This is a genomic window from Paenibacillus sp. LX16, from assembly GCF_036252815.1.
Taxonomy (GTDB): Bacteria; Bacillota; Bacilli; order Paenibacillales; family Paenibacillaceae; genus Paenibacillus; species Paenibacillus polymyxa_B.
On record NZ_CP141152.1, the window covers coordinates 5,172,377 to 5,287,719 of the forward strand.

At 43.9% G+C, this 115,343-nt stretch carries 83 protein-coding genes and 1 pseudogene (1 of these 84 cut by a window edge); 9 read left to right on the forward strand and 75 right to left on the reverse strand.

What is annotated here, in order from left to right; all coding sequences use genetic code 11:
• The 9 genes in view from rfbC to T3H97_RS23310 are tightly spaced (at most 30 nt apart) and all read right to left on the reverse strand, a layout consistent with a single transcriptional unit that may run on beyond the window.
• Positions 1–462, reverse strand: the 5' portion of a protein-coding gene (rfbC, locus tag T3H97_RS23270; RefSeq protein WP_328800984.1) for a dTDP-4-dehydrorhamnose 3,5-epimerase. 87 nt of this gene lie to the left of the window's left edge; only the first 462 of its 549 coding nucleotides appear in the window; the start codon lies at positions 460–462; its stop codon lies beyond the left edge, outside the window.
• Positions 463–492: 30 nt separating this feature from the next.
• Entirely contained in the window at positions 493–1,236 is a 744-nt protein-coding gene (locus T3H97_RS23275) for a sugar phosphate nucleotidyltransferase (RefSeq protein ID WP_250260313.1), read from the reverse strand.
• Between the two features lie 19 nt (positions 1,237–1,255).
• Entirely contained in the window at positions 1,256–2,632 is a 1,377-nt protein-coding gene (locus T3H97_RS23280) for a sugar phosphate nucleotidyltransferase (RefSeq protein ID WP_328800985.1), read from the reverse strand.
• Between the two features lie 17 nt (positions 2,633–2,649).
• Positions 2,650–3,858, reverse strand: a complete 1,209-nt coding sequence (locus T3H97_RS23285) for a glycosyltransferase family 2 protein (RefSeq protein ID WP_328800986.1) — start codon at positions 3,856–3,858, stop codon at positions 2,650–2,652.
• Positions 3,848–5,023 (reverse strand): glycosyltransferase family 4 protein, encoded by a 1,176-nt coding sequence (locus T3H97_RS23290; RefSeq protein WP_328800987.1) that lies wholly within the window; start codon positions 5,021–5,023, stop codon positions 3,848–3,850. Before T3H97_RS23290 ends, T3H97_RS23285 begins: the two co-directional genes overlap by 11 nt.
• A complete protein-coding gene (locus T3H97_RS23295) occupies positions 5,020–6,531 on the reverse strand; it encodes a coiled-coil domain-containing protein (protein ID WP_328800988.1) in 1,512 nt (503 codons plus the stop codon). The genes T3H97_RS23290 and T3H97_RS23295 overlap by 4 nt, the downstream gene beginning before the upstream one ends.
• Entirely contained in the window at positions 6,528–7,451 is a 924-nt protein-coding gene (locus T3H97_RS23300; protein ID WP_328800989.1) for a class I SAM-dependent methyltransferase, read from the reverse strand. The genes T3H97_RS23295 and T3H97_RS23300 overlap by 4 nt, the downstream gene beginning before the upstream one ends.
• Before the next feature lie 4 nt (positions 7,452–7,455).
• Positions 7,456–8,763 carry an ABC transporter ATP-binding protein gene (locus T3H97_RS23305; RefSeq protein WP_328800990.1) on the reverse strand — a complete coding sequence of 436 codons (1,308 nt, stop codon included), beginning with the start codon at positions 8,761–8,763 and terminating at the stop codon, positions 7,456–7,458.
• Positions 8,764–8,782: 19 nt separating this feature from the next.
• Positions 8,783–9,574, reverse strand: coding sequence for an ABC transporter permease (locus T3H97_RS23310; RefSeq protein WP_328800991.1), 792 nt, complete (start codon positions 9,572–9,574; stop codon positions 8,783–8,785).
• Positions 9,575–9,714: 140 nt separating this feature from the next.
• Here T3H97_RS23310 and T3H97_RS23315 point away from each other — a divergent pair, with 140 nt between their 5' ends.
• Positions 9,715–12,165, forward strand: a complete 2,451-nt coding sequence (locus T3H97_RS23315) for an O-antigen ligase family protein (RefSeq protein WP_328800992.1) — start codon at positions 9,715–9,717, stop codon at positions 12,163–12,165.
• A 714-nt stretch (positions 12,166–12,879) separates the two neighbouring features.
• Here T3H97_RS23315 and T3H97_RS26485 read toward each other — a convergent pair.
• The 9 genes and pseudogenes from T3H97_RS26485 to T3H97_RS23350 all read right to left on the reverse strand — a co-directional run.
• Positions 12,880–13,135, reverse strand: a pseudogene (locus tag T3H97_RS26485) (transposase); the annotation flags it as partial.
• Positions 13,136–13,428: 293 nt separating this feature from the next.
• Positions 13,429–14,769 (reverse strand): lanthionine synthetase C family protein, encoded by a 1,341-nt coding sequence (locus tag T3H97_RS23320; RefSeq protein WP_328800993.1) that lies wholly within the window; start codon positions 14,767–14,769, stop codon positions 13,429–13,431.
• On the reverse strand, positions 14,747–17,977 hold the full coding sequence (locus T3H97_RS23325; RefSeq protein WP_328800994.1) for a lantibiotic dehydratase: 3,231 nt from the start codon (positions 17,975–17,977) through the stop codon (positions 14,747–14,749). The genes T3H97_RS23320 and T3H97_RS23325 overlap by 23 nt, the downstream gene beginning before the upstream one ends.
• 75 nt (positions 17,978–18,052) lie before the next feature.
• Positions 18,053–18,220, reverse strand: coding sequence for an FDLD family class I lanthipeptide (locus tag T3H97_RS26490; RefSeq protein WP_416145808.1), 168 nt, complete (start codon positions 18,218–18,220; stop codon positions 18,053–18,055).
• A gap of 159 nt (positions 18,221–18,379) precedes the next feature.
• Positions 18,380–19,261, reverse strand: coding sequence for a UTP--glucose-1-phosphate uridylyltransferase GalU (galU, locus tag T3H97_RS23330; RefSeq protein ID WP_328800995.1), 882 nt, complete (start codon positions 19,259–19,261; stop codon positions 18,380–18,382).
• A gap of 193 nt (positions 19,262–19,454) precedes the next feature.
• Positions 19,455–21,965, reverse strand: coding sequence for a U32 family peptidase (locus T3H97_RS23335; protein ID WP_328800996.1), 2,511 nt, complete (start codon positions 21,963–21,965; stop codon positions 19,455–19,457).
• 427 nt (positions 21,966–22,392) lie between these two features.
• Positions 22,393–22,833, reverse strand: a complete 441-nt coding sequence (locus tag T3H97_RS23340) for a GNAT family N-acetyltransferase (protein WP_328800997.1) — start codon at positions 22,831–22,833, stop codon at positions 22,393–22,395.
• Positions 22,834–23,026: 193 nt separating this feature from the next.
• Positions 23,027–24,940 (reverse strand): stalk domain-containing protein, encoded by a 1,914-nt coding sequence (locus T3H97_RS23345; RefSeq protein WP_328800998.1) that lies wholly within the window; start codon positions 24,938–24,940, stop codon positions 23,027–23,029.
• A gap of 49 nt (positions 24,941–24,989) precedes the next feature.
• Positions 24,990–26,234, reverse strand: a complete 1,245-nt coding sequence (locus tag T3H97_RS23350; protein ID WP_328800999.1) for a S1C family serine protease — start codon at positions 26,232–26,234, stop codon at positions 24,990–24,992.
• Between the two features lie 359 nt (positions 26,235–26,593).
• Between T3H97_RS23350 and T3H97_RS23355 the strand changes: the two genes are divergently transcribed.
• The gene (locus tag T3H97_RS23355; RefSeq protein ID WP_328801000.1) at positions 26,594–28,219 is read left to right on the forward strand and encodes a nitrite/sulfite reductase; all 1,626 of its coding nucleotides are present in this window, start codon (positions 26,594–26,596) and stop codon (positions 28,217–28,219) included.
• Positions 28,220–28,332: 113 nt separating this feature from the next.
• Here T3H97_RS23355 and T3H97_RS23360 read toward each other — a convergent pair whose 3' ends face one another.
• The 3 genes from T3H97_RS23360 to uvrB all read right to left on the reverse strand — a co-directional run bounded on the left by T3H97_RS23360 (position 28,333) and on the right by uvrB (position 34,978).
• On the reverse strand, positions 28,333–29,544 hold the full coding sequence (locus T3H97_RS23360) for a hypothetical protein (protein ID WP_328801001.1): 1,212 nt from the start codon (positions 29,542–29,544) through the stop codon (positions 28,333–28,335).
• Positions 29,545–29,952: 408 nt separating this feature from the next.
• Positions 29,953–32,814, reverse strand: a complete 2,862-nt coding sequence (gene uvrA, locus T3H97_RS23365) for an excinuclease ABC subunit UvrA (RefSeq protein WP_328801002.1) — start codon at positions 32,812–32,814, stop codon at positions 29,953–29,955.
• 172 nt (positions 32,815–32,986) lie between these two features.
• Positions 32,987–34,978, reverse strand: a complete 1,992-nt coding sequence (gene uvrB / locus T3H97_RS23370; protein ID WP_061829965.1) for an excinuclease ABC subunit UvrB — start codon at positions 34,976–34,978, stop codon at positions 32,987–32,989.
• Between the two features lie 208 nt (positions 34,979–35,186).
• Between uvrB and T3H97_RS23375 the strand changes: the two genes are divergently transcribed.
• Both T3H97_RS23375 and T3H97_RS23380 read left to right on the forward strand, forming a co-directional pair.
• Entirely contained in the window at positions 35,187–36,014 is an 828-nt protein-coding gene (locus T3H97_RS23375) for a flagellar motor protein (RefSeq protein ID WP_254328310.1), read from the forward strand.
• A complete protein-coding gene (locus T3H97_RS23380; RefSeq protein ID WP_013312222.1) occupies positions 35,998–36,813 on the forward strand; it encodes a flagellar motor protein MotB in 816 nt (271 codons plus the stop codon). Before T3H97_RS23375 ends, T3H97_RS23380 begins: the two co-directional genes overlap by 17 nt.
• 236 nt (positions 36,814–37,049) lie before the next feature.
• Here the strand turns inward: T3H97_RS23380 and T3H97_RS23385 are convergent, their stop codons facing one another.
• Positions 37,050–37,277, reverse strand: coding sequence for an aspartyl-phosphate phosphatase Spo0E family protein (locus T3H97_RS23385; protein ID WP_023990607.1), 228 nt, complete (start codon positions 37,275–37,277; stop codon positions 37,050–37,052).
• Positions 37,278–37,535: 258 nt separating this feature from the next.
• The gene (locus tag T3H97_RS23390) at positions 37,536–38,957 is read right to left on the reverse strand and encodes a tetratricopeptide repeat protein (RefSeq protein WP_025718280.1); all 1,422 of its coding nucleotides are present in this window, start codon (positions 38,955–38,957) and stop codon (positions 37,536–37,538) included.
• A 254-nt stretch (positions 38,958–39,211) separates the two neighbouring features.
• On the opposite strand from T3H97_RS23390, the gene T3H97_RS23395 reads away from it, so the two are divergent.
• On the forward strand, positions 39,212–39,601 hold the full coding sequence (locus tag T3H97_RS23395) for a helix-turn-helix domain-containing protein (protein WP_023990609.1): 390 nt from the start codon (positions 39,212–39,214) through the stop codon (positions 39,599–39,601).
• 85 nt (positions 39,602–39,686) lie between these two features.
• Here T3H97_RS23395 and T3H97_RS23400 read toward each other — a convergent pair whose 3' ends face one another.
• The 9 genes from T3H97_RS23400 to ftsE form a co-directional block, all read right to left on the reverse strand.
• Complete coding sequence (locus tag T3H97_RS23400; protein ID WP_328801003.1) at positions 39,687–41,084, reverse strand: helix-turn-helix domain-containing protein; 1,398 nt, start codon at positions 41,082–41,084, stop codon at positions 39,687–39,689.
• Positions 41,085–41,273: 189 nt separating this feature from the next.
• On the reverse strand, positions 41,274–45,338 hold the full coding sequence (locus tag T3H97_RS23405) for a glycosyl hydrolase (RefSeq protein WP_328801004.1): 4,065 nt from the start codon (positions 45,336–45,338) through the stop codon (positions 41,274–41,276).
• Positions 45,339–45,641: 303 nt separating this feature from the next.
• A complete protein-coding gene (locus T3H97_RS23410) occupies positions 45,642–46,025 on the reverse strand; it encodes a hypothetical protein (RefSeq protein WP_029514546.1) in 384 nt (127 codons plus the stop codon).
• Between the two features lie 272 nt (positions 46,026–46,297).
• Complete coding sequence (locus T3H97_RS23415) at positions 46,298–46,855, reverse strand: class I SAM-dependent methyltransferase (RefSeq protein WP_103047466.1); 558 nt, start codon at positions 46,853–46,855, stop codon at positions 46,298–46,300.
• Between the two features lie 177 nt (positions 46,856–47,032).
• The gene (locus T3H97_RS23420) at positions 47,033–48,349 is read right to left on the reverse strand and encodes a PDZ domain-containing protein (protein ID WP_328801005.1); all 1,317 of its coding nucleotides are present in this window, start codon (positions 48,347–48,349) and stop codon (positions 47,033–47,035) included.
• 165 nt (positions 48,350–48,514) lie between these two features.
• Positions 48,515–49,981: a S41 family peptidase gene (locus tag T3H97_RS23425; RefSeq protein ID WP_328801006.1), complete on the reverse strand. Its 1,467-nt coding sequence runs from the start codon at positions 49,979–49,981 to the stop codon at positions 48,515–48,517.
• Positions 49,982–50,187: 206 nt separating this feature from the next.
• Positions 50,188–51,471, reverse strand: a complete 1,284-nt coding sequence (locus tag T3H97_RS23430; RefSeq protein WP_328801007.1) for a peptidoglycan DD-metalloendopeptidase family protein — start codon at positions 51,469–51,471, stop codon at positions 50,188–50,190.
• 85 nt (positions 51,472–51,556) lie between these two features.
• The gene (gene ftsX, locus T3H97_RS23435; RefSeq protein WP_013312238.1) at positions 51,557–52,474 is read right to left on the reverse strand and encodes a permease-like cell division protein FtsX; all 918 of its coding nucleotides are present in this window, start codon (positions 52,472–52,474) and stop codon (positions 51,557–51,559) included.
• Positions 52,464–53,150, reverse strand: coding sequence for a cell division ATP-binding protein FtsE (ftsE, locus tag T3H97_RS23440; RefSeq protein ID WP_023990620.1), 687 nt, complete (start codon positions 53,148–53,150; stop codon positions 52,464–52,466). The genes ftsX and ftsE overlap by 11 nt, the downstream gene beginning before the upstream one ends.
• Before the next feature lie 224 nt (positions 53,151–53,374).
• Between ftsE and T3H97_RS23445 the strand changes: the two genes are divergently transcribed.
• Positions 53,375–54,793, forward strand: a complete 1,419-nt coding sequence (locus T3H97_RS23445; RefSeq protein ID WP_328801008.1) for a VanW family protein — start codon at positions 53,375–53,377, stop codon at positions 54,791–54,793.
• 71 nt (positions 54,794–54,864) lie between these two features.
• Here T3H97_RS23445 and T3H97_RS23450 read toward each other — a convergent pair whose 3' ends face one another.
• On the reverse strand, positions 54,865–56,025 hold the full coding sequence (locus tag T3H97_RS23450) for an S-layer homology domain-containing protein (RefSeq protein WP_328801009.1): 1,161 nt from the start codon (positions 56,023–56,025) through the stop codon (positions 54,865–54,867).
• Between the two features lie 266 nt (positions 56,026–56,291).
• Between T3H97_RS23450 and T3H97_RS23455 the strand changes: the two genes are divergently transcribed.
• On the forward strand, positions 56,292–57,080 hold the full coding sequence (locus T3H97_RS23455) for an alpha/beta hydrolase (protein WP_328801010.1): 789 nt from the start codon (positions 56,292–56,294) through the stop codon (positions 57,078–57,080).
• A 78-nt stretch (positions 57,081–57,158) separates the two neighbouring features.
• Here the strand turns inward: T3H97_RS23455 and T3H97_RS23460 are convergent, their stop codons facing one another.
• The 13 genes from T3H97_RS23460 to argC all read right to left on the reverse strand — a co-directional run bounded on the left by T3H97_RS23460 (position 57,159) and on the right by argC (position 73,479).
• Positions 57,159–58,793, reverse strand: coding sequence for a glycosyltransferase family 39 protein (locus tag T3H97_RS23460; protein WP_328801011.1), 1,635 nt, complete (start codon positions 58,791–58,793; stop codon positions 57,159–57,161).
• Positions 58,794–58,896: 103 nt separating this feature from the next.
• The gene (locus tag T3H97_RS23465; protein WP_328801012.1) at positions 58,897–60,498 is read right to left on the reverse strand and encodes an ArnT family glycosyltransferase; all 1,602 of its coding nucleotides are present in this window, start codon (positions 60,496–60,498) and stop codon (positions 58,897–58,899) included.
• Positions 60,495–60,914, reverse strand: a complete 420-nt coding sequence (locus tag T3H97_RS23470; RefSeq protein WP_328801013.1) for a GtrA family protein — start codon at positions 60,912–60,914, stop codon at positions 60,495–60,497. Before T3H97_RS23470 ends, T3H97_RS23465 begins: the two co-directional genes overlap by 4 nt.
• Positions 60,877–61,884, reverse strand: coding sequence for a glycosyltransferase family 2 protein (locus T3H97_RS23475; protein ID WP_025721702.1), 1,008 nt, complete (start codon positions 61,882–61,884; stop codon positions 60,877–60,879). Before T3H97_RS23475 ends, T3H97_RS23470 begins: the two co-directional genes overlap by 38 nt.
• 23 nt (positions 61,885–61,907) lie before the next feature.
• Positions 61,908–64,367: a cyclic di-GMP-binding domain-containing protein, MshE-related gene (locus T3H97_RS23480; RefSeq protein ID WP_328801014.1), complete on the reverse strand. Its 2,460-nt coding sequence runs from the start codon at positions 64,365–64,367 to the stop codon at positions 61,908–61,910.
• Positions 64,360–64,611, reverse strand: coding sequence for a hypothetical protein (locus T3H97_RS23485; RefSeq protein ID WP_069292030.1), 252 nt, complete (start codon positions 64,609–64,611; stop codon positions 64,360–64,362). Before T3H97_RS23485 ends, T3H97_RS23480 begins: the two co-directional genes overlap by 8 nt.
• A 447-nt stretch (positions 64,612–65,058) precedes the next feature.
• On the reverse strand, positions 65,059–66,471 hold the full coding sequence (argH, locus tag T3H97_RS23490) for an argininosuccinate lyase (protein WP_328801015.1): 1,413 nt from the start codon (positions 66,469–66,471) through the stop codon (positions 65,059–65,061).
• Positions 66,472–66,558: 87 nt separating this feature from the next.
• Complete coding sequence (locus T3H97_RS23495; protein ID WP_328801016.1) at positions 66,559–67,794, reverse strand: argininosuccinate synthase; 1,236 nt, start codon at positions 67,792–67,794, stop codon at positions 66,559–66,561.
• A gap of 60 nt (positions 67,795–67,854) precedes the next feature.
• Entirely contained in the window at positions 67,855–68,811 is a 957-nt protein-coding gene (gene argF, locus T3H97_RS23500) for an ornithine carbamoyltransferase (protein WP_103047454.1), read from the reverse strand.
• Positions 68,812–68,859: 48 nt separating this feature from the next.
• Positions 68,860–70,122, reverse strand: coding sequence for an acetylornithine transaminase (locus T3H97_RS23505; protein WP_328801017.1), 1,263 nt, complete (start codon positions 70,120–70,122; stop codon positions 68,860–68,862).
• Positions 70,123–70,175: 53 nt separating this feature from the next.
• The gene (gene argB / locus T3H97_RS23510) at positions 70,176–71,015 is read right to left on the reverse strand and encodes an acetylglutamate kinase (protein ID WP_328801018.1); all 840 of its coding nucleotides are present in this window, start codon (positions 71,013–71,015) and stop codon (positions 70,176–70,178) included.
• Between the two features lie 83 nt (positions 71,016–71,098).
• Entirely contained in the window at positions 71,099–72,325 is a 1,227-nt protein-coding gene (gene argJ / locus T3H97_RS23515) for a bifunctional glutamate N-acetyltransferase/amino-acid acetyltransferase ArgJ (protein WP_328801019.1), read from the reverse strand.
• 104 nt (positions 72,326–72,429) lie between these two features.
• A complete protein-coding gene (gene argC, locus T3H97_RS23520) occupies positions 72,430–73,479 on the reverse strand; it encodes an N-acetyl-gamma-glutamyl-phosphate reductase (protein WP_328801020.1) in 1,050 nt (349 codons plus the stop codon).
• A 416-nt stretch (positions 73,480–73,895) separates the two neighbouring features.
• On the opposite strand from argC, the gene T3H97_RS23525 reads away from it, so the two are divergent.
• Positions 73,896–74,816, forward strand: coding sequence for an SMP-30/gluconolactonase/LRE family protein (locus T3H97_RS23525; protein WP_328801021.1), 921 nt, complete (start codon positions 73,896–73,898; stop codon positions 74,814–74,816).
• A 95-nt stretch (positions 74,817–74,911) separates the two neighbouring features.
• Here the strand turns inward: T3H97_RS23525 and T3H97_RS23530 are convergent, their stop codons facing one another.
• The 5 genes from T3H97_RS23530 to hpf all read right to left on the reverse strand — a co-directional run bounded on the left by T3H97_RS23530 (position 74,912) and on the right by hpf (position 80,961).
• Positions 74,912–75,811 (reverse strand): YitT family protein, encoded by a 900-nt coding sequence (locus T3H97_RS23530; protein WP_272640955.1) that lies wholly within the window; start codon positions 75,809–75,811, stop codon positions 74,912–74,914.
• A 97-nt stretch (positions 75,812–75,908) separates the two neighbouring features.
• Positions 75,909–77,022 (reverse strand): peptide chain release factor 2 gene (prfB, locus tag T3H97_RS23535; RefSeq protein WP_103047450.1). Its coding sequence is split into 2 segments (ribosomal slippage): positions 75,909–76,949 and positions 76,951–77,022, totalling 1,113 coding nucleotides; the frame shifts between segments, so codons are not numbered across the junction.
• 151 nt (positions 77,023–77,173) lie between these two features.
• Positions 77,174–77,308, reverse strand: a complete 135-nt coding sequence (locus T3H97_RS23540) for a hypothetical protein (protein ID WP_328801022.1) — start codon at positions 77,306–77,308, stop codon at positions 77,174–77,176.
• A gap of 230 nt (positions 77,309–77,538) precedes the next feature.
• A complete protein-coding gene (secA, locus tag T3H97_RS23545) occupies positions 77,539–79,989 on the reverse strand; it encodes a preprotein translocase subunit SecA (RefSeq protein ID WP_328801023.1) in 2,451 nt (816 codons plus the stop codon).
• A 411-nt stretch (positions 79,990–80,400) separates the two neighbouring features.
• Positions 80,401–80,961: a ribosome hibernation-promoting factor, HPF/YfiA family gene (gene hpf / locus T3H97_RS23550; protein WP_013312261.1), complete on the reverse strand. Its 561-nt coding sequence runs from the start codon at positions 80,959–80,961 to the stop codon at positions 80,401–80,403.
• A 435-nt stretch (positions 80,962–81,396) separates the two neighbouring features.
• Here hpf and T3H97_RS23555 point away from each other — a divergent pair, with 435 nt between their 5' ends.
• Entirely contained in the window at positions 81,397–92,472 is an 11,076-nt protein-coding gene (locus T3H97_RS23555) for a DUF7507 domain-containing protein (RefSeq protein WP_328801024.1), read from the forward strand.
• A 159-nt stretch (positions 92,473–92,631) separates the two neighbouring features.
• Here the strand turns inward: T3H97_RS23555 and T3H97_RS23560 are convergent, their stop codons facing one another.
• The 24 genes from T3H97_RS23560 to T3H97_RS23675 form a co-directional block, all read right to left on the reverse strand.
• Complete coding sequence (locus tag T3H97_RS23560; RefSeq protein ID WP_013312263.1) at positions 92,632–92,829, reverse strand: cold shock domain-containing protein; 198 nt, start codon at positions 92,827–92,829, stop codon at positions 92,632–92,634.
• A gap of 260 nt (positions 92,830–93,089) precedes the next feature.
• Positions 93,090–94,178 (reverse strand): hypothetical protein, encoded by a 1,089-nt coding sequence (locus T3H97_RS23565; RefSeq protein WP_328801025.1) that lies wholly within the window; start codon positions 94,176–94,178, stop codon positions 93,090–93,092.
• Between the two features lie 206 nt (positions 94,179–94,384).
• Positions 94,385–95,110, reverse strand: a complete 726-nt coding sequence (locus T3H97_RS23570) for a GNAT family N-acetyltransferase (protein ID WP_328801026.1) — start codon at positions 95,108–95,110, stop codon at positions 94,385–94,387.
• Positions 95,104–96,258, reverse strand: a complete 1,155-nt coding sequence (gene rffA, locus T3H97_RS23575) for a dTDP-4-amino-4,6-dideoxygalactose transaminase (RefSeq protein ID WP_328801027.1) — start codon at positions 96,256–96,258, stop codon at positions 95,104–95,106. The genes T3H97_RS23570 and rffA overlap by 7 nt, the downstream gene beginning before the upstream one ends.
• 45 nt (positions 96,259–96,303) lie before the next feature.
• On the reverse strand, positions 96,304–97,854 hold the full coding sequence (locus tag T3H97_RS23580; protein WP_328801028.1) for a glycosyltransferase: 1,551 nt from the start codon (positions 97,852–97,854) through the stop codon (positions 96,304–96,306).
• Positions 97,855–98,028: 174 nt separating this feature from the next.
• Positions 98,029–98,928, reverse strand: coding sequence for a polysaccharide deacetylase family protein (locus T3H97_RS23585; protein WP_069080792.1), 900 nt, complete (start codon positions 98,926–98,928; stop codon positions 98,029–98,031).
• 2 nt (positions 98,929–98,930) lie between these two features.
• A complete protein-coding gene (locus T3H97_RS23590) occupies positions 98,931–100,073 on the reverse strand; it encodes a GNAT family N-acetyltransferase (RefSeq protein WP_028542138.1) in 1,143 nt (380 codons plus the stop codon).
• 57 nt (positions 100,074–100,130) lie between these two features.
• The gene (locus T3H97_RS23595) at positions 100,131–100,364 is read right to left on the reverse strand and encodes a phosphopantetheine-binding protein (RefSeq protein ID WP_328801029.1); all 234 of its coding nucleotides are present in this window, start codon (positions 100,362–100,364) and stop codon (positions 100,131–100,133) included.
• On the reverse strand, positions 100,361–102,028 hold the full coding sequence (locus tag T3H97_RS23600) for an HAD-IIIC family phosphatase (RefSeq protein ID WP_028542140.1): 1,668 nt from the start codon (positions 102,026–102,028) through the stop codon (positions 100,361–100,363). The genes T3H97_RS23595 and T3H97_RS23600 overlap by 4 nt, the downstream gene beginning before the upstream one ends.
• A 31-nt stretch (positions 102,029–102,059) precedes the next feature.
• The gene (locus T3H97_RS23605; RefSeq protein ID WP_053326232.1) at positions 102,060–102,905 is read right to left on the reverse strand and encodes a TylF/MycF/NovP-related O-methyltransferase; all 846 of its coding nucleotides are present in this window, start codon (positions 102,903–102,905) and stop codon (positions 102,060–102,062) included.
• A gap of 100 nt (positions 102,906–103,005) precedes the next feature.
• Complete coding sequence (locus T3H97_RS23610) at positions 103,006–104,151, reverse strand: aminotransferase class I/II-fold pyridoxal phosphate-dependent enzyme (RefSeq protein ID WP_328801030.1); 1,146 nt, start codon at positions 104,149–104,151, stop codon at positions 103,006–103,008.
• A gap of 19 nt (positions 104,152–104,170) precedes the next feature.
• A complete protein-coding gene (locus T3H97_RS23615) occupies positions 104,171–104,797 on the reverse strand; it encodes an acetyltransferase (protein WP_068938889.1) in 627 nt (208 codons plus the stop codon).
• 12 nt (positions 104,798–104,809) lie between these two features.
• A complete protein-coding gene (gene neuC / locus T3H97_RS23620; protein ID WP_328801031.1) occupies positions 104,810–105,952 on the reverse strand; it encodes a UDP-N-acetylglucosamine 2-epimerase in 1,143 nt (380 codons plus the stop codon).
• Complete coding sequence (neuB, locus tag T3H97_RS23625; RefSeq protein WP_328801032.1) at positions 105,949–106,977, reverse strand: N-acetylneuraminate synthase; 1,029 nt, start codon at positions 106,975–106,977, stop codon at positions 105,949–105,951. Before neuB ends, neuC begins: the two co-directional genes overlap by 4 nt.
• 16 nt (positions 106,978–106,993) lie before the next feature.
• A complete protein-coding gene (locus tag T3H97_RS23630; protein ID WP_328801033.1) occupies positions 106,994–107,713 on the reverse strand; it encodes an acylneuraminate cytidylyltransferase family protein in 720 nt (239 codons plus the stop codon).
• A complete protein-coding gene (locus tag T3H97_RS23635) occupies positions 107,710–108,729 on the reverse strand; it encodes a UDP-N-acetylglucosamine 4,6-dehydratase family protein (RefSeq protein ID WP_328801034.1) in 1,020 nt (339 codons plus the stop codon). The genes T3H97_RS23630 and T3H97_RS23635 overlap by 4 nt, the downstream gene beginning before the upstream one ends.
• 29 nt (positions 108,730–108,758) lie before the next feature.
• Positions 108,759–110,567: a motility associated factor glycosyltransferase family protein gene (locus T3H97_RS23640; RefSeq protein WP_328801035.1), complete on the reverse strand. Its 1,809-nt coding sequence runs from the start codon at positions 110,565–110,567 to the stop codon at positions 108,759–108,761.
• 135 nt (positions 110,568–110,702) lie between these two features.
• Positions 110,703–111,047: a hypothetical protein gene (locus T3H97_RS23645; RefSeq protein WP_328801036.1), complete on the reverse strand. Its 345-nt coding sequence runs from the start codon at positions 111,045–111,047 to the stop codon at positions 110,703–110,705.
• Positions 111,047–111,430: a flagellar export chaperone FliS gene (gene fliS / locus T3H97_RS23650; RefSeq protein ID WP_328801037.1), complete on the reverse strand. Its 384-nt coding sequence runs from the start codon at positions 111,428–111,430 to the stop codon at positions 111,047–111,049. The genes T3H97_RS23645 and fliS overlap by 1 nt, the downstream gene beginning before the upstream one ends.
• 14 nt (positions 111,431–111,444) lie before the next feature.
• A complete protein-coding gene (gene fliD / locus T3H97_RS23655; protein ID WP_328801038.1) occupies positions 111,445–112,914 on the reverse strand; it encodes a flagellar filament capping protein FliD in 1,470 nt (489 codons plus the stop codon).
• A 14-nt stretch (positions 112,915–112,928) separates the two neighbouring features.
• On the reverse strand, positions 112,929–113,312 hold the full coding sequence (locus T3H97_RS23660) for a flagellar protein FlaG (RefSeq protein WP_328801039.1): 384 nt from the start codon (positions 113,310–113,312) through the stop codon (positions 112,929–112,931).
• A 166-nt stretch (positions 113,313–113,478) separates the two neighbouring features.
• Complete coding sequence (locus T3H97_RS23665; protein ID WP_328801040.1) at positions 113,479–114,249, reverse strand: flagellin N-terminal helical domain-containing protein; 771 nt, start codon at positions 114,247–114,249, stop codon at positions 113,479–113,481.
• 412 nt (positions 114,250–114,661) lie between these two features.
• Positions 114,662–114,895 carry a carbon storage regulator CsrA gene (gene csrA, locus T3H97_RS23670; RefSeq protein ID WP_328801041.1) on the reverse strand — a complete coding sequence of 78 codons (234 nt, stop codon included), beginning with the start codon at positions 114,893–114,895 and terminating at the stop codon, positions 114,662–114,664.
• On the reverse strand, positions 114,895–115,341 hold the full coding sequence (locus T3H97_RS23675; protein ID WP_328801042.1) for a flagellar assembly protein FliW: 447 nt from the start codon (positions 115,339–115,341) through the stop codon (positions 114,895–114,897). The genes csrA and T3H97_RS23675 overlap by 1 nt, the downstream gene beginning before the upstream one ends.
• Positions 115,342–115,343 lie beyond the last annotated feature (2 nt).

Here is a 115,343-nt window from a genome sequence, read left to right on the forward strand (position 1 = left end):
CCCTAGCGCAGAGTCATTCCACAGAATTCCCCGATCATTCTCGGGTGAGTAATACTCGTCTACCTTATACAGCACTTGAGTATTTGGAACAAGCGTACAGAACCCATGAGCAAACCCTTTAGGCACCAGCAGCTGACGTCTATTATGCTCGCTTAAGATTACCCCGATCCATTGGCCGAATGTTGGAGAACTTTTACGAATATCCACAATAACATCATAGATGGCTCCAGAGAGCACTCGAATGAGTTTGGTCTGGGCTTTAGGATTAAGCTGGTAATGCAACCCTCGGATCACACCAGTCTCTACAGATAAGGACTGATTATCCTGAATAAAAGAATGATTAATACCATTGTCTTTCATGATCTGCTCATTGTAACCTTCCATAAAGAAACCACGGTGATCACCATGAACCACGGGTTCAATGATTTTGGCTCCTTTTAGTTTCAGAGGAATTACTTTCATCAATATGTATCCTCCCTTCAATTATAATTTTTATAGCTTTAATTTCCCAAATTCGTCGCCAAAGACGAGATCTTTAGCTAGTTCATTAGCACGTGCAAGAGATGGATGGGTTCCAGCATCAGTCCACCAGCCTTGAAGGACATCGTATGTCAAAGTCCCATTAGCAATATATGCATTGTTAACATCAGTAATCTCTAGTTCTCCACGCGCGGAAGGCTTGAGCGTTTTTACAATTTCAAATACATTATGATCAAACATATAAATACCCGTTACGGCAAAATTACTTTTAGGATTTTTAGGTTTTTCTTCAATAGAAACAATTCGTTCTCCTTCCAGCTCAGCCACGCCAAAACGATGAGGATCTTGGACTTGTTGAAGTAATATCTTGGCCCCCGTCGTTTGGTTACGGAAATTGTCCGCAAAAGGCGCAATATCATCTTCAAATACATTGTCTCCTAAAATTACAACCATTTGATCATCGCCCACAAATTGTTCAGCCAAGTCAAGAGCTTGTGCGATTCCACCAGCTTCATCTTGTACTTTATAAGTGAACGTCACTCCCATTTCACGACCACTACCAAGAAGATTAACAACATCTCCCATGTGGTCCTTACCGGTTACAATTAGAATATCAAGAACGTTTGCTTGTTTGAGTTTATTTACCGAATGAAAGATCATTGGGTACTTACCAACAGGTAATAAGTGTTTATTCGTTACCTTGGTTAAAGGGTAGAGACGTGAGCCTGTACCACCTGCAAGAATTATTCCTTTCATACCAATTCTCCCTTCATAGTCACATACTATTAACAACTTTTCCTTTAATTTCGTCCCAAACGGAACAAAATCTTATAACATCTTCCTCAATAAGCTCAGGACCCTTTTGTATTTCTATAATTTCCAAGTCACTCTTTGCAAATACACTGTGTTTTTGCCCTGGACTAATTTTGACACTATCGCCTGTTTTTAATGAACTTATGCAATTATCAATAACTAACTCACCACTACCACTGATAATATTCCAAATCTCCGTACGTTTAGTATGCATCTGATAGCTCAAATTTTGCCCTTTTTTTATGCAGATTTTCTTTGTAAGCACTTCATCCCCATCTTCATTATTAATATTGTAATCGAGGATTCTAAACCACCCCCATCTTCTTTCCTCATACATTGGGCGATTATTCAGATTCTTAATAGAGTTCTTCAACTGTGGCGTTATTGCTACATCTGAAACCAATATACCATCAGGACTAGCTACCACAACAACATCGCTCAATCCTAAAACCACAACAGGTATGTCTAACTCATTAATCAGATTGACTTGTTGACAATCGGAAACGATGCCCTTACCCAATTGTTTAGAATCCATCTCTTCAACCAGAGAATCCCATGTACCTAAATCTTTCCATTTTCCTTCATAAGGGAGGACATGAAGTACTTTTTCTTTTTCCAAAACCTCAAAGTCAAAACTAATTTTTTGAAGGTTATTATATCCCTCAACCATTTCATCAAATTGAACTGGAAGACCTCTGTTTTCCATAATTCCTACTAAATACTTGAGTTTAAAAGCAAATATCCCACAATTCCATAAAGCTGATTGGTGGATTAGCTCCTTAGCCCTTTCAACAGGTGGTTTTTCTATAAAACAATCAACTTCCTGTAATGAAGAAACGTTTTTAGAATTAACCTTTGGAAGAATGTAACCATATTTCTCAGTAGGAACAAGTGGTTTAACACCCAACAGAGCAATATTTAGTTCTTCCTCATCCATTATCTTTTCCAATTGAAAAATTTGCCGAAAGAAATCATCTTCTACATATAAATCTACAGGCAAAACAACAACAACTTCATCAGGACTCTCGTTTGTTTGAGATAATAAATATGAAGCAGAAAGAGCTATAGCTGGAAATGTATCTTTTCGTTCAGGTTCTATAATTAAAGGCGGGCAATCATTAAGTTGAGACTGTATCATCTCAACTTGAGATTTGCTAGTCGTAATAAATGTGGACGAATCTAAAGACACATTTCTAATCTGTCTCCAAACACGTTGCACCATAGACTCATCATTCCCGTGTTCATCCTTTAAGATTTTCAAGAATTGCTTTGAACGCGAATCATTCGAAAGTGGCCACAATCTAGTACCGGATCCACCTGAAAGCAAAATTAATTTCATTTTATTACCTCATTTTTTTATTTCTTTAGCAAATAGGAAGGATATATTTTTATAACAGCAAATAATGCCTTCAGCTTCGCCTTTTTTAGGCTTGTTTTTTGTTTTGTAAAAAAGACCTCTTTAATCACATGAGCAACATACAAAATAAATTGTTTAGCAAATGTTTTAAACTTAAAATTTTTAGATATAAACAGTAGCTTATTGCGATAGACATGGAATACAAAAAATGGCGACCATTCTTGGCTACTCCCTGTATGTACATGTCTAACTAGTGCTGTTGGACAAAATAATAATTTCAAACCTTGTTTCTTTACTCTATATGATAAATCAGTATCTTCATAGTACATAAAAAACTTACTGTCAAACCCGCCTATATCAACAAATAAATCACGCCTTATCATCATTGCCGCTCCACAGCAGGAATCAATTTCTCTGGCATTATCGTATTGTCCCTGGTCTTCTTCACAAAAACCCTGATCAAAACCATTAAAACCTTCATCGACTCCTGAACCTGCATTTTGTATCAATGTTACTTTATTATTACTGATGAAGTCTTCGTCTAAGACAATTTTTTCGTGAAGAGAATAGCTATTCTCACCTATCATTATAAAATCAGTAGTTTGATCGTGTTCTTTTATTATTTGTAAATCAATACTATATTCTGACACTCCATGAATTAGTGGTAAGTAAAAAACAGTATGACCAAAGCAAGTTAATTCACTATCCATGTACAATAAGTTTTTTGTGAATTTCATATCGACTTTTTGACTAATATCATTTATCTGTACAATACTAGATATTATAATTTTGTCTTGGGTTTTAACTTGAACTTTGATAAAATCATGAAAAAATACTAGCTTTGAGGCTACCATACCAATATTTTTCTGACTACTAAAAAAGGTGTACATTTCGAGAAGCCAGTTTTTCTCTACCGTCGTATCATTATTAAGAAAAACAACATATTCACCTTCCGAATGTTTAACACCATAATTGTTACCACCAGCAAATCCCAGATTCTCTTTCGTTTCTAAAATCTTTAAATTGGGAAAAACATCACGATAGCTTTCTGTTAAAAATTGAATGGAATCATCAGTAGAATTGTTGTCAACAAAGACTATTTCATAAGTAAGACCAGCTGAATCCATTTTAGAAAGAGAATCAAACAGATTTTTTATATACCTTTTCCCGTTAAAGTTAACAATAACAATTGAAATTTTATAAGACATCAAAAATCTCCCTATTCTTTTCATAGAAAGTTTCTACTGAAAAATCCTTTGCTCTTTTGGACGCGTTAAGAGCAATAGTCTCTCGTTTTTCCGAGTTGCTAATTAACTCCTGAGTGTATTCCAGTAACTCTTCCTCGGAATTCCATAAAAACCCATCCCTTTGTTGATTAACAATTTCTGTTTGTCCCCCTTTATTTATGACAATCGGAACAACACCTTTGCTCATTGCTTCTACAGTAGTTATACCAAAATGCTCCATTTTCTCAGGGAAACGATCACTCTCTTCATTAAATCCCGTTGCATGCCAAAAAAGCTTAGCTCGATCATAGAGATTATTTACTTGAGACAAATCACTATTAATGTACAGATAGATGGGATATCCTTGAATTTTCTCCTTTATTTTAGCCACATACTCTATATCAACAGGGTTATTAGATAATGCTCCAACTATGTGCAGTTCCCAACCTTGGAATTCATGAATATTCTTCACAAAAAAGTCAACTAAGAAATCCTGTTTCTTATTATGAGCCCCTACAAAAAAACGTCCTACAGATAAAATAATATTTTCTTTTTTTTCAAACTCAATTTCATTGATTTCATTTTCTAAAAACACAGGAGGATATATAGTGACATTTTTCTTTCCAGTTCTCCAATAGTGTTGCAGCCAATGGTTTGTAAATTTAGAATTACTTATAAAATAATTGTAGCTATTCTTAAAACGAAAATTCAACCAATCGGCAACTAAATTATGTGGGAATTTATTAAAACTAAATTTCTGAGGTGGAAACATACAAGAGTATAAGTTTCTTTTCGCTCTGCCTATATGTTTGCTTAGAAACATGAAATTTAAAAACAAGTCATACTTACTTGTAATTTCTTCTATAACCTTTTTGTTTTTATAGTGTTCTATTAATGACCCAGGTGCCTTCAAATCTAATTTTAAAATTTTAGTTCTATCCAAATGAATTCCAAAACGATTATTTAATTCATTTATGGTAGGGTAATACTCCGAATGAATGTTAACTTCGTTATAATTATGAACCAATATATCAATTTCAACATCGTTATAATAGGATTCGATGAATTTACAAAAATAGGCCATATGCTTCTCCCCTCCTCCAAGAGTGGGATAATAGGGATTTAAAACAAGCACTTTCTTACTCATTCATCTTCTTCCTTCCTTCGTGCATCATTAAAAATTTGTTTTTTCAATTGCATAAATTCATACTTCAACTGATGATAATCATTTTGAAGATTTTTTAAAGAATCAGACAATCTTCCATTTTCTAAAACAACTTCATGATTATGCTTTTGTAAATGAGTATACGCAAGATTATTTTCATTGAATTTCTCTGTCATTTCATGAAGCGATAAATTCAAATGATTAATTTGTAACCTAAATTCGTGATTTTGTTCACTCAACTCAGTAATTTGAATGTTTTTTATTACGACTTGTTCATTCAACAAATCCAACTCTTGATTCTTTAGAGCTAGCTCTTCCGAACTTTGCTGACCAACCCTATCTTTTTCGTTTATTAAAAATTGATTTTCCTCTATTAAATGCTTAGTCTTTTTGAAGATCGCTCTTCTTTTAAGACTTCGATTTAATAACTCAGTAATCTTTTGGTCAATCTGAAGATTAGTTTCATTATGCTGCTTTTTTAATGTGTCATACTTAAGTTGTAATTGGCTAATCTGATTTTTTATGCTTTCTGACTCCGTTTTTAAATGAGCTTCTTGACTTTTATAATTATCTAGCTCAATCATTTTATTATTTAATGTTATTTTGCTGTTTTCTAATTTAATTGAAAGCATTTTTTTTTCACTATTCAATGAATTAATTTTGTCTTCATATTCACCCAGCAAGTGTTGTTGGTTTATTGTTTGACTCTCATTCCTTTTGCTTTCATCTAAAACCTTATTTAAAGTTTCAATTTTTTTCGAATATTGATCACCAATGTTATAGAAACGCTTTTTACCAAGCACATACTCCTGAAATGCCAACTCCATTTTTTGATATTGCGAAATCTCATCAATTTGAAACTCTTCAAAAAGATCATCTAATTTCAGAAAAGAGTTTAAATATTCGCCATACTTCCAAAACAGTCTAGACAAACTCCTATAGATTATAAAATTCAAAGGAATTGATGTGTGAAATATCCATTCGTAATCAATAACAGTAAACATAGATCCGTCAAAAAAAATATTATCAAAGGTTAAATCAATATTTGCTTCAGCCATACACTCTACATCTGAAAAGTTAGGTTCAAATCCGAATATTTCTAAAAATAATGTAGTGGGTTTAAAATCTTCTTGGTGCCTAATATCAAAGGTTTTCAAATAATCAATATATTCTCTAATAAATTCCAATAAATCAGGGATGCTTTTTTTTGAAATTGCATCTAACATATGCTCATCTAATGATTTCCCTGGGGCAAAATCAAATGTAATAGCACTATCATTCTTTAAAGATGCCTTGGCGGAGTTTATATGTGGATATTGTTTGCTCATAAACACATAATTGTCATAGATTTGCTTGATATGAGCTTTACTGTCGACTGTTAGAGCTTCCTTTTGAACATAATTAGTTCCCGAGTTATCTGTTAATATACTTGTTTTAAGTTGAAATCTCGGCAGACGGTTACGGTTGTATTTAGTGTATACAATTTTCATTTCGCAGTCCCCTCATAATTTTCACTAAAGACTAAGAATGAATTCGCGAAAAGGTCAAAGTGACCATTTTGTATAATGTTATTAAATACTAAGTACTCTTCAAAACAAACAGTTTGCTCAGTATCATAACTTGGAGTTACTTTTTCTAGTTCTCCCACTTTTGGAAAGCAATCGTCGGAGAATATTTGTGTAGGGAGCTTATAATCCGGCATAGGGTAATAAAATTGCGGATTCTGAAATCCTGCTGTTTCAAGCAAATTAGTTAGATCAGTCTTACCAAAGGTTTTAACACCCTTATCAGAGATATATCCTTCTAAGCTTTCAAACTGAACTCCCGTGTGATCTTCTTTTCTTCCAGCCCAATATTTTAAACCCAGTTTATTTTCAATGGCAACAATCAAAACACCATCTGGTTTTAACATTTTTTTAATACTCTTCAGAAAATCTAGATAAGGCTCAGCAGTATTCGTGAATTTCCCTGCATACTCAAGAACTCCTATTAGAGTTATATAGTCAAACTTTTCATCGAATTGAATATCGTTTAAATTCCCAACCATAATTTCCAAATTTTTTTTATCTCTGTTACGATAGGCATTTATTTCTGCCCTCTTCTTAGAAAGCTCTACAGCCACAACTTTTTCATTCTTTTCGCATATTATCCCAGTAACACCGCCACAACCTGCCCCAATTTCTAATACAGCACTTCCTTCTTTAAAAGGGTACCAATCAAGCAAATTAAATCGATAGGGTGATAAATGATACAAAACAGGCCATCTATCATCCTTACTTAGGATTTCATGAACATCAAAATCTTTTTTTACCATTTCTAAAATTTCATTTTCTATATCACCGTCACTATACAGATCCTCACCATTATAATATTCATAGTTCATTAGCACATTTCCAATTTTTGTTTTCATAGGGTTACCCTCTATTTTCATTTTTAAACAACTGAATTTGTGACTCTAAATCATATAAACCTACAATATTTTTAAAAATGGAAGCCTCAAAGGAAAGTACATCATACAAACGGTGATAGACTACTAATTCATCGCTCTGAAAACCAGTACAACCCAAAGAAAGAGTATAATATCCACTTTGGAGTTTAAAACTTTGCGTGAATGTCACAATTATCTCCTCGCCTGGTTTTATATCTGGTGTCAATATATTTTCAAACATTGTATTAGTTCCACAAATTTCATTTCCTTTTAAATCCTTAACTGTAAATGCAAAAATAGGTTGCTCTAATTGTGCATGAAATCTAATTTTCATTTTAATCACGACTGGCTCATCACTGATAATTTTAGTTGAAGGGATACCATCAAGATCAAAAATACCGAAGTCTATGATTTCGGCCAGTTTGTCTCCATATTCAAGTAATGTTTTGTTAACAGAAAAGCTCTTTTTCCATTCGCCAACTTCAGCGAGGCTAGTTTGCTTATTTACTTTTAACTCCTCACTTATATCATAAAGATTCACCAGTATTTTCTTATATACATCTACCATTTCTTTTGGAGTTCCCTCAGCAACATTTTCTCCATTATGAATAACTGCAGCTCTATTACAATACTTCAATATCGTATCCATTGAATGAGTAACAAATATAATAGTTTTGCCTTGATCTATAAATTCATTAATTCTTCTAAAACACTTCGTCTGGAAGGCAACATCTCCGACAGACAATGCTTCATCGATAATTAAAATATCAGGATCAACATTTATTGCAACAGCAAATGCTAACCTGGCAAACATCCCGCTAGAATAGGTTTTAACGGGTTGATGAATAAAATCATCGATATCAGCAAAGCTCAAAATATCTTCTAGACGCAAATCCATTTCATCCTTTGAAAACCCCATAATTCGACCGTTAAAATATATGTTCTCCAAACCGGTTAGTTCAGGGTTGAAACCCGCGCCCAATTCGAGGAGTGCTGCAATTTTACCATCCACCAGAATGTCCCCTTCACTCGGTTTCAGTACCCCAGTGATCATCTTTAGTAATGTTGACTTACCCGCACCATTTTTGCCCAATATCCCAATGCACTCACCTTTGTTAATAGTAAGCGAGAGGTTTTTCAAAGCATAAAATTCTTTATGCCTTTTACCCTTCATTGGGACTACCGCTTCCACTAAGCGATCTGTATTCTTCTCATATAGCTTATAAATTTTAGAAACATTATTCACACTTATAACTGGGTTTGGAGAGAGTAATTCTTGCACGGTACTGGACATCTCCGTAACCTCCTTAATTTTAAATGACATCAGCAAAATGAGGCCGCAATTTTTTGAATAAGTAGTAACCAATTAGTAGAAAGATAAAAGTAACCAGCCAAAAGTACAGTGTTTGTTGGGGCCGTTCCCAGAACCAATAATGATACAAAAATATTCCACGATAGCCCTCAATGATATAATAAAGAGGGTTTAGCTTAATTAAAAATTGATATTTTTCCGGAATAGCCGTTAGGGAATAAAAAATTGGAGTCAGCCAAAAACCAAATTGCAGAATCATGGAAACCACCTGGCCTACATCCTTCAAGAAAATAACTAGTGAAGAAGTAATCCACGAAAGACCTAATAGTAAGGCGATCATACAAATCAAGAAATATGGAATTTGTAGATAGTAAATGTTCGGTTGAAATCCGTATATAGAAAACAATACGAATAAAAAGACCAAAAAAAACAAATGTACAAACAATGAAGAATAAATCTTAACAATAGGTAGAACCTGGACCTTGAAAATAACTTTTTTCACCAAAAAGCTATTCTCTGTTATTGAATTAGTAGCTGTTTGAAGTGCATCAGAGAAAAAATTCCATGGTATTAATGCTACAGAAAACCAAAGAATAAAGGGAAAATCGTTCATAGGCATATGTTTAAAACCTACTTGGAAAACAAACCAAAAAATCAACAAGCTAATTAATGGTTGAATAAATGCCCAAGCAATTCCCAGATATGATCCAACATATTTTTTTTTAAAGTCATCTTTGGACATATCAAAAATGAATTTATGTTGTTTTAGAAAACGCAATAAAACTGAATGCACAACTACTCGCCAACTTTCCTTTTTAAATTATAGATTTAAAATAAGTCGATTTTACTTCGTGTGAAATTGGGTTACTAGTTATAACAAGACAATGTATGCTAAAATATTGACGTATCTACAAGAAAAGGAGATTGTAAACCTTGTCGAATCCAGTATACGGGAAACAGGCCAAAACGTCGACCCGTGACGATAAAAGGCCGGCTATGTTTTGGGTGTTAATTGTTGGCATGATTTTGTTTTTAGCTTGGGCCCCCTTCCAGGCTGCACTTTTTAATGGGCAAATGCTCGATTTTGAGAAGCCTCTGTATTGGGCTTTGATCATCAGCACGATTCTGCTGATATTGGGAATCGTAACCTATTATAAGAAATTCAAATTGGAAGATCAAAGAGACTGGTTGGCTGTGCTTGTTATCTTACTTCCGCTGACGTTCGTGCTTTCATTGATTTCTGCTGCTTCTCATTATCTCGCGATGAACATGGTAGTGGTGCAGTGCATCTATGCCTCGTTCTTCATCATTACATTGTACGCCTTGCGAGATCGGCTGAGCAACCAGATCATCCAAACCGCGATTATGACCGTAGCTTATATTATTATAGGCTTCGGCCTCATCAACTGGTTTGGACAGTGGGTATTGGCCGGACGACTCGTGGATTGGTTCTCGACAATGGTAAGCGGTAATCGCTACGTTGATGCCATAAAGATAGATACTAATGGTCCGCGTCTCACATCCGTCTTCCAGTACGCGAATACATATGCGGCATTTTTGATGGCATTTTTGTTCGCAGCTATCTTTTGTCTGATGAAGTCGAAGACGTGGTATGGAAAAGCGACTCATGCCTTTATGCTGGTGCCTATATTGGTATCACTGTTCCTGACACTTTCACGTGGTGGTCTCATAATGCTGCCAGTCGTATTTGTTCTCTTACTTCTGTTTTTCAAACCTGCACGGCAAATCTTGTGGATTTTGCATTGCGTTATTGCCGGCGTGGCTTCACTTGTTATTTTGAGCCCTATTACAAATTGGGGATTACAGCTTATTCAAACCTACAACGGTGCAGAAGCTGCCAAGGCCTGGGGACTGCTCATTGCCGCTTCTGCTGTGACTGCTCTTGTTTTATGGCTCGTACAAAGCTTCCTAAGCCCTCGTCTGGAAAAAGGACTGCAAGGTCTGGCTTCACGAAAACTCTCTAATCTGTGGCTACCTGTTGGCTCTGTGGTCGTGATTGGTGTAATTGCGTTCCTGCTCATTGGTACAGGACTACGAACTTTTCTACCAGCCAATGTAGAGACACGTCTGGAAAATATCAACTTCCAACAGCATAGTGTGCTGGAACGTATAACCTTTTATCGCGATGCTTCCAAGCTAATTGCTGATTATCCATTGATTGGCGCAGGTGGCGGCGGTTGGGCTACGCTGTATGGAAAATATCAAGACTATGGCTACACAAGCGCACAGGCACATAACTTTTTCATGCAGTATCTGGTAGAGGCCGGTATTCTTGGATTCATTATTTTTATGGCGTTTATCCTTTATATTTTCTATAAATACATTAAAGGTTACATCAAGAGCGATGAGGAAAAGCGGGATAGTCACTTCCTTTACCTGATCTTGGCAATGTCCATTTTGCTCCATAGTCTATTGGACTTTAATATGAGTTATGTGTTCATGGGTATACTGGTGTTTATTGGACTCGGGGGTATGGCTGCAGCAATGGATGCACAACCTGTAAAACGCTTGGCGATGAAGCCTGAAGGTTTCCGTCCGATTTATAGTATCGTCATTTGTGTTCTCAGTATTGTGCTTCTGTTTGTAGGGCTGCGCTTTGCACAAGCCAGCAATGCTGCCTGGGAAGCAAAAGCGCTGGAAAGCAGCAATTCGTTCGAACAACGACAAGCTGCTTATAATAAGGACTTGAATCTGCGCCCAACTCATATTGATTCAATTGTTGGTTTGTCTAGTATGTATTATCAGGTCTACAAACAAACCAAACGCGAAGAGTTCTATACAGGCGGTATGACCATTGTTGATTTGGGGCTGCAGGCAGAACCGTATAATAGAAATATGCTGTTTATCAAAATGCGACTTGAGCAAGCTAAAGGAAACAATGACAAGGCATTTGCCATTTTGGAAAATAACCGTGCTAACTTCACCTGGGATCTGGATTGGTACAATTTACTGATTACCCAAGCGTTTGAATTTGGCAATAAAGCTCGGTTGGCTAAGGACTCAGCCAAGGAACAGAAGTATTTCCAAGCAGGTCTTGCTGCTTATCAGCAGGTTCTAGATGGGCTAGCTCATCTTAAGACGATTCCACCTGAAATTCAATTGATACGTACTTTTGAAGTAACTCCAAGCATTGCGCTCAGTGCTGGAAAAATTGAGTTCATGTCAGGTAAACCCGCCGAGGCTGCCATCATCCTGAAAAACGGCTTGAAGGACGATCTGAGTGACGCTACGAATCGTGAGGTAACCCGATACTATATTGCCGCTTTGCAAAAGCAGGGACAAGATGACAAAGCATTGTACGATAAGCTGATTCAAGCTGATCCCAAGGAAAAAGAACTGATAAACGAACTGAAAAGAGAATAGTCCCTGAAGTTTAGTTGTTCTCTGTTTTGTTTATTTGAGGCTGTCCCATAAATCGATGGGATGCCCTAAAAAACAAAAAAGCCCATCCTTGGTAAAAGGGACTGACCCCATAACGTGAGACAATTAAAACACTTTCAAGAGAATGCAATCCTGTCGTAAGATAGGGTGATAACCTTGAAAGTGTTTTTGCGTTGGCAACTAGAGTTGAGTTACCCGTTAGAAATAAAAATGAAAGTGATAGAAATTAGATTGGCATGAGTACCTGTAAAAGAGGTTATAGAGCAGTTCGGAATACGGAATAAGACACAGCTCAAGACGTGGATGTGGTGGACGAAATATACCGTCTGGAGCAGCCTGTAGGTAAGCAATACAGCTACGGAAGAGGTCCAGAACTCTCTTTAGAGCTTGAAAAAGTAAAAACAGAAAAAAGTACAAGGAATGGAAAATAGGTGGAACCTAAAGTCATCATTACTTGGGTCGATTCCATTCGAGAAGTCATCAGTATCAACTCGCTCGCGTCGTAAGTGAGACCCTGAATTGGTTCGATGACACCACCTTAGACGCAGCCTACCCTGAAGGGGGTGAAACAGCAATCATCGCAATAAGCTCACCAAAGTCATTCTCTACGCCTACATGAAGTGCATCTACTCATCCCGTCAAATCGTCAAAGCAGTTTAAGAGCTATTCCATTCATTTGGCTGGCCGCCCGTCACGTCGAGGTACAGCAAGCTCCTGCTCGCCATACTCGCTAACGACGTTCTTCCTTGCTATTGCTGTTACGGCTGTTTGGCGTCAATTTACCCTTGGTCTCTTGCTCCTCCTAGCCCAGGTGCGCGTCCATTTCTGCTTCCAACACCTCCTGAAGAGTCTCCGCAAGCAGTTCATTTAAGGCATTTTACACATCCTGTGCAGTCACCTGGTTTTTCTCCTTAATGAAAGCTCGCAGTTGCTCTTTTGACCAAAGCCCCATGTATTCTCCTCCCTTTCTATGACTTCCATTTTACTAAACAAACTATTTTACAGACTCTAGTGATGCAAAAAGCGCAGGTTTCGGACTAATTCAGCCTTGTAACCTACGCTTTTTCTCATGAAGTTAATTATAATTCGTCTCATTTAGGCTGTTTCACTATAAAAAACTGCCTTTGAGATAACCCTTTTTATTGTTCATCTTTTGAGTGGAATTGTAACCCTGTTATCGATTAAGAACGCTAACCAGTTCCTCTCTGTGGTTTGAGTAATTCATCCGTTACTTTACTTATTACCTTAGCAAATCAATAAGCTCGCTCCCCAATCCTTTTCATCAGGATAAAGAGAATCTAGTAATGTCATGGCTATTCCCGAAACACCGTCAAGTAAACCTACATAATTTAAATTCTTAGTAGAATTAGAATCCCTATATAAATCATAAAAACCAAATGCCGATTCTTCATCAAACATTTTAACGACCGTTCGGAGCAAGCTTTGATAGTTTTCTTGCAATTCAGGATCGTGTGTGTCCCGATACATATGATAGGTAATTTTCAATAATCCTGAATATCCGTGGCATACCGTTGGTGAATAAATATTCCACTCTTCGATAGATCTTTTGTATATCGATTTAAATGCTTTTACAGCTAATACCTCCAAGCTTCTATCCCCGATGGATCTACCTGCTAAAAATAGACTCCTCGCAACACCTGCCGAACCATAACACCAAGCATCCCGATGCTTTTTAGAGTATAATTGATCGTTTGTAAATTCTTCGTAGCTTATAATTAAGGGCCACTGTATTCTATCTGTTTGTTCCAATTTCCATTTTGTTATCCAGTCACAGTATCGTTGAATTGCCTCTATTTGACCAGGTACCTTTATATTTTGAAGCAACGCTATAGATAATAATGCCAAGGGGCCAGGAACTCCATGAGCTAAACCCATATTAAAATATCCAAATGGATATTCATCCTTTTCATGTGAAAGTAAATATTTATTTGAAATATACCAATTCGGAACCTCTTGTTTATCGTTGATAATCCTATCTTTACTTAGAAGAACAAGATACTCAAGAACACCAATAAGGAGCTCCCTAATTTCAGGTATATCAGAGAACAGTAACAGATACCTTCCTATGCCACTCCATCCGGAAATTACATCATAATCATTAATTGACGTACCTGATTCCAGCCTACTTTTTGCATTCAGTAGATCAGCACTACCATGACGCAATATCAAAGTGTTAATTTGGTTGATAAATCTCCTGTATTTTATACCATTGTCAGATAATAGATACGCGGCAAACCCAACACCAGATAATCCTTCCCATAGTGATAATGACGCTCCTGATTTCTTTAATGATTCACGAGTACTTAAAAGGTAGGAGTGTGCATAATCTTTTAATCTCTCATCCTTTAATACAGTACTTAGTCTCCCATACAAAATACTGATTGCTGGAAATCCAGTTGCCAGGCTTATATCATTCCAATTAAACTCCTCTTGTTTAGCTACATGATTCTGCTCAGAAGAACATATAGTCTGTACATACTGGGGGTCAGTCAACCTGGCACTTATAACACTTACAATTTTCATAATATCGTTATGCAGGCTCTTATTGTTTTGTACTACTGTCATCAACGTTCAACTCCTTTGAAATACATTTTTTCTTGTGCTTTATTGATTCATTAAAATGATATAAAGAATGATTTAACAACGACATTATCTTTCTTTCCATTTTCCTATTCGTACCTATAAGACGGTTTAAATGCATATGAATGAGGCTACCTAGAATATTGGAAAATGTATTCGTTAAATCCTTTTCATGTTCAAGTGCCTTTTTATATTCATTTATTATTTTTTTTCGCTCTTGAAACTTAGATAATAAGTAGTCCCCGTATTCCAAATTTCTAAGTGAGGACCAATTGTCCGAAACATCGCACAAAATTATATAAAAAGTGCGATCCTTCATAAAATCTTTCACATGCTCCTTATGCCATTCTTCTTCATGAAACCAAGTAACTTGCCGTTCTACCGCTGGTATAAACTGATTTAAAATATCAATTACACTAATGAAACCAATAATCTCTATAGGAACATTCAACTTATTGTTATATTTTAAAGAGACCAGTTCTACTGTAATCTTCGAATCAACAGCAAAAAAACGCTCCGCTATACTAATTAAACGTTTACCACCGTATCGCTCAATTTCCGGCTCATATGAATCAAATATTATTTTACTTAGTAGACCTTCAGTCTTTAGGCGTCTAGCCCACATATGAATAGCAGGGATTAGTTGTTTACAAACAACGGATTCCTCACCATGAAGTCGTAACCGTATATGATGATCCGGATCTTTATACCTAACAATAAAATAACGATTTATTATTCCTTGATTCTCTACCTGCTCACAAAATGTTCTAATGTAATTGCCAATAAACTCTTCCTCTCGTTCAGACATACCATAAAGCTTTATATAAAGCCATTCACTTCCCGGTAAATATATAATGTTTGAATGCTCTCTGATTGGTCTTTGAATAAGATTCATATCTTCACACTGCTTCGGGGTCAAAGGTTCCTCTACATTTGTCCTTACTAAGGGAATAACGTACTCTGCGATAAAGCGCCCTTCTTTCCCTCTAGCCCATACGTCACTTGGTTCAAATCCACTCTCGGTTAACCATAATGATTGTGAATCACTTAATTTATGATATTTCTCAAATAGCTCTAATATAAAAAACTCATTTTTAAGATCAATTAGTGCTCTGTTATCTGAAACAGAAGTGGTAATATAAACATATCTTGGAACGCGCCACTCCCCTCTCCACTTTTCAAAACCCTCAATCCAATCCTCCTCGTTTTTACATTTTTTTAATTCATCGTTATTTTTATTAAGCGACCATTTCGCTAAAGATAAAATTATGTTTTTATATTTCACACGAGGCAGCATAGGGAATTCCGATAGGCCTCCCCACTGAAAAGGCAAAATGCTTCTGTGTCTTTCTTGTGAAATTTCCATTAAAAAACGGTATACATTGGGAGCATTATTGTAATTTAGCATGTTGGTGGAAACTGGGATTATCTCTTTATTCAACGACTGTGACTTTAAATAAAAGTAATTGTAGGTACATCCTACATATAAATCAGAAATTGAAATTTGTTTTGAAGTATCTACATTGGAATAATTAGTTCCCAACACAATTTGGTGACTACATGATTTGTTGGTAATCACTACGTTAGAATGTCTACTATTGACCGTTAAATATACAAGTTCAGCAAATATAGCATCTTTTCTGTATTCCTCTTGAATTTTATACGTGTTCGTGATCTTCTCTCTTGCAGTCTTATCTAGGATTGGTCCAAATCTTCCAAATGTTTTACCCGCACCTGCACTTCCCGAATTGGGGTTGATAATGATCTTATATTCGTTATTTTTCAAAGCTTCTTCGCTATTTGCTGCTATGGTAACATACATTTCTATAGAGGTAGGGGGCAAAAGCTCATCAGATAAAGTCTCGATTCTCTTTAATTTTTCATCCGTCAGTTCTATTTCTATTTTTCCTTCTTTAATAACATTTGTAATCCAGTTTGCCAGAACCTTCTCTCTCTCTGCATTTAGTATAGGGTGTTCTAAACTATATCTACTCTCAGGATATTTATAATCAGGCGGAGCCCCTAACCCTAAATCTTCGTCCAAAAGCTCTAAGATCGGAACCTGACAATCAATACCATATTTCTCTATAAAATCATTTCGGTACTGTGTCCAATGAGGATTACTCAAATCCGGCGACAGCCTCCATAAGATCTCTGCTGATCTAGCAATATCTTTAGAGACATTTTGGCTTAAAAAGGCTTCTTCTACTTTTGTCTCCATATCAATCTGCAAAGTTTCTTTCGTTGGAACTAATTTTCTCATTCTTATACATAGCTGATTGTACAAGGATTCCCCCTTACCTATTGGAGAATCATCATATTGTTTTATTTCTTCACTAATTTCATCCAGACCTTTTTTGATATATTCAATATTGTTTATAGGTGCTATCTGTTTTCGTAGATATTCAAAAGGCAAATCCATATTATCTATGCATAATGGTGGTCTCAAATTGCTAATTAAAAACTCCTGATTCAATAGCTTCATCAGAAATTCAGTTATTAAAGTTTCTTTGTTTTCGGGATACTCTTCTTGTATTTTCTTAACTAGATTAGCAAAAGGAATCGGAGTTTGTGCATAATCCATCACAAGCTGAACCGGCTTGGACACTTTTATCGAACTACTTTTCATTCGTTTTACATCAGGATCGTAGTGTTGTTCAATATAGTTTAAAAATGGCAATTTTATTCTTGTACCAGATAAATACAAGGATGGATTAGTCCGCACCGCCAACTGTTTTACCACATTTCCCTCTTTCTCTAAATATCTAACCAATCCCATGATCCATTCCATATCTGGACGGGATATTTTCCTGTTCTGCCTAGTATCACCCACTTCCAAGCAGCTAAGTTCCGAAAAGAGACCTATAGAAACCCCAGAAAAAATCCCATAAGGTGTAGCTCTTGAAGAAAGCCTGATTAGATAATTCACAACTGCCCGTAGCACCGTGTTCATTTTTTTAGTATTTTTATTGGTTAGGACATTATTGATAGAATTCATAAGTGAAGGGCTGGCTATGGTGATCGCTTCCCGTATAACAGGGTCTGTTAACAAAGATAAAGCCCTGTTCCTTGTCACATCATATGTAGTACTTTCACTGAATAAGTTATAGTAAAAATCAATAGGCAATAGTGGTACTCTCACCATAAAAAAATCTAATGACTGAAACATATTTATATTTGTAACTTTATCCACTATAGGATAACCTCCTCCTGAAGTAAAAGACCCTGGATGTATGAAATAATATCCAGGGTCAGATTTCCTTTAAAGTTAGCACCAACACTCACAAGTCACATGTGTACCAAGGCATCTAGAAACACTACAAGTTACAGTGCTTGTGCAAGGACTTGCCGCTTGCTTTAATGTTAGATCATTAATTTGTAAGTCCAAATCAAAGGTGTCCTCTTGTTCGAAAAAGACTAATTCTGGAGAATTCATCTTAATCCCTCCCTTCGATAAAGTTGAGAGAACCTCAAGGAGCAATCTCTCAATATATAAGACGCATCAAGAGAGAAAAAGTTTCTTTTTATTACATCATTTAAAATTTTTACCTTTTTTTCGCAAAATAGTATCTTCCCGAAACTTCTTATAGTAAGGCTATTTTTGTTGATCAATCTTTTCAATAACCTGTCTCATATAAGCCAGTACTTCATCCTTGATTTCGTTATGCTGCAGAGCATAATGAATAGTAGTTTCAATAAATCCTAATTTCTCGCCAACGTCATGGCGATTGCCGTCAAATTCGTAGGCCAGGATCGGATTCTTCTCTCCCAGTTTGGACAATGCATCCGTCAACTGAATCTCCCCGCCTACTCCCGCAGATTGTTGACCCAGGATATCAAAAATATCAGGCGTCAAGATATAACGTCCCATGATCGCCAAGTTGGAGGTTGCTTCTTCCTTCTTTGGCTTTTCTACCAATCGTTCCGCCTCAGAGATTTTGGAAGTAAGTGCATGACCTTCAACTATGCCGTAACGATGTACCTCGTTCCAATCCACTTGTTTTACACCTACAACAGAACGCTGATACTCATCGAACACGTCAATCATCTGTTTGAGACATGGATTCTCAGACTCAACGATGTCATCCCCTAAAAGGACGGCAAAAGGTTCCTCACCGATAAACTTACGTGCACACCATATGGCATGCCCCAACCCTTTAGGTTCCTTTTGACGAATATAGTGGATATCTGCCATCTCTGATGGTTTACGCACTTCATTGAGCAGGTTCCATTTTTCCTTCGCAGTCAAATTATGCTCCAGCTCAAATGAGTAGTCAAAATGATCCTCAATCGCCCTTTTGCCTTTACCAGTAACGATAATGATATCCTCTATACCAGATGCAACAGCCTCTTCAATAATATATTGAATTGTTGGTTTGTCTACAATGGGAAGCATCTCTTTAGGCATCGCTTTCGTAGCAGGAAGGAACCGGGTTCCTAATCCCGCAGCAGGAATAATCGCTTTACGGATTTTCATAGGTTAAACTCCTTTGTCGTCAATATAACGGATGGAAATACTGTCTATGATTATAACAGGTAGATGGATAAATTTAATAGGTTAAAGAAGAAGACATCTTCCCTTAAAGAGAACATGTCTTCAATCTCTACTTACTATATGATTATATTATGCTTCTAAAATCTATTTGGCTCCTGAACAAATATACAGTTGTTTACTTCACCAGTTGCCCACGTGTAACCCCTAACTGATTCGTCGCTTTCAGCGTCTTCCATACTTGTGTTCCGCTGATTTCTCCGCGTAAGGCACGGTAATAGAGATCAATAACCTCATGCACTTGCTCCGGTGTCTCCTCCAAAAATTCCACGCGGTAACGGGACACGCCCAGCTCCAGGAAGTTGGACAGGTATTCCGCGCCGGATTGCTCAATCGCGTTGTACACCGTGTTGCGGCAACCTTCGTCCACACGAACTGGATGAGACATACCAATTCGGTCACGCAGGGATGCGCGGTGGTCCTCACACGGACGTCCACAGTTGGTGTAGTCAGTGCCTTCACTCATGAAGGTACAGTATACGCAATGTTCAGTATGGAACATTGGCATATGCTGCTGGATCACGATCTCCAGCTTATCAGTACGTGTACGTCTGAGCATATCGACCATTTGCTGAATGTTCAGATCGTACGAAGGCGTAACCATGTCGCAGCCGGAATCCAGGAACAGATCAGCCGCTTTGTGGTTGGCTATGTTCAGCGAGAAGTCACCAATCAATTGCGGGTGATGTGCGTCCGGGTTCTCCAACCGATATCGCAGGTAGAAATACAATGCCCCTGGATTACGTACCAGCACAGCATCCGGCTTTAGGCGCAGGATGTTGTTGTGGTAGCCATTTTCACCCGGCATGTGAATACGCGGGGTCGCCAGCGCAATTCGGCGGCCTGCAGCGTGCACAGCCTCAACGGCTGCCGGGAATTGCTTGATGAACTCGAAGTCGGCGTAGATGAACTCCACGCCGGCCTCGAGCGCAGCCTCCACCTGAGGGAGGCTGCGACACAACGCGGTCAGCTCTGCCTGACCGCGTGCCACAGACGATGCCGGAGTCGATGCATCGTCATACACCTCGACCGCCCGCTTCGTGTACACTGGCGGTTTGGGGCGCTCGCCCGCGAGCAGTTCCACCGCCTGACGGCGGATACCGTTCAGCTCGCGCATCGGCACGATGACGTCCCCATGCAGATGGACGTCCAGCTCTTCCAGCTGGAACACCGTTCCGCCCAGTCGGCCGAACTGCTCTTCGAGCAGCTCGTGCGTCATCGGACGCTTCTGGGCAATTTCAAGTTCCAGCTCAGAGTCCACGCGGACCGTTGTGCCCTTCTGCACGTCGGTCCACCATGTCGACAGCGGTTGCCCTGGGGAGCCGCTGACCCGTACATGTACCGGGAAGACCCGGTACGGCTTGTCGGTGTCGTACGACTGGCGCAGACGTTTGTCCAGCGCCGGGTCGTTGGTCTTCCAAATGCGGTCGCCCACGTGCACACGGCGCAGGTCGACATCGTTGCGTCCCGCTACGATGTCAATGATCCAGCCTTCTCCGGCTTCGCCTTCAATCTTCACGCCCTTGCGACGGATATCGTATACGCGTCCGCCTTCTTCTTTTTGCGTGGGATCTCCCGCATCGAATACAATACCATCGCCACGCTTCAGCGGGGCATCAATACGGCACACTACGCCATCACGAAGAATTTGTTCCACTCGGCCCAGATACACACCCCGGCTTTTCGGGAACGTACCGTCAACCAGCTTCTTGTTGTTGGTTCCTTCGAGAAAACCGTGCGTAAAGCCGCGTGAAAAGCTCTGTTGCAGCTCGCGGATATCTTCTTTGCTGGTCTTGGACGTATCGCCATCAAAATACTTATCAATGGCCTTGCGATACTTGCTGACTACATTCGCCACATATTCAGGTGTTTTCAGTCGCCCTTCAATTTTAAAAGAAACCACACCCGCGTCGATCAGTTCAGGCATCAAGTCAATCGCCGCTAGATCTTTAGGTGACAGCAGATACGTCACATCTGCCATTGGTTTTTGCTCTCCATCCACCATCAGATCGTAAGGCAAACGACATGCCTGTGCACACTCACCACGGTTAGCAGAGCGGCCGCCCCACATTTCTGAAGTCAGGCATTGGCCAGAATAAGATACGCATAACGCTCCATGTACGAATACCTCCATTGGAAGTCTCGCCTGATCGCCTATTTTTTGGATCTGTTTCAGGTTGTTTTCGCGTCCAAGCACGACCCGTTCCATATTGTACGGCTTTGTAAACTCTACCGCTTCCGGCGAGGTGATCGTCATTTGGGTAGAACCATGGATGGGAAAATCCGGTGAAATGTCGCGGATCATTTTCACTAAGCCCATATCTTGGACAATTAAGGCATCGACTCCGGCATCAATACAGGCATCGACCAGCTCCTTAGCGTCCTCCAACTCGTTTTCAAATACCAATATATTGAATGTTAAAAAACCTTTAACCCCATAGCTATGCAAAAACGCCATAATTTCAGGCAGTTCCTCCATGCGAAAATTGTTCGCCCGTGCTCGTGCGTTGAACTTTTCCACCCCGAAAAAGATCGCATCAGCCCCGTTTGCCACCGCCGCACGCATACAATCCCAATCACCTGCTGGTGCAAGAAGCTCGACATCTTCTCTTCGTACTGCTGATTTCATTATTGCCCTCCCCATATGCTGAAAACGAATGATCCCCCGGGGGAGAATCGTTGTTTTCAGGGCAGCTATGCTGCTTACTTGGTAATCTCATGGATGTTTGTTCCATAGACTCATTCCAAAGCTGATCATGTTTAGTCAGGGGAATGGAAGCCTACTAAGAATCATATTTAAAATCCTATCCGTCTCTATCATCTTGTCCGATCATCCACACACTGAACCATCGGTTCCTCGCGTGAATTACATCCAACTCAAAAAATCCGCATCACAAACATCTGCGGCAGAATCATTCTTATCTTGTAACTAATCTAGTGTACCAGACTGTGACCTAAGCTTCTACACTTTCCAAGCGATTCCTTTAAAAAATAATACTAAAAACACCTCCAATCCCGTCAAGCGGTGCTTTGGAGGTGAGTCATCCTATCATTAACTAGGCAAACCTATACTTCGCAAGCATTTCTCCCCAGGGTGATATTCCCTTCTCCCTGAAGCCTGATTTACTATATAGCTTTCTAGCTAGTTCATTGTCTGGTTTATACCCAATCATGATAACATCCGTCCTATCACTGGCTTTCCTTATTTCGTCGATAACCAGCAACATCGCATTGTAGCCATAACCTTGACCTTGAAATCTTTCGTCAATCATAAATCGGTAAACCCAGTAATTTCCGTCATCCGGGTCTAAGCCATACATTGTAAAACCAATTAATTCGTCATCATTATAAATTGCTTTAGATAAAAATCCATCTAAAAACTGACACTCCGCAATTGAAAAAAGGTTAGATACCATAAATCTTTTTTGCTCAGGTGTCGGTTTAAGTTCGGCACATGCTTCCCAATTATGTTTGTCGACTGCTTTTAGCGTAATCATTTTGGATTCCTCCTATACGGGGAAATCCGTATAGACTTCCCTAGTGCTTACTTCACTCATTATAAGATTGGTGGTATTTGGCGGGCGCCAGTGAAGCGGGCCATTTGAATCCGAAGAAGCGTCAGCGCTCGTAGGCTCAAATGGCACGCGTAGCGCTTCCCCCACAACCTCGCTAATCTTTTACCTACACCTTCTACTTCACAAAATTAAACGAATTTAACGTCGAATCCAGTGCGTTAGATTGTACAGCCGTGTTGTTCGCATCATTTAACGTGGTTGTCACGGTATACGTTTTTCCATCACGTTCTAAAACCAATTGGTGGCCTGTATAGCCAATGCCTTCTTCTATGCGGTGGAATGTAAAGGACACTGCCGGGACACCAGCAAACGTTACGTCCTTAACTTCCTCAACTTTGAGGTTTTTGTAGTTCTTTGCTTGCTTATCGTAGAAGTCCTTGAGCTGGGATACCGTTAGTTCAAATGATTGGTCGTTGTCGATTTTGATGGAAAAACGTCCACCAGTAAACTGGTACTCTACATCGCCCAATTCAAATTGATCACTAATCGCGGTCCAATATCGTGGGATATTCACCGTATATTCATAGGCTTTTGACGTCTTTTTGACCGTTTTCGTTTTGTCCGTCAAATAGTCGTCTTCTTCCAACTGTCCAAAGTTACTTGCTACGGTTTGAAAATCGATTTGAAGCGAGGAGATGAGCGCGTTGAACTGATCATTTCCTTTGCTTACTTTTTCAGGCACTGCGTATTCAGCCAAGTAGCGGTATCCATTTTGCTGAATCAGCACATTGTACTCTTTGACCCATCCATCCCCAAAATTATAGCGGTACTCCTGTACTAACCCTTGAACGCCTGCAACCTCCAGCGGATACGTCTTCTGTGCCTCATAAGCCGTAGACACAAATGAATCGCTCAGCCATTTTTGCAGTTGCTGCCCCCAGTTCTCCAACTTTCCATCCGCTGGAGCCGAGGTTATTTTCATGCGGAAGCTCGATCCATCATTACTTTCATATTGCATCCGTTGATCGTCCATTTTCCAGCCTGCGGGTATGCTGAGTGACACACCGTAGTCTGGATTCCCGGCCTCGCGTGTGCCTCCTACGACAGTGGACAAGTCTTTAATACTTTTATCCTGCGCATTAAAAGAGGTCTTGAAGGAATTTAAGAGTCCTGCATACTGGGCCAGATCTTTATAATTCGTTGCTTTAGCATCAGAAAAATAAACTACATACAATCGTCCGTTGTCATAGTACTGACGATTTTCCCACAATACGCCGTCCCCATCCTTCGTAATGACACGAGCATAAGGTACCTTCGCTTTCGGGAAGGATTTTCGATCGATCACAGTTTCTCCCGTTTCTTTGGCTGCCTGCACTAATTGTTGCAACAGATCGTCCGCATTCAGTGGAACCGGCTGTGACGCTGTGTGCACCTCCATATAGTAGGCACTGTTCTCATCCATAAAAGTGGAGATACTCTCATCTCCACCTCCCTGACCGATGACGAGACCTGTTGGATAGTTCATAGACCAGCCATAGTAACTGTTCCCGATCTGCGTCTTGCCCTCATCATTATCAATGTTCGGTGTCTCTTCAGCTACCGTGCCCGCCTCTTCTTGTGCTTCCATCCGAATAATGATTCCGGCGCCGCTCTTCTCCAACTTACCGCCAAGCCCTTCTGCTACTTGACGCAGAGGCACCATGAGAATACCTGATGACATTTCCGGTGGAGCTGGAAGTGTCACCTTGTGACCTCTCACCCAAGCAGTACGGCTACCAATGGTCAGCGATACAACATGAGTTCCGCTAGTGATTTTAACCACATTATCTTCAGCCAATCGAATTTTGCTGTTAAATGCCTTTTTAAAAATACCAGCTGGAACCATCAGTGCACCACTTTTTGAATATGGCTTCGTAATATTGGCATTTTGGCCGTTCACGATGGCTGTATTGCTGCCGCTTTGCAACCGCAATTCCAACATGGTTTTATCTTGATCTGCTGCAACTGCTGGCAAAGCGGAAAGCAGAAGGGACAATGCGACAGCGCCGACCCCCAGCTTACGCATCATTTTTCTTTGAATATGCTTCACAGTAAATCTCCCTTTAGCTTTATTTTGTAGATTCAAGAGCCGTTATTGTTCACTTTCCAGTAGTTGCTCCTTGAGCTGGCTCCGATGTTTCCTTAGGAAGCGCTACGCCGCCATCTTCAGCGGCCTCCGAACCGTTCGAATCTTCACCATCTTCTCCAGACTGAATGGACTCATAGATTTCACCATTATCCTGGGTCAGTACTAGCTTGCGCTTCACAATATCACCGTCCGACTGCATTAGTACACTCACCGTTTGACCTGGTTGATAGTTTTTAAGCAGCTCATTGACATCAATGGCCGAAGCCACACGCTTACCGTTAATGCTGTACAGCTCATCGCCTTCCTTGATTTTGGCCTGAATGGCATTGGCTGAGGTAATTTTCGTAACTTTCAGAGGGTCCTCGGTAGGTAATCCAACGATAGCTGACCAGCTCTCTTCCAGCCCTAGACCAAGACTGGCGCGCCGAACCTCTCCGTATTTGAAAAATTGGCCGATGACATATTTCACCGTATCCGCCGGAATCGAAAAGCCCATATTTTCAATGCCGACCGCCGAGAATTTCATCGTATTGATCCCAATGACCTCACCCTTGAGATTGACTAGCGGACCGCCGCTGTTACCAGGATTGATCGCGGTATCACTTTGGATCAAACGATAAGCAGCGTTGACACCACGGTTCAGCCCGCTAACAACACCTGAGGTTGCCGAATTACGAAGTGAAAAGGATATAGGCGTACCAATAGCCACTACCTGCTCACCTACCTGTAGACTGTTCGTTGAAGCTGCCAAGGTAGCGGGTTTGAGACCGCTTGCCTTGATTTTGACTAATGCCAAGTCACTGATCGGATCGCTGTAGCTGTCGGTGATTCCGTAAGATTTTCCGTCCGAGGTTACGACCACGGCATCACCTAATCCTTCGATAACATGCGCATTCGTCACAATCCATCCATCGGTACGAATGATGACACCCGTGCCGTGAGCCAGATTGTATCGATCTCCTCCCGCTACGGTCTCTCCCGTAGCTGAACGGCCTATGATACCGACCACAGAAGGAGATACATTTTTAACCACCTGCGGCACACGATCGGCCGATAACGTATATGTACCATTTGCGCTGTTATATGCGCCGCTGGTTCCTAATGCTTTATTCATATCGCTTACGTTAACATAGACCCCGCCATTAATGACTTTGGCCTTTAACGCAGTTCCACTGCTGGCTGCACCTGCCGTTCCAGAAATACATAGAGCGCTGCCCAAAGCCAGAACAACTGCCCTTTTCCCCATCTTACGCATATACTCACCATTTCCTCTCTTACATGACCCTGTTCTATCAGTTAGTCCAAATCTACCATAGAGGGGACACGTATACAATCGCTTTAAGCCCTATCTTTTTCTAAAAGGCGACGTTTGCTACATCCCTGTCCTCTCATGCTATTTATATTATAAATTTTCCAAATCCTTATATCAAAAAAATAAGCAAAAACGATAAATAATCGTTATACCGTTTAGGTCATTCCTTCGTTTACGGGCATAACCAACTATGATACCATCACATTATATCTTAGTTTTATTGTCGGAAATAAAGAATAAAATCATGAGTCCTCTATCCAAAACACTAAAGTATAAATAAGCACCTACAGGAGGTTAAAAGAATGGCCTACGAACCAATCTGGAACGCTCATCCCGATAAGCTTAACAAATTCGAGTTAGTCAAGCTGGAAAAGGACGGTCTCGACGTTATCCGTACCATTATCGAAAACTATGCCAACGAAGGCTATGACTCGATCTCTGCGGACGATATGGACCGTTTCAAATGGGCTGGGGTATATCAGCAAAAGCCCAAGGATGGTCATTTCATGATGCGGGTCCGCATCAACACAGGGATCATGACTTCAGCACAGGCACATGCATTGGCGGACATATCCGCGCTATATGGACGCGGTCTTGTGGATGTCACCACTCGCCAGGCGATTCAATTTCACTGGCTGACGGTCGAAAGCTTGCCCGATATTTTCGAAAGACTGGAAAAAGTCAATTTGTATTCCTTTGAAGCCTGTGGAGACTGCCCGCGTACCATTGTCGGTAATCCGCTGGCTGGCATCGATCCCAATGAATTGGTGGATACCCAGGAGATTGTAGATGAAGTAAACCGCTTTTTCTTATTAAATCGAGACTTCTCCAATCTGCCGCGTAAGTACAAAATGTCTATCTCCGGTAATACGTACAACAATGCACAGGCTGAAATTAACGACCTGTCCTTCACTCCGGCCACCAAGATCCTCGACGGAAAAGAAGTGATCGGCTTCCATGTGATGGTTGGTGGAGGTTTGTCCGCCAAGCCGCATATGGCACAGTCTCTGGATTTGTTTGTTCGTCCTGAGGAAGTACTGAAGGTTGCTATTGCTGTCACCACCATTTTCCGTGATTACGGCTATCGGGAAAAGCGGCACCATGCCCGCTTAAAATTCCTCGTTGCCGATTGGGGCCCGGACAAATTTCTGGCTAAGCTCACCGAGTACATCGGTGAAATGCCCGGACGAGGCGTGGACAAAACGATTGGCTGGCAAGCCGCCTATTTTGACGGTGTGCACCCTCAAGCCCAAAAAGGCCTGAACTATATCGGTCTGAACGTGCCTGTCGGTCGCCTTAGTGCTGACGAGTTGCATGAACTGGCCGACCTGGCTGACCGCTATGGCGATGGTCAGATTCGTACCACGATGTCGCAAAATATTTTGCTAAGCGGCGTGCCGGATGAGCAAGTGGATGAACTACTGGAAGCCCCCGTGCTGCAACGCCTGACACCACGACCCAAGCATTTTATGAGCCGTACGGTATCGTGCACAGGAAATGAGTTTTGCAATCTGGCGATTGTAGAAACCAAAAAACGGGCGGTTGACGTTGCCGAGTATTTGGATCAGCACGTACAATTGGATGAAAAGGTGCGCATTCATTTTATCGGTTGCCCGAATTCCTGCGGTCAAAAGCATATTGCGGACATTGGTCTGCAAGGCTCGCTTATTAAGACACCGGAGGGCTTGGTCGACGCGTTCGACATCGCTGTCGGCGGAACGCTTGGAGCAGGCGCCCAGTTTAACAAGGCGCTCAAAGGTCGCGTACGCGGGGATCAGGTTGGACCTGTACTGGCAGAGCTCATTCTGTTCTACAAAGAAAACAGGAGCGCTGGCGAAAGCTTTTACGCATATGTACAGCGTGTAGGTATTCCGACTTTCCAGGAAAAGCTGTCTGCTATTTTACAGTCCAGCCACGTTGCATCCTAAATATAGAGTCTATTAACAGCCTGCTTGTATCACATATACAAGCAGGCTGTTTCTTATCGTCATACTGCCCCTCAATATCGTTTCCCTCACTTTCACGAAAAAAAGACACCGGATTACTCCGGTATCAATATTTTCGCAAAATCCAGTACTGTTGGCTTATGAGCACCTGTTGTAGATGTCACCACCGCGTAGCCTGAAGGTATCTTGTATATCAATCCCGTATCGTATCGGATGCCGAAGGAATTATCCTCCTTATAATGAGTCCTCGTTTCCCACACCTTCGTACCGTTTCCTTTCAAGCCTGTAATGGTGATGCCATGCATCTTCGTGGTTTTACCCAGTGGATCATATTGATCACTGAACTGGACATACAACTGCTCCTCAGGCAGATACACCCGGTCAGCCCCATAGTCCTCTGTATTACTAAATAATTGCAGACCATTACTTAGCACCTGTGTACGCTTGCTGTTTCCTTTAAGCCCTGTTACAGCAATATGACCGCTCGGCAACTCACGTACTGCGGCAATTTCTTTACCTGATCCTAAGTCCAAATGAATGTCACGGATATCGCGACCATATACATCTGCTTGTACCCCAACGGGACCATCTGAGCTGTTCAAAAGCGCATAATATCCATTGTGACTGCCGACCAGCCAACCCGAGGTCACTCCGGCCGTCGTTCGATTCCATTGTAGATCGCCAGTTTCAGTATATTTGAGTACAGTGAAGGACTGTTCCGCAAGGTTCAGATAGGAGACCAGGAAACTGCCATCCTCCAGTGTTTCCAAACCAACCTGAGAATCCTGCCCATGAGATATCAAGCCATCTGTGGGTAATGTTTTGGACCACAAGGTGTTTCCATCCACGTCCAATCGTGAAGCCTGTACCTCTCGTATTCCGTTCGGTTTTGTATAGTCAATCAGAAACAGCAAGCCACCATCCGACGTCTCCCGCTGGACTCCCCTGCTGCTTGTTCCGGGTTGTACGTTCAGGTCCTGCTGATGTTTCCATACAGGCTCCACAGAACTGTCCAGCTTGCCATATGTGACGTGCACTACACTTGCTTCTGTATCGTCCTCGACGTTCAGCATTAAAAACCCACCATTCGCTGCGGGTTGAATGTAATTGTGAGCGTTTCCTAAATCCTTAATACTGCCAATGGCCGCACTTGTTTCGATTTCGGCTTGTTTGGGCGCAAACGCCTCAGACACCTCGGAGGCATAGGACGGTGCAGCACTATACCCCATCAAACATGCCGCCAAAGCAGCTCCTGCTGCCCATGAATACACACGTGTACGTAAAACTCTACTTTGCTTAACCTTCAAGCGTTCCAGCTCCCTTCATGACTTCCTCAGAGATGTTGTATAAACCTTAGATGTGATAAAACTACAGACGGTTTCGCTTCAACTTGTAATGGTTGTCACGTGGGCACGGAACTTCGTATGATGCTATACAATCATGAGTTATATATTTACCTCTTCAAGCCCGAGCCTAAACATCCAAAACTCCAAAATTTAGAGACTACTCAGAGACTTTCTGTCGATGAATATACGTATAGATTTATTATTCCAGCGCTTGGTAAACTATGTGTCACATGCTTTAACGCAGGAATTTGATAAAAGTTTTCTTTTTTTACAAAAAAAATAAAACCCTGCCAAGACGAAGGCCAATACAGTAGTTCGTATTCTGCCTTCCTGCCTGTGCAGGGCTTTTAAAACTATATTAAACGGTATCTATAGATCGACTGTCTGAAGCGCTTGGCTACGCTCTGTATCCCGTTCAAGGATCGGCTTTAAGTAACGACCTGTATAGGATTCCTCGACTTTCACGAGTTGCTCTGGCGTCCCGGTAGCCAAGATCGTTCCACCGCCACTTCCGCCTTCCGGTCCCAAATCAATCAGATAATCGGCCGTTTTAATCACATCCAAATTATGCTCAATAACCAGCACCGTCTCTCCTGAATCAACCAAACGATGCAGCACCGTCAATAATCGGTCAATATCGTGAACATGCAGACCGGTTGTCGGCTCGTCCAAAATATAAATGGTTTTGCCTGTGCTACGACGATACAATTCGGAGGCCAGCTTCACGCGCTGTGCTTCACCGCCAGACAAGGTAGTCGCAGGCTGACCCAGCTTGATATACCCCAATCCTACATCCATCAGCGTCTGGATCTTGCGATGAATCTTCGGAATATTTTCAAAAAACTCCGTTGCATCCTCAACCGTCATCTCCAGCACATCGGCAATACTTTTTCCTTTGTATTTAACCTCCAAGGTCTCCCGGTTATAACGCTTGCCTTTGCACACTTCGCATGGAACATACACATCCGGCAGAAAATGCATTTCAATCTTGATGATGCCGTCGCCTCTACAAGCTTCACAACGACCTCCCTTAACGTTAAAGCTAAAGCGGCCTTTCTTGTAGCCTCGTACTTTGGCCTCGTTCGTCTGCGAGAATAAGTCACGGATATCATCAAATACACCAGTATACGTTGCAGGATTGGAACGCGGTGTACGGCCAATTGGCGATTGATCGATCTCAACAACCTTTTCGATATGTTCTAGTCCGCGAATTTCTTTATGCTGCCCTGGACGTACTCTCGCCCGGTTTAGATCACGCGCCAACGTTTTGTACAAAATTTCGTTGACCAGTGTCGATTTTCCAGAGCCGGATACACCAGTAACAGCTGAGAAAACACCCAACGGAATTTTGACATTCACATTTTTGAGATTGTTTTCCTTGGCTCCGCGAATCTCCAGCCACTTATCAACAGGCTTGCGCCGCTCGGTATTAACCGGAATGAACTTGCGTCCGCTCAAATACTGCCCGGTTAAGGAATTCGGGTCTTCCATAACTTCCTGCGGAGTCCCCTGCGACATGATCATCCCACCATGGATTCCAGCTCCTGGCCCGATATCAATGATATAGTCCGCTGCCATCATTGTATCTTCGTCATGCTCCACCACAATCAACGTATTGCCGAGATTCCGCATATGCTCCAAAGCACTTATCAGACGGTCATTATCTCGCTGATGCAGACCGATACTAGGCTCGTCCAAAATATAAAGCACACCCATCAGACTGGACCCGATCTGTGTCGCCAGTCGGATACGCTGTGCCTCACCGCCTGACAACGTGCCTGCCGCACGGCTTAAAGTCAGGTATTCCAGACCAACGTTAACGAGGAATCCCAGTCGGCTGTTAATTTCTTTTAAAATGAGATTGGCAATCGACTTCTCCTTCTCACTCAGCTCCAGTGTATGGAAAAAGTTTGAGGCTTCACCGATAGACAAAGCTGTCACATAAGCTATATTACGCTCTTGAATGGTTACCGACAGACTTTCTTTTTTCAGTCGGTGTCCCTTACAGGTGTTACATGGCTTTGCACTCATAAAGCCTTCAATAAATTCACGTATACCTTCAGAAGCCGTATCACGATAACGACGCTCCAGATTGGGGATAATCCCCTCAAAGGTCACATAGGCTTCCTTACGTTGACCAAAATCATTCTCATAGCGGAAACGGATCTTCTGCTCTCCCGTTCCATGTAAAATGAGGTTCATTTGTTCTGTCGTCAATTGACTAACAGGAATGTCCTGCGGAATACCGTAGTGCTCGCATACTGACTGTAAAAATTGAGGATAATAAGTGGAAGTTCCACCACTCCAAGCCTGAAACGCCCCATCCTCCACACTTTTTTCAGGATCGGGAATGAGCAGATCAGGGTCAACTACCATTTTAACTCCTAACCCATCACAATCTGGACAAGCGCCAAACGGACTATTAAAGGAAAACATTCTTGGAGACAGTTCATCTATGCTGAATCCACAAATAGGACATGCAAAGTTGGAGCTAAACCGCAACTCCTCTTGCCCCATAATGTCTACAAGCAACTGCCCACCTGAAAGATTCAGTGCCGTCTCAATAGAGTCAGACAGACGCGCACGCACATCTTCCTTGACTACGATGCGGTCTACGACCACTTCAATCGAGTGCTTCTTGTTCTTTTCCAGCTCAATCTTCTCAGACAATTCACGTAGTTCGCCATTCACACGTACCCGTACAAAGCCCTGCTTGGCTATATCAGTGAACAGTGTTTTATGCTCACCTTTGCGGCCGGATACCAATGGAGCCAGAATCTGAAGTCTTGTCTTTTCAGGATACTGCAAAATGCGGTCTACCATCTGTTCAACGGTCTGTGAAGTGATTTCAATGCCATGTTCAGGACAATGAGGATGACCCACCCGAGCAAACAGCAACCGCAGGTAGTCATAGATCTCGGTAACCGTTCCAACAGTAGAACGCGGATTCCGACTTGTTGTTTTTTGGTCAATGGAAATGGCAGGAGACAGACCGTCAATCGAATCAACGTCTGGTTTCTCCATTTGCCCGAGGAATTGACGGGCATACGCAGATAAAGATTCCACATACCGCCGTTGCCCTTCCGCATAGATCGTATCGAAAGCCAGTGACGATTTACCTGAGCCACTTAGCCCTGTCAGGACGACGAACTTGTCCCGTGGAATTGTCACGTCAATATTTTTGAGATTATGCGCGCGTGCGCCTTTGATGATGATGCTTTCATTCGCCAAATGTTTCATCTCCTTAGCCGTAGTTCACGTCATGCTATATCGCATTGGATTATCCCATGGAAGTGATATATCGCAAAGAGAACGACCACATAGGCCGCCCTCACTATTTTTAAAAGCAAAGCAATCAAACATTTTATTTTCATATGTTTTGCTTCTAGCTTATTCTCAATCTTTAATCAGCTCGTAACTCCAGCAAAGCGTCACGCAGCTCGGCTGCCCGTTCGAACTGTAGGTTCTTGGCGGCGTCTTTCATCTCTGCTTCCAGACGCTGAATGAGTGATTGACGCTCCTTCTTGGAAAGTTTACCCGTCTCATTAGGAAGGTAATCATTCTTAGACTCTGCCACCTTGGTTGCTTCAATAACATCACGAATCTTTTTACGGATGGTTTGCGGGGTAATCCCATGTTCTTCATTATACTGAATTTGGATCGCACGACGACGTTCCGTTTCCTTTATCGCTTTATCCATAGAATCGGTAATCTTATCGCCGTACATAATAACACGACCGTCACTGTTCCGTGCTGCCCGTCCGATCGTCTGAATCAGAGAGCGCTCAGAACGCAGGAAGCCTTCTTTGTCCGCATCCAAAATCGCGACCAGCGATACTTCCGGCAAATCGAGGCCTTCCCGCAACAAGTTGATCCCGATCAATACATCGAAGGTCCCTAGACGAAGATCCCGCAAAATAGCCATCCGCTCCAACGTCTTAATCTCGGAGTGCATATACCGAACCTTGATGCCTACTTCTTTTAAATAGTCAGTCAAATCTTCAGACATCTTCTTCGTAAGTGTAGTCACCAGCACCCGTTCTTCACGTTCTATGCGAAGCCGTATTTCACTAATGAGATCATCAATCTGCCCCTTGCTCGGACGCACCTCAATAATCGGATCAAGAAGCCCGGTAGGACGAATAATCTGCTGTACCATCGTTTCGCATTTCTCCATCTCATAAGGTCCTGGAGTAGCCGATACATAGATGATCTGACTTACCTTGTCCTCGAACTCTTCAAACTTCAACGGGCGATTATCCAATGCAGATGGCAAACGAAATCCATGTTCCACCAGTACATTCTTACGTGCTTGGTCACCGTTATACATGGCACGAATCTGCGGCAACGTAACATGGGACTCGTCAATGACGATCAGCATATCATCCGGGAAATAATCCATCAGCGTATATGGTGTCGCTCCTCGCTCGCGGAATGTCAGTGGACCTGAATAATTCTCGACGCCGGAACAAAAGCCAACCTCTTTCATCATCTCGATATCATAGCGGGTACGTTGTTCCAAACGTTGTGCCTCTAAGAGCTTCCCTTGCTCCTTCAACTCCGCTAATCGCTCTTCAAGCTCACGTTCAATGTTGACCAATGCTACCTTCATCGTATCCTCATGAGTAACGAAGTGAGATGCCGGGAAAATGGCAATATGATCACGTTCACCGATCAATTCACCCGTAAGCACATTAATCTCGGTAATTCGTTCAATTTCATCCCCGAACAGTTCTACACGTATAGCGTGTTCCCCGTGGGAAGCTGGGAATATCTCCACAACATCCCCCCGTACACGGAAAGTACCCCGCACGAAGTTGATATCGTTCCGCTGATATTGAATATCGACCAAGCGGGACAAAATCTGATTGCGGGGTTTCTCCATGCCGACTCTAAGCGAAAGCAGCAAGCTTGAATATTCTTTCGGGGAACCCAGACCATAAATGCAGGAGACACTCGCTACAATAATAACGTCACGACGCTCAAACAGAGAGCTTGTCGCTGAGTGGCGCAGTTTATCAATCTCCTCATTAATGCTGGAATCCTTCTCAATATACGTATCGGAAGACGGGATGTATGCTTCCGGTTGATAGTAATCATAGTAGCTGACAAAATAATCGACGGAGTTATTCGGAAAGAACTCTTTAAACTCACTCGCCAGTTGAGCAGCCAAAGTCTTATTATGTGCAATAACCAGCGTAGGCCGATTCAACTTGGCAATGGTCTGTGCGATGGTAAACGTCTTACCTGTTCCCGTAGCACCCAATAGCGTTTGATGCTTCTTTCCTTCTGCAATTCCCTCTACCAATTCAAAAATGGCCTGAGGCTGATCGCCTTGAGGTTGGAATTCCGACTGAATTTCAAAAGTCTTATCGCTAACAACGATATCACTCATTGCCCTGCATCACCCTTATCGTCTAAAATGGAAACATCATGATTTTACACCAGTCGAGCTTTAACGTCTTTACCTGTAACTCTATGTCGATATTTCCCGAGCAATGATACTTGGGAAATATGGTTGGATAAGAATGTTTGTTCCCGTATTATACCTCTTTCTTACCGTGGATGCAAACGATAAGTCTTGAATAGGAGTGAATTAAATTTTGGATATCACCATCGTATTGGGCATCATCGCCGGAATCATAGCATTAATCGGTGGCTTCTTATGGGAAGGCGGCGAATTTACAGGGCTGCTTCAAGGCACATCGGCTCTAATTGTATTTGGGGGGACTTTCGCCGCAGTTGTGATCAGCTACCCAGCTTCCAAGCTGAAGACGATCCCCACCGCTCTACGGATGGCATTTAGCCGTGAGGACAATCCTACGAAGCAATATATAGAAGATTTGGTTTCCATGGCTACCACCTCACGCCGATCCGGTGTGCTTGCACTAGAGCGTACTTCATCAGAGCATCCGAATGCATTTTTGCGTGAAGGTCTTCAGTTGGTCATCGACGGCACCGAGCAGGAGCAGATCAAACAGATTTTAGAGCTTGAGTTAGATGCCATTGAACACAAACATGAAGGGTACGCCAAAATATTCGAATCCGCAGGCGGTTATGCCCCTACGATGGGGATTATCGGTACTGTCATGGGCCTCATCCATGTACTGGGCAGCCTGACCGAGCCTACTGCGCTTGGCCCGTCCATTGCTGTTGCTTTTATCGCAACATTGTACGGCGTTGCTAGCGCCAATCTGATCTTCCTGCCCATCGCATCCAAAATAAGAGCAGCCAGTGAGAGTGAAATTATCACGATGGATTTGCTGCTGCAAGGTATTCTGGCTATCCAAAACGGAGAGAATCCAAAGCTTGTACGCAAAAAGTTGGAGTTCTTTATCCGCTCAGAGCAAAATATAGATCGCAAACCGCCTCGTCGCTCACGCACAGAGGACGCTTCCCCAAAGGAGGACTTCCATGAGAGCGCGCGGTAAGCGCCGTGGGGGTCAAGGAGGCGGCGGAGACCATCGTGACCGCTGGATGATTACCTATGCCGATCTGATCACCCTGCTGCTCATATTTTTCGTTGTGATGTATGCCATGAGTAGTCTGGATGCTAAAAAATACGATGTCGTTGTTCAATCCCTCCAGGATACGTTCCACAAAGGAGATTCTATTTTGGAGCAAGGCTCGGGCATTACAGGTACTGCCGATCGTTACACCAGCAAGAATCCACCCACGACCAAACAACCAGCAGCCGATAAAAAGGAAGCTGGATCGACTAAGCTCACCGAACGTGAACAAGCATTTCGCACGCAGGAAAAAGAGCTGCAAAATTTAATGGGTGTCATTCAAGAATATATTACGGACAACAAACTGGAAAACCAGATTTTTGTGTCAGATCAGCCGCGTGGTATTGTCATTACGCTAAATGACCGCTTTTTATTCGATCAAGGTAGAGCTGCACTCAAGCAAGGCTCTGCCAACACGCTATCCAAGTTGGCCAGTCTGTTTCGAGACTTGAAAACACCGATTAGCATTGAGGGCCATACGGACAACATTCCGTTCACGCGCTCCTCGAACTCATCGACGTATAAGGATAACTGGGAGCTTTCCGGCGCACGGGCACTATCTGTACTCCGATTCTTTCTCGACAGAGAACAACTTTCACCCTCAGGATTTCAGTATGCGGGGTATGCAGATACCCGGCCGGTTGGTGACAATAGCACCGAAGCTGGACGACAAAAAAACCGCCGTGTCGAAATCACCGTATTACGCCAGCTTCAACAGTAAAGCCCAAAAACCTCCTGAGTCACGCAATAACGTGAATCGGGAGGTTTTATTGATACATATTCATCATTAATACATGGCTTCCGCTCTGTTGTAGACGCAGAACAATAAACCGTACGAACAACGTTTATAAGAGCGGCGTACGAGATGCAATAGAGATTATTTTGTTTATTCTATATCCCACTATGTATTAGAAGCCCTGTTGAAGTTAGGTTTTATCTTGTCATGATACTTGATAATTAATAAGATAGGACAAGCTCGTGTTGCTTCTCTTGTATTTGTGAACTTTGGGGTATGCTCTGTTGTCTGCGATAGCTATATTTCCAGTCACTGTATTTATTAAGGAGTCGATCCAACTCCATGGACTTGATTAACACCCGCCGATCCTTCAATCCCACCTCATTCGCCAAATCATTTAGTTCCTTCCGCTTTTCTTCGATGCATTCCTCCAATTGTTTCCATTTCACATCAATAAACCTCCTGTTCGGTGTGGTATTTACATTAGTTTACAAGCTGATACCTTCCCCACAGGTTAAAAATATAATAAAACCCAATTCATCCCTTTAACGGGATGAATCAAAAAAGCCAATCCAGAGGAATTGGCTTAAAAGCATAATTTCTAATTCTACTAATGTCCATTTCCATGCCCATAAGTGCTATAATTCCCATTTTCATGCCCGAATATATCCAAATTAGTATTGACTGTTTTTCCAAAACTAACAAAATTAATTAGACTTAGCGCCAACAAGGAGAACATCGTTAATTTTTTCATCATCTAATATCTCCTCCATTATAAATTCATAATTCTTTCTATGCTGAGATGTGGAGTCTTTTCTGAATTTTTCGAACAAAGCAACACATTCTACAAACTTTGTTTTATTATTAATATTTTTGTAAAATTTTAGACTTTCTAAAATAGAATCAAGACCTTGACCGATTTTTTCATTACCAAAATAGTAAATTGCCAGTTTATAATGTAAATCAGCATATCTGTCCACAGTTGGCGCTAGCTGATAATATCCACTATCCAAAAAGAAACTATCATTAAAATCTCTAATTTCCTCTGAGAAATCGGAAAGTATCGCATCAATACTAAATTTATATTTAATGGCAGACTCAACAATAGTAAGTAAACCAGGCAATACTTCAAGGGGATTTTTCTTAAGAAAATTAACATACGAAGGTAAACTCCCCTTTTTACCCATTAGAACCTTTAAGTTAAGTTTATTTGCTTCTGCCCATAATTTGAGAAGTTCAACTTCTTCTAACCCTAATTCATCTAGTCCTTCAAACCAGCCTAAATCAGCGTAACCTTCAATGTATTCCATTGCTTTTTCATACATTCCTTGTAGTTCCAAAGCATTGCCTTTAAGTAAATAACCTTGTCCATAGTAAACAACAAGCGGCCTTTCGGTCTCTAATTGTCTATACTTATTTATGTTTTTTCGCTTCTGAATTTCATTTTTATATATAGTTGTTGCTAAGTTTCGTAGCTCGTCAGCATACCTTTCCACCTCTTTCCATTGGCGAAGACTAAAGTAGATATTAGCCAACTTCAACAAAGCATCTAAATGATAATTTTCAGGAAGTCGGTTACGATAGGGGATGAATCTTAAAACCGCTTCCAAGTTCCTCTCTAAATCTTTACCTATCGAAGCTATAAACAATTTATAATGACTAATTGCCAACCTCTCTGAATGTTGATACTTCTCATTCTCAATGACACATTCATAGAAAGGAATTGCCTCTTGTAACTTCCCTTCTTCATAAAGCTCCTCTGCCAAAGTAAAGATTGTCGGAATGTGGTTAAGATCTTCCATTAAACGTGAGAGCACTTTCTCAACACAGCGCAGGTTTCCCACTTCAACACAACGAATCAGGAACGGCTTGACCCTTTTCCAATGTGGTCTTCCATCATAAAAACATTCATCCACATACAGGTCATACAACCAGCCCTCTGGATAATTAAAGGCTTTAGTAATCAAGTCCATTTGTCTTACGGAGATAGGTTTAGGCGGATTCCCGTTAAGCATAGCACTAAATATGCCCCGGTTAAGACCCGTAGCTTGTCCAAAACTATTAAAAGTGTAGCCACCAAGTTTTAGTTCTTTCTCAATTTCCGAACGAATCGTGGTTGCATTTTCCAATAAAAACACCCCCGGCGTATTCAGATGATTTTAAAAATCACCCTCCTCGGCAATCAATTACAATATACTAGAAATTATATGAATAAATTGGATGATGGTCAACCCCTTTTCTACACTGTTTTATTATATTATGGAATTTGATGTTTATTAAATAGTTCTCACAAAAACTAAATATATAACAATTTAGGCAATACAATTACCTCCACGCCTGATCTGGCTTTGTCTACACTCATACTATAGGAGTGTGGAGGTCTATGGAAACGACGAAACTTATAGGAACGAAAATTCGCCAATTTCGAAAATTGCGTGATATTACACAAGAACAACTGGCAGAAGCATCCGATTCAACAGGCTCCTACATAGGGAAGTTGGAACGCGGTGAAGTCAATGTGCAGATCAAAACATTAGAGAAAATAGCAGAGGCGCTGAACACAAACGTATTTGCATTTTTTAACTTTAATTCATATGAAGAACTCAAAAGCCAGCCCTGGATATGGGGATGTATTCATATTCTTTCCCAGCAGAGTGAAGCGGAACAGAATAAAGCTTATCGGATCTTAAAAGAACTGTTCACCTCTTCAGAGGGTGAACTTTTAGTGAGTAAATCAGGTGATTCGGATGCTAATGATAAATTAAATTCTTAGAATTAGCGGTGCGCCATACTCTCTAAATGTAAAAAAGGCTATGTCTCTCTACCTATAGTAGAAAAGTACATAGCCTTTTTGAGTTTTAAGGCGTCATTTGCTTAATGTTATATTCGACAGCTTTAAGTACTTTTTCATATTCTGCCCGTTGTTCATGTGTCGAATGGTCTTTGTATTTCTCAAACAATAACGTGATAGACCTGATATAGAAAGCCTTATCATTCAACTGTGAGGTTGCTTTGAGACTGTTCAACATACTATCGATCGCCTCAGAATAGTTTCCCTTATTAAAATAATAGCGACTAAGCTCGAGAAAAAAGCGAGAATAGGTCACTAGGTCATAGTTCGTCATATAATAAGAAATATTTGTGCGTAAGTTCCTAGATTCATTAATATTCTCAGCAAAATTGATCAAAATATCGTCTACTGTGTAATTGTAGGTATTGGCCGACTCTATTATGGTTAGTAGTCCAAGTAATATTTCCTGAGGATTATTCCCAATAAGTTCCACATAGGCAGGTAAATTACTCATATCTCCCATCAGAATTTCTAAATTCAAGCGGTTTGCTTCCGCCCACATTTCAAATTTCCGTGCCTCTAACATACCAACCTCATCTAGACCTTCAAAATCAGTTAAATTTGCATAGTAGGGGATGAACTCCATAGCTTTTTTGTATAACCCCTGTTTCTCGTAGGCATTCCCCTGCGTTAAATAGGCTTGACCATAATAGACGATTAGATGTCTTTCTGTATTTAGAGGCTTAACTTCACGTTTTCTTAATCTAGCCTGAATCTGTTGCTGATAAATATTTGTAGCAATTACCTCAAGTTCTCTTGTATATTGTATAGTTGTCTCACAGTCATCAACTTGGTAGTACACATTTGCCAGCTTTAATAAAGCATCCAGTTGATGATTTTCAGGCAAGTTTCTGCGATATGGAGCAAATTTTATAGCTTGTTGACGATTATTCTCCAGATCTTTGTTTAAAGAGCAAGAAAATAGCCTATATTGGCTGACAGCCAGCCGCTCCGAGTGGTAATATCTTTCGTTTTCTATCACACACTCGTAAAAAGGGATCGCTTCCTTTTCTCTGCCTTCAAAATGTAACTCTTCTGCAAACTCAAATACCGTCGACACATAGGACAAGTCCTCGGTTAGCCTCGACAATACCCTTCGAATACAGTCCTTTCTTCCTAACTCCACACAACGCATTAAAAAAGGCTTAATCCGTTTCCAGTGCCCTTTTCCCTCGTAAAAGCATTCATCTATGTACAACTCATACAGCCAGCCCTCGGGATACTCCAATGCCTTGGTAATCAAGTCAATCTGCCGAACGGAGATGGGCTTGGGCGGGTTGCTGTTCAGCATGGTGCTAAATGTACCACGGTTAATACCGGATATTTTACTAAAGCTGCTAAATGTATATCCCCTTTGCTTTAGTTCGGTCTCTATCTTCGAGCGGATCGTAGGTGTATGTTCCATTTCAATCCCCCTCTTTCTACTTAAAAAAATTATATTTTCCGTCTCTTATAGCATTATAAGGCAATTTTAGTTCGTGATTTCTTAAACTTGAATATAATAATCAAACATATCTCTTGGAGGGTTTTTGTACAAAAAAAATGAGCAGGTGGGTACTAAATCCCCTGCTCACTTCAACGATGGACGCCTGTCTTAATTAGCTGTCGGTTCGGTTCCCCAAACAAGTACGCCATTATGATACAACGTTGCTTTCGTATGATCGGCGAATGAAGTTTGCGTGCCTTTATACGAGTAATCGTCACTTTCATTATAGTTCGACCAGTCTGCTTTATGAATACGAGTTTGAATTCCGCCCGTGCTTCCTCCAGAGGCTAACACGCCTGCATCCGAGTTGAAGCTGACTTCCAAATAATAATCAGCGTCTCCTACAGCTTTATCCATTTTAACCAGCTTACCATTCAGCTTCGAGCAGCTCAGCGTAGCATAGTCGCAGTTGAATGTCTGCGCGCGGTCACCGTCGATCGTGTAGTAGTAGCGAAGTTTCAACTCGTTGATCGGTACAGAGGCTGTGCCTTTGTTTACAATTTGGAAATGCGGGTTCAAGTGATTGTCGTTCACATTTGTATCCGCTGTGCGATACTGGAGCACCAGTCCCGTTGTTGGCTGCTGAGTATCCGCTTTCGGCGCTGCGCTAGCCGTGTTCGAAAACGTTTGTCCTGCATCGTTCTTCGCTACGACTTGGTAATAGTACGTCGTGTCTGCTGTTACGGCTGTGTCGGTGTAGCTGCTTCCGTATACATCGCTCGCTACTGTGGCGAACGCGCCGTTTTCAGCCGTCGAGCGCTTCACTTCATAGCTTGCCGCATTCGCCGATGCTGTCCAGCTCAGCTTTACTTTCGCCGTTTCGCCTGCGGCGCTCAGCGTAAAACTGCCCGGTACTGACGGCTGCTCGGTAATGCCATACGTTTTTAAGTTAGTCGGGAGCTTTTCAAGCGTGATGACGTTCGGATGATTATACACTTTTTTCAGATGCTCAAGGCTGTTTTGTTTGCCGTCTCTCAGGAAATCCCCATACCATGTAGCGAACCAGCTCCAATGGGCTTGATACGCCTTCATCAGATCAGGATCTGGAATAGGTCCGTTTTCGCTCATGGCAACTAACTTTTTGTCCTTGCCTAATGTAACAAGGTCTTCGTATTTTGCAATCTGCGGGCTGTAGTCGCCTGCATGCGGATAAGAGTCAAAGCTCAAAATATCCACATACTCGTCTCCCGGATACCAATCCGGAGCAACAGAGTTCCAGACCCAGATCAGATTGTTCAATTTGTGCACATTCGTCAAACGGTCGTGCATCAAAATATACAATTTTTTAACAGGCTCAGGACCTTTGGCGCCCCACCAGAACCATTTGCCTTCCGCTTCGTGCAAAGGACGGAACAGGACAGGAACTTTCGCATCCTGCAACTTCTTCAATTGCCCTGCAATCACATCGATGTCGCGAATAAGCAATTTATAATCTTCCGACTCTGGATGATTCATCGCATATTCGATATCGAATGTAGTCGAATCGGCATAGAAGCCTCTCCACCATTCTTTTCCCTGCGTATCGATCAGACCTTTCGGAGCGTTCCAGTGCCATGCAAAGGTAACGATGCCCCCTTGTTTATCCCATTCAATTGCCTTTTCCGCCTCTGTGGAACTAAGACCGTGCTCCGCTCTGCTTGGCGAATAGTCGATCAGGTCAAGCGCTGCAATAGCTGGCTTTTTACCTACATTGGCTTGAAGCCAATCAATTTCGTTTATTTCCTCTTGACCGGAAAGCATATTCTTCCCGTATTGATCGACCAGGTAGTTCATTAAGGCTCTTGCTTCTACTGTCGCATTCGGATTGGTGAGCGTTTTGGTTACAGCATGCGGTGGCCGGTCAGCAGCTGGCTCCAGCTTGACGTAGTCGATATCATACCAGCCCCAGCCTGTTTCAAAACCGATCGTATTCGCCCCTGCATTCAATAGAACCTTACCACCCGAAGTTTCTTTAAAATCAGCCGATTTCGAAAGTATCAGCTCGCCAAACGCTTTGCCGTTTAAAGAGAAGTTGGTGCGTTTGTCATCATGAGGCGAACGGTAGCCGATTGTAAGATTGTACAAGCCTGCCGCCTCTGCCTGGATCGTCATCGTCAGGGAATCCCCTGCATTGTGAAAATTAGTTACATAACCAGTACCGGAGAAGCCGGTCCCGCTCGATTCCACAATGGTTCCCTTCAGCGTGCCATCTTCGGCTTCATAGCGATCCTGTCCATCTACAGGCGTTTGAGGAACCGCTTTCAAAACATTGGATTCGCTCGTTCCCGCCTTTGTTTTTGCGGTTATTTTATAATAATAAGGAGTGCCGTTCGTTACGTTCGTATCCGTATAAGACGTTTCGACCAAGTTGGATGCTACAGCAGCAAAAGGACCGTTTTCATACGTTGCCCGCTGTACACTGTAACTTACAACTCCGCTGGAAGCCTCCCAGGATAAATCGACTTTCCCATCGCCAGCCTCAGCTCTCAGCGCAAAGCTTTCAGGACCTTCCACAGGTGGCACAGACGTATCATTGTCGGCAGTCAACACGATGTGATAAGCCGTCAAAGGTGGTACTGTATAGGTAAAGCGGTTGCCTGAAATTTGCGTAATTGGCGCTGCTTCTTTAATTTGCGAGCTATTTTTGTCGAAGCCCCATACTTTACCGGAACCGTAAGTCGTCTCACCGGAAAGATCAAATTGGGCGTCGAATGCGCTGTCCATGCTTTTATTCATGACGACGAGGTGTAGTTCTTTGTAGGATGCATCCGTTACGGAAGCATGCACCGAGCTATTAACAATATCCGACGTTTGCGCATTAACGCTGATATCACCGAAAGTAGAGCTTTTTCCGTCATAATTGCGGTAAAGCTTGTAAGCGGCACTAACGTAGTTGTTGGCACCATCCTTTAACTTCCAGTAGTTTGCCATATAAACGTCGTTTTTGCCCAAGATGCCCAGCACATCGGCCATAGCGATACCGCCGGAAATATCATTTTCGCCACCATAGCTATATTCAGTCAAAGCTAGCTTGGTTCCTGGGTAATACTTATCCACCGACTGCTTTAATCGAGGCAGTAAAGGCAAGAATTCACTGTTCCATTGAGCGATCCAGCTATCTTCCTTGTAGGTCGGATCCCACAAAGTACGAGGCGCTTGCATTCTAGCTTTCTTCGTTTCGTCGTTGCCTACCTCATTTGTAATTCGTATGCCTCCGCCCATCGCTTCAGGATACCAGTGTACATCGAAGACATCCAGCAATCTCTTGCCTTCGGCTTGCGAGCTGAGGCGCATTTGATCGAGGTAATAGTCCACGAACCAGCTGTAGTTGCCTTTTACAGAGTTCCAATCAGGTGCAGTTTGGAGATCTTTATAGGCGCCAAAACCGTAAAGAACGGGCCCAAAAATTTCCGCACCCGCGTCAACCGCCTTAACGGCTTTGGATAAACTTACCGACCGCTCTACCAACTCTTTCGCTCCGACCTTTTCACCATGAATGCGCGGATGCGTATGCGACCAGAGAGCGGGTTCATTGTCGAGCGAGTATCCTTTCACGCCCGTTTTTGTTGAAGCAACGCCGTACTTTTTCACTAAAAAGTTGACGAATTCATCCGCATAAACCTGATTGTCTTTCAGATCAGGCTGCAATTGAAACGGCGCATTTTTAGCGTTTACGACCTCATTCCACCGAGCGGAAGGAGCCTTTTCGCTTTCCTGCACACTTCCGTTTCCATCCTTGGCCACATAACCGGCCATCGGCAGTGTGACTAAAGAATATGTGCCCTGCTTCAGCGATTGATCGTGAAACGAGGTTGCCACCGCACCTGGCTTTTCACATTCGGCTTTTGTCAATCCGGCGTTGTCGCATAAATAGCTATCGCTGGACTGCATCCAGTCGCTTCCTGCATTGGACATATTGTTTTCCCAGTTATATCCGGTCATTCGATTGCCACCAAGTCGTCTAGCAGTCAGATTCTCATCGCCTGCCAACTCCTGATTCGTACCGTAAATATAAGGGCTAATAGGCTTACGATCCTTGGATGTATCGACTTTAATGGTAACAGTCTTTGCCGTTTGACCGTGAACTACAGTTGGAGTCGGTAGAGCACCCCCTACTATAATCGTGCATGCCATGACGACAGGCAGCCATTTGGAACGTTTGGACCAAATACTACTACTATTTTTCTCCTTCATGCCATTTTCCTCCCTTCAATTTAAAAAGAGCGGCACCCATACGAATGCCCCTCCTTGAGGCTTTAAGGCCCCTTCCCTGTCCCCAAACGAGCTTATCGTTCCGTTGCAGCGTCATATCCGTGCTTGAAATGTTCCAGTCGAAAACAACACCCTCTTTCTTTGAAACTGGATTTATAATATTACCTTAACACAAAGGTATATTGACATTTTTAACTATTGTTTTAATTAGCTAGTATTAATTTCTTAAATAACCATATAGCTTGAGGTATCCCAATAGCTCTTGCTCATCCACACTCGTCTTCCCTAGCGCACTTTATCCTTTTGAATAAGCTTATAATAGATGCGTGCAGGCTCTGATTCCCCAGTGGATAAAATGTATTCTGCTAAAGGTGCGCACAGCTTTTGGAGGTAAAAGGAGTATAGCAGCTCGGCCGTGTCAAAATGAATTTTCAGCACTTGCTTCATCAAGCCTTCGAATTTGGAGTAATCCAGTTCTTCCGGGGTAATATCAAACGGGTATTCAGGAAAGGTTTTTTTCTGAATTTCAACAAACTGCTCCCTAAGCTTCGGTTGATTGCCTGAACGGGCAGCCGAGAAATTCATCATAAAAAAAGATACAAAATCCGTCTCACGGTCACTTAACTTATAGTACTCACACCAACGCATGAATATCAGCGGTTTTACCATATATAAATCTCCTTTAACAAAAGTTCAGATTTATCATGAATCTTACAAAAATCTAGCAGGTTCCATCTTATGTAATATATAGGTTAAGCCCCATTTTAAAATATGATTCCTTAAATGAATTTTGCTTTTTAACATATCCCCTCCTTATATATCCATAAAAGTGCACAACAAAAAAAGACCGTTTCAGCATCTCAATGACGCTGACCAAGTCTTCTCATAACCATCCGTATATACACATCGTATTTATTCTAATCCTCTACATAGCTGCAAGGTTACAGGCTGCAAGTGAACACATAAGCGGGCGGGACATTGCAGTTTACCTTTTTAATCTGAATGTCAGCAAAAAAGGTGCGAAAAAAATTATGTTTGACCTTGCTGTACTGGAACGTAATAAATTTGCCTTCCTGGCCCAAAACCTCAGCCGTTTGTCCCAAAATGAGGCTGGATAATGCAGCGGGCAAGCTGGTGAAAGGGAGCCCTGACACGACATAATCCACTTTTGGGACCTCATACTGTCGTATATACTGCGCTACATGCTCAGCCGATCCATGAATAATGTGTACCCTCTCCAAGTGTCCGTACTTGCTTTGTAGCGTTTTGTAAAACGATTCATTAGCTTCAATCACTAAAAGTAGCGTTTCTGGACGCTTGTTCAAAATAAGCTCTTGCGTAAACACACCGGTCCCTGCACCATATTCAATAATGCACGATGCTTTGTCAAAGTAAATCGGTGTGGCAATTTGTCTGGCCAACTGTCTTGAGCTGGGTATAACAGCGCCTACGCTGCGTGGATGCCTGATGTACTCTCGAATAAAGTGGATCGCGTTCATCTTTTCCTCTCCCTGCTTGACACACATGATAGGCATTCGGTTCATCAACGCTTCTTATTACACATTCATTGTATACCGATCAGAATATTGATTTCAAGCAGGCTACTGTCGGCATATAAAAAGAGCGTAGCCTTATTCGACTCTAATCAAATAATGACTACCCTCTTGTTGTAAAATCTATTTGTCCATGGTATCCAAATGTGCACCCTCTGCCTGTGATGCCTGTCCAGCTTTACGTCGTCGTGCGCCTATATGCATGGCAACAATCCGATAGATGGAGGCTGGCTGTATGGATACGGCCCAGCTCGCGTCTGCATCCGGTGCAAGCACGACCCCTAGCTGGTGATGATCCCCATCGTACATGCCTCGCTGCACAAACTTGCTCTCGCCCTGCAGATTGCGTACCTCCAGCTTGCAAAAAGCAGAGTTGATCCGCAAGGCCTGGTGTAACTCGGCACGGGTATTCACAACAATCCCATTCACGCGGTAAATGGCCTCGCCCGGCAGTATGCCCATGGCTGTCGCCGGACTGTCTGGCAGCACAGCGAGGACCCGCATCCCTTGCTCTGGATGGACAAACATCGGGCTAAGACGACTTTCCTCTATATTACCATACCAGATCAGCGCCTCATGAGCCAGAAAGGAGAATAACGCTGCTAACAATATCAGCGGACTCCACCATGCAACCAGCAAGCTCAGCAGAAGTAAAGCCACACTGTACATGAGCAAACGGTTCGAAGTAAGTACCGCCTTCTGTCGTGGTAGCTGGCCTAGCGTCACGCTGCTGAAGCCCATCAGGACTGGCAAGGCTGCCAGCATATACCCAGTTCCGGCATCGCCGCCGAACAAAGGTGTCCAGGGAAGCGTGAATCCTCCCTGAGTCGGTACCAGCAACAACAACGGAATGGGCCAGAGGTCTTCCATACGATAGCCGCCAACCAATCTTCCCCGTTTGCCCTCGACAAACAGCGGAGTGGCCGCCTTCCCTCCTTGCCAGCGAACCAACAGCGCTTCAGCCACATGCAGCACGGCGACCAACACCAACAGTGCTGGAATATCCAATCCGCGGATTGCTGCTACTGATGTTCCGAGCGCTCCTCCAGGTTGCCAGCCACTGGCCACGTTTAAGAAAAATTGAACCACACCTAGCAGACCTACCGAATAAGCGAGACACAGGTAACGGACGCGTACCAGCATGAGCAGTAATGTCGCTACCCACAGGCACACGATGGAAGCTGAGTTCAGATGCACGCTGACGAACATTCCCAGAGCAGATAGCGCCATTCCAGCAAGCAAACCACTCCATACGACACGCCAGGTCTCTGCAGCCCAGCTATGCATTTTGGTATGAAATAGCTTACGCTCTAGCAGCATTTGCCGACGATAGCCGAGTGCGACAATGAGTATCGAGATATAATAAAACGGCTGCATAAGCAGGTATAAGCAAGCATTCAAGACGCTCCATCCCCATTGTAATGCCCATTCCAAGTCCATTCACACTCCCTTATGCCCCTGGCCCGCTGTATAGCGGATCACGTACATTTCATATCCATTTATTCTATATGAAATTGCCAACGTAGGGAAGACAAACCGACAGTCTTCAAATAAATCCCAATATAAAAGGAGGCTGTTTCCAGCCCCCTTGTTGTAGCCTCACTATTATTTCGCTACGCTTGTCTTCATTTCCTTCCGAATCTCTTCAATCCCCTGCTTGAGTTGATTATCATTTTTCGGATCACGGATTTTCTCAATCAGCTTGGCTTCCATCGCTGCTGCTGTCTTCGCATCAATGATGCCGCTAGCCGTCAGCTTCGCTTGTTTTTGGAAAGCAATAACAGAGCTTTCAGTTACTTTGTCAAAATAGCCATCCTCGCGACCTGGTTTGTAACCCAAGCCTTGCAGAATGATTTGTGCATTTTTCACATCACTACTATTCATATTGTATTTCAAGGACTTTTCCTTGTTCAACGGTGCTGCTGTAAAGTACTCAGGCTGTTCCACCGCAATATTCGGCTTAATCCCTTTTTTATGAATCCACGTTCCATTTGGCGTTAACCATTTGGCAATCGTGATTTTGAGCAGGCTACCGTCACCCATTTGCTTGTCATAGCTGGTTTGTACAGTACCTTTACCAAAGGAATTTTCCCCGATCAACACAGCACCTGCTGATTGCTGGAGAGCACCTGCCAGAATTTCGGACGCACTTGCGCTACCTTTATTCATTAGCAAAGTCACAGGGTAATTTTTGCGTGAACCTTTGGATTTCTCTTCTTCACGCTTCTGATTCTTGTCTTCCACTTGTACAATCGTTTTGCCGGAAGGTACAAATTGCTGCGCAATCTCAATGACGACGGAAAGCACGCCACCTGGGTTATTACGCACGTCAATGACGAGTCCTTTAAGCCCTCGTTTCTCCAGCTTGGCTAACTCTTCCTTGAAGCGTTCTGCCGTATTTAAGGAGAACTGGGTGATCGTAATGACACCTACACCACCGCTTTCCATATGAGCCGTTACAGTTTCCATATCAATGTTGTCACGGGTAATCGTGTATTCGAGCGGATCAGGAGAACCACTGCGCTGAATTTTGACTTTCGCCTGACTGCCTTTAGGTCCACGGATTTTGGAAACGGCCTTGTTTAGATCCAATCCGTCCAGTGTTTCACCATTAACAGACAAAATAATATCCTTAGAGCGTAACCCTGCCTTTTCAGCCGGAGAGCCTTTAATTGGCGTGACTACAACTACTTTCCCATTTTCGGTAGCTACTTCGGCTCCGATCCCGGTAAAAGAACCTTCAATGGATTGCTCGAATTGTTGGGCAGTTTCTTTACCCATATAAGAGGAATACGGGTCACCGAGCGACTCCATCATACCATTGATGGCGCCATCCACCAGCTTGGTACGATCCACATCCTGATAATATTGTCCCTGAATCAGGTCCATCGCCGTCTCGATTTTGCGGATATCACTTCTGGAGGTAGAATTGCTACCTGTCACACTCGCCAGCAGTCCTTCGCCCAGAGCGCTGTTCCCTACTGTAGTCGTTCCAGTATAGGCAAAAGTGAGCAGACTGCCGCCAAGCAGCCCGATCACCATCAAGAGTATCGCTGTACTTTTTTTCAACATCTAATCGTCCACCGCCTTCTCATTATCTTGTATCCTATTGCCTTACAACGCATGTCCATCCACGAAGTATACGTCTAGCTTGTACGGAATATGTTAATTGTATCCTACTCCGTGTCGCAATGCACATGTTCTTCATCGGATATTAACCATTACAGCAAAGCCCTATCTACAACCGTAATGGCTATAAATAGGGCTTACCTTATCTACTATAAATAGTTCATCGGATTTACAGGTTTGTTATTTTCGCGCACCTCAAAATGACAGTGAGGTCCTGTGGAATTGCCTGTCGAACCAACTTCTGCAATTTTTTGACCCCGTTTCACAGTCTGCCCGGTATGAACCACCGTACCGCCATTGCGAATGTGTCCGTATAGGGTCCATAGCCCGTCTCCATGGTCAATCACAACCGTGTTTCCATAGCCACTCCACCATTCTGCAACAATGACAACACCGTCTTCTGCTGCATGAATATCGGTTCCCTGCGGAGCCGCCATATCTATACCGGTATGGCCTTTAAGCTTGCCGGTAATCGGATGCACCCGCATACCAAAAGTAGATGAGAGTCGGTAATGGGATACAGGTAAAGCCAACGTGCCTGATCCACCTGTATACGTACTGGCTGCCGCATGGCTGGAATTCGAGGCGGCGCCTGACGAGGAAGATGCATACCGTTTGGCTTCAGCCGCACGTGCAGCCGCTCTAGCGCGTGCTGCTTTGGCAGCCTGCTCCGCTCTGAGCTTGTTCTTCTCCTGCACCAGACCCACACGTTTGTTAGCGAGTGCTACCAGCATGTCATTTTGCTCTTCGCTGATTTCATCTGACTCAGCTATATCATGATCATAATTGGAAATCAGTCTTTGCTTCTCTTTCTCTTTCGAATTCAGTTCTGCTTTGGCGTCCTGCTTGAGCGCATACAGCTTCTTGGCATTTTTATATTCCGTGTCCAGCTGTTTCTTCTTGCTTACGACCAGAGCCTTGTCCTTCTTATGCTCGTCCAACAAAATTTGATCCTGCTCCACGATCGTTTTCAGGGAATCTACCCGGCTGAGAAAGTCACTAAAACTGGATGAAGACATAAGCACGTCCATATATGAAACCGTTCCATCCGTATACATCAAACGCACACGAGTTTCCAGCATTTTTTCCCGTGACTGGATACGATCAATGGCCTCAGCTAAATCTTTTTTGGTCGCACGCAGATTATCTTCCGTTTGATCAATCTGAACCGCAACACGAGTCAGCTGATCACTGACGCTGTTAATCTGGGCAAGCACAATTTTCAGGTTTTGCACGGTTTTATTTTTGTAATGTTGGGCATACTGTTTATCTTGAGCAGCCTTTTCCTGTTGTTGCTTGGCAGATTGGGCCTGCTTTTCCAATTTGTTCAGCTGCGAATTGATTTCACTCATGCTTTTGGCATATCCGTCAGAAGGCTGGATTAGCAATGCGGCTACCAAGGTAGCGGCCAACACAGATCCTGTTTTTTTCAACTTGCACTCCCCATCCTTTATCGCAAAATAACACCGGGCTTCCCCGTACTAATTGATATCGACCACGACGTCCAACCAGCGCTTCTTATACTTTTAAGAACTTGCGCATGGATAGGGTACTGCCAACAATTCCGACCAGCATCCCCAAAATAATCAGCAATGCACTCAACTGAATCCAAATGCCTTCAAGTGGCATAAGCTTCAACATATTCAGAGCTATATCACCCTGTACGGCTGTGAGCAAACGCTGATAGCCAGTAAATAAAATACCTACGGTAATCAAGGAACCAATGAGACCGATAAGCGCACCTTCGATAAAAAACGGCCAGCGTATAAAAAAGTTGGTCGCACCGACCAGCTTCATAATGCCAATCTCTCTGCGTCGTGCCAATATGGTCACTCGAATCGTATTCGAGATAAGGAACATGGACATGATCGCCAGTCCGGCGACGAATATAAAGCCTACATTACGAATGAGCTTCGTAATCGTAAAGAGTGTCTCTACGGTGCCTTTTCCATAACGAACCTTTAAAATCGGCTTCTCTGGATGCAACGTATTCAGCTTCTCAATCTTTTCGGCCACAAATGGAACCGTTGTTGGTTCAATAACTTCTACTACAATTTTGTCCGGTAACGGATTGCTGTCCTTATCAAAACCCTCCAGCAGCTCCTTGCCACTGTCTCCCAGATCTTTGCGCAGCTCCTCCAAACCCTGAGCTTTAGTCACAAAGGTCGTTTTGCTGATTTCCGGCATCGCCGCAATTTCCTTTTGCAGTGTTTCGCGCATGTTCTGCTCTACATTTAGCTCCAGAAATACGTTAACCTCCACCTGACTATCTGCCTGATCAGCCAGGGAATTGACGTTGAGCACCAGCATGATAAATACGCCCAATATAAGTAATGACACAATAATCGAGGTGACGGATGCCACGGACATCCAGCCATTGCGGAATATGTTTTTGAAACCTTCCCGCACATGACGTAAGAAGGTATTAAAAGTCATATCCGTACTCCCCTCTTACCTGATCCCTTACGATGTTGCCATTTTCAATGGCAATCACACGTTTACGCATGGAGTTCACGATGTCCTTATTGTGGGTCGCCATTACAATAGTCGTGCCCCGAAAATTAATTTCGTCCAGCAACTGCATGATCTCCCACGATGTTTCGGGGTCCAGATTTCCCGTAGGTTCATCGGCAATGATCACGGAAGGATTGTTTACGATGGCCCGTGCAATCGCTACACGCTGTTGCTCCCCACCGGAAAGCTGGGCAGGCTCGCGATTCATTTTTGTTTTCAAGCCAACCAGTTCAAGCACTTCTGGTACCCGTTTGCGAATCAGCTTCTTGGGAGCTTCAATAACTTCCATAGCAAAAGCCACATTCTCATAAGCCGTCAAACGCGGCAAAAGCCGGAAATCCTGAAAAATGACTCCGATGTTACGACGAACGTAGGGGATTTTACGCTGCTTGAGCTTCCCGATATTAAAACCATTGACTGAAATTTGCCCCTTGGTAGGTACTTCTTCTCTATAAATAAGCTTCATAAAAGTCGATTTCCCCGCTCCAGACGGGCCGACTACGTATACAAATTCATTACGGTCAATTCTGACCGATACTCCTTGAAGTGCGTGGGTTCCGTTAGTATAGGTCTTCCACACATCCTGCATTTCAATCACTCGATCACTTCCCGTTGCTTAATCATATTACGCATAACCTAATATCCATTCGACATATTCCATGCATTTCCTTTAAAAACTTCTCTATTTCATCATACCGTTTATCATTGTAACAAATTTGTTACCTAAATAGTACCGAAAGTTTTCTGCTTTTGGCACATATATATGAATATTATGGCACACGAGTACGCTATCAAGCTTATCAGACAGGAGACATCTGCATTATGAAAAAAATTCATTTATCTGTCATTTGGATATGGTCTAGTGTTCTGGCGCTGGCCATGTTGTGGGGAGGACTTCATCTGTACGCCGACAGACAAACGTTACCGGAGGGAGTGAGGGTCGGAGAAATTAACGTAGGAAGCATGGATCACACAGCCGCTCTTCGGCTTGTGGATAAAAAATTGGATGCATTGAAGCAACGTCCACTGCTTCTGACGGACAGTGACAGCAGTGCACAGGATATAAAAATTACACTCGGGGAAGCAGGAATTCATTATAAAGCGGAGGCATTTCGGAATGCCGTGAAGGCACTCAGCTCGGAGCATCTATGGACTCGTGTGCAGACACGTTTTAGCTTCGAGAAGGAATGGTCTATCACATCTTTCCGACAGGAGGAGATATTAAGGGCCCAATTCGGAGCCGATTGGGAGGAGCAACGATATGGCATGCCTATCAATGCTGTGCGACAGATTGACGGGAATGATCAGGTTCGTTATATTCCGGGGCGCTCTGCCCGACGCCTAGATTGGCCCAGATTGGACGCCGCACTAGATAAGGCGCTGCCCAAGGATTTTACCGCTTCGGAAGAGCCCGTACGAGTGGAATTACCTTTCCGTCAGCTGGAACCGAAAATTTCGGTGGACAGTCTACGCAACGAAGGGATTGAGCGCAAAATTGTCCAGTTCTCCACCAGTCTCGGCAGTAGCTCGGAAGGACGCGTCTATAACGTTAATTCAGCGGCAAGCACCGTTGATGGTTTAATTCTCAAGCCGGGTGACATTTTTGACTACGGCCATTTGATTACCAAGGCTGAGCGCACTCATGGCTTTCGTGAAGCTCCAGTAATCGTGAACGGTCGGTTGGAGTCCGGCATAGGCGGCGGGATTTGTCAGGTATCCAGCACGGTGTATAATGCAGCACTGCGAGTCGGTTTGGACATTCTCGAGCGCCGCAACCATTCTTTGCCAGTCAGCTACCTGCCCAAAGGTCAGGATGCGACTTTTGCTACAGGGTCCATTAATTTTCGTTTTAGAAACAATACAGGCAAGCATTTACTACTTCGTGCGGCTGTCCAAAACCGAACGCTTACTGTTAAATTTTTCGGTACATTTCCGTCCAATATTTCGTATGAACTGGAATCCCATACGGTTCGCGTACTTCCCATACCGGAGAAAAGACTCCGTAATGACTCACTTTCCCCCGGCTTCTATCAAGTACTTCGGCAGGGCAAAGAAGGGTATGTGGTAGAAACATTTCGAGTGAAAAAGGTAGATGGGAAAGCCGTCGAGCGCACCCGAATCAGCCGCGATACGTACCGAGCGCAGCAACGCATTATAGCTAGTTATGGCGGTGGCACATCGTCTGAGCCACAAACACGTGAACCCGAGAAGTCTATTGTCGAGGACGGTATAAGCGAATAAACGAAAAATCCCCCTTCCACTGTCGGCTGGACTTGTTCCAGACAGAGTGAAAGGGGGATTTTAGCTATAAATTACTCGCTGCGTTTACCCAAAACAGAAATTTCTACAGGCTCACTTTCATTGCCGTCTGCATCTTTAGCTTTGATTACCAGTCTAACCGTTGCTTTTTGAGTAAGCACACTGATACTAAATGTGCCGTCATCTTTGGCTACTGCACTACCGATAGGCAGATCGTTGGAATAGGCAGTAACTGTGGAACCTGCTTTAGCTGTCCCCGTAATTGTACCTTCTCCATCATACACATTGTTGACTTTCAGTGTACTCGAAGCAGCATCCGCTTCAGCGGCTGTGTCTGTAGTGTTATCTGTAGTCGTATCGGTATTTGTAGTTGTCTCTGTTGTTGTAGAGTTATCCGTAGTAGTCGTAGTCGTGTTGTCTGTGCTTGTACTTGTGCTGCTATCTTCTGTTCCGCTGCCAGAAGTAGTCGACGTGTTACCATAAGTGGAATCTGTCACGTTGCTGTATGTGGAATCCGTTACCGTTCCACCAGGAGTCGTCGTCAGATTATCAACAGGGCTCAGATTGTAGCCGGAAGCAGCGTCCAGAATAGCAATTGCCTCTGCACGAGTCAGCGACTTCAGTGGCTGAAATTTACCATCCGGATAACCGTTGATGATTTTTTGCTCCGCAGCTGCCGCTACACTTTTCTTTGCCCAAGATCCAATTTTGTCGGAGTCAATAAATTTAGTAACATCTGCTGCGTTACCCGCAGTGAGTCCAATAGCTTTGCCTACGATAGCCGCAGCCTCTTGACGTGTTACCTTACCATTTGGTTTGAGCTTGTTATCTGCATAGCCGCTTATGTAACCTGCATTCACGGCACTTGTCAGCTCGTTGTATGCCCAGTGAGAAGCTGGTACATCTGTGAACTTTCTGCCTCCATTACCGTTTACTTTTACACTGTCCGCATACGTTACGTCTGTCACAGCTGGAGTATCCTGCGTGAACGTACCCAAGCTACGGTTCAGAAGAACGATAAATTCTGCACGTGTGATCGCCGCATCCGGTTTCACAGCTGCATTCAATTGTCCTGTAGCCGTCCAGCGTTCCACCTGATCTCCTGCCCAATGACCATTTGTAGTTTGCGGAGCCGCTGCCGCTGCGCTGAATGCGCTAAGAATAAGACCTGTACTTAATACACCCGTAACTGTGTTTCTTAACTTTTTCCCCATGCTATAAATTCCTCCTCTGATTGGATTCATCAATCTTTTTTAAACACTTTACCAGAAATCAAACCCAAATAACCCCCAAATTAAAAAAATCGTCCCATATAACCACAAGCCCTCCTATTGTAGGATAAACAAGATACGGGACTTAATGCCTAGTCATCCACTTGGATATGTATATTTAGACAGGCTAAGGTATACTGAATGAATACTCGGTCATATGCTGGAACACCGCAATAAGGTCACAAAACCCTAGGAAAAGAGGTCTTCTTATGGCTCTTATTCAATGTCAGTTTTATTCGGAAGTTCTTGGCCTGAGCACATCCATGCATGTTATTCTTCCTCAGGCAACCCGTTCGCAAATTGGACTTGAGGGCAAGCAAGGAACCGGGCCACATCCAACGCTGTATTTGCTGCATGGCCTGTCGGACGATGATTCAACCTGGTTGCGTCGAACCTCCATTGAACGCTATGTCGCCTCATTGGGCCTAGCTGTCGTCATGCCCCAGGTACATCGAAGTTTCTATACGAATATGGAGCAAGGAGCGGCTTATTGGACCTTTATCAGTGAAGAATTGCCGTCTTTGGCACGTTCATTCTTTCCTCTGTCCGACAAGCGTGAAGACAATTTTGTAGCCGGGCTTTCTATGGGTGGATATGGTGCTTTCAAACTGGCACTCCAGCATCCAGAGCGTTTTGCAGCCGCTGCCAGCCTTTCGGGAGTCATGGATTTACACGCATCACGCACCGATCCTATGCAAAATGCGATGAGTCCAGCGGAATGGCTTAACATTTTTGGTCCAGATGAAATACGCGGAACAGATCACGACTTGCTGGAACTGTTACAACGTCATGCTACCTTGGGGACCTCGCTTCCCCGGCTTTACCAATTTTGCGGCACGGAGGATTTCCTATATAAGGGAAATCAGACTTTCCGTGAAACATGTAATACTGCCGGAGTTCCGCTGACCTACGAAGAAGGTCCTGGGGCTCATGAATGGGGATACTGGGACACCAAAATTCAGGATGTACTGGCGTGGCTACCACTCAAAGAGCACTAAACAGGTTAAAAAAATCCCCGCAGCTTCCCTCATCGCACCATGGCGAAGGGAGTAGGCTCAGGGGATTTGTTATGGACATTAGGGGTTTGTCGTGATCTCCGTCGAGGGAGATGCTTTAGTTAGTGACTTGGGTAGCACCTTGTACAAGCGCCACTCACCGTTAAACTCACGTTCAAGCTGGACCCATGGAGCACCTTTTTCATACAAATTCGGATATACCATATTGATTTTACTCAGTGGCATGCCTGACATAATCTTAGGTACAAGGATATAATCCACATGGTTGTCCTGCGGATAACTTAATGCCTTATTGAACGAATAATCGCTGGTGATCAGGAAGCGTTTGGGATATTGGCTGTAGACAATCATGGTGTAGGCTGAAGCCGAATCGGTCATAATAGTAGACTTCGGCAGATACTCATCCAACCAAACGGCAATCTTACGATCCGACTCCTGTCTCACATAGTTCACATTACCTGTCCGTGTGAGAAAGCTGTTCTCATCCGGTGCAATATCCGGGCGAGTCAAGGCATAGGAAAGTAATCCAGCGGTAAGCAGCAGACTGACGGACACTAGGCCAAAGGCTGCCCTCCGCCATCGTCCCTGAAGCTGGCTCAGCTCATAGGGCAACCAGGCTACGGTAATTGGGAACACGTACATAAAATAACGAAACCATCCATACGAAGATTGCTTCATCATGAGTAAAAACTGCAACCCCGGCACTGATAGGAACAGCAGCAAAATAATCAGTGTTCCCCATCGGAACAAGCGTCCACTCAACAGACGAATGATCAGAATAGCCAACAACGGTACCGAATACCAGAGTGTTTTGGAGGCGATAAATTTTAAGGCCACCAGCGGATTGGAGAAAATCTCTACAAACTTATCATCATTTAGTAGCTCTGCCGATTGGGCCGTGTTCGAATACTCCGAATTCAGGAAATACAGGGCATTCCCCATAATGAGATAGTTAAAGAAAATCCACAACAGCCCGGAGAAGACCACAGGGAGCAGAAGCAGTAACCAAGTTGCTTCGACCTTGTGCAGTTTTTCTCGCAAGGCCAGCTCGCGTCTGCCCATGTTTCGATGGAGAAACAGAACCGCCAAGACCACGCCACCTGCCATTGCCACGCCCAGAGGAACCGCTTCATAGCGAGTCCAGAACGCCATGGCAAGCGCTAATCCAGAAACAATCAGACTTGCCGTCATACGATCCTTGAGCCACAATGCAAACTCAATCACCGTCATCATAATGAAGTATATGTATAGCGAATCGCTCAGCCCGTTGGCACCAAACAGTAAAATAAACGGATTCAGTGCATACAACAGTGCCAGCATGATGCTCATCCCTGAGCTAAGCCCTGTTCTGACCCCCGCCCGATACAGCAACATAGCGGTCAAAGCGGCAAAGGTAGCACTAAGAATGATAGCAGCCAATCCATAGGTGGCTAATGCCGGAAAGATTGGATACAGCAGTAGAATCACCATTTCCAGAAGACTGGGTAATGGATTCCAGATAAATCCGATTGCGCCCAGATGCGGGTCACGGCTGTACAACACATAAAATGCATTAGCTACGCGACTGAGCGCGTCTGTGTGCATATATCCCAGAACATAGCTGAAATAGATGCCCGCAGACAGCTCCAATGCAAGTATAAATACAAACAGACCTATAGCCATCCATCTGCTTGCAGACCATTTGCGAAAGGACATTCCTCTCGTTCCCCCTCAAACTTCTTGCGGTGATACAGCTGTAGCCTGCTCACACCCTACAGCTGTATTCTTCCCTCCGCTACGATACACTAAAATATAATAATTATTTCGATTCTTCATGCTCTATTTTGTACAGTCGCCACTGCCCGTCAAAGTCATGTACCAGTGAGGCCCACGACGCTCCCTTTTCGAACAAATCAGGATAGCTCCGGTTTACCTGATCCAGCGGTACCCCATCCACCAAGCGCGTGACCAAGACATAATCCACCTTGGAAGCAGGCAGATCCATTAAAGATTCCCCAAAATCATAATCACTCGTAATCATAAACTTCTTCGGAATTTTGCTGCTCAAAATGATCGGATAGGCTGCATAAGAATCAGTCAAAATGAGAGATGAACCATAATACTCATCCAGCCACGGCGCTATTTTCCGCTCAATAATTTGACGTTCGTAGCTTTCATTACCACTATGCGTCAAATAGCTGTGTTCATCTGCTGCAATCGCGGGGTTCGTCAGTGCGTAGGATAACAAGCCTGCTGTTACCAACATTCCTGCTGTTACCAGTGAGATTCCGATCCCCCTCATTTTTCTTTTCAATAAACTTAGCTCATATGGCAACCAAGCTACCGTAATCGGGAATACATACATAAAATATCGGAACCAGCCAAAAGAAGACTGCATGAGCATCAGCAAAAGCTGAAGTCCTGGCACCGATAAAAAAATGGCCAGTAGCGTTAACGTACTCCAACTCAACAGACGTTTGTCCAACAATCGTATGAGCAAAATGGCAATCAACGGAGCAGCATACCATAAGGTTCGTTGCCCGATGAACTTTAGCATCAGCACAGGGTGGGCGAACATGGCCACAAAGCGTTGATCCTCCAACAAAGCCGCGGATTGTGTGGAATTGGAATATTGCGAGCGTAAAAAGTAAAGCGGATCGCCCATGATAATCCAGTTAAAAAAGAGCCACAGCAGACCGGAAAAGACAAGTGGCAACAACAATAGAAGCCATGTCGCTTCCACCTTGTACAGGCGCTCTTTTAAAGACAATTCCGTTCTAACCCTTTCTCTGTTTGTACGCCACCGATGCAGAAAAAAGATCGTCAGCAATACACCCAAAGCCATCGCAACGCCAAGCGGGACCGCTTCATAGCGTACCCAAAATGCCAGTGCAAGCGCAAAACCGGATACGATCAAATTCGCCGCCTTGCGATCCTTCAACCACATACAAAATCGACTCACTGTCAACAGGATGAAAAAGATATATGGCGAGTCACTTAAGCCGTTGAAGCCAAACAGAAACATAAATGGATTCAGTGAAAATAAGAGCGCAATCAGCAAACTGGTTGCACCGTGAAGCCCCAACTGTTTGCCCGTCGCATACAATAATGCCGCGCTCGCCCCTGCAAACAGGCTGCTCACAATTACTGCCGCCAGCCCGTGGGAAGCGAGTACTGGAAATAAAGGATAAAACAACAGCACGATCAGTTCCATCAAACTGGGCAGCGGATTCCATACAAACCCGATAGCACCCAAGTGTGGATCACGACTGTATAGCACATAAAATGCATTAGCCACTCGACTGAGCGCATCGGTATGCATATAGCCAAGATGCCATGCAAAATACACACCCACCGCCAGTTCAAGAGCAGCAATAAAAGCAAACAATGACAGCAATTTTCCGTGTTTTCTTAAAATCATGAAACCTCTTTCTGACGCTGTTGCGGAACGGAGAAGATCCAGTAGCGGTTCCAGAAATAATTATGAACAGGCACGATGATGGTAGTTAGTACTTCACCGATCAGATACGACCAACCGATCCAGTGAATGGTCACGTACATCAGAGCGGCATTTAAGAGCATGCCACAGGTACAGACCAATAAATATTTAAGAAACTGGGTGCGGCTTCCCTCGCCGGTAGGCTCGAACGTCCAGTTTCGGTTCAGCACATACGAAACGAGCAATGTAACCACGAATCCGATTGTAGTAGCCGTTACTGCTGGTACCGTAAACAGCTCCACCAGCAGCACAAGCACACCAACATGGATACCTGTACCCAGCAACCCCACAATACCGTATTTAATGATTGGATACTTTAGATATGAACGTCTGATCATGTTGATTAAACTCCCTATCCACCCACAATCGGTCAGCATTCGCCCGTTTATCTGCTATCAGATAGCGAGGCCTAGCTTTGACTTCGTGATATATGGCGGCAATATATTCTCCTACCACTCCAATCGACAGCATGAGTACACTGCCAATAATCAAGAGCAGCAAAATCACAGTGGTAAAACCGGTCACAGCGTCACCCGTTAATTTACGCATTAAGGTCTGAATCCCCAATACGACTGAAATCAGCATAAAAATGAGGCCCATCAGACTTACTACCCGCAACGGTACTGTCGAAAACGAAACGATCGCTTCCGCTGCCAGTCGAATCAGCCCTAACGGACTCCAGCGGCTTGGCCCCTCTTCGCGTGGAGCCACCCGGAATGAAATCTGGGTTTTACGGAAACCGAGCCAGGCCGTCATTCCGCGGAAAAACGGCATCCGTTCTGGCATCGCCATCCAGGCATCCACCACTCTTCGATCCAGTAGCTTATAATCGGAGGCATCCTTGAGATTAAAGCCCGTCAAGCGGTTCAGGGTCGCGTAGAACAATGAAGCACCGAGCTTTTTGCCCACCGACTCTTCTCCCCGGAATTCTTTTACACATTCGACCAAATCATAACCTTCATTTTGCCATAAACGTACCATTTCTCCAATCATTTCAGGAGGATGCTGCAAATCACCGTCCATGACAATGATTGCATCGCCAGAGGCATTTTCCAGACCTGCGCACAATGCCAGCTCCTTACCGAAGTTCCGACTCAGCCGGAGCGCGAGCAAAGAGGGCATACGACGGGACAATTCGGACAGCTTAAGCCACGTATCGTCCTTGGAACCATCATCTACAATGATGAGCTCATAACGTGAGGTGACAACAGACAGTACCCCATCAATTACCTTAAGTGAACGCTCGAGATGCGAGCTTTCATTGTACATGGGAATGACGACGGATAAAAAAGGTGTTTTTGTCTCCATTCTTGCTCCTTCTTTCTTCATATTCAGGAGGACTGTGCCGGAGTATCATCCAAATCGTGCATATCGGTCAGACCATGGGTGGTCTTCTCCCAATAGAACGGCTTGGTAATGAGCTGCCAAGCTGCTTTCACCGCAGCTATACTCATAAGTACCCAATATAACGGCGAGAGTAGCCCATATTTGACCATCGCGTATGAAAATGTTCGTTCACCGCGCTCTTCCAGTTCCCCGATGACCCAATACATGCCGGCCACATTACTGAATACGAACAGAAAGTTACCGATATAAAATTCCGCGCTGGCCAGGTAATACACATAACCCGGGAATAGCTTGGGAATAAAGGACAGCTCCCAGCCAAACCATAAAATAAGCAACCCCCAAAAAATCGGATTCAGCAACGGCAACATCGGAGTTGCCAGAATCATCACCTGAAAGCCGAAAAAGCCTTTCCAGCCCACTTCACGCACCAGCTTAACCGGATTGCGCATATGAACCAACCACGTCTGCATATATCCCTTGATCCAGCGTGACCGCTGACGAATCCAGTTGCCCACGCGGCTGTTAGCTTCCTCCCATGTGCGGGAATCGACAATAGCAGTTTTGTAGCCGCCTTTATACAAACGTATGCCCAGATCGGCATCCTCGGTTACATTGTAGGGGTCCCACGCATTAATATCTTTTAATACAGATACCCGAAAATGATTGGATGTGCCGCCTAACGGAATTGGGGTATCTAACTGCATAATACCCGGCAGCAGTAGCTCGAACCACATACTGTATTCTTGAGTGAACCAGCGGGTCAGCAAATTTTGTGTACTATTAAAGTAGTTGAGCTTCGCTTGAATACACGCATAATGCTCAGGGAGTGAATCGAAAGCTGCAATGACCTTTTTAAGCTGATCAGCGTCGGGACGATCTTCAGCATCGTAAATCACGACAAATTCGCCACGTGCCCGAATCAGTCCATAATTACATGCCTTCGGCTTGGTTTTTGGCAAACCGTCTGGAACGACCAGTGTCGTGTAATAGGCCGGCAGCTTCATTTCTCGAAGTAGCTCGATCGTCTCAATGTCATCCTCTTCAATCAGCAGCCGCACATCCAGCTTGGACTTTGGATAATCCAGCTGCTCCAAATTCCGCAACAACATCGGAAGTACGCCCGCTTCCTTATACATAGGTACCAGAATGGTATAGATCGGCAGTTTCTTTTCATCCATGGCGTCAACCTCTTCCTTCGTGAAACGAAGCTGCGCCCCACGCCGGGAACCGAGATAAATAATGCCAAATTTAAATAGCGTCATCGCAAAATAAAACAGCTGAATCATCATATTGATGATCAACACCGTTTTCCAACTGTTCCACAAGAGGCCGAGCAGTGTAATCATACCCATGGCCGCGAACACCCAAAGTTGTCCCTTTGTAAAAGTCGTCCGCGCCGAATTGTGCGGTTCTTTTTCCAACAGCCCGGTCGTGCTCTCCTGCATCATTTCTTCACCGTAGATTTTACCCCAGAGCTGCTCCATCTCTTCCTTCGTAGCAAGCACCTGCTCTACCGGCATACCCAAAATTTCTTCCAGCTTCAAGCGTCGCTCTTCTGGCAGTGGATCGCTGACCGCCACAATATAACGGTTCATATATTGATGGATGACGACCACGCCATAAGCCATTGCCACTTGCTCGGGTAGTTTGTACGCCGCATCCAGCGCGAGCTCCTCGCCAATACGCCCGATTCGGTTCTGTGTAGCAATCGCGCGGTACAAATCCGCAGGTTCCAGCATTTGCAATGACAGCAAGATGTCGCCCAGCAGCCCGCCGCTCTTCGCCTGGAACTCCAGTGCACGCTCCAGTTGTTCCGGTAATATATAGCCGGAACGAACCAGCATATCGCCTAGGCGCTCTTTGGACTCGTCGCCGCCAACCTGTTCCTGGAGCTGCTCGGCTGTAATGAAGCCCATTTCTACAAGAATATCGCCCAGCCTGCCACCGTAACGCTTCTGGTTGCGGATGGCATCTGTCAGCTGATCGCGGGTGATCATCCCGTTCTCCACCAGTTGATCGCCCAGACGGGCCTTGCCGTTTCGTCCGCTCTGCGTACCTCTTGCTGCCTTTTCGCCTTCCGTACCAGGGATACTGGAAGCAGCGCCCATAGCCGTTCCTGCCGCTACCTGTTCCTGCCCAGATGCATATTGGACTTGAGCCTCCTGCACCTGTCCATCCTGTAACCCTTCATCCAGCAATTGTTCCACAGCTGCTGCTGTATCATTGGCGTTCTGTATCGCCTGGATACGAAGTTCTGTATCCTGAAGTCGCCGTTCCAACTCTTCGATATGAAAATCAAGCTTGTATAGCACCGGGGCCTGCTCTGACCGCTGGGCCTCTAGCTGTTGTTGCAGTTGTTCGATTCGCTGACGCTCTTCTTTTATTCTTCTCTTGGTTTGGCGAATTGAAACTCCTCCAACCTGCCACCTAAGCTTGTCACCCATGAATTCCCGCCCTTTCAATCCAGCGCCGCTCTTCCGCAAGCGCATCCGCAAGCAGCTGCTTTAACTCCGCATCCCGCTGCTTTTTCCGTTCCAGCGCCGCGTGGAAAAGTTCCCGCTCCTCACGCAGTAACTCCTCCGCTTGCACCCGTTCCTCATGCAATGAAGATATCAGTTGATCGGCTTCAGAAGCGCGATAACCGATCCAAGCGCTCTTTAACTGACGCGCCGTCCTTTTAGTTCTCATAATACCTCCCTGGATCATCCCGACTCTGCCTTCTGCTACGTCGCTACTTTAAAGCTTTTACTTGCCGTTCTCCCGAAACCAGGACATACCTCTCTTCTCATTCAAACCCTTCATTTACACATTTATGAAATTCGCCTGAGCAAAAGAGCCCCTAGTAACTTGACATTTATTTATTGAATATAGTTCTTGCCCTATTGAATTGGTAATTCAATGAAAAACTTAGTGCTATTCTACCATAATCATGGTAGACGTAGTATACAAAAATGTAAATTCTAGAAACTTTCACACTAATGTATTAATAGGTATTTGGAACTACAAATTAATGCCCCAAAAAGCACAAAAGACACCGCGAACGGTGCCTTTGAAACCTAAATTGCTAATTCCTTAAAATTTGATTTTACACAGCATCCCGCTACTGTGCAAGACAATAATATCTTTCTTTACTGATTATTTTTTCGGGTTGTGCCCTTCAAACCATGCTGATGTATTCGCCAAGATCTGTTCACTGCGCCCAATGGCTGCCTGTACCTGCCCGGTAGCAGTTCCTCCATATACATTCCGTGCATTCACTACCGCTTCTGGTTGAAGTACCTCATAGATACGCTCGTCAAACAGATCCGAAAACTGCTGGAATTCGTCCAGTGTCAGATCAAGCAAGTATTTTCCATGCTGGATGCAATACAGTACGGTTTTGCCAATGACCTCATGCGCCTGACGGAACGGAAGCCCTTTGCCGACCAAGAAGTCCGCAATATCCGTTGCGTTGGAAAAATCCTGATTGACCGCTTGACGCATACGATCCTTGTTCACCTTCATCGTGGCGATCATCGGTGCGAACAGTTGCAAGGCTCCTTCCAGCGTGGCAACGGTATCGAACATCCCTTCCTTGTCCTCCTGCATATCCTTGTTGTATGCCAGCGGCAAGGATTTCAATACAGTCAACAAGCCCACCAGGTTTCCATAGACACGTCCGGTTTTACCACGTACCAGCTCTGGTACGTCCGGGTTTTTCTTCTGCGGCATAATGCTGCTGCCTGTACAAAAAGCATCGTCCAGCTCGACAAAACCAAACTCCGTGCTACTCCATAGCACCAATTCTTCGCTCAGACGAGACAAATGCGTCATAATCAGCGAGGCGCCAGCCAGGAACTCTACGATAAAATCCCGGTCGCTGACGGCATCGAGGCTATTTTCATATACACCATCAAATCCTAGCTGCTCGGCTACAAAGTGACGGTCGATCGGAAAAGTGGTCCCGGCCAAAGCGCCAGCACCGAGCGGCAACACATTAATCCGCTTGTAGCTGTCTTTGAGTCGGTCAATATCACGCTCCAGCATAGACACATACGCCAGCAGATGATGTGCAAATAAAATAGGCTGTGCACGCTGCAAGTGTGTGTATCCAGGTACAATCGTGTCCAGATTATCCTTTGCCTGGCCGATTAATGCAGCTTGTACGTCATGCAGCATACCCACCAGCGATACCACACGTCCTCGCAAGTACAAGTGCATATCCGTTGCTACCTGATCGTTACGGCTGCGCCCAGTGTGTAGTTTCCCCCCGACCGGACCAATGGCCTCAATTAGATTTTTTTCAATATTCATGTGAATATCCTCATCCGAAACAGAAAATTCAATTTCCCCACGGCGGATACGCTCCAGGACCGTGTGCAGTCCTTCCTTGATCGTGTCTGCATCCTCCTGCGGAATAATTCCGCATTTCCCCAGCATGGCCACATGAGCCAAACTGCCTTGAATATCTTCTTCCGCCAACGCCTGATCAAACCCGATAGAAGCCGTATATTCCTCTACCAGCTTGTTCGTTTGCTTCGTAAACCGTCCGCCCCATAGCTTACTCATTGCATGATCCCCTCTCTGCAATACAAGCCGCCCTCGTCGTTTGGACAAGAACGGCCCGCATCCCGTACATTTTTTTAGGTTACATCGTTATTTATGATTTTGTGTTACGCCCGTGTTGACCTTCAAACGCAGAGCATTCAAGCGGATAAAGCCTGTTGCATCACCTTGATCGTAGGCTTGTGTCGGATCGGCTTCCATGGTCGCAATATCCGGGTTGTACAAGCTAACCGGACTTTTAACGCCTGCACCGATAATGTTGCCTTTGTACAGCTTCACGCGCACGGTACCACTGACATTTTTCTGACTCTCATGAACCAGAGCCTGCAAAGCGACACGTTCCGGTGCGAACCAGAAACCGTTGTAAACCAAGGTAGCATAACGGGTAATCAGACTATCACGCAGATTCATAACCTCGCGATCCATCGTGATAGATTCCATTTTACGGTGAGCTGTGAACAGGATCGTACCGCCCGGCGTCTCATAGACACCCCGACTCTTCATACCAACAAAACGGTTCTCCACCATATCCACACGTCCGATACCATGCTTGCCGCCCAGCTCATTCAGTTTTTCCATCACTTGCAGTGGATTTAGCTGCTCTCCGTTCAAAGCGACGCAGTTACCTGCTTCAAATTCCAACTCCAAATATTCTGCTTCATCAGGAGCGTCCTCAGGCGCGTTGCTGAGCAAGAACATTTCTTTATTTTCAGGAGCACTAGGATCAAACCAAGGGTCCTCCAGCACGCCGCTTTCATAGCTGATATGCAGCAGATTACGGTCCATGGAGTATGGCTTGGCTGCAGAAGCAGTTACCGGAATGTCGTGTTTTTCCGCATAGGCAATCATTTCTGCACGGCCCGGGAACTGATTGCGGAACTCTTCCAGCCGCCAAGGTGCGATCACCTTGATATCCGGCGTCAACGCTGCCGCGTTCAGCTCGAAGCGTACCTGATCGTTACCTTTGCCTGTTGCCCCGTGAGCAATGGCTGTTGCTCCCTCGGCAATCGCAATATCGACCATCCGCTTAGCGATCAATGGACGTGCAATACTCGTTCCGAGCAAATATTGTCCTTCATATAAAGCACCCGCCTGGAACATCGGATAGATAAAATCCTTGGCGAATTCATCACGCAGATCATCAATGTACACTTTGGAAGCCCCCGTAGCGAGTGCTTTTTCCTCCAAACCGTCCAGTTCTTCCTTTTGACCAATATCTGCGGTGAATGCGATGATTTCAGCATCATAAGTTTCTTTGAGCCATTTCAGAATGACCGACGTATCCAGACCGCCGGAATATGCGAGTACGATTTTTTCTTTTGCCATTGTTGAAGTCCTCCCCGATTGCTTACCTTTATCTTCTTTACCTATCAATACCTATCAATCTTATGCCATTAAAGCAACTAGCAGCGCTTTTTGCGCATGCAGACGATTCTCCGCTTCATCAAAGATGACCGAATTCGGACCATCGATTACGCCTGCGCTCACTTCTTCTCCACGATGCGCTGGGAGACAGTGCAGGAATAAATAATCCGGCTTCGCCAGCTTGACCAGCTCCTCATTCACCTGGAAGTCGGCAAAAGCAAGCTCCCGCTCCTTCTGCTCTTCCTCAAACCCCATGCTCGCCCACACATCTGTGTAGATCGCATCCGCATCTTGTACTGCTTCCTGCGGACTTTGGGTTATAACGATCTCACTACCTGTCTGTTTGGCAATTTCACGGGAAGCTGCGACCACACTCGGGTCCGGCTCGTATCCAACTGGACTTGCAATGGACACATGCACTCCAAGCTTTGCTCCCCCAATCAAGAGGGAATGAGCCATATTGTTACCGTCTCCGATGTAAGCTAATTTGAGCCCTTTTAGCTTACCCTTTTGCTCATACAAGGTTTGATAATCAGCTAGCACTTGGCACGGATGCGCCAAATCACTCAATCCATTGATCACAGGAACGGACGCATAACGTGCCAACTCTACCACATTATCGTGCCCAAAGGTACGAATCATAATGCCATCCAGATAACGTGACATGACTTGAGCCATGTCGCTAATCGGTTCGCCGCGTCCCAGTTGAATGTCATTTTTGCTGAGGAAAAGGGCATGCCCGCCCAATTGATACATACCGACTTCGAAAGATACCCGTGTACGTGTAGAGGATTTTTCGAAAATCAGTCCGAGCGTTTTCCCTTTTAGCGGCTGATAGGTTTCCCCGTTTTTGTGCTTACGCTTAATTTCAATGGCGAGATCAATTAAATACTGGATTTCCTCTGGAGAGTAATCGTCCAGCTCCAGGAAGTCCCGTCCTTTCAAATTCATCTGTTGCAGTGCGCCGCTCTGGCTCATGCTATCGTCTCCTTTTACATTATAGTCTAGGATGATTTGGCCTTTACACTAAGCCACATGCTCCCGAATCAACTCAGCAATCAAGGTTACAGCCTGATCTATTTCGTCTTTCGTTACATACAAGTTAGGCAACAGACGAATCACGTTTGGTCCTGCTGTAATGAACAGAATGCCCTTCTTCTGTCCTGCCAAAACAAGCTCCGCTATCGGTTCCGCACACTCAATACCGACCATCAGACCTTTTCCACGGATATCCTTTACAAAAGGGCTATCTCCAAGTTGCTTTTGCAGACTATGGAAAAGGTAATCTCCCATCTCAGCTGCACGTTCTGGTAGCTTGTCATCAATAATCGTTTCAATAGTAGCTTGAACCGCTGCCATAGCAAGTGGCGTACCTCCAAAGGTAGAACCGTGACTGCCCGCTGTGAACGCTTCACGCAAATATCCTTTGCCTAGCATCGCACCCACAGAGAAACCACTGCCCAGCCCTTTCGCCAATGTAAAGATATCCGGCTCTATACCATAATGCTCAAAGGAAAACAGTTTGCCCGTTCGTCCCATACCTGTTTGTACCTCGTCAATGATCAGCAGCAAACCATGCTCGCGGCACAGCTTTGTAATCACATCTACGAAAGCAGGGTCTACCGGATACATGCCACCTTCGGCCTGCACCATTTCCAGCATAATTGCCGCCGTATGCTCACTGATGGCTGCTTCAAGCGCCGTCTGATCATGAAGCGGAACACTTTTGAACCCGGCGGGAAGCGGTAAAAAGCCCTCTTTAACTTTGTCCTGACCCGTAGCGGTCAAGGTCGCCAGCGTCCGTCCGTGAAAGGATTGCGTGAACGTAATGATTTCGTAGCGACCGGTCTGCTTTACCTTCTGGTGGTAACGACGTGCCAGCTTAATTGCAGCTTCGTTAGCTTCGGCCCCGCTGTTGCAGAAAAAAACGGCATCTGCGCTGCTATTGGCTGTCAGCAAGGCAGCAGCCCGTTCTTGCCCCGGAATATGAAACAGATTGGATACATGCCACAATTCATCGATCTGTTTTTTCAATCGTTCAGCTACTGCTTGAGGCGCATGGCCGAGATTGGTAACGGCAATGCCTGACATGAAATCCAGATAACGCTTGCCCTGATCGTCCCACAGCCAGCTTCCTTGTCCTTTCACCAGTGTAAGCGGATATCTTGCGTAGGTTGGAAAAAGGGAGCTTTCTGTCTGCGCTTTTGCCGACACCTTTTCCGTTTGCACTCCGCTTCCATCCGTACTTGGCATTTCCTCGCTCACCAGCGTATTCGGTTCCTTACTCATTATGTTCACGCTCCTTTATCGTTTGGTTATATAGGTCGAGCTATATATTGCAATTACTGCATACGCACGATGCGTGTTCCAATCGATTCTCCGCCCAGCACACGGCTTAGTACCTGCGGTTCGCTACCGTTCACAATGACGACTTCCTTCACTTTGCCATGGATACAGGCAATAGCCGCTCTCACTTTCGGGATCATACCACCGTATATTTCACCTGTGCTGATCATATCCTCAATCTCCTGTACGGTGATAGAGTCCAACACCTTCTTTTCTCCGCCATACTTCTTCAATATGCCTGGTACATCTGTAACGACGATCATCCGACTGACCCCCAGATGAGAGGCTACCGCACCCGCCGCTGTATCTGCATTAATGTTGTAACGCTGACCAGATCGATCAATCCCGATGGGTGCAATAACAGGCATATAGTCCATATCCAGGATACCTGTGATAATCGAGGCTTGAACGGATGTTACCTCTCCGACCCAACCGACCTCTGCGGCATTCGACACAGGCTTGGCTTCGATTAAATAGCCATCACTGCCTGACAACCCCAACGCTCGGCCCCCATGCATCCCTATTCTACGTACAATCTGCTTGTTAATGCTGCCCGCCAGCACCATTTCCACGACATCTAGCACGGGTTCGGTCGTTTTGCGTAATCCATGAATAAACTCTGTTTCAATCCCCAGCTTCGCCAAGTTGTTGGAAATCGCAGGGCCACCGCCATGTACAATAACAGGTTGAAGACCTTCCGACTGCAAACGCGCCAAATCTTCAAAAAAGGAATCAGGTAACGCAGCCAGCGTACTTCCTCCGCATTTCATCACAAAATTACGACGTGCCACTCCCGCATGATTCGCTTGATCCGCGTGTTCCACTGCCGATTGCATATCATCGCTCCTTTTCTTCTCTGCATATCCGTGCAATTTTCAAATGATGCTGGACTTACTCAATCCGTATTTTATTCTGGTATCTATGTCCGATAAGCAGCGTTAATCCGCACATAATCATAGGTTAGGTCACAGCCCCATGCTGTAGCGGTTCCGTTCCCGTGATGCAAATCAACAATAATCTGCACCGTATCTCCCCGCAAATAGGCTAGCGCCTCTTCTTCATCAAAAGCGACCGGACTTGATTGGCTTAGCACAACAATATCACCCAAGCGAATATCTACCATATCTGGATTAACTGGCTCTCCAGCACGTCCTACAGCCGCAATAATCCGTCCCCAATTCGCATCTGCTCCGAAGACGGCTGACTTGACCAGACTGGACCCAACCACCGTCTTGGCTATCGCTTGAGCGGACGCATCGCTTACCGCTCCGCTTACAGACACCTCTACTAGCTTCGTAGCACCCTCTCCATCGCGAGCAATTGCCTTCGCCAGTTCTCGACAGATATAGGTGAACGCCTCGGCAAAAGCGTCCCAATCGGGATGCCCTACGTGCAGTTCACGGTTGCCAGCCAGTCCGCTCGCCATGGCGATTAGCATATCGTTCGTGCTCGTATCCCCATCCACCGTAATCATATTAAAGCTGGTATCCGTTGCCTGCTTTAATAGTTGATGAAGCGCCGTCTGTCCGATCGCTGCATCACAGGTCATAAAAGCGAGCATTGTTGCCATATTCGGATGTATCATACCCGAGCCCTTGGCCGCCCCGGCGATGTGTATGGTCACACCGTCCACTTCAATCGCCACACACGCTTCCTTTTTAACTAAATCCGTCGTCAGAATGGCTTGCGTAAATTGCTCTGCTCCATCGTTTGCCCCGTTCATACGGTCAGGTAAGGAAGATATACCGCCAAGCACGCAATCCATTTTCAAATGCTCGCCGATCACGCCTGTCGAGGCGACGGCTACATTGCTCTCAGCAACACCCAGTTCATGAGCCGCAGCCGAACGCATAGCGTAGGCATCCTGCTCTCCTTGTTGTCCCGTGCAGGCATTGGCGTTTCCGCTGTTCACCACTACTGCCTGCAATCGACCATCTGCCAAGCTCTCGCGGGTCACCTTCAGCGGTGCAGCCTGAAACACATTGGTGGTGTACACCGCAGCAGCTGTCGCTTCTACCTCGCAACGAATCGCGCCCATATCGTTACGGTTCGAATTTTTCAGTCCGCAGTGTAATCCCCCGGCTGTAAAGCCACGCGGAGTTACGATGTTGCCTCCGTTTACTACTGTAAACTCTACTTTGCCCATAATTATGTGCCCTCGTTCGCAACATATTCGATGAATGACAGCTGCCTGTATTCGAAATTCCGCTCGCTGACGTTTTTCGTATCCATGTTGCGGTTACTTGCTACTTACGGATATACCGGTATGAAGCCCAGCCCGAGGTTCTCCTCCCATCCCATCATCAAATTTAAATTCTGAATCGCCTGTCCAGCGGCACCCTTCACAACATTATCAATGACGGAAATAATCGTAAGGCGCCCGGTTCGAGCATCTGCTGCAAAACCGATGTCGCAGTAATTCGAACCCAATACTTCCTTCGTTGCTGGCCATATACCTTCGCCACGTACACGGACAAAAGGATGCCCTTTATAATAATCCCGGTATAACCCGATAAGATCCTGATCTGTATGGTCACCCTTCAGCGTGACATAAATTGTACTCATAATTCCTCGGGTCATGGGAACAAGTTGTGTTGTAAACGTAATCGTAACGTCCTCGCCCGCAATATCACCCAGTACCTGTTCGATCTCAGGGATATGCTGGTGCTTATTCACCTTATAAGCCTTAAAATTCTCGTTCATTTCCGCATAATGCGAAACGAGGCTTGTTCCCCTACCTGAGCCGGATACCCCGGATTTGGCATCTACAATCAGCGACCGATGGTCAATCCAATCCGCTTTCAGCGCAGGAATAATGCCCAGCAATGTTGCGGTCGGATAACAGCCTGGATTAGAAATAAAAGAAACGCCCGCCAGCTTTTCTGCATACACCTCACTGAGTCCGTATACCGCTTGCTTGAGATACTCGGGTGAAGCCGCAGGCTTTTTATACCATTCTTCATACGTTTCCCCGCTTCGAAGCCTGAAGTCCCCGGAAAGGTCAATGACCTTCAGTCCGGCATCAAGAAGCTGCGGCACTAACTTGGTACTAACGCCCGATGGCGTAGCAGTGAAAACCAGATCGGCCTTGGCAGCAATCTCGTGGACTTCGACACCGTCCAAATCCTGTACCACAATGTCCGTCAGATGTGGAAACCCGTCACTGATTGGGACACCCGCGCTGGATGAAGAAATAACAGATACAATCTCTACTTGCGGATGATGAACCAAAAAACGAATCAGCTCCACCCCGCCATACCCGGTGGAACCGACAATTGCCACTTTTAACTTGCTGCTCACAGACCTTCCTCCATTCCGTTCCTATGAAATATGTATTATTATACGACTCTATTCATATAAATACAACACCTCATGTCATGTTATTCCTCTAAATTTAAAATATGCGCTCTTACCTATTCTTTTGACGGGCAGGCTGTACGGGCTATAATAAAGGAAATAAAAAATAGACAGAGAGCCTCTTGAATACAGTCTGCCGTTTTGCATAAAGAAAAGGGGGATATTCCCTTTAAATTATTTCACATATTGGTATTCATCTCGATTGGTCATTTGCTGCACTTTATAAACTTGTTGAACATGAATAGAGTATACGTAGCACTACACACAAGAGCCAATCACATGGGCTGCATCTAGTGAATCTACGCAAAGGAGCCGCTGAAGCGGATAATTGGGGTCGAAAATAAACCAAAACGTTAGGAGTGCTACACATCGAAACATATACAGCGAATATCGTTATAGATGCAAAGGCAAAGTTAGGCGAGGGTCCCAGCTGGGATCAGCGGTTTCAACGTTTATTTTGGGTTGATATTGAAGGCTTTCAATTGCATATCTACGATCCTTCTATGTCCACAGATCGTACAATAGATGTTGGTGAACATATTGGTGCAGTTGTACCTTATCTCAAAAATAAAGTAATCGTAGCGCTGACTAGTGGTCTATATTGTTTGGATATTGAGACAGGGACCAAAGTATTAATCCATGATCCTGAGGAAGGTAGACTAGGTAATCGTTTTAATGATGGAAAATGCGATCCTGTAGGACGTTTTCTAGCAGGAACAATGAGCTTAAATGACGAACACGCGCAAGGAGCATTGTATAGTCTGAGCACTAAAGGCCATGTCTCCTTACTGGTTGATAAAGCCTCCATATCTAATGGATTAGCCTGGAGCGCAGATCATCGTACAATGTATTACATTGATACTCCAACATTGGAGGTCGTCTCCTTCGATTACGATGTGGCACAAGGCACTATTAGGAATAAGCAACTGGTGGCTAGATTGGATGAAAGTGAAGGGTATCCAGATGGCATGACAATCGATGCAGAGGGCATGTTGTGGGTCGCGCGATGGGGCGGTAAACGTGTCTCCCGTATCCATCCTGCTCATGGAGAAGTGATTGCTGAGGTGTCGCTCCCCGTCAATTGTGTGACTTCGTGTGCTTTTGGCGGTGAACATCTGGATGAGTTATATATAACAACTGCTCAAGGTGATGATAATACCGATCAACCCTTAGCAGGCGGTCTATTCATGGTGAAAACAGGCGTAAAAGGGACGCCAACCTCATATTTTAATCAAGGACAAACGGCAAATTGGCTTGAACGATTAGTAAAAAGAAACTAGCAAAAGCCATGCTAAAGAGAGAGGAGCCCACTAGATTAATGGGCTCTCCTACATTGATTCAGCTAAAAGCAAGCCTCCAGAAGGCCCTCTTTGTTTCAGCTTTCCTTCTTAAACCCTTCACCCAATACCTCACGAGTATTACTAATAATCACAAAGGCCTCTGGGTCTACCAAACGGACGAGCGTTTTGAGGCGAGTTACCTCGTTTTGCCCGACTACAACCATAAGCACAGGACGTTCTTCGTTCGTGTAACCGCCCCGTCCCGCCAGCTCTGTCAATCCCCGGTCCAAATCCTGCAAAATAGCCTGCGTGATCGTTTCTTTCTGATTGGATATGATGTAAGCCACTTTGGAGTAGCTCAATCCCATTTCCACGGCATCAATGACCTTGCCCGTTACAAACAAGCCGATCAACGCATACAGCGCCCGTTCCGGCGAGAGGGTGAAACCAGCCAGTGTAATCACCGTGCCATCCATCAACATGACACAGAGAGAAAGACTAAAACCCGTATATTTTTGAATAATCTGCGCCAAAATAGCCAGTCCACCCGTCGAGCCCCTGCCACGAAACACAGTACCCAAACCCAACCCTACTCCGATTCCGCCATATAGCGAAGCCAGCAACGGATTGGTTGTCGGAACTGCCCAGTCCTTCGTCACATAAACGAATAGCGGCAGCATGATACTTCCCAGCAAAGAACGCAAACCGTATTTTTTCCCTAACAGCAGGACCCCTGCTATAAATAACGGAATATTCATTCCCCATTGCGTATAGGCGGGTTCCAGACCAAACAGTTCCTCGCCCAAGATAGACAAGCCCGATACACCCCCGGATGCGATCCGGTTTGGGAGCAAGAACATGTTAAAGGTCAGCGCTGTAATGAAAGAGCCGAGTATAATCAGTAAAATATCGGTCACGTTGCGTGCGGGTCCGCTGGCGGCAATCAGAGGCTTGCGTCGTCTTCGGCGAGCAGCGGGAGGATTCAATTGAGGCATCATTCGTGTTCTCCTTTAATTAAAAAATACCGTTACACAAAAATTCCTACAGTCCGCAGGCACATGGTCTGCGGACTGTAGGAAAACGTACAGGCTATTATTCTGCGTCCAGCTTAATTTGGCTGCGCAGGTAACCATCGATGAACGGATCGAGATCGCCATCCATGACAGCTCCTACGTTGCCAGTTTCAACGCTAGTACGGTGATCCTTAACCATGCTGTATGGATGGAACACGTAGGAGCGAATTTGGCTGCCCCATGCAATATCAGACTGTTCTCCGCGGATTTCGTCCAAATGCTGACGCTGCTCTTCGATCTTACGCTCGTAGAGCTTGGAACGGAGCATCGTCATGGCACGCTCTCGGTTCTTGATCTGGGAACGTTCATTTTGACAAGTCACGACAATACCGGAAGGTAAATGCGTAATCCGAACGGCTGAATCGGTCGTATTAATATGCTGACCACCCGCACCACTGGCCCGGTACGTATCAATTTTAAGATCTTCCGTGCGGATCTCAACGTCCACATCATCCGCAATTTCCGGCACCACATCACAGGATACGAACGATGTATGACGACGGCCGGAGGAATCAAATGGAGAGATACGAACAAGTCGATGCACGCCTTTCTCCGCTTTCAAATAGCCGTAGGCATTATAACCTTTGATCAATAGTGTTACGCTCTTAATCCCTGCTTCATCACCCGCTAGATAATCCAGGGTCTCTACCTTAAAGCCTCGTTTTTCAGCCCAGCGCGTATACATCCGTAGCAACATTTGCCCCCAGTCTTGGGACTCCGTTCCGCCTGCTCCCGGATGCAACTCCAGAATGGCATTAAGCTTGTCATACGGCTGATTCAAAAGCAATTGCAATTCAAACTCCTGAAGCTTGCTCAGCAGAGAAGTGACACTGTTCTCGATCTCTCCAGCCAGTGTTTCATCGCCTTCCTCATCAGCCAGTTCAGCCATCATACCAGCGTCTTCATATTCCTGACGAAGCTGTTCATAGCTGTCTACTGAAGACTTAACAGCGTTCATTTCTGCAATTACACCTTGGGCCTTGTCATTATCATCCCAAAAGTCAGGCGCAGCCATCTTTACTTCAAAGTTTGCGATCATTTCCTGTTTGAGATCTAAGTCAAAGAGACCCCCTAAGGTTTGTTAGTTTCTTGCCTATTTCTCGCAAATCATGTTTTACACTTGGATCAATCATGATGTCATTCTCCTTTTAATATATGGTTAGGGGGAGTAAAAGCGTTGTGAGTTACGGCTGGTGGGTAGGCGCTGCGCGAATGATTTGATCTTACGATCGCTGTTGCAGCGAGATGCCCTTGATTGGATTAACACATTCAAAGGTGGGCATCTCACTGCAAAGGCGAACGCTGACGCTTCTCCAGATTCAAATCCTCCGCTTCGCTACCAACCGCCGTAAAGTCAAACGACTTATAGATAATCAGCTCAGGTATGTGAGCCGAGTCAAGAGCTGAATTAACTGACAAGCAAGCTAAGACCCGCTTGCTTGTCATAATTGTTTTCAAAAAATTTAAGAGCAATTAACCATCCATCGATAACAAACCGATCCTCCAACAAAAACGCTATAAGCTGAAAACATCAGTGCATCCCCTGTATGGCACAAAATGGCCGACGGTCAGTGGTTGAACTGCCGCCTGCCATTATATGCACTACAGGGAATAGTGTATCTCAAGATCTCTCCCTTAATTTCAATCCGTTATTTTCTACGCGGACGCGAAGGAGCGGATTTCTTTTTAGGAGCCGCCGGTTCACCACTCGTCGAGATTTTGTCTTCGTCGATGACAGCCTGACGCTCTTGATTGGATTCAATTTGCGCCTTCATGATGTATGTCGCTACTTCCTCTTGGATGCTAGCAATCATAGCATGGAACATTTCGAAGCCTTCAAATTGATATTCGCGCAGCGGATCGGTACCGCCGTAAGCACGCAAGTGAATACCTTGACGCAATTGATCCATAGCATCAATATGGTCCATCCATTTGCTATCGACTGCACGCAGTACGATAACTTTCTCGAACTCGCGTACCATATCTTCGCCAATCATTTCTTCACGGCTGTGGTATCTGTTGGTAACTTTTTCGAAGATCATATCCACGATCTCCTCTTTTTCCTTGCCCCACAGGTCGTCACGCGTAAGTGTATTTTCCTCAAGCAGGTTGTTATTCACATACTCTGCTACTTCTTCAAGCTCCCAGTTTTCAGGAATGTCATCACCGCAATGAGCTTCCACCACACGCTCAATGACAGGCTTGATCATGTCAAACACAATTTCCTTGATGTTCTCTGATTCCAGCACCTCACGGCGTTGTTTGTAAATAATAGCACGCTGCTGGTTCATTACATCATCATACTGGAGAACAACTTTACGCTGATCAAAGTTGTTGCCTTCGACGCGTTTTTGAGCTGATTCGATAGCACGTGTAATCATGCGACTTTCGATGGGTTGGTCTTCCTCGAAGCCCAAGCGCTCCATCATATTCAGTACGTTGTCCGCACCAAAACGCTTCATTAACTCATCGCCCAGCGATAAGTAAAACTGCGTGGAGCCTGGATCACCCTGACGTCCTGCACGTCCGCGAAGCTGATTATCAATACGACGGGATTCATGACGTTCTGTACCGATAATGTGCAAACCACCAAGTTCTGATACGCCTTCGCCCAATACGATGTCAGTACCGCGTCCAGCCATGTTGGTAGCGATGGTTACTGCGCCAGCTTCACCTGCACGGGAAATAATCTCAGCTTCCTCAGCATGATACTTAGCGTTAAGCACTTTATGACGAACGCCTTTGCGTTTCAGCATTTCAGAAAGAAGCTCCGAGTTTTCAATAGAAACCGTACCTACTAATATCGGCTGGTTCTTTTTGTTACGCTCCAGGATTTCATCTACCACTGCATGGAATTTACCTTTCACGCTCTTATACACTACGTCAGGCATATCCACACGCTGGTTGGGGCGATTCGTCGGAATTTGGAGCACTTCCAGACCATATATTTTTTTGAATTCTTCTTCTTCTGTTTTAGCTGTACCCGTCATACCCGCCAATTTGCGGTACATACGGAAATAGTTTTGGAATGTAATTGTCGCCAGTGTCATGCTTTCATTTTGTACAATGATGTTTTCCTTCGCTTCAATAGCTTGGTGCAAACCATCACTGTAACGACGTCCAGCCATCAAACGGCCTGTAAACTCATCGACAATCAGGACTTCACCATCAGCCACGACATAGTCCACATCCAAACGCATAATAGCGTTAGCTTTCAAGGCTTGTACGATGTGGTGATTGATTGTAACACTTTCCTGATCGTACAAGTTTTCAAGACCAAAGAAATTCTCAGCCTTGGATACGCCATTTTCAGTCAATGCAACTGACTTCACCTTAATATCCAGCGTGTAATCTTCTTCAACATTCAGGCTCTTCACAAAACGGTCAGCCGCGAAATACAGCTCTGTCGATTTCTGAGCTTGTCCTGAAATAATCAATGGTGTACGAGCTTCATCGACGAGAATGGAATCCACTTCATCAATGATACAGAAGTACAACGGACGTTGTACCATCTGCTCTTTATAAAGCACCATATTATCGCGCAGATAATCGAACCCAAACTCGTTGTTTGTACCGTACGTGATATCACAAGCATACGCTTCCTGCTTGGCGGCATGATCCATATTCGCCAAATTCAGTCCTACAGTCATCCCCAGGAAGTTGTAGATTTGTCCCATTTCTCCGCTGTCACGCTGCGCCAAATAGTCATTGACCGTAACCACGTGCACGCCTTTGCCCAACAGAGCATTCAAATAAACCGGCAGTGTTCCTACCAGTGTTTTACCTTCACCGGTTTTCATCTCGGCAATTTTACCTTCATGCAGCGCAATACCGCCGAGCATCTGTACGTCATAATGACGTTTGCCCAGCACCCGCTTGGACGCTTCACGAACAGTTGCAAAAGCTTCCGGCAAGATTTCTTCAGCCGTAGTCCCCTGTTCGACCCGAGCTTTAAATTCCGCCGTCTTCGCTTGCAACTCCTCATCCGAGAGCTTTTCAAAATCCGGCTCTATCTTATTGATCAGTTCAACCGTCTTCATTAAACGCTTGACGTCACGTTCATTGGTATCTCCGAAGATTTTCTTAACAATTCCTAGCATGGTTTACCCCTTTCGCGCAAAACAATTAATAGAATCAATTTCACAATTAGAAAGGGTCCATGATGAAATTGATTCCCGATATGTTTGACAGGCCCGGCTGTACCAGCCCATCGTGCGATGTTCTTTGCATAAATTGTAACAGTTTGTAGGACATGCCGCAACACAAGCAGCCTCCAGATTTGCATCCGGTTAAAGATACCAAAACAATTGACGCACGAAATACACAACTTGGTTACACTTATCCAAGTTTAAATTTCCTTACATTTACAAAAAAACATATAAAAGAGCCCTATCCCGCCAGGTTCGCAAGGATAAGGCTCGTGTTGTTTTCATTTTCCTAATATCCATGAAGCATGCTTCAATCGAAATCGTTCTATTCATTTTAAAATGTGATAAGTTCCTACTTACAGGCTATTCCCGTTCGATCAGACCGTATTTACCATCATTGCGCTTGTAAACTACGTTAACTTCTTCGTTGTCAATATTGGAAAACACAAAGAAATTATGTCCAACCATGTTCATTTGAAGAATAGCTTCTTCCACATCCATAGGTTTCAATAAGAAACGCTTGGTGCGGACGACTTCCAGCTCATCCAGTTCTACATCCTCATCTTCAGCAACAGCCACGCCACCTGCCGGATCTTCCACAAAAAGGGTTTTCAAACTACCTTCCTGACGGAATTTTCGGTTTAGCTTGGTTTTGTGCTTGCGAATTTGCCGTTCAAGCTTGTCTACCACGGCATCAATGGATGCATACATGTCATCGCTCTCGTCTTCGGCACGGAGTACAAGCCCCGGCAAAGGAATGGTTACTTCTACAGTGTGCAAATCTCTGGTTGTGCTTAACGTTACACTTCCATCAGACGTCGGGGGTGCATCGAAATACTTTTCAAGTCTGCTGAATTTCTTATCAACGTAGTCCTTCAAAGCGTCGGTAACCTCGATCTGTTGACCTCGTACTGTTAAGTTCATAGGGCACGCCTCCTTTGCCCCTTCAGTATAGCACATATGTTAACGCCAAGTAAAAAAAGAGACCAACATTTCGAAGCTATTTTACAAAATTCCTCTTTTTTCGCTAAAACGCTTCCCATAACGTCATTCTTTGAAAACAGGTATGTTTAAAATCGACTTGCATACATATGTGAATAATGAGTGCATATATAAAGATTGCTCCGCTGACGTCATGACAAACAACTATTTTGGGCTTCATGCTAAGCGATTTTTATCGAAAAAGGGGGTGTCCCTTTCCCGCTGGACAGGTACATGGACTTGTGCGGTATGCAACGCCTGGTTACAACCCAGACAATTTATACGAAAGGATTATTACACCCAGCCTAGCTGGCTCTTCCCTATACGGAGATCCCAAGATAACGGATTTGGAAGAGATAGAAAGTAGGAAGCTAATCCATGGCTTTTATTCAGCGTTACGTAACGAACCAAACGGGGGCTGTCACCTTTATAGGGAATACACTTGGGCTGGCACGCTCTAATTCGGTAGGAGTGCCGGGAACAGCGACCAGCATTGGCGCTTTCATCACAACCAATACAGCCTCTCGCTTCGGCACGTATCCATTTGGCACGACTTCTACCTTTACCAGTAACTCATCGACAGCATTCCTTGTGCTCCCTGCGGGCAGTACGGTGCTGTATGCTGAGCTTATTTGGGGAGGAAGTTATGCCAACGGCAGTACCAATGTATTGTCCAGCGTCAACAACCCGGTCACATTTCAGACACCAGTTTTATCTACTACGGTAAGTCCTGAATCTGCAACATCAGTCAACGTCACCAGTCTCAGTACCTATGTGAGAACAGCGAATGTCACAAATCTGGTCATTCAAGGCGGTGCAGGGGCATACACGGTCGGAAATGTGACGGGCACCATCACGGTTCCCGATTCCACCAACACCAACCATGCCGGCTGGACGCTGGCTGTGGTGTACAATAACCCATCTCTGCCCTTCCGCAACCTGTCACTACGTGTTGGTGGTGAAGGGGTCAGTACCGCTACAGGCTCGGTCAATGTGGTGGTGAGTGGCTTTGCCACGCCCGTACAGGGGACTTTGCGCGGCAGGGCGCTGATTAGCGCCCAAGAGGGTGACGTGGACATCACTGGTGACCGTGCGTTGTTTGGACCTACCACATCCAGTTTGACTGCGCTGTCTGGGCCTAATAATTTTTCGACTAATTTTTTCGCTTCCCAAATAAACGGAGACGACGGTACATTGGTCACGACCGGGACCTTCGGTACAACTAATGCCGTGAATGGGGCACCTGGAACGCAGGTGACGGGCGGAAGGCAAGGTTGGGACATTACCAATGTCGATATATCCTCCACGCTGCTCAACAGCCAAACCACAGGTGTCCTCCAGCTGACAACAAATGGCGACATTTACACTGTAAATGCCAATGCCATTCAAATTGATATCAATGCTCCGCTGGTGACCCTGACCAAAACAGCCAGCTCTACAGGCTTGGTTATCGGCGATACAGTGACCTATACGATTAACATTTCGAATACGGGGCTCGTCAGTGCTTCCAACACAGTGCTTACCGATACCATACCAGCCGGGGCTACCTTCGTACCCGGCAGTGTTGTTGTCGCGGGCACAGCCCAGCCAACGGCCAATCCCGCTACAGGTATCACAGTGGGCAGTGTAGCTCCTGCTTCCACGGCGACCATTACATTCCGTGCAACCGTCACTTCATTGCCAGCAAACACCCAGCTGGGCAATCAAGCATCGGCATCCTTTTCCTTCCAAACCGTGCCGGGAGGGCCTGTCATTTCTGGCAACGTTCCGTCCAACACTGCCAGTACACCAATCTACCAACCTGTTATTGGGATTGTTAAAAGTGCCAATACAACGGCTGCTACAGTTGGAGATACGATTACGTACACATTCCAGATATCCAACACGGGCAGCATTGCTGCAAATCTCAGCTTTTCGGAGAGCATTCCCACCGGATCATCCTTCATACCGGGCAGTGTGACCATTGGTGGTTCTTCCGTGCCTGCTGCCAATCCCGCTACTGGTTTTTCAGTAGGAACGATTAATACAGGTGCTACTATACCCGTGACCTTCCAAACCCTCGTCAACGCGGTTCCCGCCTCTGGTAATTTGACCGATCAGGCAGCTTACACGTATACCTTTACACCGCCTGACGGACGTGTATTGAACGGAAGCGGGACGTCCAACACGCTCACCATTCCCATATCCTCACCAAATGTGACCGTGACAAAAGCCTCTTCCCTGGCGGCAGCCGCAGTCGGAGAGACTGTTCAATTTACCATAACCGCCACAAACAACGGAATCGCCAATGTGACCAATGTAGTCGTTACCGATCCGCTGCCAAGCGGAGTTGCCTTTGTACCTGGTAGCGTCACCGTGAACGGAACTGCTTCTGCGACTGCTACACCTGTGAACGGCATTCCGATCGGCACTTTAGCTCCGGGCGCATCGGTTACGGTTGTATTTCGGGCAGCCATTAATTCTCTGCCTTCTCCTGCACAGATCAACAATCGTGCAACTGTCAGCTTCACTTCTGGGGCCTTTACCGGATCATCTTTGTCCAATCTTGTAACCATACCTGTCGTTATTGCAGCGCCGACGATTACCAAAAGCGCAAGCTCCAACCGTGCCAGCGTTGGCGGGACGATTACTTATTCATTTCTCATCGCTAATACCGGAACAGCCGTATTAAACACGACCTTGACGGAAACTGTACCGACAGGCTCCACCTTTATTCCCGGAAGCGTCATTGTCGGCGGGTCCTCAGTGCCAGGCGCCAATCCTAATACGGGAATTTCAGTGGGCACCGTAAGCCCTGGTGCGCAAATTACAGTCTCATTCCGGACGACAGTGGATTCCCTACCACCCGGGGGTGGGTTAAACGATCAGGGCCTGCTCCAATATTCATATCAGTTGCAAGACGGAAGAACCCTCTCGGGCTCGCTTCTTTCCAATATTGTTTCCGTATCGATTTCGCTTCCCAACGTAGCAGTAACCAAGTCTGCGGGATTCACATCCGTTAGTGTTGGCGAAACGCTGACCTACAGCGTGAACGCCATCAATAACGGAATTGACCCCATCACAAACACCGTGATCACCGATCCACTCCCCGGCAGCGTGTCATTTGTACCCGGGAGCGTAACCGTCGGTGGTTCACCTGTGAGCACAGCCGACCCAAGAAGTGGCATTCCAGTCGGCACCATTGGCGCAGGCGCATCCGTACAGGTGTCCTATGCTGTGCTGGTCAATGCCGTTCCGTCCGTACAGCCGCTGCAAAACACAGCCAGTGTCAGCTTCACCAGCGGTGCTTTTACCGGAACATCCCAGACAAATACCGTCTCTGTGCCGGTTTATCAGCCTCGCATCAGTGTGGCCAAATCTGCAAATACAACAGCAGCTACGATAGGCGACACGATTCTGTACACATTGTTGGTCACGAACAGCGGCAATTATAACGCTTCTGTAGCGCTGACAGATGCTATTCCTGCCGGGTCCACGTTTATGGAGAACAGCGTGGTAATCAATGGTGTTAGTCAGCCCGGAGCCAGTCCAGCAGCAGGTATTTTCATCGGAACCGTGTCGCCGCAAAGCCCTATCACACTGACATTCCAAACTGTAGTGGCTTCTCTTCCAACACCATCCCAACTGACAGACCAAGCCATCGTCGCCATTTCCTTTACGTTGCCCGATGGGCGAGTGCGAACAGATAACACATCGTCCAACGTGCTATCCATTCCTGTATCAGCACCGAATGTGTCCATTTCGAAGACTGCAGACCGTTTCACCGCCATTCCAGGTGATTCGGTATTATACACCCTGACCGTACTCAACAACGGAACCCAGACCGTGAACAATGTGGTCGTTTCCGATCCTATCCCGGCCGGCTCTCAATTCACTGCGGGTAGCGTAACGCTGAATGGCTCCACAATAGCCAGTGGAGATCCTTCTTTAGGTATCTTAATTGGGAGCATTGCCGCTGGAGGCGGAGCTACGATCACTTTCAGGGTAACGGTCTCCTCTCCATTACCAAGTCCGCCGCAGCTCACCAATCAATCACGTGTCAGCTACACCAGCGGTGCTTTTTCAGGCGTTTCAGCATCTAACCCGGTGACGGTAGCCGTCAATGCCCCCGTGCTAACTGTCAGTAAAACAGCAGATCCCATAAAGGCAACAGTTGGCGATATCGTAACGTATTCCGTGGCGGTAACCAACAATGGTAACATAGCTGCTGCTGCCACATTGACAGACAATATTCCCGCAGGCTCAGCACTAGTACCGAACAGTGTGGTCGTCAGCGGTGTTCCTATTCCTGGTACCAGTCCCGAAGCAGGTCTGTCTATTGGCTCCATTGCACCTGGAGCCGTAACTCAAACAACTTTTCAGGTGGTGATTACTTCCGTGCCTTTACCTCCCCAACTCACCGACCAGGCGAATATCAGCTTTTCCTTTCAACCGCCGGATGGCCGGATTGTTAACGGCAATGTTTCGTCCAATATTGTCACAATTCCTGTATCGTCACCCAATGTGCAGGTCAGTAAAAGCACCTCGGCAACTGATGCCGTTCCTGGTGATACGATAACCTATACTATTACTGCTACCAATAGTGGCATCGAAATCATAACAGATGTTCGTGTGACCGATACCATTTCGACAGGCTCCTCTTTTGTTCCTGGCTCGGTTATTGTAAATGGAACAACATTGCCGTCAGCCAGCCCCTTAACGGGGATTCCAATCGGCTCCATCGCTGCTGGGGCGTCAACAACCGTTACCTTTTCCGTGTCTGTCAGCAGCCTGCCTGACCCACCTCAGCTGAGTGATCAGGCTACAGTTTCTTTTACCAGCGGTACACTGAATTTTACATCACTCTCCAACACAGTTGTCGTCCCTGTTTACCAGCCTATTATCAATCTTGTTAAAACCGCAAATACGAGTCAAGCAACGGTAGGCGACACCGTAGTCTATACACTCACCGCCCAAAATACAGGTAATCTAGCAGCGACCGCCACCTTCACCGATGCCATTCCATCAGGCTCCTCCTTTATACCGAATAGCGTCACCGTGAACGGTCTGCCTGTTGCTGGAGCCAATCCTCAATCAGGGATAGTGGTCGGAAACATTGCAGCAGGGGCTTCTGTCGCCCTTACCTTTCAAGTGGTCATTAACGCTGTCCCTGCTGGTCTGGGTCTATTAAATCAAGGTTCGGCCACATTCACCTTCCAGCCGCCTGACGGCCGCACATTAAATGGAAGCGCACAATCCAATCCGGTGTTCATTCCCGTATCCAATCCGAATGTCACCGTGACCAAAACGGTCAATCAGACCTCTGTAGCCTTCGGCGATACCATTACGTATACCATTAACGCAGTAAATAGCGGCATTACACCCGTGACGGGAACTGTCTTTATCGACCCGATTGCTGATGGCACTACTTTTATACCTAATTCCGTACAAGTCAATGGTGTCACTATACCGGGCGCCAACATCGCCACAGGCGTATCCGTAGGCACCGTCCCTGCCGCCAGCTCAGTAACGGTCACCTTCCAGACCACGGTAACATCCTTGCCAGTGTCAGGTTTGTCAACGGATCAGGCAACGGTCTCTTTTAATTCCGGGGCTTTCGCAGGTCAATCCGTCTCGAATCAAGTCAGCCTGCCTGTATTACAGCCGATCTTGAATGTGACCAATACCCTCAGTGCAGATCGTGCAACCGTAGGGAATACAATTGGCTTTTTCATCACTGTAACCAATACCGGCAACGCGCCTGCAGAAACGGTCGTGCTTGATCTGTTGTCCAGCTCGCTTAGCCTGAATCAAAATAGCGTATTGGTCAACGGTGCGCCCATTCCCGGAGCAGACCCCATTACAGGCATTAATATCGGTTCAATCGCCCCAGGCGAGACGGTAACCGTCTCGTTTAGCGCCGTGGTCATATCGGTACCACCAGGCTCCATACTAACCAACCAGGCCACTGTGAACTACACGTTCCAGCTACCAGATGGACGAACGCTGACCGGAAATGGTGCAGCCCTACCTGTATCCATTCCGATCTCATCACCGAATGTTACAGCCACAAAGGCAGCTGATGTGGCTGTCGCTGTCGTGGGTGATTCTGTCCCCTATGTCATAACTGCGTTCAATAACGGACTCGATCCGGTTACTAACGTAATCGTCACAGATACTATTCCTTTTGGAACTGCCTTTGTCCCGGGCAGCGTTACAATCAATGGTACTCCTGTTGTTACAGCCAATCCGCAAAACGGCATTCCTGTCGGAACGCTTGGAGCTGGGGGCGGAGCCACGATTCGCTTTTTGCTTAACGCACAATCACTGCCTTCGCCAGCGTCCATCACCAATGAAGCGACCGTCAGCTTCACTTCAGGTACCTTTAACGGATTTTCGGTATCCAATCCCGTCACCATCCCTGTGTATCAACCGATCGTCACTGTAACCAAAAGCGCGGGAACGGGAAGAGCTACGGTTGGAGATACTGTAACCTATACATTCTCCGTTACGAACTCTGGAAACATCGGTGCAGATACCGTACTTAGTGATCCCATTCCGGCAGGGGCTGCTTTTATCCCTAATAGTGTAGTAATCAATGGTACCGCCGCACCTGGTTCGGATCCAAGTGTTGGGATTCCATTAGGTATCATAGATGCAGCTACGACCGTTACTCTGACCTTTCAGGCAGTCATTACCTCAGTGCCCGCATCAGGTACATTGGTCAATCAGGCGACCGCAGCTTACAGCTATCAACCTCCAGATGGGCGTGTCCTGACTGGAAGTGCAGTATCTCCGTCCGTGACCGTCTCGGTCTCTTCGCCGGATGTGGACGTTACCAAAACAGCCTCTGCTACGGATGCCGTAGTCGGAGATACCATTACGTATACTGTGATCGCTACGAATAACGGAATCAGTCAAGTCGTCAATGCCGTTGTATCTGATCAACTGCCGCCCGGCACCAGCTTTGTTCCGGGTAGCGTAACCGTGAATGGAACTTCGGTACCTGCTGCGTCGCCAAGCTCCGGTATCCCTGTAGGTACCATTGCAGTAGGTGGTTCGGCAGCAGTTACATTCCAGGTCTCCGTCGTTAGTCTGCCGCAGCCGCCGCAAATAACCAATCAAGCGACCGTCAGCTTTACTTCAGGCGCGTTGACCACGTCTTCGCAATCCGATCCGGTTACCTTGCCTGTTTATCAGCCGATCATCGGCCTGACCAAAACCGTCAACACCGTCAACACACAAATCGGCTCAACATTGGTCTACACCCTGACGCTCACTAATACCGGAAATATTGCCGTTATACCTGTGCTGTCGGATAACATTCCTACTGGCTCTGAGCTACTGCCTAACAGCGTAGTCGTTAACGGCATCCTTGTACCAGGAGCTTCGCCAGTTACAGGCATAACGCTCGGATCACTGGCCCCCTCAGGCAGTATTACAGTGAGCTTCCAAACCATCGTCTCGTCTCTACCAACTCCGCCTATATTGACCGACCAAGGGCAAGCGAACTTTACGTACTCACCGCCAGATGGTAGGGTGCTGAGTGGTTCCGTCACATCCAATACAGTCAATGTTGCTGTGTCTGCACCTAATATTCAGGTGACGAAAACATCCAGTCTGGCAACCGCTGTAGTCGGAGATACGATCAGATATACACTGAGCATCACGAATAGCGGTGTGGATTCAGTCACAGATACCGTCGTAACCGATACAATTCCTGAAGGCACCTCCTTCGTTCCGGGCAGTGTCCTCATCGACGGAGTAGCCTTCCCTAATGCCTCTCCGGTTACTGGAATTGCCATTGGAAACGTCGCATCTGGAAATACATTCGTCGTCAGTTTCCAGACGACTGTCCAGTCTTTGCCGCAGCCACCACTGCTCACAGATATTGCAGCCGTCACGTTTACTAGCGGAACGTTCACTGGCACTGCATTTTCCGATCCACTCATCGTACCTGTGTTCCAACCGTTAATTGCAATTACTAAAGCATCCAGCACTCTCAACGCCTCCGTCGGCGATACACTGACTTACACGATTACGGCCGTGAATAGCGGCAATATTGCAGCAGCGCTTACCATCAGCGATAACATCCCGATCGGATCGACTTTCCTTGCCAACAGTGTCAGCATTGCTGGCAGTCCGCAACCTGGATTGTCCATCGAAACTGGCGTTCCAGTTGGATCCGTGTTGCCAGGCGGAACAGTATCCGTAACGTTCCAAACCGTTATCAATACTCTGCCTAATCCACAGGTGTTGGTCGATCAGGCATCAGGCTCATTCACTTTCCAACCACCAGATGGCAGAACTGTATCCGGATCTGCGGTATCCAATTCAGTTAGTATTTCTGTATCCTCACCAGACGTTAGCATCGTCAAAGGAACGGCGGCTACCGACGCCATCATTGGCGATATCATCACCTACACACTGGCTGTCTCCAACAATGGGATCAGTACAGCCAGTAATATAGTGGTTTCAGATATAATTGCGGCGGGAAGCTCCTTTGTAAATGGCAGTGTTACCATAAACGGAACTTCCTTCCCTGATGGAAACCCTGGATTTGGTATTGCCATCGGTACACTCGCTCCAGGAGCTGTTACTACCGTTACGTTCCAGGTTCGAGTCGATTTCTTGCCCACACCGGCACAATTAAACAATCAGGCATCCGTTAGCTTTACCAGCGGGGCATTTACTGGTAGCTCAACATCTAATGTAATAACCATTCCGGTCTTCCAGCCGATCCTGACAGCAGTCAAAACAAGCAATACCAATAATGCCACAGTCGGAGACATCATCACTTACACGATTGTCGTATCTAACACGGGTAACATTGCAGCCTCAACTACTGTAAGTGACAATATTCCAGACGGCTCTGTATTCCTTCCTAACACCGTCTCAATTAACGGCATTGCAGCTCCCGGCGCAAGCCCTGTTTCCGGCATCCCGACTCCAGCCATACCACCAGGACAATCGGCGACCATCACTTTCCAAGTGCTGGTATCTTCCATCCCTGCAACCATACTGCTGGTCGATCAGGCTGAGGTAGAATATCGCTTTAATGCACCAGATGGACGAGAGGCAGGCGGTTTCCATTCATCCAACATTGTTGAGGTTGCCGTGTCACCGCTAGACATCACATTAAGTAAAAGCGTAAGCTCACCTTTCGCCACTACTGGTGATACCTTGACGTATGAACTCGTGATCCTCAATGAGGATGCGAATACCGTGCAAGATGCCCGTTTGCTGGATACTTTGCCAGAGGACATCGAGTTTATTACAGGTTCAGTTCAGATTAATGGATCTACGGTGGCAGAAAGCGATCCCGGAACCGGCATACCTTTGCCACCGTTAGAAGCGAATACCAAGACTGTCATATCCTTTGATGTCCGTATCACAGCGACAGAACAGCCAGGGCCACGTACGAATCAGGCGCGCTTGTTACTCTCAAATGGTGAAGAAGCGAGTGCTGTTTTGTCCAATGCTGTCACCATTGCCTTACTTCAGCCTGTGGTGAAACTGATGAAAATAGCCAGCACGGAGAGCGTACAGCCAGGTCAAAGCATCACCTATTCCATCATCACAGAAAATACGGGAAATATCGGTGCGTTTGGCTTGTTAACGGACTCATTGCCATCGGATCTTTCTTTTGTTCCCGGCTCTGTTTCGGTTAATGGAACCCCTCAATATGGGGTCAGTCCAGGGCAAGGCATTGCCCTAGGCACCATCGCACCAGGAGAAAAAACGACTACCGTCTTCTCCGCGCTTGTCGTTCGTGCCTCCGAGTCTGGCACACTGGTGAATCAAGCTTCGCTGGCTTACTCCTACCAGCTGCCGGACGGACGAAGCACGAATCTGGTAACTGCTTCACCTTCTGTCTCGGTTAAAGTAGCCCCTACTGCTAAAGGAGTCTTGTCAGCCGTGCTACGCACAACAGTATCTACTGTCGCATTAAGCGATGCTGTGCCTTATCAGTTGACTCTTGTTAACGATGGAGGCTCGGTCATTACCGATGTAGTGTTAGCCGATTACGTACCGAATGGAACCATCATAAACCCGGATAGCTTGAGAATTAACGGTTCTCCACCTGCTGCTAGCAAGCCGGGTGAACCATTATTTATCGGCAGCTTACAGGCGGGACAGACAATGGATGTATCCTACAGCGTGAACGTTCAGTCTCTGCCTCTCGGAGGACGTCTAAACAATAGCGTACGTCTTCAATATGCTGGCAGTGACGGTGCGAGCGAGGTTACCAGCAATACCGTGACTATAACTGTTTTTGATCCACAGCTTGCCGCAAGTATCTCCACGGAAAATACAGAGGCTATCGCAGGAGAACGCCTCACTTATACGTTACTGCTCAACAACTTTGGCAACGTAACATCCGAAGTTACACTGCAAAATTTCATTCCTGCCGGGACTCTATTGATTCCTGACAGCATACAGTTGAACGGTCAATCACTGTCAGGAACCGATCCTACTGTCGGTGTTAGCCTTGGGTCTGTGGAACCTGGGCAGTCATTGACACTGACTTATCAAGTGACCGTATCGGAGACGCCTCCATCCGGTTACATCGTAAATCAAGCTGCCCTTGCCTACTCGTTTACGTTACCTGGAGGAAGAACCGTGTTGGGAACATTGACTACGAATACCGTTACAATCCCAGTGGTATTCCCGCTGCTCGAATTAGTTAAAAAGGTGAATACGACGGATGCCTCTGTAGGCGACACACTCACCTTCACCATCCAAATTACTAACAAAGGAGGAATCCCAGCGCAGTATCCTCTGTTCACAGATCCGTTGCCGCATGGACTCATTTATGTACCCAACAGCCTAACTATCCAAGAAAAAGCACAGCCAGGCGCTAATCCCGCTGTAGGTATCACGCTCCCGGATATTGCACCAGGGGAGACGCTCACCCTTACGCTCCAGGCACAAATTCGTGAAGCACCAGCAGAGGGAACATTCAGCAACCAAGCCACCATCGAATATACCTCACGTCGTAGTGGTGGAGAGACCATCCATGAAACAACCCAAACCAACACCGTCGGCGTGACCGTTATTGCCGCCATCCCTAAACTTACGCTTAGCTCCAGCGCTTTGCGTGTCGGGCAAGAAGATACCCTGTCCTTCACCGTCCATGTGGAAAACATCGGCAATACTCCGCTGGAAGAGCTCTTGCTCACAGCACCATTCTCAGCCGAAGATTTCCTTGTACTGAGAACCGTCACCGTGAATTCTGTGCCGCTTCCGCATCCTAACCTGCTCCAAGGTATTCCGTTAGGTCGGCTTGACCCAGACCACAAAGCCGTCATCGTCTTTTCTTTCGACATCGAATCTGCGCTCCGCGCGTATCTGATCGCCCAGGTCATCCTGCGCTATCAATTCCGCTATCCAGACGGAAGCGTAGAGAAACAATCTGCCTCCTCCAATACCATTTTTGTGGAGATGGCTGACTTTGATGGTTCTCTAGAGTAAACCTTCTATTGTGTTGAGCTCCTTACCACCGGGTAAGGGGCTTTTTTATGTAATTAGAAAACATAAAAAAGCCCTGGAATATATTCCAGGGCAGTTGCTAGCGCGTTATCCATTGCTAACCATCTTACCAATTATGTAGGTCGGCTATGCCGGGGATGATTATAATTTGGTTACGTTAGCGGCTTGTGGTCCACGTGCGCCTTCGACAATGTCGAACTCCACGTCTTGTCCTTCTTCAAGTGTTTTGAAGCCTTCTGTTTGAATTGCGGAAAAATGTACAAATACGTCGCCGCCGTCAGACGTTTCAATGAAACCATAACCTTTTTCTGCGTTAAACCATTTTACTTTACCTTGCATGCACTAACATTCCCTTCGTCATCAAATGAAGTGAAGCTCTCGCCCACATTTCCGACTATACCACCCAAAGTTATCCATTGTCAATTGGAATTGATAATGTTTTCATTCATAGTTATTCCAATTTTACAAAGCAATCTATTTCTATAGATTGAAATGGTATATTAAGCAAAGAGTTTACTATACAAGTATAGTAAACTCTTTGTGAATGTTTGAAACTCCTAGGGAAAAAACATTGGGAATTTTTGTTATTTCTTTTTTACTTAATTATAGTAAACTACCGTTGGCTGGGGCTCAATTCCTTTTGCATAGTAGTAATTCAAATCACTTACAAAATCAATTACTTTCTTTGTATCCAGATCATACACAAGAATGTCTGGATCTCCAGCCATATCAATAAAATCTACGCGTCTCGGCGTAGTTCTGCCACTGGTGTCAACAAAAGAGGAACTGTGATACGGTGGGTTGCCAGAACTATATGCAGATTCAAAATAGGTAAAAAGCGTGTCTGCATTTAGAACAATCAGAACAGCATTATCCGAGCTTGCATAATTTGAGGTATACTTCACAGGCGTAGTGATACTTTTAACCCGTACATCTGATACATTATGACTCCTTGAAGAATAACTGCCACCACTGGAGAAGTTGAATTCTCTTGACCATTCCAAATTCGGGTTCGCCACCGTTGTATTGGCAATTTGGGTCCCATTCACCTTAATATCTCCATTTGGATACTCAATGACCGTATATAACAAATTGTTCGAGTAGGATGTTAGCTTGGCCGTCTTACCATTAATCGGTGTATCCGCTGGCGAGGCCGCATTCATGTGGATACTATAGCTTTCACCTACCGTTCCTGTGGAGGTAACACGAAGTCCCCAGTCCCCTGCTTTTAAGTCTGTAGCAAACTTCAATTCAGAGGCCTTTCCTCCAAAACCCGTCAAACTTGCTGTTCCCGTGTTCCAATCAATCGAGTACAAGTCAAATCTATAATTGGGATTACTGGATTTGATCTGAGCCAGAATGCTTCTATCCGTAGGTACGTTAAAGAACCAAAAATCTGTTGGATCAGCTGTCGTTAAAGAATCAGTGAAACTCATGAGGTCACCATTCACATTGAAATTAGACATTAATGTAACCCGATGATTGTTTACTTTAAGAGTTTCACCATATACAGCCTCAGTCGTGCTAGTAGGTTCCAGCGCTTGAGTCGTATTAAGCGAAAGTGACGTATCAGTATCCTTCGCCGTTGAACTTGATGAGCTGGCCTCAACTGAGGCTGGAGCTATTGACATACTGCTTAATACTAAAATGGCTAATAAAATTCCAGAAAGATATTTTCCCCACTTCATAAACATCATCCCTTCTCAGAATATTTAAAATTATTCATAGATTGAAAATAATTCCTATGGATGATGTACTAATTCTATAACATACTTAATTATCCTTTATTCTAAGATTTCGTCTTAGACGATCTTACATTGAATCTATGAACGAGTATTGATCAGCACCATCAACATACAAAGAGAGCACTGTCGGCGGGGGAAGCTAGGAAGGTTCATTGCACCTCTTCTTTCGAATCCCTCGTCCAATAATACCAACTTTCCATTTTTTGAATTCTGTAACCACACTTTATATATAAATTCAATGCATTGTAATTTCGACCTTGTGTTGAAACTACTAGTTGTTCAATCGGCCTGCTTTCAAGAAACACCTTTAATTCTGTTAGCAACTTCGTGCCCATTCCATTGCTTTGATGTTTCAGATCAATTCCTAAAAGACCGATTCTTGCCTTTCTATTTATTAGATTTTCTTTAATTGTCACAAATCCAATAATTTCTCCATTTAATTTAATGACAAGACAATAATCATCGAACGCACCAGTAATAGACTTTTTCACCCATAGTTTATATAACTCATCCACTTTTTCAATATTAAAAATATGTGGATAACAAGAATATCTACTATTCTTAAATAATCCAGTCATCATATTTTGTAAAACAGGAAAGTCATGCTCCGTTGCTAATACAAGAGAACTTTTATTCTGTGCATTAGTATCTATTCTAGTCTCAAATGTTACTTTAGTATCCGCTAAGTGGAAATTTTCATTTTCGAGAAAATGAATAGTCGTTATATCATCAATTTTACAAAGTGCTTGTATAAAATCTAATTGATTCTTTTCTATCACATGTTGAAAATATGAGCTCGTAACTGGGGAAGTAGTAGAAACTTCCGCCATATTCATAGCAAAAAAAATAGAATCCCAATGCAAAAGCCTTAGCATCCTAAATCCCTCCAACTATACTGTCGAAAAAAATCGTATATACAATCTACAATCTTATTTATATCTGACTCTTTTATATTAAAATAGAGAGGTAATCTAATTAAGCGTTCGCTCTCTCTAGTTGTATAGGCATCCTCACCAATAAATGAACTATGCTTTAATCCTGCCTCGGAACTATGAAGCGGCACATAATGAAAAACAGCCATGATTTCATGTATTTTCAAAAAATTCAATAGTTCGGTTCTTATTTCTAAATCTCTTACTTTAATATAAAACATATGAGCATTATGGGTACTATTAAGAGGTATAAATGGTAAGTCGATTAAATTTAATTCACTCAAAGGCTGTAATAGATTAAAATATAAATTCCAGCTAACCAATCTATTCTTTGTAATCATTTCTGAGGCCTCAAGTTGTGCCATTAAAAATGCAGTGTTTAGTTCACTAGGGAGGTAGGAAGAACCTATGTCAACCCAAGTATACTTATCTACCTGACCTCTAAAAAATTTAGATCTGTTTGTCCCTTTCTCACGTATTATTTCAGCCTTTTCCATAAATGTTTCATCATTAACTAACAAAGCGCCACCTTCCCCGCAATGTACATTCTTGGTTTCGTGAAAGCTGATACATCCTAAGTGACCAAGGGTACCCAGTTTCCTTCCTTTATATTCGCTAAGAATCCCTTGTGCTGCATCCTCCACAACTGCCAAATTGTATCTATTCGCCAAATCTAATATTTTATCCATATCACAAGCTACTCCAGCATAATGCACTGGGACAATTGCTTTTGTTTTATCTGTGATCGCATCTTCTATAAGATCTTCATCAATATTCATAGTATCTGGTCGGATATCCACGAACACAATCTTAGCTCCTCTTAAAACAAAGGCATTAGCAGTGGATACAAATGTATAAGATGGCATGATAATTTCATCACCCTGTTGGATATCCAAGAGAATAGCAGCCATCTCCAGAGCATGTGTGCAAGAAGTCGTTATTAGTGTTTTTTTCACATTAAAAGTTCTATCAAACCAATTTGCACATAACCGCGTAAATTGTCCATCACCCGAAAGATGTCCACTAGAAAATGACTCTTTGATATACTCTCCTTCTTTACCTACGATTGCCGGTACATTGAAATTTATCATTATCATCTCTCATTTCAGCAAATTATGTGGTGAAGCCCATGCAGCTTAATAAAAGTGTGGTGATTTAGTCATAGTCTCTATAATCTCTCTCATAACCTTTTCACTGTCAAAAATTTCATTCGCCCTGTTTATTGCTACAGATCTTTCGCGTTCCCTAAATACGGGGTTTTCCCAATTTTTTATAAATGTATTCACATCATCAAAACTGTCAATATGATAGTACTCTCCTGCCGTGTGAGCAACATCCCCGAAGGCATATGTAAAAACGGGTAGCCCTTGCCTTAATGCAATAGCCGCAGAAGTACCACCTCCAGATCGAACTGTGTTCAAATAAGCGTCACACACTTCATATACAGCTGCTAAGTCCCTTTGAACTCCGACATGGACAGATTGTTTTTCAAGAGTAGCATATTGATTCCTTATCTTATTATAATTTTTAAGTTCACCTATAAACATAATGCGGGTATGATCATTACATTTCAGCAAATCGTCCAGCTCTGTTAAAAAAGAATCGTCTAGCTCCGTATCAAGCCGATTACCTACTATGGCCAATACAAAATTGTCCTCGCCTAACCCCCAATACTCTCTATGCATTTTAGTCTGTGGAGGCGTATATTTATAAGTAAACACACTCTCAATAACAGATTCCCGAGACCTGTTTAATTCTTCTAGGGTGTTCAAATCTGCTGTGTTTATTTTTCTGGGCAAAATAGAAAATGTGCTCTCTGAGATGGGGAGATCATAAGCTAATGGCAGAGTGATAACAGGCACAAAATTAGAAAATAGGTCGGAGCTTACATTTGAGCCTGAGACAGATAAAACAAAAAGCGGCTTTAAATGTAATATCATTTGGATTAGCTCTGATATCTGGGCACCATTTGGCATTTCCTTTTTACATTGAAAGAATGGAATACTTAAATCTTCATACACTAGCTTTTCAGTTTGATTGTACCCCTCAACATAGTTAGATAGGACAGCTCCGAAATAAGGCGTGGTTATAGATCTTGGCATGTCTGCGGTATTGATAAGGAAAATATTTTTTTTGAGATTATATAAAGCTTTGCAATGATCTAGCGCTACTTGTGTTGGGCTATGTAACATAGAAAGCATCTGTCCAGCTACAACAACTACAAGATCTTGGTTGCGTTCTTCATAAGGAATCCAATTCGCCTCGTTTGCAATTTGATTATTAAAATACTCAAAATATTTTCGATATATCCTTCTCAGTCTGTTAGTGTTTTCCTCCGTTTTTAATTTAGGAGTAGTAAAAAGAAAGCTCGTAATTTGCCAGTAAACAAAATGAAGCACATCTATTCTTACTTCTTTTTCTATAGATTCAAAAATATCATCCAAAAACTTCTGATCCTTTGTACAGGTGAGTAAAAATGACGTTAAATATAGTCCCCAATTCTTATAATCTGATATCATTTGTTCGATTTCAGTTACTATCTCTTGACGACTATTTGAATTTATACTTTCAAAGTTTCCAATTAATTTGGTTAGTTCATGATCCAGTAATTTGTATACTTCCACATTCGACAATTTATCATTTGACAGTATTTTTTCTATTTCAAGCATTGCCTCAGAATAGCTCATTAGGAACCTCTTTTCATTCTATCATTAGGGTTTGTTAAGGAAACCGAATTTAGGCGTGAAAAGCCAAATAATCCTCCTAATCTCCCTTTTCATGCCCCAAAAATCAAATCTAATTTTGGATAAAAAAACACAAGGAACAAACACAGTAGTTCGTTCCCATTCACATCCCACAGATCACAAATACGATGATGTCCCTAGAGGAGGTAGACGTATACAGTCTATTCTATCCATCCAAAACTCTCTGTTATCAGAAACCCCTCCTTCTCTTGTACTAAAAGCACCAACAAATCCATTCTTCACTAGAACTGGAGTTAGTTTGTCCAACATTAACTTTTGGTTAACTCCACCACCAAAAGCAGGCGTATACCAGATCGGGTTTATACCTAAAACACTCTTCATCCAATCTTTACAAGGACCGATTTCAATATCATAAAATTCCTGTGGATCGCCATTGTAAGGAATATGATTATGAGCATGCACACCTATAGTCATTCCTGCCTGGCTCATTTCAACTATTTCTTCTGTACTTATATAAAAATCATTTATAAATTTTTGCTTATCGGGAAACAAGGACTGAAAAATAGACTCGAGAAAGATAGTTGCTTCCGTAACAGATAATTTAAAATTAAGCATAAATTTATTGTATCTGCGGAGTTTTTTCTGTTCATACTTATAGATTTGGCTCTCCTCTTCCACACCGCTCGTATCATATGTTCCACTCAATAATTCCCATAACTCTTCATCGGATTTGAAGGAGAGCACCGTGTGTACCAAATGAACTAATGGAACGTTACCTGTGAGGTGTGGACCAGACATGACTGTAAAATATGCAGGAATTCCTTTTCTTTTCAAGATGTCAAAAGCAAACGTATATTGGTCTTTTGTACCATCATCAAACGTTAGTACACACCATGGTTCCGAGTTGGACTTATCAATCTCGTCTAACGAGATAATTCGATGTGTCTTGCTAATTAAATCTAGCTGTTCTTCAAAGTCATGGGGATGCATGGGAACAATCCCACCCCATCCTTTCTTCTCACGTACATAGTGGTACATCGCAGCAATATTACCCATTATCAATTCCACCCTTTAGGAAGTGGCCAAATGTTGGGACGATCCATATCTCCGTCAGTTTTAACAAGATATATGTCATTCACTTCCGTATTTTGAAAGTAACCTTCATTTTTTTTAATTTTCCATACAAAATTAATGGGATTAACACGATAACGAAAAGGCTGGAACAGACCTGCCAATCCACATTCCTTTGGCGTGTAGTCTATATTTTGTTTTTTAAAACCGATGGATTCCAGAACATGCTCTAAACGATTTGAACTTAACTGAAAATCCGCCGCAACACACCCTTGGTCACGAGCCCATGACAAAACCCCAGATACCATCTCAATCAAACGATGATCTGCTATTCCTTCCCAAACCTCCGCATTAGCTGGGATGATTTCTATAATCCTTAATACTTTTGTGCCGTGGGTACTCCCCTCTGGAGCATATACTCGATCTAGACGTGCAATTACAATCCCCTCAGCAGTGGAATCACCGAAAAATAAATACTTATAGCCCGCACTATTTATATATCTCCATTCCCAAAAGGAGGCGCTACGGTACTGCGAAAGTGAGAATCGATGTTGAATACTTTTAATGTATAATTGCTCTAACTCCTCACCCGTAATATTGAGTATTGGGCTGTATGAATGTATCAATCTTTCCTCAACACCTGATATCCATTGTCCAATAACCGAATGATCGAATGAATCATTTAGTAGGTTAACATAACCGTTGGCGTCAAGCGGAATGATGTAACGGTTCAAATGATCTGAATACGAATACCCCATACGTTCATACATAGGTACCACTTGAAGATTACAACCTAAGGTCACGCACACCGAATTATACTTTTCAGCTTCTTTCATAAGCATAATGCCCAAGCCACTGTTTCTATACTTCTCTGATACAATCCACATGGCGAAACTGATACCTTTATATTGTTCTCCGTTAGAACTATACTCACTAGGAATGACCCCAAGGAACCCCTCAATACAACCATTGTCAATCAGCAGTAAACTTTCCGATAAACCATTCTCGTCAATCCGATACTGCCAATCAAACAATTCTTTGTTATAGATAGCATGCTCTGGGGACCAATTAATTCTCATAAACGCAACCAGCGACTCATAATCAGAATCTTTATATTTTACAATTTCCAATAGCTTTCCCTCCTTTTCACGCGTTATATTTTTCTACATAACATTTCGAAGAAAATATCAATTATGAATATTATTCAAAATATGCAAAATGCTTTGCACTGAAACTATATTAGCTATTTCATCAATGGGAATAGACACATTAAAATTAGCTTCAAGTTCCATCACTAAATTCAATTGATTGAGCGAATCCCAATTTTCAAAGTCACTTTTTACCGATCCTAATGTCACTTTTTCGACAGACACATTCATAATTTTAGATATTATCAATTGAACTAACTCAAATTTATTCAAAAAGAGCACTCCTTAAGTAAGATATGATGAGGTAAGAATATCTCTCCTAGATCTAATTCATTGTTTTTGGATACATCCCTATACTTCTTTGAAATAAAGTCATAAAAAGGTTTATTCTTTTCTGTTTTTATATACATACCCTTAATACTATGGGGGGAAAAATGCTTGGTAACTAAATAAAGCATTGCTTCCTCAATTCCCTTGCCCATGACACGACAACTCATAACAAAATCATGGATTTCAGCCTGACCTTCATCATCACATGAAACCGAAATCAGTCCTGTATAACCTGCATTTCCAAATTTGTCTTCCACTTCAAATAAGATTGCATGATTATTCGGCAGTTCACTCCAGGACCAATACTCTTCAATCGTAAACCTGCGGGTTGCCATGTTAAACTGATTCGTTTTATTCATTAACTGGACAGCACGTGTTAGCAATAATTTATTCAATTTATGTGGAGTCAGCTTAATTTCAAGTGAATGTAGCCATTCTTCCAATGATTCTACGTTTAACTTTATCGACTCTCGCTTTTGCTCCTGTTTGAACCAGTCTGTTCGTTTACGATCCTCCAACGTTATAGCAGGAGTCTCGAAACAATCCAGTTGGCTAATAAAAACAGGGTATTGGGTAACATCAATAGGTAGGTCAGGTACATATACTTCTGGAAGAGCCTGCTTGATACGATCTCTTTCAGATGGATTATCGTCTAGAAATACAACAGATTGCAGACCTAGGTTGAGCTCCTTTACAATTTCAACCACATTGGCAGCCTTGTCGTTCCAGTTGATTCGAATTGAAGAAAAGTCCTTTTTTCTCAGAATCATTTCCGGATGCTGTTCTATCATTTCTAGTGCTATCGGTTCGCTGTTTTTACTGCATATAGCCAGGATGACACCTCGGTTACTCAATCTGTGCAATTCTTGCTGAAAAAGCTTGAAACTCTCACCGACGGGATCAATCCCCCCCAGTTTGATGTTGTCAATACCATCGTCACCAATCACGCCACCCCAGAGTGTATTATCCAGATCACAGATAATTAACTTTTTACTTTGTCCGTATAGACCACTAATGATTGATTTTAGCTCATTGGATACAAAGAGAAAAAAATCGCGAGAGAACTGAATTTTCCCAAGTGCATACATTTTAGCATCGTAGCTTTTTTGCTGGATTGCTGCATACCAATAGCTAGAATCAAGAATGATAACATGCTCGTGCTCTTGTAGTCGTTCTGAAAGACGTAGATTCATTTGCATAAGTACATTGCTTAATCCTACATTGTGCTTTAATGTCATCGATTGTATCCAACGGTAATGAGGTGGGAGGGACCAAGACACAACAAAAATATGTTTTGCTTTTCCCTCAGCCCTGATAATAAGCTCGCAAAATTGATCGACTTCATTAAGAACATCACCGATATTAATTTCCTTATACTCCAGCAGTTTATTAAAAGAAGGAATTACTTTCTCAGGACTTGTCCATAAAAGCAACATATCCTTTTTTTCCGACCATACGGAGTGATCAGAATTCATAAGAACCTGATTTACTTGATTATAAGGAGCTTCTGTCACTTCTAACGTCAAATCTTGATAAGATCCCTCTAGAAAACGAACCATCGGATTTAGATTAGAATCAGAGAGGATTAATAGTTTATTTTTTCTCATTTATTTTCTCCCCCATAAATCAAGGTTCAACTTACTTCATAATGGCGACACTACCACATAAGTCACTTATAGGAGTGTACTTAACACCATGTTCTCTACAATACTCTCTAACCGCCTGTTTTACACCATGAAATCGAGTACTGTTGTAGTCATGGATTATAATATATCCCCCATCTGACATCTTAGGATAGAAAAATTTTAATCCTTCGAGAATAGGCTGATACAAATCAACATCCAAACTAACAAATGCAAAAGTTTCATTCACGTCACTTGCTGATTCTGGAAAATACCCTTTTTTCACAATACAATTTTCTTTATACATCATTTTATTCAGTACTAAGTCCACATCCGAATTGCAAAATTCTCCTGCAACCGAGTTCGAAAAATCACCTTTATTTTCGTTATCAATATCCTTCTGGTCAAAACCGCTAAAGGTATCAAATAAATATAGTTGACGATCAGGAAAAACCCGGTTAATATACTTAGAAAATTCCCCCTTAAACACACCGAGCTCTGCTACACTTCCCTTTACTCCGCACTCATTTATTTCATCAGCAATTTGCCGTAATAGAGCCAGCCTAGTATCAAATTTCAAACTCATAAAATAGTCAATAATTTTTTCCTTTTCAATCGACAACTCTTCAGTTAGCTGTTTGTACACTGATTCTCCATGAATATTCGCTATAATTACATAATCGAATACAAGCTTACAAATTTCATTAGGAGCAACGACCGGTTTGGACAAAAATTTCGAGCCTTGTTTAGATCCATCATTGTCTGCAAATGCGATAACCTCGAATTCATCACTTAATAGATAATGAACACGAAGTCCTCCGTCACCTGCACCAAAAATAACTACCTTTGCTTTATCAATCAAATTCTACACCTCTCCCGAAATAAGCATCATAAACATAATGACTGAATAAATGCTCTTTTTATGCAAAACATAGCTGTGCTAATTGAGTTCAATATTATATTCATCGAAAAAAGGCCTTCATTTGATTAATAACAAAACTCTGCTCATCCACCGACATATTTGTTCCAGAGGGCAAACAAACTCCTTTTTCAAATAATATTTTGCTAATATCCAAGCCACCTTCATGAGCATAATACACGGCATCTTTAAAGAGTGGTTGCAGATGAAGCGGCTTCCATACTGGTCGAGATTCAATATTATCTTTTCCTAAATAACCTATTAAATCACTAACGCTTGTACCAATAATTTCAGGGTCTATTATCATTGTTGTCAACCATCGAGTAGACTTACCAAAACTCTTTTCCGGAATAAATTGTATTCCATCAATTCCTGATAGCTCATAGCTATACTTTTCAAAAATTTCTCGTTTCTGTTGAATGCGTTCGTCCAACACACGAAGCTGCCCTCTCCCTATACCAGCTAGGACATTACTGAGACGATAATTGAAGCCTACATCCTCATGCTGATAATGTATCGCCTTTTCCCTCGCCTGAGTTGCGTAATGTCGCGCTCTACTTAGTGCTTCTAAATCATCTGAAACCAGCATGCCCCCACCTGAAGTAGTAATAATTTTATTTCCATTAAATGAAAGAATGCCGAATTTCCCAAGCGTTCCAGTCATTTGCTTGCCGTAAGTTGCTCCGAGTGATTCCGCAGCATCTTCTACAATTGGCACCTCGTAATAATCACATATTTTTTTCAACCGATCGTAGTCTGCACTCTGCCCATACAAATTGACTATAACTACAGCTTTAGGTTTCTTTCCCTTATCTGCATAAGTCTTGAATGCTCGCTCTAGTGCCTCAGGGGACATATTCCAGCTGTCTGGTTCCGAATCGATAAAGACAGGAATTGCACCTTGATATAAGATCGGATTAGCACTGGCAACAAAGGTAAGAGAAGAACAAAAAACAATATCATCCTTCTCCACACCAAGCAATATCAAAGACAAGTGAATTGCTGCTGTTCCAGAACTTAGGGCAACTGCGCCTCCACATCCTAAGTAATTTGCCACCTCTGATTCAAAAGCGTCTACATTTTTACCTAGTGGAGCAATCCAATTCGTTTCAAAGGCCTCTGCGATATATTGCTGTTCAAGCCCGCCCATATGCGGTGAAGATAAATAAATTCTATCTCGATTGGACATTTTGTTTCATCCCTTATCCTTATAGGTTTTTTATTACTTTGGCCGGACAACCCACAGCTATGACGTTCTCTGGCAAATCGCGGATGACACAAGAAGCAGCACCAACGATGGTATCGCACCCTACACGAACACCAGGTATAAGACTTGCACCTATTCCGATATGAGCACAGCACCCGATCTGAACTCCACCTGCCATATGTACACCTGGGGAAATATGCACGAAGTCTTCTATTCGGCAATCATGATCTATAGTAGCCGCCGTATTAACAATGACATGCTCTCCAACATACGCATCAGCGTTAATTACAGCATTAGGCATGACAACCGTCCCCTCCCCAATGAATGCGCTGGGTGCGACTACAGCGCTTGGATGAACAGCAGTACCAAATTTGACTGAAGCAACCTTTAATTGACTTACAATCTTCCTTCTGGTTGTATTATCTCCGATTGCCACAACGAACAGCGCCTCTGGATACAGAGATAATAGTTGAGCAATCTGATTACGGCCCCCCAAGATCGGCAATCCGTTCCATGCTTCTTCTTTACTATGGTCATCCAGAATACCAATGATTTCTTCACCACAGGACCGTAAAATATCCACAATAACCTTGGCATGTCCTCCTGCTCCAAAAACAATATAGCTCAAGGCCGATCCTCCTTAATAGGTAATTGTCTTTTGTATAAGCTGCTCTGACTTGGATGTTCGGTTCAATATATCTACGATGCGAGAGCTTGTGTTATCTCTACTGTAAATATTGTCGGCTGCTTTAACAATTTGTTGGAAAGGTTCAGACATTGCGTACTCCATTGCAGAAGTCAATTCGAGCTCGTCAGCTGCAATATCTATTGTGTTCACAGAACGTTCTCTGCCTGTCTGGCGAGTTCCGATATTAATGACTGGAACATGAAAGGAGGCAGCCTCAATAATCCCCGATGAAGAATTTCCAATTAATATTTTTGCGTTTTTCAACATCGTCAGATAATCAAGTTGCTCAAAACTAGTTACAAGGTGCATCCCTTTTCTTGTAGAAAAACGATTATATACATCAACGATCGCATCAGCTCCAGCATCCGAATTGGGCATCACACAAATTACCTCATTCTCCCCAGCCAAGAGAACTTCCATCATCTTACCAAGGATGTGCATATCCCCTTCTTCCGTGGTGACAGGATGATAAGCAAACAGCACATAATCGTTATCTATATTTAGATCGTATTTACGTTTCGTCCTCTCTAGCTCAGGCAGGGAAGTGTTCATCATCGTTTCAATTCTCGGAGCACCGACTACATGAATTCTCCAAGGTTCTTCGCCAAGCCTGATTAGACGCTCTCTGCTTCCATTTGTAGCCACAAAGTGGATGTGGGCCAACTTACTAATCGCATGCCGAACAGACTCATCAATCGTGCCGGATACTTCTCCACCATGCAAATGAACAAGCGGAATGTTCATGTGAGAAGATACAATCGCAGCTGCAAGCATTTCTCCCCGATCTCCTAATACAACAACGAAATCTGGTTCCAAAGCTTCTACGGCTTGTGTCATGCCCATGATTGCTATTCCAATAGAGCGAGACATATTAGCATGAGTAGATCCTTGCAGCAGACAGTCTACCTTAGCAGATACACGAAATCCGTCCTTTTGGATAGCGTCCAATGTATACCCATGCTGTGGAGATAAATGCATGCCTGTAACCAACAGGTGGAGCTCCAGAGCATGTTCTTCCTCAAGAGCCCGCAAAACCGGGTAATATATCCCATAATCAGCTCGTGTTCCGGTAATCACCAATACTTTTTTCTTCATTGCACATCATCCCATGATAACAAACTATCTTCATGTACATCCTTTAAAAGCTGCTTACCAACCAAGTCATCAAAATATTTAGGCTCTATTCCAGTGCCTGGGCGCTTGATGAGCAGATCTTCTTGAGTTAATTGCTGGCCAGCCTTTTTGGATGTTGCCATCACAATACTTTTTCTTGCAACGGCTCTGGTGCTTTCCTCGGAAGGCATACACCTTTTAACCCCATCCCCTAGAGCCTGCTCCACATTTCGAATCGCAAGAACCATTTTCGAGAAATCAGCAGGCTCCAGTGAAGCCTTATGGTCAGGACCTGGAAGATTTCGATCCAATGTAAAATGCTTTTCAATAATTCTCGCTCCTAATGCTGAAGCTGCTATAGCGATCTCGATGCCCGCCGTATGATCAGAATATCCTGTGACTTTATCAAAAGCTGTAGAAATAGTCTTCATGGCCAGCAGGTTTACATCTTCCAATGGTGCTGGATAGTCGGAAGTACAATGTAGCAATAGAACATCACTTTTTTTGACTACTTCTAACGATTCTCTAATTTCATCGAGATTGGACATCCCAGTGGATAGAATAATCGGACGCCCATAACTATCAAGCTTCTGAAGAAAGGGGATATTGTTCATATCTCCTGATCCTACCTTGAATGCGTCGATATGAATTGAATTCAGAAACTCAGCACTTTCTTCATCAAAGGGTGTGGAAAGGAAATCTATCCCTTTATCCTCACAGTACCTTTTCAAAAGAACAAAATCCTCAAAGCTCAATTCCAACTGTTTTAGCATATCTAGTTGGCTTTCAGCTGAATTGGTATTTTCCGTCTGATAATTAGCCTTCTGGGCATACTTGGTTACCAGCTTTTCGCTTTTAAAGGTTTGGAATTTCACCGCATCGGCACCGCATAAAATCGCTTGATCAATACACTCGAATGCAAGCTCCAATGATCCGTTATGATTGACTCCTACCTCCGCGATAATATAGATAGGGTGGTTTTCATTATTTGATAAGAGGTTTTGCATGTTATATTCCTCCCTCCTACTGCAAGGATTCCTTGTGATTGGATTCTCTCCAAAAAAACTCTGCCATTTTTAAATCAAACTCGTCATCTATGTCAATAGATCGTTCTTTAGGCATAATGTAGCCACAATTATTAGGACCAACCAGAGTGTCACTATTCATTAACAGATCTCTTTTTACGATATAGATGGCTCCATTTAGAGCATGTAGTTCTTTCAGATCTTGTCTCCTCAAATGCTTCCTTTCACCTTTCAGGTAGGGCGTTAGCCGCCCGTTATCCATTTCCCTTAGTAAATAGGGTTGCACTCCAGACAAAGTGACACTTTGAAGTGAATCAGCCTGATGACCTAAAAATATTTTATATGCCTCTTTGATGTCCATAGCATTTCGCAGTGGAGATGTGGGCTGCAGCAGCATAATAACATCAAAAAATTGATTTTGTGTCTGCTCATAAAATTCAACTGCATGCTTCAATACATCAATGCTTTTGGCCTCATCGGTAGCCAGTTCATCGGGCCTTATAAACGGAACAGCCGCTCCGGCTTGGCCTGACACACGAGCAATCTCTTTACTATCCGTTGAAACTATAACTTCGTCTACACAACCACTGTTTAGCGCGGCTTCAATGCTATATTGAATGAGCGGCTTATCATGTAACAATCTTACGTTTTTACCAGGTAAACCTTTTGATCCACCCCGTGCAGGAATAATCGCCAAACATTTGTGATTGCTCATCATACAACACCCTTTGTGAAGCCCAATCCGTTCTGTTCAATAAGCTCCCGAATGGCTTTCGGGAAAATCTGTGGTGCAGTCATCGAAGAATATTCTTGACGAATAGCCTTTTTAAAACCTTCATAATCCTGCTCTGCGGTATGAAATAACGAAGGAATGATATACATCTGTCCATTCTCCAATGCTCTTTCCGATTCCTCAAGCGTCATGAGTTCCTCATATAGCTTCTCACCCGGCCGTATTCCGGTCTCAATGATTTCTCCACGATAGGGTTTACCGACTGCCTCTTCATACGAATCAACCAAGCATTGGGCCAAATCCGTAATTTTGAGAATCGGCATTTTTAGTACAAATACTTCTCCGCCTTGCGAATAGTGCGCCGCATCTATGACCAATTGAGCGGCTTGAGGAATAGACATCATAAACCGAGTCATCTCTGCATGTGTGACCGTCACCGGTACCCCTTTAGCAATCTGGTCACGGAATAAAGGAATAACAGAGCCCCTGGATCCCATAACATTTCCAAAGCGGACACAAGAAAAGATGGTACGTTTGCTCCCTTTATACAAGTTGGCGGCAGAAATTAAACGTTCTGATAGCAGCTTCGTAGCCCCCATCGTATTCGTTGGGTTTACCACTTTATCTGTGCTGATGGCTACTACTTTTTCTACATTATGCTCAATAGCCGTCTCTATCAGATTTTGTACGCCAATAACATTCGTTTTCACTGCTTCCATAGGGTTGTACTCGCATGCAGGCACATGTTTGAGAGCAGCAGCATGAAAGATATAATCCACATCCTCCATGGCGTAGCTCAGTCTTTGCTTGTCCCTGATATCACCGATCAGATAACGGATATTCGTAAATTCTTTTAATTCTTGCTGCAGATCAAACTGCTTGCTCTCATCCCTGCTAAAAATCCGTAAAGCTTTAGGGTTATACGATAAGATATTGCGTACAATTTCACTGCCAATTGAGCCTGTGCCGCCCGTAACCAGTACAATCTTGTTGGTAAACATAATGACCTCCGGAGTGTAAAACGATTAATTTATATATCTTTATGGATCACTGCATCGCTATCTGTTTTTTTATCTAAACGGCGAATCGATTCTGAAAACATTTCTTCAAGTATTGGGATTTGTGCTGCGATATCCTGTAACAGCTTACCTAGATGTTCATAGATTAGATCAGACTTACGAGTCAACTGATGTTCTGTAACAATCACAGGGAGCACCTGATCAAAACGCGCAATTTCGATAGGCATAATGGACTCAAATATAGGTGAGAACCATTCCCTGTTGGCAATTAACCCCCACATCTGCTCTATGGATTCCACCATATTTTGGGCCTTTGCCGGTTTAGTTCGGCTAAACTCGCGTAATTTATTCATAAGCTTGTGAATGGCTGCAATCTCAGAGCGTATATTGGAAAGATCTTCACGTGTCGCTATCAGCTTATCTCTGACATCCTGCACCTTATTCATATCAACAGCAATATTTTTTTCATTTATCAAATCAGCAATTGCATCAGGGGCAACAGTTTCTGGAGCCAACCATTCAAAGATCTCTTCCATGGGCTTGAAAGGAGCACCCTCAATCACTGCACCATTGCGACTTGAATTGACGAAATCAATTTTCGGAAGGGCCGCAATGAGGTTTTCGAGTCCATCCTTCATACGGGAGAAACTCTCATCCGTAGTGTTGTATGTTCCCTTTACATTCAACACCTTTTCAGGTGCTTCCTGCACTCTCTTATCCGTAGTTTCGGCTGTAAAGTGTTCAATCCCATCTGTGTAAAATTTGTTATCAGGGAACGACAAATCCTGGCCTGCAAGTATGATCCGTTTGGCCCCCAGACAGGCTGCTGCTTGAATAGCCGTTCCTGCAACTGTCTCTGTAGGGAATACAAAGAGTTCCTCTTGATTGAGTCCAAAGAAATACTGGGATACAGCGTCACTTTTCATAATACTATGAATTTTTTCTGCGCAATTCTGATCCGAAATCTCATAATAAGATGAAGAGGTAAACAATAAAGGCTGTTCCCTCGTTACAGATGAAGCAAAGATCTTCTTATTGACTGCATGACCATCCATAATGACAGCAAGGTGAGGCTGTATTCCATGCTTTACTAAAGCCTGAATGCTGGAGCCTGCTGAAATAATCAGTACATGAGGACGTAATTTTTTCAACCATTCGATATCTTCCTGTAACGATGGTCCTGATGATACAACAACTACCGTTGCACCCTCAAAAGCATAAAAAAGTTGCTCAATGGAAGGAGTGTATAACACATCAGATAGGTGATATAGAAAATTGCGAGTCCATTCTTCTCGAAAGCGATTCTCTGTATATTTATCTAACAAAAAAGTCTGACGGTAATCTTGGAATTGTTCTTTCACTTCACGTAACATATTCATATCATCTGATAAATACTTACGCAGTGCGATAAACACCAAGTCTTTCATCATATAACTGCTCAACATATGAAACATTATTCTGAGCTGAGATTCCCCAACCGATAGCCAGTACAAGTTGGGATGTTCCAACAAAAGACTGAGGTCATACTCTGTCACTGCTTTTCGAAAAAGCTGCTCATTTGGCTCATACACAAAGAGCCAGTGGTCGGGATATAATTCGAGAAGATCCGCAATGCTGAGTCCCCTTTCAAATCCGTATACAAAAATAATCTTTCCGTTTCCAATAACCCCTTTGGCAGCATTAAGCCAAGCTGTATCCCTTTCGAAGGGCTCTGTAAACAAAATTTCAGATAATTCATCATTCGGTGAATTATCTACTGTGGCTGCAACATGAGGGAATCTTTGCTCTAAAATTGTATAGTTTAATTGTAGATGAGACAAGATAATACCACCGTTTCGCATTAATATTTGTTAATTAGTATATCGGATTTACTCTTAATGGAATGAACCTTTTCACAAAAAATCCCCCCATTCTAAATCGAATGGGGGGATTACTGACGTTCCATCAAGTATCTTTTATTTTCGATGATCAATAAACAAACTGTCTACGGAATAAGCTTGCTGGTATGCATGCTGCTGTATACGAATGGCTCCACGTTTCTCCATCCAGTGGCCTGCTTCATCCTTTAGTACATGCATACGCTGCAAAATTACAAAATCGTGACTTAGTATGTCACGAATTTTTTGTTTATCATTTTCCGTTAACAATGGTTGATAGGGCTGCATCTTTTCTACAATGCGTTGCCTTTGATCGGCAAACTGTTCGAATTCCTCTTCACCTAAATTCAGAAGGTTAGACAACACTGCTTCTGTCATATGTTGCAATTCATCAAGGAGAGCTTGCATATTATCAGCTGTCATCACACACTACCAACTACACCAGGCATTTTCATTGCTTCCAACCAAGTTTCTCGTAAATCAGTCAAATGTTCCAGCACCTCTTGTGCCGGAGCGGCTATTTTGTGAACATTCGCCTCGATCAGCTCATGCAGCATATATTCATACACTCGCAATAAGTCATGGGATATTGGATATTCAAAATTCAACGCAGATATCAACTCGTGTACAATCGCTTGGGCTTTACACAAATTATTATTTGCTTTCTCGTTATCCTTATTCTCTATCCCCTCAATCCCCGCACGAACGAAACGAATAGCCCCATCGTAAAGCATAATCAGCAATTTAGGCTTGGATGCAGTTTGCGCTTGAGTCTGCCGGTATTTCTGATAGGGTGTATTGATCAATTATAAAACCTCCTTTATGACATCATACTTGTAAGACTGGAAGATGTGCTATTGTATTTATTAATGGATGTCTCCATCGCGGTAAATTTTTTATAATAGTTGGTTTCAATCATCGTTAAACGGCTTGTCATATCGCTGATCCGACGGTCCAGGCTCGATAATTGCTCTCCCATTGAGCTTGTAGAAAGAAATGCAGCGGTTAGATCAGAGCTAACCTTGGATGTACCTGCAGTATCTGCCATTCTTTGAAGTGAGGTATTCGAAATTTTCTTTAATTTAGCAAGAATACCGTCTTGCTGTGTATATTTATTAGTTAGCGCCGTGCTTGGATCCTGTTTCCCAAAAAAATTCGAGATAACATCTGGATCTTTTTCTACCGCTGCACGCAATTTGTCTGCATCTAGAATAAGCTTGCCTTTGGTATCATACGTCCCCGTAGTGATACCTAGCTCAGACATCATTAAGGGCTTATTCTTACCATCCGCGTCAATTCTGCCGATATCTACACCTTGGATCATAGCATTACGCATTTCAGACAAGGTATCCTGCAGGATAGGATCGTTTCTAAGCATGCCGCTCTTGGCCTTCGTTGTCCAGAGCTTGACTTCATCATCACTCATATCCGCTTTTTGTTCCGTTGTAAGCGGAGCGTATTTTTTATATCTCTGCTCACTAATCTTGCTATTGAGTGTAGCAAGAACATCATTATACGCATCGACAAAGCTTTGAATATTTTCGACGATCTTATCCGTATCCTTGGTAGCTTCTATTCGTGTTGCAGCACCGCCTGCTGTCTTAAGTGTAATATCAACGCCATTTATTGTAAAGTTATTGGAAGACTTTGTTACGTCTAGACCATTTACCTTTAATACAGCATCAGTTCCGTTCGTTGAAGATAGTTTAAATTCACTACTAATTTGAGAATCAATATTGAATGTTTGCGAGCCAGTAGTTTTGCTCGTTAATGACAAACCGGATTTAGCATCATATAGAGCTGTCACCCCTGTCTTACTGTTATCGTTGATCTTTTTGACAAACGATTCAATGGTTTCATTCTCATCCACATTAATGGTAGAACTACCAACCTGGACCGTGCGGGCGGCCCCATCTGCGAATGCCAATCCACTACTGGCCTTTTCGGTCCATGTACTGTTCGAGACCGATCTTGCCGCAGTGGCCAAGCTCGTCACCGAAATATCCAGCACTCCACTAGCCAACGAAGAAGCCGTTGCAGATAGTGCATCACTGTTACCGGTTACTGTTACTTTCTGCGGATTTATTGCAGCGGTGCGGCTTAATGTAGTCATTTTATCTTGAAAGGAAACTATCTTAGTGCTGCTCTCGCGATAATTTTCCCTTTTCCATTCCATCAATTGTTTCTGTTGATTCATTTTGTCGAGCGGTACACGCTCAGCTGTCATCAGCTTTTTGACCATTGAATCAATATCCATACCTGAGGCTAGGCCACTTATTCTAGTTACCATAATTGTATATCCCCCTATACTTTTTTATCGATAATGATTCCTGCAATTTCCATCATTCTAGCCGCTATATCCAGAATTTTCTCGGGAGGCACCTCACGGATCAGATCGCCCGTTTCCTTGTTCATCACTTTTATCATGATTGCATGTGTCTTTTCATGTACAGATATCTCAAACGTCTTCTGTGGGCCTTGAATAGCATCAATTGCTTTCTGTAGCTCCAAAACTGCTTCCTCATGTGTCTGCTGTTTCTGCGCAGTACTACCTCTATTGGTTGTATGAACAGCATCTTGTGCAGCAGAATAATTGGTTTCGGCATCTGAAGGAGCTTCTCGTTTTACTCCAACTGATGGCTGAATTGGCAACATATTCCCAGTGCTGGGGGGTATCATCGAGTCCATAGAATAACCTCCATTTTTTTAGACACAATAAATCCGTTCTGTACTAGAAATGCTAATACACTATATATCGGCAGATGAGTGTAATTATTTATGAGAAAACTAAAATAAAAACAAAAAAAAGATCCTGCCAGAAGCAGGATCTTTTTTTAACTGCTGTCGTTTAAAATTAACGAAGCAATGACAGTACGCCTTGTGGCGCGGAGTTAGCTTGTGACAACATGGATTGCGAAGCTTGCAGCAAGATGTTGTTTTTGGACAGAGCAACCATTTCTTTTGCCATGTCAGTATCACGAATACGGGATTCGGAAGCTGTCAGGTTTTCTACAGTTGTGCCCAAGTTGTTAGAAGTGTATTCCATACGGTTTTGAACAGCACCCAAATTAGCACGTTGTTTAGCTACTGCTTCAATTGCTTTAGTTGCACTATCAAGTGTAACATTGGATTTGAGTCCTTTGAAACCAGTAGAGCTGATACCTTTGATTGTGATTTTAAATGTGCTATCATCAGCTTGGATACTCACTGTACCACCGGAAATTGCAATACCATTGAATTTAGTGGTGGACAGGATTGCGTCGATTTGACTACCCAATTGACCAAGTTCAGCATTAATGTTGGATTTATCACCAGCACTGTAAGTATCGTTGGATCTTTGAACAGTCAGTTCTTTCATACGAGTCAGCATGGAGGAGACTTCGTTCATAGCACCTTCAGCTGTTTGCGCGAAAGAGATACCGTCTTGAACGTTACGTTGTGCTTGTTCCAGACCACGGATTTGACCGCGCATTTTTTCGGAAATGGAGAGACCAGCAGCATCGTCAGCTGCACGGTTGATGCGCAAACCCGAAGACAATTTTTCCATATTCTTGCTTGCTGCTGTGTTGTTCAAGGTCATGTTACGGTGTGTATTTACTGCCGGTAAGTTGTGATTGATAATCATTTTAAATTTCCTCCCTGAAATGGTTTGATTCCCACATCCTTGTGGTATAAGCGTCTTCACAGGTCGGCCGCCCTGAAGAATTACCGCTCTAAAATATATATCGACCCTAAGACTAGAATTGTTTATAGCATTCCAGCTTTTTTTTGAAATATTTTCTTAGGAGTTTACGACTCGGTTATTTCGATTTTAAAACACCATTTTATATGATGGCCTTACCCAAATCCGACCTGTCCACACTTAAGTCAACAAACAACTACCCAGGTGGAAATTTTCGGTATTACAATAAACGCGAAATAGATAATTATATCAATTAAAGTCCCAGATAAATAAGCATTAAAATTTAGTCAAACAAGGCCGACACTTTACTCGTGTCGGCCTTTATCAATGAATGTGCACTACTATTATTGTTTAATCAGGACTTTCGCTTCCCCATCTCCAACATAGCACTTTGAATGGCATTGGAATCCATAACTGCAAATTGATTATTTTGCTGAATAGCATCAAAGACTTCTTTTCGGTAAATATCAATATCCTTAGGAGCAGAAATTCCAATTTTCACAGTATCTCCTTCAACAGAAAGAACTGTAATAACGATATCATTCTGAATTACAATCGATTCACCCTTTTTACGTGTTAATACCAGCATTAGGACTCACCGCCTTTGCTGGACTCTAATTCATTCCACAAGGGATGCTTAATTGTATAGTTCGTATTTTGCAAAACAATTTGTTTTCCAGTCCGCTGTTCAATGTTAAAAATTAAAGGCGCAAGCAAATTAACTGTTGTTTTGGATTGATCACTGTTCCATGTACAAATACATCGTACTGATATCTGTTCCTGACTTGTAATGCCAATATCCTCTAAAGCATCATCAGATAACTCAAATTCATAATCTTTAAAGAAATCAAATGGATTTACGGTGATAAAAATAGTAGCTGGCTGCTCTACTGCACTGAAAAGACTAAATAATTCATTGTGTTCCTGTAGCTGAAATTCCCGAAGTTGTTCAAATCCTGGTATTCCTTTCGGAAACACATAAAGACTAGTATTTTCATCTCGGTTCTCTTCATCTAATCTCTGTTCTGGGGTCATAA

Coding starts and splice junctions, on each gene's coding strand:
- T3H97_RS23445 (WP_328801008.1), top strand. CDS start 53,375: ATGAAAAAAATTCATTTATCTGTCATTTGGATATGGTCTAGTGTTCTG.
- T3H97_RS23395 (WP_023990609.1), top strand. CDS start 39,212: ATGGAAACGACGAAACTTATAGGAACGAAAATTCGCCAATTTCGAAAA.
- T3H97_RS23455 (WP_328801010.1), top strand. CDS start 56,292: ATGGCTCTTATTCAATGTCAGTTTTATTCGGAAGTTCTTGGCCTGAGC.
- argH (WP_328801015.1), bottom strand. CDS start 66,471: ATGAGTAAGCTATGGGGCGGACGGTTTACGAAGCAAACGAACAAGCTG.
- argF (WP_103047454.1), bottom strand. CDS start 68,811: ATGAGCCAGAGCGGCGCACTGCAACAGATGAATTTGAAAGGACGGGAC.
- uvrB (WP_061829965.1), bottom strand. CDS start 34,978: ATGAGTGATATCGTTGTTAGCGATAAGACTTTTGAAATTCAGTCGGAA.
- T3H97_RS23300 (WP_328800989.1), bottom strand. CDS start 7,451: ATGAAAACAAAAATTGGAAATGTGCTAATGAACTATGAATATTATAAT.
- T3H97_RS23505 (WP_328801017.1), bottom strand. CDS start 70,122: ATGAGTAAGGAACCGAATACGCTGGTGAGCGAGGAAATGCCAAGTACG.
- T3H97_RS23340 (WP_328800997.1), bottom strand. CDS start 22,833: ATGATTACGCTAAAAGCAGTCGACAAACATAATTGGGAAGCATGTGCC.
- T3H97_RS23275 (WP_250260313.1), bottom strand. CDS start 1,236: ATGAAAGGAATAATTCTTGCAGGTGGTACAGGCTCACGTCTCTACCCT.
- T3H97_RS23470 (WP_328801013.1), bottom strand. CDS start 60,914: ATGATCAGACGTTCATATCTAAAGTATCCAATCATTAAATACGGTATT.
- T3H97_RS23280 (WP_328800985.1), bottom strand. CDS start 2,632: ATGAAATTAATTTTGCTTTCAGGTGGATCCGGTACTAGATTGTGGCCA.
- T3H97_RS23585 (WP_069080792.1), bottom strand. CDS start 98,928: ATGGGTAATATTGCTGCGATGTACCACTATGTACGTGAGAAGAAAGGA.
- secA (WP_328801023.1), bottom strand. CDS start 79,989: ATGCTAGGAATTGTTAAGAAAATCTTCGGAGATACCAATGAACGTGAC.
- T3H97_RS23295 (WP_328800988.1), bottom strand. CDS start 6,531: ATGAAAATTGTATACACTAAATACAACCGTAACCGTCTGCCGAGATTT.
- T3H97_RS23425 (WP_328801006.1), bottom strand. CDS start 49,981: ATGTTGAAAAAAAGTACAGCGATACTCTTGATGGTGATCGGGCTGCTT.
- T3H97_RS23635 (WP_328801034.1), bottom strand. CDS start 108,729: ATGTTTACCAACAAGATTGTACTGGTTACGGGCGGCACAGGCTCAATT.
- galU (WP_328800995.1), bottom strand. CDS start 19,261: ATGAAAATCCGTAAAGCGATTATTCCTGCTGCGGGATTAGGAACCCGG.
- T3H97_RS23475 (WP_025721702.1), bottom strand. CDS start 61,884: ATGGAGACAAAAACACCTTTTTTATCCGTCGTCATTCCCATGTACAAT.
- T3H97_RS23630 (WP_328801033.1), bottom strand. CDS start 107,713: ATGATGAGCAATCACAAATGTTTGGCGATTATTCCTGCACGGGGTGGA.
- T3H97_RS23465 (WP_328801012.1), bottom strand. CDS start 60,498: ATGATTTTAAGAAAACACGGAAAATTGCTGTCATTGTTTGCTTTTATT.
- T3H97_RS23675 (WP_328801042.1), bottom strand. CDS start 115,341: ATGACCCCAGAACAGAGATTAGATGAAGAGAACCGAGATGAAAATACT.
- T3H97_RS23555 (WP_328801024.1), top strand. CDS start 81,397: ATGGCTTTTATTCAGCGTTACGTAACGAACCAAACGGGGGCTGTCACC.
- T3H97_RS23420 (WP_328801005.1), bottom strand. CDS start 48,349: ATGGACTTGGAATGGGCATTACAATGGGGATGGAGCGTCTTGAATGCT.
- T3H97_RS23405 (WP_328801004.1), bottom strand. CDS start 45,338: ATGAAGGAGAAAAATAGTAGTAGTATTTGGTCCAAACGTTCCAAATGG.
- T3H97_RS23380 (WP_013312222.1), top strand. CDS start 35,998: ATGAGAGCGCGCGGTAAGCGCCGTGGGGGTCAAGGAGGCGGCGGAGAC.
- T3H97_RS23565 (WP_328801025.1), bottom strand. CDS start 94,178: ATGAAGTGGGGAAAATATCTTTCTGGAATTTTATTAGCCATTTTAGTA.
- T3H97_RS23290 (WP_328800987.1), bottom strand. CDS start 5,023: ATGAGTAAGAAAGTGCTTGTTTTAAATCCCTATTATCCCACTCTTGGA.
- T3H97_RS23450 (WP_328801009.1), bottom strand. CDS start 56,025: ATGGGGAAAAAGTTAAGAAACACAGTTACGGGTGTATTAAGTACAGGT.
- T3H97_RS23355 (WP_328801000.1), top strand. CDS start 26,594: ATGGCCTACGAACCAATCTGGAACGCTCATCCCGATAAGCTTAACAAA.
- T3H97_RS23415 (WP_103047466.1), bottom strand. CDS start 46,855: ATGAACGCGATCCACTTTATTCGAGAGTACATCAGGCATCCACGCAGC.
- argB (WP_328801018.1), bottom strand. CDS start 71,015: ATGCAATCGGCAGTGGAACACGCGGATCAAGCGAATCATGCGGGAGTG.
- T3H97_RS23335 (WP_328800996.1), bottom strand. CDS start 21,965: ATGAAATCAGCAGTACGAAGAGAAGATGTCGAGCTTCTTGCACCAGCA.
- T3H97_RS23350 (WP_328800999.1), bottom strand. CDS start 26,234: ATGCGTAAGATGGGGAAAAGGGCAGTTGTTCTGGCTTTGGGCAGCGCT.
- T3H97_RS23495 (WP_328801016.1), bottom strand. CDS start 67,794: ATGGCAAAAGAAAAAATCGTACTCGCATATTCCGGCGGTCTGGATACG.
- T3H97_RS23305 (WP_328800990.1), bottom strand. CDS start 8,763: ATGTCCAGTACCGTGCAAGAATTACTCTCTCCAAACCCAGTTATAAGT.
- ftsX (WP_013312238.1), bottom strand. CDS start 52,474: ATGACTTTTAATACCTTCTTACGTCATGTGCGGGAAGGTTTCAAAAAC.
- hpf (WP_013312261.1), bottom strand. CDS start 80,961: ATGAACTTAACAGTACGAGGTCAACAGATCGAGGTTACCGACGCTTTG.
- csrA (WP_328801041.1), bottom strand. CDS start 114,895: ATGCTGGTATTAACACGTAAAAAGGGTGAATCGATTGTAATTCAGAAT.
- neuC (WP_328801031.1), bottom strand. CDS start 105,952: ATGAAGAAAAAAGTATTGGTGATTACCGGAACACGAGCTGATTATGGG.
- T3H97_RS23530 (WP_272640955.1), bottom strand. CDS start 75,811: ATGCCTCAATTGAATCCTCCCGCTGCTCGCCGAAGACGACGCAAGCCT.
- T3H97_RS23560 (WP_013312263.1), bottom strand. CDS start 92,829: ATGCAAGGTAAAGTAAAATGGTTTAACGCAGAAAAAGGTTATGGTTTC.
- rffA (WP_328801027.1), bottom strand. CDS start 96,258: ATGATAAATTTCAATGTACCGGCAATCGTAGGTAAAGAAGGAGAGTAT.
- T3H97_RS23485 (WP_069292030.1), bottom strand. CDS start 64,611: ATGAGAACTAAAAGGACGGCGCGTCAGTTAAAGAGCGCTTGGATCGGT.
- T3H97_RS23480 (WP_328801014.1), bottom strand. CDS start 64,367: ATGGGTGACAAGCTTAGGTGGCAGGTTGGAGGAGTTTCAATTCGCCAA.
- T3H97_RS23320 (WP_328800993.1), bottom strand. CDS start 14,769: ATGACAGTAGTACAAAACAATAAGAGCCTGCATAACGATATTATGAAA.
- argJ (WP_328801019.1), bottom strand. CDS start 72,325: ATGGGCAAAGTAGAGTTTACAGTAGTAAACGGAGGCAACATCGTAACT.
- T3H97_RS23570 (WP_328801026.1), bottom strand. CDS start 95,110: ATGCTAAGGCTTTTGCATTGGGATTCTATTTTTTTTGCTATGAATATG.
- T3H97_RS23285 (WP_328800986.1), bottom strand. CDS start 3,858: ATGTCTTATAAAATTTCAATTGTTATTGTTAACTTTAACGGGAAAAGG.
- T3H97_RS23610 (WP_328801030.1), bottom strand. CDS start 104,151: ATGTCCAATCGAGATAGAATTTATTTATCTTCACCGCATATGGGCGGG.
- T3H97_RS23665 (WP_328801040.1), bottom strand. CDS start 114,249: ATGATTATCAATCACAACTTACCGGCAGTAAATACACACCGTAACATG.
- fliD (WP_328801038.1), bottom strand. CDS start 112,914: ATGGTAACTAGAATAAGTGGCCTAGCCTCAGGTATGGATATTGATTCA.
- T3H97_RS23460 (WP_328801011.1), bottom strand. CDS start 58,793: ATGTCCTTTCGCAAATGGTCTGCAAGCAGATGGATGGCTATAGGTCTG.
- neuB (WP_328801032.1), bottom strand. CDS start 106,977: ATGCAAAACCTCTTATCAAATAATGAAAACCACCCTATCTATATTATC.
- T3H97_RS23645 (WP_328801036.1), bottom strand. CDS start 111,047: ATGACAGCTGATAATATGCAAGCTCTCCTTGATGAATTGCAACATATG.
- T3H97_RS23660 (WP_328801039.1), bottom strand. CDS start 113,312: ATGGACTCGATGATACCCCCCAGCACTGGGAATATGTTGCCAATTCAG.
- T3H97_RS23410 (WP_029514546.1), bottom strand. CDS start 46,025: ATGGTAAAACCGCTGATATTCATGCGTTGGTGTGAGTACTATAAGTTA.
- T3H97_RS23400 (WP_328801003.1), bottom strand. CDS start 41,084: ATGGAACATACACCTACGATCCGCTCGAAGATAGAGACCGAACTAAAG.
- T3H97_RS26490 (WP_416145808.1), bottom strand. CDS start 18,220: ATGAATTCTCCAGAATTAGTCTTTTTCGAACAAGAGGACACCTTTGAT.
- T3H97_RS23580 (WP_328801028.1), bottom strand. CDS start 97,854: ATGAGCTATTCTGAGGCAATGCTTGAAATAGAAAAAATACTGTCAAAT.
- T3H97_RS23600 (WP_028542140.1), bottom strand. CDS start 102,028: ATGAGAAAAAATAAACTATTAATCCTCTCTGATTCTAATCTAAATCCG.